Here is a 115343-nt window from a genome sequence, read left to right on the forward strand (position 1 = left end):
GTACTGATTTCTATCTTGACCGGACTTTCTGGGATATTCAAGTCCGTTGATGGATACCAAACCAGACGATGGAGATTCTGGTCAATCTTTTCTAGGTACACATGATCTGGTTCATGGACGGGGTCTTGGGGATGACGAACACCACTTAAAAATTCTTGGGCATACTGACTGACCGCTTGTACTAAATTTTCCAAGAAAACCCGACCACCTTGCAGGACTTTATTGGCCCCGATTAACCGACATTCTACGTTAGTCAAAATTGAGAGTAAAGGTCGGCTATCCCCGGGGTTAGCCGGGGCGAAATCATCGCCGAAACCATCGAGAATCAGGGTACAATTGGGCAAGCTATACTGTCTTCTCATTTCTACACGATCTCCCCATCAAATAAACTAATCCAAAACCGCTGCATTCCCGTCGTACCAGTACAAAATAATAACCGATCGAGGAGAGATAGAGCCAGTTCATTTAGGGCATTTTCATCAGCTAGATAAACCGATACTTTGGCCCGACGAGGGTTCATGCGACTGCGAAAATTGGAGCGAAATCTTTCTAGGTATTCTGATAAAAGAAAATTATTATCCACGGGTAAACCTTTTGATTCCATCTGTTGCCGCGCTAACAGTAATTGTCGGATGGATATAGCTAGGGGTTTGGCCCGATAACTGGCAATGATAACTAAAGCTTTTGCTTGGTCAAGGGTGAGACGGTCGAGGGTGTAGGAAATTCGCCAGGGATTAGTACAGCGTAAGCGCCAGAAAATAATCCTGTTTCTGACAATTTTATCAAGTCCTAGTTCTTTACAGAGGACTAAAAGGGCTTCCCCGGCACCGACTTCTAAGGATTCCAACGCTAATAGCATTAAATCGATATGCTGTTGGAGATGTAGGGTGCATTGCTGACTGGCAATCGGAAAATCGGGTAAAACGCTTAAAATAACTGGTTTTTCTGGGGTTGATGCTGTAGATTCGGACGTTAGGCTAGTAGAGGTCATGATATGGGATAACTAGAACACAAGGGCGATCGAGTCAGTATATTGTAAATTGTATTGTATAGATAGCTGTCCCCCATTTTACGAGACACGGAAACCGAATGGATCTGAAATCACTGATTCGCGATATTCCTGACTTTCCCAAACCGGGTATTGTCTTCCGCGATATTACTACCCTACTCAATCATCCCCAAGGATTACGTTACACGATCGATACCCTAACGGCAAAGTGTCGCGATTACGGTTTATCCCCCGATTACATTGTCGGTATGGAATCGCGGGGTTTTCTCTTTGGGGTTCCTTTAGCATACCAACTAGAAGCGGGATTTATTCCTGTCCGGAAACCGGGCAAATTACCCGCTGCTGTTCACAGTATCGAGTATGATTTGGAATACGGAAGCGATAGCCTCGAAATTCATCAGGACGCGGTGGCATCCCATCATAAAGTCTTAATTGTCGATGATTTAATTGCGACGGGAGGAACGGCAAAAGCAACGGCCGATTTATTAGAAAAAATTGGTTGTGAGGTGTTAGGATTTGCCTTTATCATCGAGTTAATCGACCTCGGTGGTCGGGGAAAATTACCCGATTTACCGATTATTACCCTCATCGATTATTAGGTTTTTTTCTATGGCGGCGACTGATGATGATTATAAGGCGGCAAACGCTCGATCGAGTGCTAATGGGTTACAATCTCTCCTAACTAGCGAAACTTTTTTATATATTGTCAAGCGTGTTCTCCAGGGTTTATTAACTCTGTTGTTGGCCTCGGCGTTGAGTTTCGCTATTATCCAATTAACCCCCGGCGGGTTTCTGGCTTTGCTTGACCTTAATCCCAAGATTAGTCAGGAAACTAAAGAACAATATATTGTCCTTTTTGGTTTAAAAGACCCGCCGATTGTCCAGTATTTTAAATGGTTGTGGCAAGTGGTAACTCAGTTTAATTTTGGTCTGAGTTTTACCTATTTTCGTCCCGTGTCTTCCCTATTATTAGAGAGAATTCCAGCGACGTTATTAATGTCTTTGACTTCCATCATTTTAACCTGGGCGATTGCGATTCCCTTGGGCATTGTCAGCGCTGTCAAACAAAACCAATTTATCGATAAATTTTTCCGAGTTATCAGTTATCTTGGTCAAGGTTTCCCCAGTTTTATCACTGCTCTTTTACTGCTAATTCTCGCCCAAAATGTCTCGCCGCTTTTACCGGTGGGTGATATGACCAGTATTAACTATTCGGAATATTCCCCTATCGGTAAAGTTTTAGATATCGCTTGGCACATGATTTTACCAACTATTGCCCTGACAGTTACCAGTTTTGCGGGATTACAAAGATTGATGCGGGGACAATTATTAGATGTTCTGCGACAGGATTATATTCAAACCGCCAGGGCGAAAGGTTTACCAGAAAATAAAGTTATCTATGTCCACGCTTTACGCAATGCTATTAATCCCCTGATAACTCTTTTGGGCTTTGAATTTTCTAGTTTGTTAAGTGGGGCATTTATTGCCGAATTTTTCTTTAACTGGCCTGGATTAGGTCGTTTAATTTTGCAAGCTGTGACGGCTAAAGATTTATATTTAGTTATGGGCAGTTTAATGATGGGTGCTACTATGTTGATTATCGGTAATCTTCTGGCTGATTTACTTCTCAAAGCTGTAGATCCTAGAATTAAATTGGAGGATTTAAAGTAGCGGAAATGGGGAAATTTTATCAGTTATCAGTAAACAGTTATCAGTGGGGAGACCACTGCGTGCGCGTTGCGGGGGGAGATGGGGAGATGGGGGAAATTTAAACTAAAACCCTAAAACACCAAAACCCTAAAACACCAAACCCTAAAACCCAATCCCCAATCCCTTTTTTCCTTTTCACTTTTCACTTAACCAACTATGTTAGCAACTACACATTATTTACTCAGGTCAAAACAAGACGGACAATATCTAGTGGCGCGTCTGAGAAAAGGTGAAAGCGAAACTCCGGCTAGTTATCTGCTTCTGTTTAAAGAATCCTACGATGCTTTAAGTTATATCAACACCCATGCTCAGGATTTAGCCAATAATTTTTCTGTGGAAACTCTCTCAGGAACACAATTAAAGGGACTAATGCAGCGATGGGGATTTGCAGGAATTGGTTTAGTTAGTGAACCTTTGGAACCCCAAGTGCAGTTTTTAGCCTACGAAAAAGGATTTAATCTCTAAACTATGAAAACGCTGTTAATCACTGGAGTTAGTGGGTTTTTAGGTTGGCATATTTACCAAAAAACTCGCTCATCCTGGGCCAGTTTTGGTACATACCTTAATCATAATGTCAATAGTAATGACCCAAATTTAATTAAAATTAATTTAACAGACTTAACCGCAGTTAAAGAACTTTTTCAACAGATTAAACCCGATGCGGTAATTCATGGGGCTGCCCAATCAAAACCGAATCTCTGTCAAGAATTTCCCCAAGCATCCGAGGCAATTAATCTGACAGCTTCTCTAGAAATTGCTCGTTTATGTAGTCAATATCAAATACCCCTAGTTTTTACCTCTACTGATTTAGTTTTTGATGGTAAAAATGCCCCCTATTCCGAACATGATCCCGTTTCTCCAGTCAGTGTCTATGGTGAGCAAAAAGTAGCGGCAGAAAAGGGTATTTTAGCAATATATCCTCGGGCAGCTATTTGTCGAATGCCTTTGATGTTTGGTTCCCCTTCTCCCAGCGCTAATAGTTTTCTGCAACCCTTTTTAAAAACCCTGCAAGAGGGAAAAAAATTATCTCTATTTACCGATGAATATCGGACGGCTGTTGGGGTTAATAGTGCGGTGAATGGTTTACTTTTGGCATTAGAAAAAGTGCAAGGGATTATTCATCTGGGGGGTAAAGAAAGAGTTTCTCGTTATCAATTTGGTTTACTAATGGCGGCAGTTTTTAACCTTCCCAGGGAACAAATAAAACCCTGTTTACAGTGCGATGTTCCTATGAGTGCGCCGCGTCCGCAGGATGTTTCTCTTGATAGTTCTCTCGCTTTTTCTTTGGGTTATCAACCATTAAGTAATAAAACCGAATTAGAGGCAATTAGAGATGAAATTATCTGAACAAAAGCGGACTATATTAATCATCTTACTCCTGTTTTTAACCGCTATTCTCATGACCAATTATTTCGAGGTAGGGATGACGGGAGTGTTAGCTTTTTTCGTTGCCTATCTTTCTAAAGGATTGCGAAAAGTTAAGTAGGGTATGTTGAAAAAGCCTGAAATACCGATAGGAAAAAGGTAAAATATCCTAAAAGTCCTGCACTTTTTTTATTCAGTACAGATGTATATGATCTCGGCGGCAACTCCATCAGAACCAGAATCATTTGAATTATCCTTTGCAATTTAATTGGCGTATTTACCTGCTTATTTTCCCGACTTCTCTCCTATTTTAGTCTTTTATTAAGTCATTTTTTAAGCATTTGGTTATAAACTTGTCGTGAAAGAATTGGAAAAAACTCTTTATCTTGATAAAACTTTTTTTCATCTCCAAAGACAACTAAAATATAATGAGCTTTGTTATCAGGACTGACGATAATAGCCGCATCATTTCGATTATTAAATGTCCAGCCCATCTTAGCATAAAATTGAGTGTTAACCGGGAGAGATTGACCTAAAAAGTCTTGGATAGGATTAAAAGGTTTTTCCTTCCACGCTTGAGGATGTAAATCTCGTTTAATTAATTGTTTAATCCCTTGGCTATAAGCTGGTTAAATTGCAGCGATTCTCATTTTAAGGTTTCATGACATTAAAACCCTTGCACCTAGAGGGGTTAATAATTCTTAACGAATCTCTAGATCGCTGAAACAACGCAAAATCGTTTCAAAATGAGAATTGCTGTAGAAAACTAGGAAGAAGCGAATTTTTTGGGGTGAAAATTTACTTTTGTCAAAAATTATTACATATTCGCAACAAAATAGACTTTTTTGAGCAAATTAATGTATCATACTTGCACAAGGCGATCAATTATTTTGACCGCCGAGATTTTTAATTATTATAAGATTGTTTCCCTAATTGCCAAATTAACAATTACATACCGAAAAACAATGACATCGAAATTTAAGTTTATTCCCCTGCAATTTAACTGGGTTGCTATCAATCCTAAACCGATTGGGGTTGTTTATTTTATTGGTGGTGCTTTCTTCGGCACTTTTCCCAATCTGTTCTATCGTTATTTGCTTAAACAAGTCTTTGAACGAGGCTACACTATTATTGCTATTCCCTATCGTTTTACTTTTCGTCATTGGAATGTTTCCCTAGAAATGGTCAAAGATTTGATTGGATTGAGAAAGACTATTTATGAAGAGGCTAAGTTTTTAGGCTATGAAGATAACCTTAATTTGTATTTAGAGGATCCCACTGCTGGTAATCCTAATTATTTTTGGATGGGCCATAGTTTGGGGTGTAAATATATCTCCCTTTTAGAGATTTTAAGTGATGTGGAAAACACAGAACTAGAACAGGTTTTGAGGGGTTGTGTAGGCAAAAATCAAGCCGAAGATATCCAAAAATCGCTAAATAATACCGATATTCATACCGTATCTTTGAAAAATCAACCCTCACTTTTACTGGCTCCTGTAATTGCCGGCATAGATAGCGCAATTCCCATAGCTGCCCTAGCTAAATTAGTGCAGAGTTTGGGTTTAGATGTACAGCCAAACGTGCAGGAAACCCGTTGTTTAATTAGCAAGAGTAAGCTATTTCGACTCTTGGAAATTATCGCCTTTACTAAGGATCTACAGGCTAAAGATACGGTAGCCTGGTTCATTAAACAACTAAGTCAACAACTCTTAAAACCAGTGTTTCCCTTAGCCAATCGCGGCCATCTAGCACCCCTTGGCTGGCGGAATGGCGACCAAGAATTAGCCGATAATGTGATTAAATCAATTCAGGAATTACGCGCTAAACTTATCTCCTGTTATCCCCAAAGTCAGGAAAAAGAGGAAGTCTTAATGAAAATGATTTCTGAACATTAATCAATTGAGGATGGGGAGAGGTTGCTAACGGTCAATATTGCCACCTGAATCGCTTTTTCGATGGCTTGTTGCTTGCTTTCTAAACTAATCCCTTCCTCTTTGCTTCTTTCGGCAATCACAGCACAAATACAAGCGGCAGTAAATCCATAAACCCCCGCCATTTTCAGTAAAGTCCCCGCTTCCATTTCATAATTGAGAATATTTAAACGTCGATATTCTTCCGTAATTCCCTCTAAATGGCGCTGAAGATAAGGGTTAGCAGAAGACATAATTCTTTCCTGTCCTTCATAAAAACTATCCACAGAAGCGGTAATACCTAAATGATAATTTACTCCCAAAAATTGAGCCGATTTGACTAGAGCAACTGTCAAAAAAGGATCCGCCACTGCGGGATATTCCGGAGGAGCAATATCATTAGCCGCACCTTGCCTACATAAAGCCGCTTGGGTGATAATAATATCACCAATTTTTATTCTATTTTGAATTGCGCCACAAGTACCGATACGAATAATAGTTTTAATTCCCACCTGTATTAATTCATTAATCACAATACTCAAAGATGGCGCACCCATACCACTGGTAGCCAGAAGAATTGGGGTAGAATTATCCAGGTAGCCAAGATAACTATTTAATCCGCGATAATCCGATAGTAAACGTGCATTTTGTAAATAGGTTTCAGCAATATAGCGCGAGCGTTCTGGTTCCCCCGATAATAGGGTGATAGTCGGTTTTACTGTGCCTAAATCCTCACTGCTAAAGTTGAGATGATAGGGTTTTTGGTGAGATAAGTTATTGGCCATTGAAGTGAACTAAATGCTGAAAAAAGGTAAGGAAAATCAATTCCTTACCTAAGAATTGTACACTTTTGACAACAAATTTACACTTTTGCTGACTCTTTAACTAACTTATCCCAACCCAATTCCTTGAGGTTATTGTTGCGACGCAGGGGACGAGTAGCTAATTCTAAAATATCTCGCGCATTGGTAAAACCATGAATTTGAGCAAAAGTAAATTCTACCGACCATTTAGTATTAATTCCCCGCGCTTCTAAGGGATTTGCATGGGCCATTCCCGTAATCACTAAATCGGGTTTTAAATCGTAAATACGCTGAATCTGATTGTAGTTATCAGGTTTTTCAATAATTTTCGGGATGGGAACACCCATATCATTACAGGTTTTTTCTAGTAATGCTAATTCGGCCGCTTGGTAGCGTTTATCCATGTAGGGAATACCGATTTCATCACAAGTCATCCCACAGCGAATTAGGAAACGTGCCAGAGAAATTTCTAGTAAATTATCCCCCATAAAGAAGACCGATTTACCGCGCACAAGTTGCAGATAATCCTCTAAACTTTCCCAAATTTTTGCCTCTCTTTCTTCTAATCCCTGGGGTTGTATTCCCAAAACCGAACAGATTTTTTCTATCCAAGCGCGGGTTCCATCAGGACCGATGGGAAAGGGTGCGCCAATTAATTTACACTTACGACGACGCATTAAAGTGGTGGCAGTTCGTGATAGAAAAGGATTGACACCAGCGACATAATAACCTTCTTCAATTACCGGTAATTCGGTAAAGCGTTTGGCCGGCAACCAACCATCTATTTTAACTCCTTGTCTTTTTAATTCTAGGGTTAAATTAGTCACAATTGGGTCGGGAACAGAACCAAATAAAACCAAAGGATGATGGTCTTTATATTCCGATTCTTCCTGTTTAATTTCTTCTTTTTTACGTCCAAAAGTTAAGAGTTTTTGGATAGCATTCCGTTCTTCTTTTTCATCTTCGTGCTTAACTTTTTCGGGACATTTATGCACCATGGAAGCGAGGACGGTATCTTCTCCTTGGGTAAAGGCATAATCTAAACCATTAGCGCGTGCTGTCACGATAGGAATACCGATTTCTGACTCTAGTTTCGGCGCTAATCCTTCTAAGTCCATTTTGATAATTTCGGTGGTACAAGTACCGATAAAAACGATAACGCTAGGGTTTCTATCTCGTTTAATTTGTAAGCAGAGGCGTTTTAATTCTTCGTAGTCTTTTAGTTGAGCGGAAATATCCCCTTCTTCTAATTCAGCCATGGCATAACGCGGTTCGGCGAAAATCATCACCCCCATAGCATTTTGTAGGAAGTAACCACAGGTTTTTGTGCCGATAACAAGGAAGAAACTATCCTCGATTTTTTGGTATAACCAAGCAACACAGCTAATCGGACAAAAGGTGTGATAGTTGCCGGTTTCACAATCAAATTGTAAAGCGCTCGGTTCTTGAGTGGCAGTCATGTTTTTTTGTTCTCCTTAATTGCGGAATTGGTTTAGGTATTCAGTATGTGGATTGGTTTCAGGCAGTAAAGGAATGGCTTCAGCTTCTTGGATTTTTGCTCTTTCTTCTTCTCGTTTTTCGAGTTCTATCTCAGGTCCAAAATTTAAACCTAAAGCATCGACAAGTTTATTACTATCGTTGCTGAGAACACAAAAAGGACTCATCCACATAAATAATTGTGTTTCTAAAGCAGTAGCTACTCCCAGAATTAGATCAGAAGAAGGACGTTTTCCCCCATCAGGAGTGTTTATCCAAGAACTAGTAGCAGTCGTAAAAATCTTAATCCAAGCTTGATTAATTTGGTAGTAATCCAACCATTTATCTTTAAGTGCTGCTTTTAATTCATCAAAGTTGCTCATTTTGTCCCCCTTGGCTGAATCATGATGTTTTCCCTATTAGAATTCCCAATGAGAGGAAAAAATGATCATTGTCAAGTCCTCGATAAAATTCGTGGGTAGGGTGGGTTAGGCGACGATAAGTTAGGCTATTAACTAATAAGCGCCGTAACCCACCCAGAAAAAGAGTTTATTGGTGGTTATTGGTGGGTTACGCTGTCCCTAACCCACCTGACAAAATAATCTAAACCATCATTAGATCTAATTCCGCCTCGGCGTTAACTTTGGGTTTATCAGCATTAAGATAGAAATCTGATAATAAAGTGAATAACTCCCGGTCGGCAGATTCTTTGGGAATAACTCCTTCTGGTTTGGCTAAAATCTGATCGGCAATATTGAGATAATAGTCACAAACGTAACTTAACATCGGATCTTTGTCGGCCATTTCAAAGAGAGTTTGACCTTTAACTCTGGAGACGCGAATATCTTCAATTAAGGGTAAAACTTCTAACACTGGCATGGGAACATGATCCACATATTTATTAATTAAATCGCGTTTTGAGGTGCGATTACCAATTAATCCGGCTAGTCGCAGGGGATGGGTGCGAGCTTTTTCCCGGACGGAAGCGGCGATGCGATTGGCGGCAAAAAGAGCATCAAAGCCGTTATCTGTGACAATTATGCAGTAATCGGCGTAATTTAAGGGTGCGGCAAATCCTCCACAGACCACATCCCCCAAAACATCGAACAAAATCACGTCAAATTCATCAAAAGCGTTCAATTCTTTTAATAATTTCACCGTTTCTCCGACGACGTAACCGCCACAACCGGCACCGGCTGGAGGCCCCCCCGCTTCCACGCATTTTACACCACCGTAACCTTCATAGATAACGTCTTCGGGCCAGATGTCTTCGTAGTGAAAATCTTTTTCTTGCAGGGTATCAATGATTGTGGGAATAAGAAAGCCTGTCAGGGTGAAAGTGCTATCATGCTTGGGGTCACAGCCTATTTGTAGGACTTTTTTGCCTCTTTTGGCTAAAGCAGCCGAAATATTACAGCTTGTTGTCGATTTACCGATGCCACCTTTTCCATAGACTGCGAGTGTTAAAGGCATGGAAGTTCTCCTAAATGTGCGCTTGAATGGTGAGTTTGTTTATCAGTGCTTTGATTGCCATTATTGACCATCTCCCCACCCTTTGGGAAGAGGCTCAATTTTTATCTGCTATAGCTAGAGTGAGATTAAAAGCGTAAAAATCAGAAAAATAATTCTTTAGAGCTTAGATAGTTTCTGAAGTTCGTAAAAATTTATAAAAACAGCTTTGTTTATACATTTACTTTAAATAAAAACAATAAACAAAAAACGCCAAAGCTCTACAAAAACTCGATAAACAGGGTTTTACCGTGGCAAATCGCGACAAAAAAGGTCAAGATAGAGCCAGTCTAGAGACCGATGTAAGATTTTCGTGAATAATCATTACAATTTTCCCAGTCAGCAGATTAAATAAATCAATCCTGATAAGGATACCGAAAGGCTGTAGTAGAATTAGAACAAAGTACCTGTAGGGTTTCCTATGCTAGTTAAGCAAAAAACGCTGACTACACTCTTATTAGAGAATAAAGCTCCTAAATATCGTCCTTTTCTGGCTTTTTTGCTCGCTGGGTTTCCCTTGCTCTTTTTAGCCTATGTGGTTTATTTCCAGCGCGCTTATCTCGACTGCATGAGGTTAGGCACAAAAAGAATAGATTGTCAATATGTCCAAGAATATAATTTTCCTGTTTCTAGTCGGGAAAATTTTTCTTTAACTCATATTAAAGCTACGGCTGTTTATCAAGAAGTTTTTATCAGTGTTGAGCAGAAAAAAACTGTTAATAACGCAGTTTTATTGGTCGGAAGAAATAACTATCTCTACATCGAGAATTTTCGGGATGTGCAGTCAGCTAGTGATTTTAAAACTCGATTTGAGACTTTTGTGAATAGATATCAAGCTCAGGAAATCATTGCCAAAAGCCCCTTAGATACCTTATCAACACTGCTAGAACAGCATCAGAATTATCCCTATTATCTCTGGGGTATGTTATGCTTATTGTCTGGTCTATTGTTACTTTATGATGCCAGCTATTGGGAGAGTTATTTCTTTAATCAAGGCAACGCTACCCTAACCCGTAGGCGACAACATTTAATTTTTAGAAGTGAAAGCGATTATCTTCTAGAGAGAATTGTTGAGGCAAAAGTAGAAGATTACAAAGGTTTTTTGTGGTCTAACTACCGACGGATTATTTTAACCCTATCCAACGGGGAAAAAATTATTCTCAATAGCCGTTTACTGGAATCTATCAGTAACGGAAAAAGGGAAGAAAAAATTCTAGCAATGATTGCCGAAAAGTTAAACTTCAGTCAAAAGGAACTGTTAATTTAAGTCAATGCGCTCAAATTCTAGTTATTTAAAGTCTCTTTTTTTCGGTTTTCTATTGGTGACTGTGTTAGTTTATATACTGCGGGGTATAGGAATACTATCTTTTTTACCCGGAGGATTAATTTTGTTATTAATTCTGTCCTCCGTGATAACGGGAATTCTCTACGGAATCGATAAGACCCGCCGTTTTTAGTCAAACTTTGTTGATGATAATTATTTACTTGTCTGTCATTTTGTCTAATTTTTCCTGAATCAATAAAGCAAGAGAAGAACGCAGAAAAAATAAACCAAATAACCCAGCTATACTGAAGGGAATAATAGCTAGTTTGCTATAGTTAGTGTCTAATAAAAATATGGCTGCGATAATGCTAAATCCCAATAAACAGACATTAATTAATACTTTAACTCCCAGATAAATTCTTTTCAGAATTCGTTCATTTTCCCGTGACTTAACTTGAAAAACTAGACTTCCTTGCTCAATCTTTTCCTCTAATTGACGGAGCATTCTCTCGTTTTTATTACCTTTTTGCCATTGTTGTTTAAGAAAAGTGCGCGCTTGATTAGCTAGGGTAAGCATTGTGTTGGTGGTTCCTCCTGATACTGCTAGACTTTTCACAAAAGGTTGACTAGCTGCTAATAAATTATACTGGGGATCTAAAGAGCGGGCAATTCCATCCAAAGTGGTGACAGATTTAATAATAAAAGTCATTTGGGGAGGTAAGCGAAAAGGTTGCTGTTTAAACATTAAATACACTTGATCGCTAATTTGTTCAAAGGCCTTCACATCCACCGGTTTATCGCGAAATTCATCCAAAATAAATTGCAGGATATTTCGCACAGGTTGCAGCTCTATAACCGGTTCAATTAACCCCATATACACCAAAGTTTTTAACACTGTTTCCGTATCCTTTCTCAAGACAGCAAAAAAGGTTTCAATCATTTGATCTTTAGCGACGGATTTTACCTCAAACATCGTGCCAAAATCGTAGAAAATTAACTCCCCTTCCTGACTAACTGCCATATTGCCAGGATGGGGGTCTGATTGAAAAAAACCATCCTGTAATAGTTGTTTAAGATAGGAACAGATACCCAGTTGAATAATTCCATCGACGTTAATTCCATTAGCTAATAAAGTATCTCGATCATCGACTTTAATCCCCGGCACATACTCCAAAGTTAACACCTTGCGGGTGGTATATTGCCAGTAAACTAAAGGAACTTTTACCTGAGGATAATTCCTAAAATTTTCCCGAAAACGATCGGCATTTTTGCCCTCATGGATATAATCGATTTCCTGAAAAAGTAGTTCAAAGAATTCTTGATAGATAGCTTCTAAATTATATTTTTTCACCGCAGGGAAAATATTTAACCAACGGGTGAAACGATGCAACACTTCAAAATCGAGATTAAATAGTCCTTCTAGATTCGGTCTTTGTACCTTAATAACGACTTCTTCCCCACTCAATAACCGCGCTCGATGCACTTGTCCTAAACTAGCACAAGCAAGGGGAGAAACCGTAAAACTCTCAAACAAATTATCTAGAGTTTGCCCTAATTCTGTTTCAATAACTCGAATAGCTTCTTGACTATTAAATTCGGGAACTCGATCCTGTAATTGGGTTAATTGTTCGATATATTCGAGCGGAATTAAATCTGCTCGCGTCGATAAAGACTGCCCAATTTTAATAAAAGTTGGTCCTAAATTAATTAGGCGATTGACTAACCATTGCGCTCTCCTTTGCCGTTTTTTGCCCCTATTAGCCGCCGTTAAACGATCCCAGAGCAAAAAAGTCAAAAACTGCGTTGTAAAGCTAAATATCTCCAATTGACGAACTATCGGCGATCGTAAGCTTTGCTGCCAATGTAAAGATTTCGAGGAATCAAAGGGAATAAACATCAGTTATCGATTCAACGAATCGCACTTTTATCATCTAAAACAAACATTTTACACCTGACGTGCTTAGACAAGATTAGGGGATACTTCAAGCTAGGCAGATAAACACCGCAACGGGGACATTTATCCATCGAGCGCTCAATTTCCTGAAAATGAGGGTTTAAGCATGGTATGTAGCATTAAGGACGGGAATTTCCCCTAAATAGGGTTTGCTGAATAAATCTAAAAACCTTGTTGGGTAAGATTTTTAGACTTTTTTTTCCTCAAAAAGCGCCAACCCTTGGAGTGATCGGGGGGAAAATTCAGGTACTTTTTACCCAAATTTTAGGTAATTGACCCTCTCAAAATCGGTAAAACCCTACATCCTACACCCTACACCCACGAAAAACTCTTTCAGCAGACCCTAAATAATCATGATTTTCTCACCACCTCCCCTCGATCGTTGTGCGTGAGAAAACGGATAATTAACTTAGTGATTAGACAAAAGGGGGTTAGGTATGGGGTTTTTTCCTTTGTCCCCGAAATACCTCCCCATCCTAACAGTCCATAATCCCTATATGTAAGGAGAATAATTAACGATGACCGAAAATAGAAACCCGATTCCTGTAGTTGTCAACGGTGCAGCCGGCAAAATGGGACGGGAAGTCATTAAAGCCGTTGCTCGTGCCGACGATATGATCTTAGTGGGGGCAGTGGATCGAAATCCAGCTTTTCGAGGTCAAGATGTGGGGGAAGTTGCTGGTTGTGAACCCCTAGAAGTGCCGATTCTTGACGATTTGCAGAGTGTTTTAGTCTTGGCAACCCAAGAAAAAGTGCAAGGGGTGATGGTGGATTTTACCCATCCCGACGGTGTTTATGACAATACCCGCAGCGCGATCGCCTACGGAGTGCGTCCCGTGGTAGGAACTACGGGATTATCAGCGGCACAACTGCAAGATTTAGCCGAATTTGCTGAAAAAGCCAGCACTGGCTGTTTAGTTATCCCTAATTTTTCCATTGGCATGGTTTTACTACAACAGGCTGCCATGCAAGCATCCCGCTACTTTGATCATGTAGAAATTATCGAACTGCATCACAATCAAAAAGCAGACGCACCCAGTGGCACTGCCATCAAAACCGCCGAATTACTGGCAGAATCAGGCAAAACCTTTAATCCTGCCCAAGTTTCCGAAAAAGAAACCCTCCCCAGTGCTAGAGGCGGTTTAACTGCTGAGAACATCCGTATTCATAGCGTGCGTTTACCCGGTTTAATTGCCCACCAAGAAGTCATTTTCGGTTCCCCCGGGGAAATCTATACCCTTCGTCATGATACCAGCGATCGCTCATGTTATATGCCGGGGGTTCTCCTCTCTATCCGCAAAGTTACTCAACTGCAATCCCTCGTTTACGGTTTAGAAAAAATCCTCTAAATCTAGATACACCACAGGAAGGAGAAAAAAAGGGCAAAGAGGAAAAATCTCGACAAATTGCCCTGAAAATCCGATCCGCTGCCTTTTCTATCCCCGAAATCGCCCGATTTACCGATTCATCTCCCGACGCAATCGAGGAACCACAATCGAGAGACGATTAAAAATATCCCTCGGAGTGACATTATGAGAGAATCCGTCATCTATCCAGATATTTTCGAGGAAGGCAGAGAGGAAATAGCATTAACCGCTAAATTAAACTCTATTCCCCATTTATCAGCCTTAGAATTAAGTCAGAAGTTTTGAATGATAGCTTCATCAAGCAAAAAAGCGACTAAAACATGATATTTCAGTTGCATTTAACTTACCATTATCATGATGCTGAACTCTTTTGCAGGAATTCTCAAGACAATCTTAAAAAGACTATCCTAATTCATAATTCCCACTTCCCCAACCTCCAACTTGCAATGTATCTCGAACACCTGCACCTTCACAGTTTTAGAAATTATGCCGAACAGTTGCTAAAATTCGAGTCCAAAAAAACAATATTATTGGGCAATAATGCTCAGGGAAAATCTAATTTACTAGAAGCGATCGAACTTTTGGCCACTCTCAAGAGTCATCGAGTCAGCAAGGATCGGGATCTAGTGCTAGAATCGGACTCAGAGGCGAGAATTTTTGCTAGGGTTAATCGTCTTTATGGCGCATCAGAATTAAGTTTAATTCTCCGTTCTTCCGGTCGTCGCACCGTGATCCGAGATCGTCAACCCCTACGCCGTCATCTCGATTTTTTGGGCGTGATTAATGCGGTACAATTTTCTAGTCTCGATCTGGATTTAGTGCGCGGGGGTCCGGAGGCTCGCCGAGATTGGTTAGATACTTTATTAATTCAATTAGAACCCCTATACGTTCATATTTTACAGCAATATAATCAGGTTTTACGACAAAGAAATGCTCTCTTAAAAGAGATTCGTAAACAGGAATTAGAGGGAAAAGTTTACGCAGATTTATCCCAACTAAAACTCTGGGATTTACAACTAGCAGAAACAGGTTCAAGAGTAACAAGAAGAAGGGCGCGAGTCCTGCAAAGATTAATTCCTTTAGCCCAAAAATGGCACGAAAGTATTAGCGGAAAAACCGAATTTTTAGAACTACAATATATCCCTAATGTGCCTTGGGTAGAAGATGATGTCAATGGGGTACAAAGGGCTTTTTTAGATAAGATTGAAACCCGTCGTTTGGCAGAGAAACAACTAGGGACATCGGTAGTCGGTCCCCACCGGGATGAAGTGGATTTTTTAATTAACCAAAACCCCGCTAAATCCTATGGTTCCCAAGGACAACAAAGAACCTTAGTTTTAGCCTTGAAATTAGCGGAATTAGAGTTACTAGAGGAGATTATCGGGGAACCTCCCCTACTACTCCTCGATGATGTTTTAGCCGAATTAGATATCGAACGACAAAATCAATTATTAGATGCGATCGAAGACCGTTTTCAAACCTTAATTACCACCACTCATCTCAGTTCTTTTGAGTCTCGCTGGTTGCAATCTTCCCAGATATTTTCTGTCAAAAAGGGACATATTTTTTATTAGTCTATAGTCTCTCTTTGTTTTGCTCTTTGTCTCTACACACCCATAATTCAATCCCCCCTTAATAAGGGGGGTATCTGACAGTTTTTAATACCTAACTACTTAATAAAAAAGGCTGTACGCCTGTTTCACTATTAGCTTAAGAATGAATTAAGCCTACTTAATTTCGCGCACTACTGGCTTACCGTCAATAATTTCACCGACGAGAATCAGATCAGCAACTCCGACAAATAAACCATTTTCTAAAACCCCCGGTATATTATTAATAGTTCTTTCCAAATCAGCCGGATCATCGATACTATCAAATTTAACATCGATAACTAAATTGCCTTGATCTGTGACCACGGGGCCGGCTTTTTTCACCCCCATGCGCAGGGAAGGTTTACCACCGAGGGCCTCTAATTTCCGCATTACCGGAGTCATGGCCATGGGTAACACTTCCACCGGCAAAAGAAAAGTCGATCCCAACTTATCCACCAGTTTATTGCCATCCACTACCACGACAAAAATATCGGCGAGACTATCGACAATTTTCTCCTGAGTATGGGCAGCACCGCCACCTTTAATCAGGTTTTTCTGGGGATCCACCTCATCGGCCCCATCGATAGCGATATCCATCTTCACGATGACATCGAGGGTAGTGAGGGGAATTCCGTACTTCCTCGCCAAAACTTGCGCTTGAAAAGAAGTAGGAACCCCGACAATATTGCTGATTTCCCCGCTTTGCAGTCTAGCGCCCAGATATTCGATCGCGTAGGCCGTCGTTGAACCAGTTCCCAATCCCACAACCGAATTGGATTGAACTAGATTAGCGGCGGCCTTACCGACCTCCTGTTTCATAAGAATGACCGGATCGATTGCTGTCATGATGCACACTCCTAAAAGCGATGTTTTGAACCTCTTAGTTATCGGCTATCCCTTGCCCTCTTGTCAATGGAATTAGGGATTAGTGGCCTGAGCTGCTAACATTTCCTTGAGTTTAGCCAATTCATTGGCCCAACGGGGATCTGGCTGTAAAGCGTCACCATCGCTGGTAACTTTCGGGGTACTGCTGCTACCCCGTTCAGCCTTGCGTTTTTTGCCGCCGCCGCCGCCACCACTACTGGATTTGCGCGGTGCTGCCGTCGTCGGTTTCGGAGTCGGTCTTTCGACTTTTTCCGGGGTTTCTACGCTGGCCTCCGTGCCTTCTGCTTCTTCTCCTTCTTCTTTACCTCCCTTGCTGCGGGGGAGAGCTTTCTCGATTTTGATCGGGTTTTCCATGAAGGATTGGCCGTTGTATTTTTCGATAAACTGGTCGGCTAGTTCATCGCTAGGGACGGTAACGAAGGCAAAACCGCGACATTTGCCGGTTTTGCGATCTTTGATGACTTTAGTGGTAATCGTATCCCCTTCATCGGCAAAAAGCGCCTGTAATTTTTCGCGCTCGACGGATTCTTTGGGCAAATTACCAACGTATAGACGAACGGACATGATGGATTCCTCCAAGTATAGGGTGATGTAAAAACTTGTGCGACATTCCGTGCCTGTATGCTGATTTTTTTAAGGCAAACAGAGCTAAGGAAGATATTTCCCAGCGATAAGCTTGTAGTTTCTGCACGATAGCGGCTGTGGCCGTCAATTTTGACTATCCTTAACGATTTCAACGAGAGGGACGGAATCTAGGGGTTACGTTTTTAGCTTTTAACAGGCCTAACCATTCAACTTACCCGATTTATGTCGCTCTTTTCGATTATTACAGAATGTTTACACAATTTGTCAAATATTTTCTCTCGCCCTGGGCTGCCTAAGTATAACTACTTAAGTATTTGTTCACAGTAAGCAAAATTTTCTGAAAACTCTTGCTAAATGTATCATTATATGCTTCTTTCCTTTCGGCGGCGGGGTATCCTAGCTAACGGGAGGGAAAAAGCAAAACCCTCTTTACAGATACATTGACACTTTGTCAAGTATTTGTTACATTAGTTAAAGAAAAGAGGTGATACCAATCACCCATCTCGCTTGTGATCAACCACTGTCTTCATTGAGGAGGAACACCATGTCTCAACCGATCGAACTTTCCTTAGAACAACAGTTCAACATTCGTTCTTTTCAGACTCAGGTAGAAAAAATGAGTCAGGAGCAAGCGCAGGACTTCCTGATCAAGCTCTACGAACAAATGATGGTCAGGGAAAATATGTACAAAGCTTTTCTCAAACACCAGTGGGGTCTAGATTCTAATCCCTGGGCCCCCCAGTAACTCATTTCACCCCTGCGGGCGACCTCTTTCTCCAGCTGGGTTTCTCCGGAAACGAGCTAGGGATGCGGGGCGCATTTCTTCACCTTTTTAGCTATTCTTAGGGAAGAATAACCGAATTGCTAGGGGTTAATTTATGTTCGAGCGCGCTTTGATCTGTACAGATCTTTTCGATGGTCTCCATCGTTTTGTCCATTGTGTGCCACACTTAGCCCTGAGCGGCTTAAAACAAGTTATCTTCCTCCACAGTATTCCGGTTTGGGAACAACCCACCCTAGCTGCCGTAGATCAAGCAAAAATTGACGCGGCCAACGACAAATTATCCCCAGCTTTAGCAAATATTCCCGACGGTATGACAGTTATTGTCGAAATCTCTAACCGTCGTCCCGTGGATGCCGTGCGGGAAATCCTCGCGCATCACTCTATTGACGTGATTTTGATGGGAAATCCCATGCGCGGTGCTGTCCAAGAAAAATTATTCGGTAGTACCAGTTTAGCGATCGCAGGTATTACCGATATTCCGCTGCTGATTTTCCGACCGCAATTATTATCAGTTTATACTCGCGATGAATTAGCCCTGCGCTGTCAGCATCTCTGGAAACATTTATTAATTCCCTACGATGGCAGTTCCGACGCGATTTATCTAATTGAACAGATAGAAAAATACGCTCAAACCCGCGCCCCTGGCTCTTTTGAGCAATGTCTTCTCCTCCGGGTAGTGGAAAACATCAGTCGCGATCCCAGTGTCACCGAATACCGTTTAAATGATGCCCGTCAACAATTAGAATCGGTGCAAGCGCGACTAGAAAAACTCGGTTTGCAAGTACAGAGCGAAGTGCGATCAGGAACACCTGTATTAGAAGTTTTGACGGCAGCAGAAGAAAACGATATCAGTGCCATCGCAGTGGCCACCTCCCATCGTTCTAATATGTTGGAATGGTTAGCAGTGCGTCGGATTAATGAAGATATTCTTCATCAACTGTGGTTTCCGCTCTTATTTTTCTCCCCCAAGGGATAAGCTAGAAAAAAGATTCTCTTGGGGATGAACCACAGAGACACAAAGAACACAGAGAGGAAGACAGATTTGATCGCTAAAATCTATCACACAAACGACAAGAGAGCCGAAGATTTTTGGGGGAAAATTAACTTAAGTAAGTAGTTATAATTAAATTAAAAATAGATTTTGCCTCTGATCCCCCCTGCCCCCCTTAATAAGGGGGGTGTCTGACAACTTTTAACAACTACCTACTTAACTGCTCGATTAATCCGACAACTTTAGCCTTAATTTCATCGCGAACTCGGCGAAAAGTTTCGATGGGTTGACCATCGGGATCATCAATTAACCAATCCTCGAAAATTTCCTGTAAAACCCATCCTTCCGGCAGATTGACACCGCAACCACATAGGGATATAACCGCATCGTAATCTTCGGGATTAAAATCCCTAATTGATTTGGAAGTTTGGTCGGTAATATCGATACCAATTTCCCCCATAACTTCGATTGCTCCGGGGTGAACTTTGGCCGCTTCTAATCCGGAACTTGTGACGGAAATTTTACCCGCGCCTAAAGTTTTAGCGAAACCTTCGGCGATTTGGGAACGACAGGAATTTTTTCTACAGGCAAACATGACTTTTTTCATGATTTTAACTCCTAGAAATTGATTTAATTAATAGCTTTATGGGCAATTGTGGCTATTTCTTCGGCGGCTTTTTCCTTTCTTTCACTATAGCGATCAGTCAGATAATCTACCTGATCTCGCAGGAGAATGGTAAACTTATAAAGTTCCTCCATCACATCAATAACTCGATCTCGATAGGGGGAATCTTTCATCGTGCCATCCTCGTGAAACTCTTGATAAGCTTTAGCCACCGAAGACTGATTGGGAATAGTAAACATTCGCATCCAACGACCAAGAATTCGCAGGGTATTAACTGCATTAAAAGATTGGGAACCTCCGCTTACTTGCATGACTGCTAAAGTGCGGCCTTGAGTGGGTCTAACCGCACCAATACTTAAGGGAATCCAATCAATTTGGTTTTTGATAATGCCGCTAATATTGCCGTGAAGTTCGGGAGAAGACCAGACTTGACCCTCAGACCATTGACTTAATTCTCGTAATTCTTGCACCTTGGCATGAGTATCGGAAACACTGCCATAAATCGGCAATTCACAGGGATCAAAAAAGCGCACTTCTGCCCCATATTCAGTGATAATTCTGGCCGCTTCTTCTGCTAATAAACGACTGTAGGAACGTGGCCGCAAAGAACCATATAGAAAAAGAATTCTCGGTTTGTGAGTCGATTGGATCATGGTGAATAATTATTTGTAAGAACTCAAGCAACGAGGATCGAGAAGGGTGGCTTTTTCTGGATCTCTGGGAAACCAAAAGGCGGTTTTTTTACAGAATTCTACCAACATTAACATCACAGGTACTTCAATCAATACCCCCACTACTGTCGCTAAAGCAGCCCCCGAATTCAATCCGAATAACATCACCGCAGTGGCGATCGCTACCTCGAAATGATTACTAGCACCAATTAAAGCAGCGGGAGCGGCATCTTCGTAAACTAAATTGAGTTTGAGAGCGGCCACATAACTAAGTAAAAAAATCAGATTAGTTTGAATAAAGAGGGGAATAGCAATCAGGAAAATATGCAGGGGATTACTAACAATTAAATCGCCTTTGAAAGCAAAGAGGAGGATTAAGGTTAACAATAAGGCAGTGATTGCCACAGGACTGAGATAGTGAAGAAAACGCGATTCAAACCAGGCGCGTCCTTTATGTTTAAAAATCCAGTGACGGCTATAGATACCAGCAATAAGCGGTAAACCAACGTAGATTAACACAGAAAAAACAATGGTCTGCCAGGGGACTACAAAATTATTAGCTGCCAGTAACCATTTACCTAGAGGAGCGTAGAGAAAAAGCATCGCTAGGGAATTGACTGCTACCATAATTAGGGTATGACCCTGGTTACTGTAGGAAAGATAGCCCCACATCAAAACCATGGCCGTACAGGGAGCAATTCCCAGTAAAATAGCTCCAGCAGTGTAGGAACTAGCTAAACTTACCGTCTGTCCTCGGATAATCTCCGTTTGACTCAACCAAGGCAGAAACAGCCAGCCGAGAAAAAATTGAGCCAGCGCCACCATGGTAAAGGGTTTGATCAGCCAATTAACCACTAAAGTTAAAATAACTGGTTTGGGAGTACGGGCAGCCCGGAGAGCTTGAGAAAAGTCGATCTTAACCATGATCGGATACATCATGAAGAAAAGACAGATGGCGATCGGAATAGAAACGTTATAGATACTCATGGCATCTAAAGTCCGCGCTACGTCCGGAAATAACCGACCGAGGGCAATTCCCGCCAAAATACAGAAAATAACCCAAAGGGTAAGGTATTTTTCAAAAACACTAAGGCTACCGCCAGCTTTGGCGGCTTTAGGATTGATTTGATTAGTCATCGCACAAAGGTGGAAAGGGAATGATGGGAGATTGGGTAATCCACCTTTATTATTTCAAAAAAAGTTGATATGTCAAGGGTAAAAGCCATTCATAAAGCTTTAATATTTCTAAAAATCTTGATTGGTTACTGATTTTCCTCGCAGAAACGAGCGGGGACGAGGGAACTAAAACGACGATATTCCGATAGATATTCTTCTAGGAGAAGAAATTGAGATAGATTTAGGCTGTAGTAGATCCAACGACCCTCTTGACGACTGCGGACTAAATTGGCTTCTTTTAGCGTTTTTAGGTGAAAAGATAATTTAGATTGGGCGATATCGAGATGGTCGCGCAATTCACAGACGCATAATTCCTGATGTCGCAACAGTTGCAGAATTTGCAGCCGTAGGGGATCCGAGAGTGCCTGAAAACCAGTATAAATCTGGGTTAACGAGTCGGGAGATGTGGCCAGAGAGTTGAACATTGAGAGGGTCCCTCGGTGGGAAGGAAATAAGAAAGCGGGAAAATTCAGAATTGCAACAAAACTTTATGTATTTTTGTATCGAATCAGGAAAACCAGCGAATCATCCCCTGTATGATAGACAATGGTTTTGACCAGAGACAATGGTTTTGACCAGATTAGCCTTTTAAATCATTGTAAACAGGTTAGGAGACATCATGGAATTATTTGCGGCTCTCAATTTAGAACCCATTTTTCAACTCACCTTCGTGGCGCTAATCATGTTAGCTGGCCCCTTTGTCATTTTCCTACTAGCTTTTCGTGGTGGCGACCTATAAAAATCGCCTCCCCCCCATTGTTATTCGTGCTTTTTTTGACTTCTCTCCTCTTTAGGGAGAGATTTTTTGTCTAAAACCCAGTCATCAGTTATCAGTTATCAGTTATCAGTCATCAGTTATCATACTGAATCTGGTTATTAAAAACTGATTATTTATTCCCCCTCGTGCATGAGTGCCTCTCCTTATATGTAGCCTATACTGTATGAATCAGTGTTATATTGGTAGCCAGGATGTGGGAAAAAGGCAAAGAAACGGTACAGACAATGAAGTTTATTCACTGGAAAAAGCAGCAGTTATTGATGATTTTTGTCCTAGCGCTGGCAATTTCAGTCGCGTGGGGGACAATTTTGCCTGTTTCTACTAAAAAGCTTCCTGCACCTAATCCCTGTAACCAACTTAGGGGAGATATTCAAAATCGGGCAAAACAAGATGCAGAAGCTGACCGGTTGAATTTTTTCAATACTGATAAGAAGAAAAAGACGATTGGTGATATTTTAAATTTGTATAAAGAGGCAAATTCTCAAGCTTCTTGTTTTCCACAGGCTCAATTATGGGATATCTATGAACAACAATATGATATTAATAAATATCCTGCCTGGATACCTGGGCTTGTTATTCTTGTTTTGGGTGGTATTGTGGGGACTGTTATTAGGGATACCTTGAAAAAATGGCTCAATCAGTCTTTAGAAGCGATTAATAAATGGATTTATAAAACCTTTGCTGGAACGCCATTATTTGAAAATATTGCTCTTAAAAAGTATCGACAGGCATTAATTGATAAATATCAAAAAGTTAATATAATTCTTCGTCCTCATCGTCCCCTAGAAATGCGGGAGATTTATGTTTCTTTAAAAGCTTTTAAAGCGAGCGATCGCTCTTTGATTGAAGCAGAAAATGCGGTGCAAAAATACCGCCGCTTAGTGGTTAAAGGTGCGCCTGGTTCGGGAAAGTCGATGTTATTAAAGTATCTAGCACTTTCCTATTCAGAAGGACGATTCAAAAATTTATCCGATCGTCCCGTGCCAATTTTACTAGAATTGAACCGCCTCAATGAGGCTAATTTGACAGTAGAAAAGTTAGAACAACAGTTAGTAGAAGTTTGCGATCGCCATAATTTTCCCAAAGCTAATCGTTTCATCTCTCAAGGTTTAAAAGACGGACGTTTGCTGCTGCTTTTAGATGGGTTAGATGAGGTTAGTAGTGGCATTCGCTCTTCTGTTGTTCGGTGTCTTAAAGACTTTTTAGAATTAGAAAAGTATAAAGAATGTCGGGTAATTATTACCTGTCGGACGGCTGTTTATCATGATGAGTTTGTCGATAACACCGAGGAAACTTTAGAGATTGACGAATTTAGTGACCAACAAATGCGCCGCTTTTTGCAAGCTTGGAAGTCGGAAATGCCGCCAGAGAAATCAGTAGAACAATTGATTCAAAACTTGCGAGCTAGACCGAAAATTATGGCACTGGCGCGGAATCCCCTACTGTTAACAATCATCGTCTATCTTTATACTGATACTCCCTTCGTTTTACCTCATTCGCGAGCCGAATTTTACACTAAAGCTACTGATGTTTTATTAGAATTGCGCGATCAAGAAAGAAATATCCCTAATCAATATAGTGGTGTCAACAAGCGGCGAGTTCTGCAACATTTAGCACTCTATGCTCAGGATAGCACTAATCGACAACAGCAAGATCGCCGCAGTCTTCTTGATTCTGAAGTATGGGAACAAGTTAAACAAGTCTTACCTTCATTAAATCTAGAGCCTAAAGAGGCTAATTCTATCGTTGATGAAATCGTCAAACGCAGTGGATTATTGCTTCGCATTGATGGCGGACAGCGTTATTATTTTCCTCATCTCACTCTACCAGAATATTTCGTAGCAGCAGCTTTAACAAACAGACAAGATGAATTAATTCAAAAATGGCAAAATGCTCCTAGCGACTGGCTAGAAATTGTCAAGTTATGGTGTGGATTGGCAAACAATAGTACGGATTTAATTACGGCGGTATATCAACAAGATACACTGACAGCATTTGAATGTTTAGCAGATGCTCAAGAAGTAAAACCAGAAGTTGCTCAGGAGATTATAGATTATTTTAAAACACAATTGAGAACCGATGAATCAATTTGTAGTGCTTTTGGCTCAGTCGCGGCTGATTTTCGTCCTAGAGGGAAAGCATTATTTGATTTTTTAGTTGCTAGTTTAGATGATTCAGCCAGCCAAAAAGCAGCGGCTCAAGCCTTATCTGCCACTAATTTGCCTCAAGCAGTAGAAAAATTAGTTATTTACTATGATCCCAATCAACCCCATTTTATAGAAGTGCGAGAAGCGTTAATCAGAATGGGAGGTTTAGCAGTCAATCAACTAGAATCTTTAGCTCGAAAAGGCTCTATAGAAGCAATGGATGATCTAGTTAAAATTGCCATACCAGAAGCGGCTGAGGCACTTGCAAGATTGCAGGAAGATCCGAACTTAAGCGGAAAAGTAAGTTTTCGACTTGCAGCACTGTTGAAGCAGTTAGAAGATAGTCAAGCTTAACGCAATCGCACTCTATCATAAAGGAAAACTAATGCTATTCAGATTCATTCGCCGACTAAAAAATCGAGCCGTCAAACAAAAGCGCCAGCCACAAGAGGTAATCGAAACGGACTTAAATTGGATTTGGCAACCTTTTGAAAATTCAAGCAATTTTCAGTTCTCTGCTACTGTCAAGAAAGTTGCTGCTGCAATTATTGAAAGCTCTGCTGATGATATTCCTAAAATCACTTTTGAAGTCGATCCTCGGTTAGTCATTCCTTTATGTGCGATTCAGTTACAAAATGAAATTAATCTGACTCAGTTGAGTTCTTTTAAAAATGAATTGGAATCGGTTTCACTTGAAAATTTAGACAATAAAATAGAGTTTGTTGATCGAGTTTTAAGTAAAATCACTCCAAACCAGCGTTGGTTATATTTATTTAATAGTCTGACACCTGAATTAAAATTTGCCTTACTGTTTCGCTTAATCAACTACCGCCTACCCACAAGAAACGACTGGCGCAATCTTTTTGAAAAAATAGAATACGAGTTTAAAAAAGGCCGAGAATATCTAATTGTTATAACTGTTGTCTTCTTGCTTTCTCTTGCATCTGTATTTGAAATATTCGCTATCATGTACAGTCAGCCAAAAAGTTGGGTTAATGGCTTGATGGCAATCACAATTGCTATTGTGCTGTATTTTTTAATAGTTTTATGGCAAGAATTTAAAGCCAAAGAAGAAAAATCAGAGCTATCAGAGCCAACTTTATTGATGCAATTGGGCTTACTGGGACCCTGGACGTTTTGCCGAGAATGGTATCGACTACTCAGAAAAAACCTAGTTTGGGAAGGGGTGACAGCTTTGTATGTGGCTAAGGCTGAAGCTGGGCTTGTGGCTGTGCCTGTGGCTGTGGCTGTGCCTGTGGCTGTGGCTGTGGCTGTGCCTGTGGTTGTGGCTGGGGCTGGGGCTGTGGCTGTGGCTTGGGCTGTGGCTTGGGCTGTGGCTTGGGCTGGGACTGTGGCTGCGGCTGTGGCTTGGGCTGGGGTTGTGGTTGGGGCTGTGGTTGCGGCTTGGGCTGCGGCTGTGGCTGTGGCTGCGGCTGGGACTGTGGCTGTGGTTGCGGCTTGGGCTGCGGCTGTGGCTGCGGCTGTGGCTGGAGCAGCGGCTATTGGCTTTGGTTTGGAAATTTGGTATCTGGCTAAAGAAGAAACAGATTTAGGATGGGTGCGATTCTTGTCGATATTAGCTTTTCCCTGGTTTTGTTGGTTTCCCATTGTATTTGGGTTTACCTCTTTTGCTCTGTATCATCGCCTATCTTGGGAATGGCAATCAATATCCCTATTTTGGCTAGTTATCTTCGGATTTTGTACTGTCCTTTGGGTGCGAGGTAAAGAATTAGAAGAAAAAGCCCGCAACCCCCTCAGAGGCCTTTTAGATGGGCAGTGATAGTCGCCCAAACAGTAATAAACTTGACGATGTTATAGAAATTCTTCTACTGTTGAGATACAGTGAACAGTAAACAATGAAATGATAACTAATTACTGATTACTGTTTACTGATCACTGTTTACTAGATCTCTTGCAAAAGTAATCAAGATATATCCTTTTGTCGGTAACAAAGTTCGTAATTGTAGATACCAGCAATCAAATTCAATCTCAGACCAAATCGCCGTCTGCGATTTCTGTATCTTGATGAAAGTATCCGAAATATTTTGAGACGACGATGAATATGTTCTATAACTATGCGCCGTTGTGATAACTGACGATTGGCTTTTTTTTGCTCTTTACTTAGTTTTTCTTTTTTCTTTTTTTATGAGGGATTTGACTGTTTTGATGGATTTTCTAAATCCATTGATAGCCTTTATCCCCTAATATTTCTATTTCCTTATTTAACCCTATTTTACTCTCTTTCCACAACCAAAAATCATGGACTCTTCCTTTCTCACAACGGACACAGATTACCTGCTCGCTTTTTTGGTCGCAACGCGCTCGCTGCGCGAGATCGGCAACGACTTGCGACTTTAATGTGTGGTATCCCTGCTTCCCGCTATAGCATGATTTCTGTTTTTTTTTGGGTCTTTCTATCTCCTGTTCTGACACATCCATCACTATTACTTCTATTTCACTATTAATTTCTAATAGGGATTTTTTTCGGTAGATTAAACAGACCTGATTTGATGAGAATATTCTCTACTTTCTTAACAATTCTATACGCCGTTGATTCGTTCACACCCCAACTATTTCCCAGATGAAAATAGGTGCGATATTCTCGCTAATATTTTAATGTTATTAGTAGTTGGTCTTCCGTACTCAATTTGCTCGGTCTACCTGTCTTTTTTTGCCAAACTTTTTCTGCCTTTAGGACTGTTACCATATCCTTAAATGTCTCTGGATAGATGCCACACAAGCGTTTGAACTCTGTTGGCTTTAAAGTTTTTACTTGTTCGTAATTCATCTTTCAATCTTAACTCTTGGACTATTTTATCTTATTTTGTCTCGACTTATGCAAGAGATCTAAAGTCTTAGGTTTTGATGGGTCAGAAGTCAGGAGTTAAGATTTTAGTGTACCTCATGAGATTGGGAAACGCTATATTAAGCAATATTACTAATTTTTTGGTATTCTTCCTCCGAGTATAAATCCGCCGGAGAAGCAAGGCGATCGAGAAAGAGGATTCCTTCCAGATGATCGTATTCGTGTTGAAAGATACGGGCCAGAAAATCGCTGAACACTTGATGGATTTCCCGACCATTGCGATCGCAATAGACCACCTCAATCCACTGATGACGGGGGACAAAACCGCGCCAATTGGGGACGCTGAGACAACCTTCCCAACCCTTGACCATTTCCTCGCTCACCTGCAAAATACGCGGATTAATCATGGCAGTGGGTGACATGATCGGAGCGTCGGGATAACGAGGATTGGGGTGAGAAGCAACGATAAACAGACGCAGAGACTGAGCAACTTGGGGCGCGGCGATTCCCACCCCGTGGGCAGCTTGTACGGTGGTAATTAGGGAATCGATCAAATTTTGACAGTCAGAATCGAGAAAATTATCAATCGCTGGTGCTTTTTGCTGTAGAATTAGATTTCCTAATTGGATGATTGTTAAAACTTGCGTCATCTGTCTAAAGATTAATTGTTTCCCTCTGAAAATCATTTTATCTTGACCGGCAAAATCTCGCTAAACTGATAGGTTTCCCCGCAGCAGCACTAGAGCAACTTTATTGATCAAAACTAACCGTGGATAGCAGCGCCCAACAACTTTGGCATAATCTCCTAGAGCGTCTAAAATTACTATTATCCCGTCCTGCTTTCGAGACTTGGTTTCAAACGGCGACGGTTAAAGAATGGCAAAACGATCGCTTAGTAATTCAGGCTGCCAATCCCTTTATTCTTAACCATCTTCAGAAAAATTATCTGTCAACAATTGCCGAAGTAGTGGAGGATATCGTCGGTTATCCCGTCGAGATTCAACTAACGGCACAACAGGGGGATTCGATCGCTATTTTCCAGCCCAACACTAGCTTAGAATCAGAATTATCCCCCACCAATCAACTTAACCCTAAATATAATTTTTCTCGTTTTGTTGTTGGTCCAACTAATCGCATGGCCCACGCAGCTGCTTTAGCGGTAGCGGAATTACCCGGACGCGAATTTAACCCACTTTTTCTCTGTGGTGGGGTGGGATTAGGTAAAACCCATTTAATGCAAGCGATCGGTCATTATCGTCTGGAATTATATCCTCAATCTAGGGTTTTTTATGTATCGACGGAACAATTTACGAATGATTTAATTACCGCTATCCGTCAAGATAGTATGGAAAATTTTCGTAATCATTATCGTCATGCCGATATATTATTAGTGGATGATCTGCAATTTATTGAAGGAAAAGAATACACTCAAGAAGAATTTTTTCATACCTTTAATACCCTGCACGAAGCGGGAAAACAGGTGGTTTTAGCCTCCGATCGCCTCCCTAAACAGATTCCCAGTTTACAGGATCGTTTAATTTCTCGCTTTTCTATGGGATTAGTGGCCGATATTCAAGCACCAGATATCGAAACTCGTATGGCAATTTTACAAAAAAAGGCCGAGTACGAAAATCTGCGTCTCCCACGAGAAGTTATCGAATATATTGCCGTTAATTATACTTCTAATATTCGCGAATTAGAGGGGGCATTAATCCGAGCTACTACTTATATTTCTATCTCTGGATTGCCGATGACAGTAGAAAATATCGCGCCGGTTTTAAATCCACCAATGGCCAAAATTGCCACTTCTCCTGAGATTATTATGGCGGTAGTAGCGGAAAAATTTCAACTCTCGATCGCTGATCTAAAGGGAAATTCCCGCCGGCGAGAAATTAGTTTTGCTCGACAGATTGGGATGTATTTGATGCGTCAACACACGGATTTAAGTTTACCGCGCATTGGCGAAGAATTTGGCGGCAAAGATCACACCACCGTTATTTATAGCTGTGATAAAATCAACCTTTCCCAACATCAAGATCGACAATTACAAGAAATCTTAGCCCAACTCATCGAGCGAATTAACTCCCTCAGTCGCAATCAGTAGTCGGGGGGAATTATGAATTATGAATTATGAATTGGGAATTATGAATTGGGAATTGGGAATCATGAATTATGAATTATGAATTATGAATTGGGAATTATGAATTGGGAATTATGAATTGGGAATTGGGAATTATGAATTATGAATTGGGAATTATGAATTATGAATTGGGAATTGGGAATTATGAATTGGGAATTGGGAATTATGAATTGGGAAGTGGGGAGCAGGGAGTGGGGAGTATTTTCAGCGAACAGTGAACAGTTATCAGTTCACTGATTACTGTTCACTGATTACTGATAACTGAGATTAACTACAGGAGAATAAATTGGCAATTGTAGCGAGGAGACGAGAGGTCATGGGTAAACTATCGATCACCATAGCTGTACATAATAACATCATGTAAAGAATGGAATATTTAAACAGCGATCGAGCCATGTCTCGATCAAAAGGATTCTGTTTTAATTGCCAAGCTTTTTTCAGGAAAACAAACCCTAAAATCAAAGCCGCTAGACCATAAACCACACCACAGGCAGCCAAGGGATAAATCAGGAGGAAAGTGAAAGGAACAACGATTAAAGTATAGAGCCAAATCTGTTCGCTAGTGGCTTCTTCCCCTTTAACTACGGGCATCATCGGGATATCTACTTCTGCATAATCATCCTTGATCATTAAAGCCAAAGCCCAAAAATGGGGAGGAGTCCAGAGGAAAATAATGGCGAATAAAATCCAGGGAATCCAACCGAGATCGCCCGTTACTGCCGCCCAACCGACGAGGGGAGGAATCGAGCCAGCCGCGCCACCGATAACAATATTTTGGACAGTATGACGCTTGAGCAGATGGGTATAAATCAGCATATAAAATGCGATACCGGTCATTGCTAAAAATCCGCTCAAAGTATTGACAAAAAAGACAAAAAGTGCTAAGGAAAGGGAAGCTAAAACGAGGGCAAAAATGAGGGCGTGGAGGGGTTGCACGCGGCCGGAGGGAATAGGGCGGGCGCGGGTGCGAAGCATGGTGTGATCGATGTCGCGATCATAGATGCAGTTTAAGGTTTGAGCGGCGGCGGCGGCGAGAGTGCCACCGAGGAGGGTAAGAAAGAGTAAGAGGGGGGAAACCTGACCTTTAGAGGCGATTTCCATAGAAGCGGCCGTAGTAATCAGCAGTAGAGGAATAATTCGCGGTTTAGTGAGTTGATAATAACTTTTAGCGACTTGTAAAAAATTATCGTGGTGGCGAAGGGCTTGAGTTCCAGTCATCGTGATTAAATCCTTAGAGATGGCTTATAGACGCGAAAGAACGATCGCGAAGGGCAAAAGTGGTAAAAGCGACGAGGGTTGCCACCAATAGCGCACCGATGCTGTGGTGGGTAATGGTTAAGGGTTCCACCTGGAGATGTAGTTTCAGGGTGGCAACGCCTAAAAACACCTGTAGGGCGACTAATCCCCCGGCGCTAAAAGCTAGTTTTTTAAAGAGAGGAGGGATAGCGGCAGCTCGCCAAGCGAAGAAAACTAGGGTTAACACCGAGATGGTGGCGGGAAAAACCCCGATAATGTGGCTATTCATCACCGTGCAGAGTTGGGAAACTGTTAAACACTGATGGGCTGCCCAACTGGAACCGACGAGACCGCCGAGGAGACATTGCAGATAAACTAGACCGGTGGCAACCATTCCCATCCCGGTTAGTTTCCCGACTGTACCTGTGCCACGGTAGGGAGTCAGACCGATAGCAATGACGATTAAGGTGGCAAAAAAGAGCAAAGCTGTGGCTAAATGGGCGGTTACGATGTCAAATCGCAGTAATTGGGTGACGGTTAATCCTCCCAGGACTCCTTGCAGGAGAATTAGAGCTAAAGCGGCGATCGCAGATGGCAACAGCCAAGTAGGAAGATGGCGACGATACCACCAAGACAGACCGACGAGAGCGATCGTACTAAACCCGATCAAAGAGGCATCGAGACGGTGAAACCACTCCAGAAATACCTGTAGATTCATCTGCTGACTGGGAATCCATTGACCGTAACAGAGAGGCCAATCGGGACAAGCTAAACCGGCGTTCATAACTCTGGTGGCAGCGCCCACCACCATGAGGGCGAAAGTAGCGATCGCAATTTTCCAGACTAAGCGGCGCATCCACACCTGAATATTGCCGGTTTCTCTTAGGGGTGTCGGGTTAAAAACAGATTCGGTCATCGGTTTGCCTGTTCTCAAGGAGTCTGTCATCAAAGATACTGGCTTGGTTTGCCAGTCAGTTATCACTGTGAATGAGTTTTTTTACGACTGGTAAAACCTTTTAGATATTCTTTAGATTTCTGGACATTTCCGTTACATTTGTTTACATAAACTCAGAATAAAACATAAAAATTAGTTATTTTAAATACTTTCCCTGAAAACGATCCCAAAGAAAAGATAAAATTCTCAGAAGATGCTGGTTAAATTTCCCATCTATAGGGGAATCATGTTTTAGCCTTGAATAAGTAGCCACTATTAAAAATATTGAAAAGACCGTGAAAATTCCCAGCAGTATCCTGACGCTTGTACTCGGGATCACCTTAACCTTAATTAGTCTCTGGTACGGCCAAAATCATGGTTTAATGCCTGTGGCCGCCTCCGAAGATGCTCAGGAGATAGATAATATCTTTAATCTGATGATGACCATCGCCACGGGACTATTTTTAATAGTTGAAGGCGTGATTGTCTATATAGTGATTCGCTTTCGCCGTAAACCCGGCGATCAAACCGACGGGCCGGCAGTGGAGGGCAATGTCCCCCTAGAAATCTTCTGGACAGCCATCCCGACGGTAATCGTTTTTATCCTTGCCGTCTATAGCTTCGAGATTTATAACAATATCGGCGGTCTCGATCCCTTGATTTCTAAAGGTGACAAAGGAGAAATCGCCCACCACGGTCATCACCACGGCACAATGATGGCCATGGGCGGCGATCGCAGAGTAGCCCTAGGTATCGGCAATTCCTACGATGGTGAAGGAGTTCCCCCCCTAGTGGTCAATGTTAAAGGTATTCAATACGCTTGGATCTTCACCTATCCCGAAACCGGCATTGTTTCCGGAGAACTGCACGCTCCCGTCAATCGTCCCGTGCAACTGAATATGGAAGCAGGGGATGTGATCCATGCTTTCTGGGTTCCCCAATTGCGTCTAAAACAGGACGTTATCCCCGGACAGGAAACGGTGTTATCGTTCACATCCAACCAAATTGGTCAATATCCGATCATTTGTGCAGAACTTTGCGGGGCCTATCACGGCGGTATGAAATCTAGCTTTGTGGTTCACTCCCAAGCCGATTACGACCAATGGGTGCAGGATAACACGATCGCCGAAGTTGACAGCGATCGAACCGTAGCTATGACCGCTAAAGATCGCTCTGATAGTCAATATTTGACCCCCTACACCGAAGAAATGGGCATAAACGGTGAAATCCTCGCCCAAGTTGCCCATCAGCAGCAAATGTAATTTTTCTTGTCATCTAAAATCTTGGCCTTATGACAGCATCAACGGAAATAACCACCCCAGCAACCGTTCCCGAGGTGATCCATCACCGCAAGTGGACGGATTACTTTACTTTCTGCACCGATCATAAAGTCATCGGGATTCAATATCTGGTGACTGCCTTTCTTTTCTTCTTTATTGGCGGTGCTTTTGCGGAAGTGCTGCGGACAGAATTAGCCACTCCCGACCCCGATTTTGTCTCCCCGGAACTATATAACCAATTCATGACCATGCACGGAACGATCATGATCTTTCTTTGGATCGTTCCGGTTGGGGCAGGTTTTGCCAATTATCTCATTCCCCTGATGATTGGGGCGGAAGATATGGCTTTTCCTCGTCTTAACGCTGTAGCTTTCTGGCTTAATCCCCCCGGCGGGCTGCTATTATTATCCAGTTTCTTTGTCGGCGCACCCCAGTCCGGTTGGACTTCCTACCCACCTCTAAGCTTAATTAGCGGCAAATGGGGGGAAGAATTGTGGATTTTGAGCCTTTTATTGATCGGGACTTCTTCGATTTTAGGCTCGATTAATTTCATCACCACGATCCTGAAAATGCGGATTCCTGAGATGGATTTGTACAGTATGCCGCTATTTTGTTGGGCAATGCTGGCCACCTCGACTCTGGTACTGCTTTCCACCCCCGTTCTCGCTTCTGCTCTCGTTCTCTTGTCCTTTGATTTAATCGCCGGCACGAGCTTTTTTAACCCTGCCGGCGGCGGCGATCCAGTGGTTTATCAGCATATGTTCTGGTTTTACTCCCATCCTGCTGTTTATATCATGATTTTGCCCTTTTTCGGCACGATATCGGAGATATTACCAGTTCATGCGCGTAAACCGATTTTTGGTTATCGAGCGATCGCCTATTCCAGTCTCACCATCTGTTTCTTGGGTTTAATCGTTTGGGCCCACCATATGTTCACCAGCGGCACCCCCGGTTGGTTACGGATGTTTTTCATGGCGGCAACTATGTTAATCGCCGTTCCCACGGGCATTAAAATCTTTAGTTGGTGTGCCACTCTTTGGGGGGGTAAACTTAGTCTCAATACGTCTTTATTATTTGGGATCGGTTTCCTGTCTTCCTTCCTCATCGGTGGTTTGACTGGGATTATGTTGGCTTCTGTTCCCTTCGATATCCACGTCCACGATACCTATTTTGTCGTCGGTCACTTCCATTATGTACTATTTGGTGGTACGGCAATGGCTCTGTTTTCTGCCGTTTACCATTGGTTCCCAAAAATGACCGGACGGATGTATAACGAAACTTTCGGTCGTATCCACTTTGTTCTCACTTTTATCGGTTTGAATTTAACTTTCATGCCGATGCACGAATTGGGATTATTGGGTATGAACCGTCGTATTGCTTTGTATGATGTGCAGTTTCAGGATTTAAATGTTCTTAGTACCGCAGGAGCTTATATTCTCGGTATATCGAGTATTCCCTTTGCTATTAATATGGTCTGGAGTGCCTTTAAAGGTCAACCTGCTGGCCGTAATCCTTGGCGCGCTTTAACCCTAGAATGGCAAACCTCCTCCCCCCCAATTATCGAGAATTTCGAGGAAATGCCGATTCTTTGGTCTGGCCCCTACGATTACGGTATTGATATGGAGGAATCGGAAGAAGAGGAATCAGTACAAGATCTCCTCGCTGAAGTGGGTGCGGAATCCCAATAATCAGTTATCAGTTATCAGTTATCAGTTATCAGTGATCAGATGTGAGTTTTCAGTTCACTGATTACTGTTTACTGGACGGCTACGCCGTGCCTTTGGCAACACTGAAAAAAAGCTTCCCACTTCCCACTGATCACTGAAAAAAAGCTTCCCGTCTCCCGTGTAAACTAAGGACATTCAATCATGCAAGGTTCAACGCTCGAAGATTCTCAAATCTCTGTCAATTATCATCAGGAAACGGTGGAACACGGACATCATGGCCACCCGGATCATCGCTTATTCGGTATAGTTTTGTTTCTAGTGGCGGAAAGTTCCATCTTTTTGGGTTTATTTGCCGCTTTCTTGTTCTACCGTACCATGTTACCCGTTTGGCCCCCCGCCGGCACGCCCGAATTAGAATTAACCCTACCGACAATTAACACAATTATTCTGGTGTCCAGTAGTTTTGTTATGCACATAGGACAAAAGGCGATTAAACAAAATAATAATGCCGGTTTACAATTGTGGTTCGGTATTACTGCCCTGATGGGAATTATCTTCCTTTGTGGTCAAGGATACGAATATTATCACGCTGAATTCGGTCTGACAACTAATGTTTTCACCAGCGCTTTTTATGCCTTAACTGGATTCCACGGTCTCCACGTTACTTTCGGTTTAGTGCTAATTCTATCTGTCCTCTGGCGTTCTCGTCAAAAAGATCACTATTCTAGTCAATCTCATTTTGGTGTGGAAGCGGCAGAATTATACTGGCATTTCGTCGATGTGGTCTGGATTATCCTGTTTTTACTGGTGTATATCTTACGCTAATTTTTGTTATTTAGTAGCAGAAAAGGGCGATCGCTTGATCGCCCTTTTTTGTATATTTCAATTTACAGCCGTTATCTTATACTAAATCCGTTGAGTAACGCACAGAAAACGGGTTTGTCCGAGAAACCCGTTTTCTGCTCATGCACTCATGCAAAAAGGGGAATAAATAATCAGTCTTTAATAACCAGATTTAGTATTATAGGTTATACTTCATTTTTAAGAGAAATGCCGTAACTGATAAGCGAGTAACTGATAACTGATAACTGATAACTGATAACTGATAATTAACGACGACCGAATAAACTCCAACCTTTGCCACCACTAACGGCCGGTTCAGCTTTTTCAGGGACGGGAGCAACTTCTGCGGGGGGTTCCTCACCGGAAAGATTAGAAAGATCGTAGTTTTCTACTAGGAAAAGAGAGGCTTTTTCAATAGTAGAATAATCCCAGAAAAGCGTAGAAGGTAACTCTTGACCGACCCAATCTTCCAGATCACCCACCATCGTTACTGCATCGATCGAATCTAAACCATAACGGGTTAAAGGTTCAGTCACATTAATTGTTTTAGCATCCAAAGATAACTGATCAGCTAACTGTTTAACTAACCAATTTTGTACCAAATTATTAAGATTGGAGTTGGAGTTCATGGGTTTTTTCCTCGGTAGTTTGTGAATGGGCTAATTGAAAAGGCACGATCGAAAAATGTTGATTTTTTTGATATAATTTCAGCAATTCTTGGGCAACATTTTCTACATACACCTCAGATAAAGTGTAAGGCAGCGGCCGCAGAGTTCGCAGTAATCGGTGTAAACTCAACAGCAACCATTCCCCCCGGGCAAAAAATTCACCCAGAATAGAACGATTATAAAGCCAAGTGTGTAAACAAGCAGCAGCGGCGTGTAAAGTACAGTATTTCTTGGCAATCTCGAACAATTCGGGTGATTGGTCGTGACCATACTCGAATTTCGATTGACTAATCTGTTCATCGTGAGCATTTAGTTCCTCTAAAACTAAATTACCCAAGATCAATAGATTTTCTAATATCTCTGGGTCGATTTCGTCAGAATTTTTCAATCCTTCCAGCATATCAAGGGCAATCTCTAAACCTTGCAGGGAATCATCGATTCCCCGGCCAAATAATTCTAAATTATTGGGTTCAAAGGGAGGAACTGACTTTTCTAGGCTAAAAATCGCCTCTAAACGGCTTTTTAACGCCGACATGGTGCGCGAGTTGCGTTTAGCCCGATATTTGGTTAAAGGACGCAATTGTAGGATTAAAGCATGAAGATTGACGATCGAACTGCCGTCAAACATACTGATAATCGAATTATCCCGCAATAGCTTCTGGAAGATGCCGAATTCGTGTTCTTCTCGCATATAAAAACGCGATCCCAAGACCACATAAACACTATTAACCATCTCCTCCAGACGGACAGTAACAAAATATTTTACCACCGAAGCCCAGACGCTAAACTGTTCGGGAATAATATGAAAACCTCTCGCAGCCGGAATCGTCTCGCAATCACAAATAAGGATGTCAAGGAAAGCATCCACGAGAGTGCGCCGGGGTTGGGGCAAATCCATCACATTTTTGTTATAAATTACCCGATTAACGGCAAAACCGAGGGTAGTTCTTAAAGCGGTATCGGCTGCCCCGTGGGAAAAAGCAGCGCACAACATTCGGGTAATCTGGAAACCTTTCAGGGCTAATTCTAAACCGTCTCCCTCCTCCCGTAAACGCATGGAATCGGGGACGAAACAATCTTTAAAACCAATGCCACTCATATCCGAGGCCCGCACACCATGGGTGTATATTTTCGGCAAATTATAGTATTTTTCGGGGTCTAATTGCCGTTTATCCACCATAAATAGGGTTAAACACTTCGGCCCGCCGTTAGCATCGGTTTTCGCCAAAATAAAGGAAATTCCAGAGATGGTCGCCCGGTTAATCGGCCATTTCTCCCCATTGAGAATATAACCTCCTTCCACCTTCGTCGCAGTCAGATCACCATTGATCAGATCGCTGCCGTGTTCCTTTTCCGAGTAACCCAGACAGAGCGCTCCATAGTCATCCATGATAAAACGGGCGAGCTTCTGTTTCTGTTCTGGGGTTCCCGCCATCCAGTTTAAAAACGACCAGAATAGGGTGGTAAAAGCGATGCCGATAGTTTGATCCCGTCGAGACAGTACCCGCACAAAAGCGACAAATTCTTCAAAAGAGGTGAATTCACCGCCGCAATCGGTGGGAATGTAGTAGTGTTGGAGTTTCCAGTCGTATAACCAGCGAATTTCCTCGTGGGGAAATTCTTCGCTCTCGTCAATTTCGATCACCCGCTTGTAGGATAGAGGGTTATCGGGATTGAGAGGATCACCTAAGTCTTTTTCCAGTGCTTGAGCAGTCCAGTATTGCTTAAGCTTTTTCATAGTGCCTCTAGGACAGATACAATGTGTTTTTCGTCAATGCCTTCGGTTAGAAGACCCGACCATGCACAAAAATTAATGACCATTCTAGACGTTTGGCTCGACGATAGCAACAATTTTTAATTTCCCCTTTACCTTAAATGTGCTAGAAACCAGTTGGGTAGGGTGCTAGACCGTCTTCTGTGCTAATTATGCCCCAATTGAGGTGATTAAACCGCTTTAGTTAAGGGGGTGGAGGAAACTTTTTATTAATAGAGTATTTTACTAATTTGTCAATGGGTAAGTCCCCTTATTTTTGATAATTCTTGCCCCAAGAGAAATATAACCGTACTTCCCTTCAATTTTTACTGGTGCTAGACCTTCAGCAAAACTGCCCGCATGATCAAATTGGGGAGAAATAATAAATTTGCCGTTTCTGTCGAGATAACCCCAATTAGTAGCAGGATACCAGCCGCCGGCATCTCTACCTCCACCACTGGTGGCTACAGTAGCTAAACCTTCAGAAAAACTCTGCGCCCCTGTGAAATCTATATCATCTTCTGGATCATCTTTGGGCGATTTAATGACTACATCCCCAGTTTTATTAATATAGCTATAATCGCAATAATTGACAGCCGAGCATTGCCCCCCATTCAGTTCTACAGAGGCTAATCCTGATGAGAAATTTCCCGAAACAAAAGTATCAAAATCAGGATGATTAATGACAAATTTGCCTTGTTGATTAATATATCCATTACCAGATTGAGATTGTGCAGCGGCTAAGTCTTCAGAAAAGTTATAAGCAATGGAGAATTTAAAAGGAAGAACTAGCTCTCCTTTTTGGTTAATATAACCGTACTTTTGTTGGTAAGAATAATCTGGGTCTTCAGTCTCTTTTCCTACCACAGCTAACCCTTGAGCAAATTCTGATGCTGAATCAAACTGAGGAGAAATTATTATTTTTCCTTGCTTGTTAATATAGCCCCATTTATTATTAATTTTAATCGGTGCTAATCCCGATGAAAAGTTACCAGCTTGCTCAAATTGTGGCTCAATTACAGTTTTTCCTGTTTTGTCTATGTAACCATAGCGCTCTACAATTCCATTCCCATCAGAATCTATACCAATCCAAGCCAAACCTGATGAAAAATACCCTGCTTGTTTAAATTGGAGAGGAATTACTATTTTACCTGTTAAGTCAATATAACCATAGTTATCTACATCTTGGAAATCATAAGTGTTATCTACAAATGATTTCCCAATTCCTACTTTAGCTAATCCTTCCGAAAAAGATTCAGCATCATCAAACTGTGGAGCAATGACAATTTTCCAATTTATTGGCTGCGGTGTTGGCACGTTCGTTGTCGCAGGTGAGAAAAAAGAATAAATAATAGTTAACAATAAGGCTGTCAACAACAATCGGAAGGAAGGCTTAACATTTTTTAACATGACATTTCACGATTCATAACTATAGTCATTTTAATTAAAATCGAGAATATCAATGCCATACTTCATAAGTACCTAAGCGCCGATAGTGATTAAAGCATACAGTGCGGTATTGGGTTTTATTGAGGGAGTGTCGAACCCTTCGAGGTGGGATAGTAGGACAGAGGAGGTGGCTCCACCGCAGGGAGCGGTATAATTAATATCTTAGATGCCTTCATGGCTAACTTGAAATGAGAGTATATGTTGAAAGGGACTACTTATTTGCATAACAATTCCCGAAGAGCCTGGATTATTTACACGGTGTTACTTTTATTTACCCCATTCCGACTCACAATAATCAAACCTTTTTTTGTTTTCTTCATACTCGTCAACCGTTTCATAACCCTGTTACCAATTCCTATCTTTTAGGAGTTGGTAACACATTCTCTCTCTCTCTCATGAATTTTGCTTGTCCTCGCTTGTTCTTTCGTGGACTCTACTGGTTCTTTCGCGGACTCTTTCTCGTACTCTAGCCGATCATGTACCTCTTGCGAACAGGAAGCGCTATATATAATAATTAGCAATTAAATAGAATCGATTAATATTGTCAACATACCAGTATAAAAAAGGTGGGACTTGCCCACCTTTATCACTAAACTATTGTTCTTTCTCCACTGCTGCCACCATCAATAAGGTTTTGAGGACGGAATCAGGATTAAGACTGATAGAATCGATGCCTAATTCCACTAAAAATTGAGCAAATTCGGGGTAATCACTGGGGGCTTGACCACAGATACCGATTTTGCGATTATGAGCTTTAGCGGTTTCAATGGCCATTTTCACCATGCGTTTAACTCCCTCATTCCGTTCATCAAAAAGATGGGCAACTAGGGCAGAATCCCGATCTAATCCTAGGGTTAATTGGGTCAAATCATTAGAACCGATCGAAAATCCGTCAAACACCTGAGCAAATTGGTCGGCAAGAATTACATTACTTGGTAACTCACACATCACATAAACTTGCAAACCATCAACCCCGCGTTCGAGACCATTTTTCGCCATTTCTTCGAGGACTCTCATCCCTTCTTCGGGGGTACGACAGAAAGGAATCATCGGAATCACATTAGTTAATCCCATTTCTTCCCGGACCATTTTCAGCGCCCGACATTCCAAAGCGAAAGCCTCGCGATAATTAGGATCAGTATAACGGGAAGCGCCGCGCCAACCGATCATCGGGTTTTCTTCCTTGGGTTCAAAGGGTTTGCCACCCAATAAATTAGCGTATTCATTGGATTTAAAATCGGACATCCGCACAATTACATCTTTGGGGTAGAATGCGGCTGCAATCATGGCAATTCCCCGGGCCAATTTATCGACGAAAAATTGGGGTTTATCCTCGTAGTGTTTGGTTAATTCGGCGATTTGGTCTTTTACGTCCCCTTCTTCCAGTTCCTGGAATTTCAACAAAGCGCTGGGGTGGGCCTGAATATGGTTAGCGATAATAAACTCTAGACGGGCTAAACCGACCCCTTGGGCAGGAATATCGGCAAAAGCGAAGGCTTTTTCAGGATTACCGATATTCATGAGGATTTTTGTCCGAGTTTGCGGCAAATTATCCAGGGGAGTTTCGAGAATTTCAAAGGGTAGCAATCCGAGGTAAACTTTCCCTTCATCCCCCTCCGCACAGCAAACGGTGACTTCCTGACCGGTTTTAATCGTTTCCGTGGCATTATTGCAACCCACGATCGCCGGAATACCCATTTCTCGCGCGATAATAGCGGCATGGCAAGTACGACCACCTTGATTAGTAACGATCGCGCTTGCTTGTTTCATAATCGGTTCCCAGTCGGGATCCGTGCGATTGGTGACGAGAACTTCTCCCGGTTTAAAGTTGTTGATTTTATCTACACTGAGGATGACTCTGGCTTTTCCTTGACCGATTGCCGCACCTACACTCCGTCCCACCGCTAAAACTTGACTTCTTTGCTTAATCTCGTAGGATTTAAGGATATTAGCGGCTTTTTGCGATTGTACGGTTTCTGGACGGGCCTGAACGATAAACAGTTCTCCCGTGATCCCATCTTTTGCCCATTCGATGTCCATGGGGGTGTAGGTTCCGCGCACTTGCGAGTAATGTTCCTCGATTTGGGTCGTCCAACGGGCTAAAGTGAGGATTTCTTGGTCATTAATGCAGAATTGATCCTGTTCTAGCTTGTTAACTCGGATATTCTTGGTTAGACGCGATCCTCCATCATCGTAGATCATTTTGATCGCTTTACTGCCGAGGCGTTTTTCGAGGATGGGTTTGTAACCGTTTTTAAGAGTCGGTTTAAAAACTAGATATTCGTCGGGGTTAACAGCACCCTGCACGACATTTTCCCCTAAACCGTAGGCTGCCGTGATTAAAGCGGCATTTTTGAACCCTGTTTCCGTATCGATGGAAAACATCACCCCGGAGGTGGCTAGATCTGAACGCACCATTTTTTGGACACCGACGGAAAGGGCGACGGAAAAGTGATCGAAACCGTTATGATGACGGTAGGAAATAGCGCGATCGGTGAATAAAGAGGCAAAACATTTATGACAAGCTTCTAAAACTCCCCTCACTCCTTGCACGTTGAGATAGGTTTCCTGTTGTCCGGCAAAACTCGCTTCTGGTAAGTCTTCGGCAGTGGCGCTCGATCGAACGGCCACATCGATGGAATGATAGAGATCATCGCCATAACGTTCACAGAGTCGGCGATAGGCAATAGCGATCGCATGACTTAAATCATCGGGGAACGGTGTATTGAGGATTAATGTGCGTGCTTGTTTACCTTTTTCCTGCAAGTTCTGCACATCGTTTTCGTCTAAATCTTGGAAAATTTGTCTTAATTGTGCGTCTAGTCCGGCTTTTTCGACAAAGTGACGGTAAGCGTAAGCGGTGGTGGCGAATCCTGTGGGGACATTAATCCCTTTTGGGGTTAATTGTTGGATCATTTCGCCTAAGGAGGAGTTTTTCCCACCGACTAACCCCACATCTTTGCTGTCCACTTCTTCAAACCACAGAATTAATGCTTGTTCTCTAGAGGTTCTCGCAACATCTTGTAGTAGCATCATAAGTATTTTTACCTCTGTACTCTATACTTTCAGTTTAGCGACATACCATCTTCAAAAATCCTTGAGTTTGATATTTATTTACAAAACTCTATAATGGCCAACTCAGCCACGATCACCCTATCTCTAAAGAGTTTAATTGTCTAGGTACTTAACACAAAAATTAATAATTTAGTTGAGAGAGTGACTCGATTATTTAGGGTCTGCTGAAAAAGTTTCTCATGGGGGCAGAGTATGGGGTATAGGGTGTAGGGTTTTACCCATTTGGCTCTTCTAGGTTCTGTGTGATAGTTTTAACTTACATAGGATCGTTTGATCTTTCTTTGTGTCCTTTGTGTCTTTGTGGTTCGTTCCACCCCCTCGCTAGGAGGAATATATCTTAGAATACATTTTACCCACCAAACTTGGGAGAGCCAGTTTTAGGCATTTGCAAGGTCTGATAATAGTTCTTCTTCTGTTAAGTCAATCATCCCTACGCCAAAATCGGTCAATCTCAATAAAAAATTAACCCTATCCACTCCTAATAAATTGGCAGCCATACCCGATGAAATACGTTTCATCTCAAAGAGTTTTACTACCATAGCCCAAGTTGCTTCTCTCTCGAATTCTTCTCGTGTTTTTTGAAGAAAGTCGGGTAAATTTTCAGGATAATTTATGGTGAGTTGTAAAGTCATATCTCCTGCTATATTTATCTCATTTTTTTAGGTTGGATTTCACCTATTTTAGATCAATCCAACCTAGACTTATTTATAGTTGTGTGATGGTGACATCAACAGTTTTAACCGTAGTTCCCAAACTGGATAAGGGAGGTTGAATTTCCTGTTCATTACCCACCACAAGAGTCACAATTTGATTCGGTTGTAGATATTGTCGGGCCACTCGTTGAATATCGGCAATTGTCACCCCTTTTACCGCTTGTTGATAACGGAAGATAAAATCTTGGGGATAACCATAGTATTCATAGGTCATCAATCGCGATAAATTTTGACCAGGTTTCTCAAACTTAAAAACAAAAGAATTGAGAATAGCATTTTTAGCGTCTTCTAATTCTTTGGCAGTAACGGGTTGATTGCGAAGTCGCTCGATTTCGCCTAAAATTGCCTTAATAAAAGGTACGGTAGCATCGGTGCGAGTTTGACCTCCGGCAATAAATAAACCGGGATAATCATAACGACTATTCCAGACACCATAGACAGAATAAGCTAATCCTTGACGGGAGCGCACTTCATTAAATAAACGGCCACCAAAACCGCTTAAAATCTCATTTAATACCGTTAAAGCGGGATAGTCGGGACTATCCAAACGACCCCCAAGATGACCTAATAAAACCGTACTCTGGGTTAATTGGGGTTGATTGACAACAAAGACACCTTGAAGATTTTTTTGGGTTGCCGAAGGGGTGACAATTTTAGTGGCAGTGGCGGGATTTTTCCAATCGCCAAAAGTCTTATTGATTAATGCTTTCATCGACTGAGAATCAAAATCACCGACAATTCCTAAAATTATTTGGTCGGGACGGACATAGGTACGATAAAAATCAATTAAATCCTGACGGTCAATATTAGCTAAAGTGCTATATTCTACAGTACGAGCGTAGGGGCTATTATCACCATAGACTAGCTTTTTAAACTCTCGACTAGCAATATCATCGGGATCATCATTACGTCGAGCAATTGCTCCTTTTTCCTGAACTTTGGCTAATTCCACTCTCTGATTTTCAAAAGCTGGGGAACGCAAAACCTCAGCAAAGAGATTAAAAACGGTTTCTAAATCTTCACTAAGAGCGCTAAAACTAGCAGTTCCAGCGTTAAGATCGATCGAGGTTTCTACTAGGGCTGCTCTTTGTTCTAATAACTGATTTAAGACAGCAGAAGGATGGTTTTCTGTGCCACCACTACGCAGCACGGTTCCAGTAATATCGGCTAATCCGACTTTTTCCCCGGATTCTAATCTTCCTCCCGTCCGAATCATCGCCGTACCACTTACTAAAGGTAAGCTGCGATCCTCCACTAAATAAACCACCATACCATTATCTAGTTGATAGCGCTCGTATTGGGGAACTGTAACTTCAGGAAGGGGAGGAAAAGTTAAATCGGTAAAATGTCGCGGGGTTTGGGCAATTGCCGGGGAACGAAAAGCTAGGACACCTATCAGGGTGAGCAGGATTAAACCTAGCCATTGTAAGCGTTTTTTCATGATTATATTTATTTTAGGTTTTCGGTTTTAGGTGTTAGGTGTTGGGGTGTTAGGGTGTTGGGGTGTTGGGGTTTTAGGGTGTTAGGGTGTTAGGGTGTTGGGGTGTTGGGGTTTTAGGGTGTTGGGGTGTTGGGGTTTTAGGGTGTTGGGGTTTTAGGGTGTTGGGGTTTTACCTAAAATTTCCCCATTTCCCCATTTCCCCACTTCCCCACTTCCCCACTTCCCCCACTTCCCCACTTCCCCACTTCCCCCACTTCCCCACTTCCCCCACTTCCCCATCTATCTATTTTGGTAAAATTCGGCCAATAGTGCGATTTTCGGGGGTAAAAGTCTCTTTAGCCACCCGTTGAATATCGGCAGCCGTGACAGCATTATAAGCATCTAATTGGGCGAATAAATTACGCCAATCGCCGGTTTTTACCTCGTATTCAATCAAGGATCGCGCCATGCCCATGTTAGAATCAAGACCTCTTAATAGGGCTGCCCGTAGTTGATTTTTAACCCGTTCTAATTCCTGTTCCGAAACCGGTTCATTTTTCAATCTTTCCAATTCCAAATTCAAACCCTGCGCTACTTGCTCCAGGCTGACATTAGGAGCGCTGAGAGCATAGAATAACAGCAAATTCGGGTATTTATCCCCCGGAAAGCCGTTAAATCCCTGGGCAGCGAGGGCAAGTTGTTTGTCCTCCACTAAAGCTTTATACAGTCGCGAAGTTCTTCCTTCACTCATTAAAGTGGCAATAACCTCGTAAACCGCATGATCGGGATGATTGAGGGCGGGACGATGGTATCCTTCTAAATACCAAGGCTGCGAGGCTAATTTTAGGGTAATTTCCTTTGTTTTGGTTTGGTTCGGTTCCACTACTTTCACCTGTGGGGGTTTCGGTTTAGCGGGAAAACGACCAAAATAAACCTTAGCTAACTGTTTGACCTGTTCTGGGTCCACATCTCCGGCGATAGCTATGGTTAAATTACTGGCAGGATAAAATTTATCGAAAAAGTTTTGGATATCTGAGGGTTCCAGATTGCGAATATCTCGATCGTAGCCGATAACGGGACGTTTGTAGGGATGGACAGTATAAGCTTGATCGAGAAAAGCTTCGATTAATAGACCCAAGGGGCTATTATCCGTCCGCATCCGTCTTTCTTCCAGAATTACGTCTTTTTCTTTGTAAAATTCCCGTTGGAACACCGGCTCTAAAAATCTTTCCGATTCCAAAGACATCCATAATTCCAATTTATTCGACGGGAAGCTGTAAAAATAGCTAGTTGCATCGCTGGAAGTGGTGGCATTTAAACCGACTCCTCCCTGAGTTTCGACGATTTGCCCGTATTCGTTGCGTTGGACGAATTTCTCGGACTCTGCCTTCGCTTGTTGAAATTCTTCCGTTAATTTAGCCACTTCTGCGCTTTTACCCGCTTTTTTGGCCGCTTGCAGTTCTTTGTCTATAGCTTCAAGGCGATCGAGGACTTTTTTCTCGCTAAGATAATCGGTAGTACCGATGGTTTTTGTGCCTTTAAAGGCTAAATGTTCCAAAAAGTGGGCAACTCCTGTTTTACCGTCCGGTTCATCGGCACCCCCCACATCCGCGTAGGTGACAAAGGAAATAACCGGAGCATCGCGATTTTCTAGGATAATGAATTTTAGTCCGTTGTCGAGGCGAAATTCGGTAATTTTTTGTTGAAATTGCTTAAGGTAGGGGGTAATCGATTGTACATCGGCTGGTTGCTCTTTCGCTTGGGCAAGAAGGGGTGAGAAACTCCCAAAACCCCAAAACACAACGAAAGCGACCCAAAAGCCAATTACAGCCCGATAATAGGGATTATTTTTAATGATCATAGATAGTTTTATCAGGTATCGTGGGAGCGAGAGATCGATCACTCTGTTCGATCTTAGCAGTCGATTGTTAGGACAGGGGGAGTGGGAATTGTGAATTATGAATTATAAATTATGAATTGGGAAGTGGGGTGTGAGAATTATGAATTATAAATTATGAGTTGGGAGTCGAGATAAGGGAGCGGCAAGAGGGGAAGTGGGGAAGTGGGGAAGTGGCAATGGGGGCTTTTCAGTTATCAGTAAACAGTAATCAGTTATCAGTTGTCATTTCATTGATTAGGGGTCGAGAAGGTCGTCACCGACCTCCCCTCCCATTCAGAACCGTGCATGAGACTTTCACCTCACACGGCTCCTAGTTTGATTGTTCCTTTGTTAAGGATACAGCTTGACTTCTTTTGGTTGTCCTTGTATTGTCTATATTAACCTCTGATGATGTTAATGTAGATGATTTAAGGTTTCCATCAGTTGCCGATTTATCATCGTGACAGTGGCGGTGTAGTAATTGAAGGTTTTAATATTCATCCTTTCCGCCTAAGCTTAGAGGGTGAATGTGGTCAACTTCAATTAAATCCGATGGGGTGAAATATTGTCCACATCGGTTACACTTGCCTTGTTGCTTCTTAAGTAGTTTGGCTACTCTCGTAGGTGTGTCAATTGCTTGTCCTCGTCTGGTCGCCCAGTAAGTCCAATTTCCGTCGTAAGGTGAAGCGTCGGCGCGTACTAGGGTATGTCTGACAATTGGTGTCCAATTATGTTTCCATAAATGGACACCATCTTTGGTTTGAAATAACCAAGATTCTTGTCTTTCTTTCCCATTGCTGAGTTTAACTGTACTCGGTCTAAAGTAGTTTCTCAGCTTTTTGTAGTTCGCTTTACCGCATCTTGATACTGTCCATGCCCTTAACATTAACCAGATTGTGTAGTCTAGTTTATTGAAGGTATCTTTAGATACTGCTCCTGAGTAGTAGTTAGCCCAACCTCTAATGACTGGATTTAGTTGGCTAATCAGGGCTGATTGAGGTGCTGTTTTGTGTTTTTTGATTACACCTTTAATCGCTTCTGTGTGGGCTTTAACTGCTTTTTGGCTAGGTTTAATGTGGGTTAGGAATGTTTTAGGTATTCCTTTCGTTATTTTACCTGCTTTGTATTTTCCTGCTGGGTATTGCCTGATATTGAAACCTAGAAAGTCAAAACCGGGTTCTTCCGTTTTCCCATTATATTCAATGGGTTTGATTGTATGACACACTCTAGTTTTTTCTGGTTTGAGTTCTAATCCAATAGGCTTTAGCCATTCAGAAATGGCAGTTTGGCACTGTTCGATGATTTCGAGTGATGGTGAAATCACTACGAAGTCATCGGCGTATCTTATTAAAACAGCTTGATTCCTATTTTTCTTTTTGGGGAATAGTGTTTCAATTAATCTTGCCATTCCATCCAGTGCGATGTTGGCTAGTAGTGGACTTATTACCCCTCCTTGTGGTGTCCCTGTTTTTGTTTCTTCAAATACGCCGTTATCCAATACTCCTGCTTTGAGCCATTGTTTAATATCTCTTTTCAAGGAACTTGAACAAGGAATTTTGGACAGTAAAAAGTCGTGATTAATTCGGTCAAAACACTTGGCAATATCGGCATCTAATACAAAGTAGGGTTCCTCGGTTTGTGTTATGCAATGGACGGGGGTTATAATAGATGTAACCCTTATATAGAAAGACATTTGGCAATTTTTGTCAATTGTTTTCGATCTAGAACGAACTAATCAATTAAGTCTCTTGCCAGATCAGGATTTAGTTGATTTATGCCCCCCTATCAAACCATACCAAGTAACGAAGAACCCAAAGTAGCTACTTTTATTAATGCTAAGGTATATCCTTGATATTGCGTCATGGGCAGACTTTCCGGGTCGAAAACCGTAGCTGGTTCCTTCCATTTTTGATTCCCATTCTGGTTCGAGTGCCGACTTAACCAACGCTTATCTGGCTCTGTCTTTGATAGTTGGTATTCCTAAGGGACGTTTTTCATCCCTACCTGGTTTAGGAATCCATACCCTTCTTAACGGTTTTGCTTTAAGTGTTCCCTTGACTTCTTCGGTTAGATTTAGCCTTTGTTCTGGGGATATTGCTATCATTCCATCGACACCTGCTGTTTTCTTTCCTTGATTGTCCTGGGTTACTTTGCGTACTGCTATTAGACGAGCATAGTATGATTTCACCAATAGACGTTGCAACCTTCTAACCTTTGCATCCTGTCCCGATTTAGCCGCTTGGTATATTCTCTTTTGGAGCTTGAAAACATATCTTTGGATTTTACCCCAATTGATAGCTTTCCATACATTCGTAGTCTTAGTGGTTTTCGGTTTCCCGAATCCTTTACCTTCTCAAGTGTTTCGTCATATAGACTCCTACTAGGCTCTATCCTTACAGTCAAACCGTAACCGTTCGGCGGTTCGGCTGAGCTCACCGTCGAAGCCTGAGCTCACGGCCGAAGCCTGTTAGCATATTCTGACTATTACTGTCAGGCGTTGGCTTTTGGTTACATCTCATACCCTTAAAGGCTTGCGCTTACACTTATTACTACTGGGTATTTCGACCGATACTCAGAGCCTGAAAGGGCTTATCACGTTCCGTTTATATGGGCATTCCATCTTTAGATTTGTCCTATCTATCGGGGTACTTTAAAGGTCTGTGTGGGTGTGGATTCAAAAACCCTTACTTTTCCCCTTGTTCTTTTGAACGTAGTGTGTCAACCTATTTCACTGCTTACTGATTACGATGGTTCAAGTCGGACATTTGGCTCACGCCTAATCATGGATGGTTGGCAGTGGTCTCGCTTCTGGTGTTAGGTAACACATCGGAGCCTTCCGTTCCCCGCTTCAGTCCCAGAGTTGTGACTTCTGAATCTGGGGGTGGCTATCGCCGTTACTCTCACCTTTGTAAATGATTGTTACAAAGTGTATTGACCTTGAGTCCCCTTGCCTAGTTTGGTATCAGCTAGATACTAAACGTCGGGACATATAAACAGTTATAAGGTTGGTCAGAGTTGAACTGTTGGATTCAGTCAGGGGACTGAAGACCTTACTAGGCGGTTATTTCAGGCATTTGGTTCCTTATTTCATGCCTAAACGTTTCGCACCCTACCTACTTAATATAGCTCAAAAAAGATAATTTATTCAACCAATCTCCGCATTATTTTTAATAACATCAAAGTCGTAAGACAGGGAAGCTTATCGATAATTTTTCACCGATAAACCTAGATTTTCTAGTATCCACCAACGACCACAGAAAACGAAAACTAAAACTTTCCACCTCACCGTTAAGATAACCGCCACAAATCGTAGCAAAAATTAACTTCCAGAGACAGCATATTTGCTTAGTATAGAAACAGAGAGACTATACCTGAGAACTGACCGCATAACCAGCCAAAACCAATATCAGCAGCGAAAGTGACCATTTTCTAGGCAAATATTGGCTTAATAATTGACGATTTTTACTTTTTACTTAATTTTATGTCTTTAACTCTCTCAGAACAACTCAAACGAGAACAATTATCCTACCCTCAAACTCTCCTCCATCATCTGCAAAAGTTACGGCATTTTGTGACAGTGGAAGGAGAGGAAAAATTGCAGCAGTGGAAAAACCTGATTGAAAAGGATAATTTTAAACCTAGCACCCGTAATTTAGCCTATTATCTCGCCCTGAGACAAGAAGATATCCGGCATTTACAATTAGCTTTAATGCCCTGGGGATTATCTTCCCTGGGCCGGATTGAATCGAAAGTTTTACCGACCCTTGATGCGGTAATTGCCACTTTAGGGGCGGTTTGTCATCAAGAATCCTCATTATTACCCAAACATCCCCCTTTAGAGGCATTTTTTCAAGGAGATCAACTTTTAGCCTCCCATAGCGCCGAAGTTTTCGGTCTGCCTTCCCCCCAGCGTCGAGTGCGAATTATGGTGACAATGCCGACGGAGGCGGCAACCGACCCCGATTTTATCGCTCAATTACTGCGTTGCGGGATGGACTGTATTCGCATTAATTGCGCCCATGATGGCCCGAAAGAGTGGCAGGAAATGATTGAAAATCTCCGCGAGGCGGTCAAAAATCCCGAAAATTTAGTCAATGGACATACCTGTAAAGTTTATATGGACTTAGCCGGCCCAAAAATCCGTTTAGAGCAGATTTTAGCCCCCCAGTCCCAAACCAGATTATATCAAGGGGATTTTCTTCTCTTAACCACCCAACCGCCCCATACTGCCCATCCTCAGTATTTTCAGGCTAATTGTTCCCAACCGGAAATTATTCCCCAAATTCCCGTCGGGGCGAAAGTTTGGATTGATGATGGTCATATTGGGGCTGAAGTTATTGCCATAATGCCGGAAGGTCTTTTACTAAAAATTACCCACGCTAGGGAGAAAGGGGAAAAACTTAAAGCAGATAAAGGTCTAAATTTCCCTGATACCGTCTTAAATATCGATCCTTTGACTGCAAAAGACCGGCAGGATTTAGATTTTATTGCCGAAAATGCCGATATTATCGGTTACTCTTTTGTACAGAAAGCCAGCGATATCGAGACACTACAGCTAGAGTTACAAAGTCGTTTGGGGGATGCTTGGCGACAAAAAGCAATTGTGGCTAAAATAGAAACACCTTTAGCCGTGAAAAATCTACCAGAATTAATCATTCATGCTGCCGGTAAACAACCTTTTGGGGTGATGATTGCCCGGGGTGATTTGGCTGTAGAAATTGGCTATCAAAGACTCGCAGAAATTCAAGAGGAAATTCTCTGGTTATGCGAAGCAGCCCATATTCCCGTAATTTGGGCTACCCAAGTTCTAGAAAATCTGGTTAAGAAAAGTATTCCGTCCCGGGCCGAGATTACCGATGCCGCTATGGCCGAAAGGGCCGAATGTGTCATGCTGAATAAGGGAGAATATATCCGGGAAGCGGTGACAATTCTCGATGATGTTTTACAAAGAATGCAGACCCACCAAGCTAAAAAAACGCCGCAATTACGCGCTCTCCATTCTTGGGTTTAGGCAGTTATCAGTTATCAGTTATCAGGAGTCAGTATTCAGGAGATTATTTTTATTTATTCTCCCCAGTTCATAATTCATAATTCATAATTCATAATTCATAATTCATAATTCCCCACACCTTTTCAACAGGATTGAGAATCAGAGGCAAATTAACGCATATTATTGACCGCACCACTAACCAAACCAGCGCTAACATAGCGACCATAACCATCAAGACGGTTTTGTTGAGCGATTCGAGAGGGATTATTGACGAGATCGGCAACTCCCACACCCATCATCACCACGGAGATAACTGCGATTAAGTAGTTACGGACAAAAGTTGGATTTTGGTGGCTGACTAACATGGTTGTTACCTCTCTTTCCTGTCGATAACCTTAGAATACGAGAGGGTTTGGGGTGATGTCAGTCCCATAATTGCGGGTGACAGAAGTGGAAAAAAGTGGAATCCACAGATAAGCTATGATTTTTTGTCGATTAGAATCGGTAAATAGGGAATCGGGAACAGGAAAAGGGCAATATTCGTCGTCAATCTGGTTAAATAATCAGTAAATTCCCTAAAAACTGACATATTCTCCAGAATATGACCCTAGAAACAGCGATTATGACCATAAAATTTTTCTGGCCTTTAGTTTTAGGATTATCTATTGTTATTATTGACAATGGGCAATATTTGAGAGCAGAAACGGCAACTTTGAGCGCCAGTCAACGCCAACAACTGCGATCGCTAGATGCTAAGATTATTTTACCTAACTATATCCCCCCCGGATTTCATCTGAGCGAGATTAAAATCCTCGCAGAAGAGGGGAAAGGATACGCAGTCCTCTTTGAAAATGCCGAGAATAGCTGTTTTTTGGTGGAAGGAATCGAAAACGCCGGGGGCGATGATGGTTTAGAATTAGAGGGAACCCTAGCGCTCAATTCTCCACTATTTGGGGAAGGATACTGGCTCAATTATGGTACACCCAAAGACTCGGAATTAAGGCAACAATTCCCCGAACCTGATTTGTATTCCGATTGGATGAAAATGGGAGAATATTTTTATCGTCTCAGTGGGGCATTAATTGCCCGGGAGGAGTATGATTATCCTAATTGCCGTCAAGATATTTTCCCATCGGAAGCGGTTAAAATAATCGAATCTTTTGGAGATAACAATTAAATTGAATTTATCTACAGTCATTTCTAATCTACAACAAAAAGGCAAGGATCGGTTAGCTTGGTCTGATTTTTGTTGGTTAGGATTAGTAATAATTTTGGGACTGGTTATTAGGTTAACACAATTAACGAGCAAACCTCCCTGGACGGATGAGTTTGCCACTATGGTTTTTAGTATTGGCAATAATTACCAGATAGTGCCGTTAAATCAAATAATTTCCCTCACCACTTTATTAGCACCTCTCCAGAGCAACCATCAGGCAACTATTGCCGATGTAATTAAATTAGTTATTCAGGAAGATAATCATCCACCTTTATATTTTATTTTCGCCTATCTCTGGAATAAATTATTCTTTGATCGGGGAGAATATGTATCTTTAGAAGGAATGCGATCGCTGGCAGTATTTTGGGGAGTTATTTCGATTCCTCTAATTTATTTTATCAGTAAATTAGTCTTTAAATCTGTCTCGATCGCTTTTTTGTCGGCAATGTTAATGGCGGTTTCTCCCTACGCGGTTTTTATCTCCCAAGAAGCGCGTCATTATACTTTAGCGGTTGTATTTGTCCTTATATCTTTAGGCTGTTTTCTGAGGGCAAGCAGCAAAATTATCCACCGTAAGAGAATAGCCAATACTTTGGTTTTTTTCTGGTTAATTGTCAACTGTTTAGGGTTATTAGTTCACTATTTTTTTAGTTTAACTATTCTAGCACAAGCGATAACTTTATTATTGATTTTATTCAAGCAAATCAAACAAAAAAACTTTTGGATAACTAATTGGTGGCGTTTAAGTTTAGTTTTTTTAGGTAACTTGAGCTTTATTATTATTTGGTTTATCACCTTTGTACCCAAAGATTATGGCAATCAGATGACCGGTTGGATTCAGAGAGACAATGGTAGTTTTTTAGCAGTAATTAGCCCCTTTTTTCAATTACTGGGAACATTAATCACTATGCTTTCCCTGCTCCCCGTTGAATCAGAATCTTTAATAATTATCTTGATTTCTGGGGCAATAATGATCGGTTTTTTTCTCTGGATCATCCCACAATTAAAAACAGCTTGGCTAGACTGCGATAAACCAGAATTAGGCATTATCTCGGCATTTTTTCTCAGTTCAATTGCCATTTTCTTTGTGATCACCTATCTGCTCTCGATCGATATTACCCGGGGAGCTAGATATAGTTTTGTTTACTTTCCATCGGTAATTTTAATTCTGGCAATTTTATTAGATAATTTTTGGCAAAGGCAGCAGAAAAAAATAGTAATTATTGTCCTTATTATGGCTTTAGTCAGTTCCCTAAGCGTTACTTTTAATTTAGGCTATCGTAAGTATTATCGCCCAGATAAATTAGTTACCACTATCGAAAATAATAGCCATTATCCGTTAGTAATTGCCACTAGCTATAGAAGTTTGGTGCAGGTGGGAGAAATGATGGGAATTGCTTGGGAATTTAACCAAAGATTTCCCGATAAAAACCCTAAATTTATCTTGGTTAACTCAGAACAAAAGCCAAATTTTAATCTGTCATCTTCTCACCCTTTTGAATTATGGTTAATTAATTTCCATTCCCCAATAGAGCGCTCGGACTGTCAACTCTCAGAGCTATCCTCAAATTATGTAACAGGTTATCAATATCAAAAGTTTCTCTGTGGGCGATCAATGGAGTATAATAATAAAGTTAAGTAGGGCTATTAACTATGATTATTTGGGTAAATGAACAGATCGACCCCTGCGGTTTAGTACAAGCTTGTATTGCCTGTCAAGACGAACAAGCGGCAAAAGATTGTCATCAAAGTTGGTTAACCAGTCTTACGGACGAACAAAAAGAAACGGGATGGATAGCAGTTTTAAGAACCGTAGAATCTTGGGATGATGTACCAGTAAATGCCCTGAAGTTAAGTTATTAACTATAACTATTCCCTGATATTTTTCCTAATTAATTTTGCTTAGGCACTTAATGGTTCTTCCGAACTTACACTGTAGAAAATTCCCCAAGCTCCCTCTCTGTCCAGCAATGCTCTAAAGTCGATAAATATCAATCTAACAAAAACTCAAAGCCTTGCTGTACAAGCTCTACAAGCATGAGTTGTTAATATTTTCGCATGACAGATTCGGTAGAGCCTACTTAATTATCTACTGATGAATAATTAAACTTTCTAAACTGGTTTGTAGATCTTGGGTTAATCGGGCGACGGCCGAGCGTCGATCGCTTTTATAATCGGCATAGCGCTCGGATACAGAAATAGGTTTACCAATAGTTATTATAGCTTTTTGTTGACCAATTTGGGGACGGAAAAAGGGATTACCTCCCTTAATTCTTGTCACTAAATCCCAGAGTAATAAAATTGTCTCAGCAAATCTTTCTACAGTGGGTTTTTCTTTGACATAATAACCAGTTACTGAGACGAAACTTTCCACAATTCTCATGTGCCACATTTTTAAATTAGCTTCATCAGCAAGGCGATCGGCTAATCCTAATTCAAGGGGAGAAATAGAATGAGTGGGTTTTAATTCTTCCCGATAAATGCGTTCCCATCCTGCTTGTTCTAAACGACGACAGCGATCAATCACATTACCATTAGGAGAAACATTAAAATATTTTTCTACGGTTTGTAGGGCCACATCTAATAAATTGGCTAAACGTTTGGCTAGGGTTTCATTTGGATCATCACCATTAGTAGGCACTACAGGTAAAGATTGATAGTAGAAATCCCGATAAAAATCCTCCATTAAGGATAATAATCTTTCTCCTAACCGAAAGAGACGATCATATAAAACCTTTTCTTCTAGGGATGAATTTGGGATTGATGCTAAACCGCTATCGGTTTCTAAATTAGTTAAAATCTCCTTAATTTTTTGCCATACTGGAGTCAGATAAAAATACTGAATACCAATGGGTAAAATAATGACTTCCTGCTGTTGTTTAGCTTTTTTGACATCATCTACACCCCAAAAAGCCAATTGAGAAATACCCGGTTCAATAGCACTGACAAGCTCATTGTGTCCGTTAGTTGCCCCTTCTGGAGCAGCGGCTAAAGGATAATCTCCTTCTAATAATAAACGACGAGCTGATCGCAATCCGATTAAATCAGCTTTTCCCCTTTGAATTGGTGTGCCACCTAATTTAGAATATAACCATCCTACCCTTTCTCCAGCCCATAAAGGAATCCCTCGATCGTACATAAAATGAGCGTGAATTGGATTGTTTAATTTTATTCCTAACTCTTGGGCTTTTTTGGGTACTAATTTCCACAAAAGATAGGCCATACAGTAGGGATCGTTAATACTGGGATGACGAAAAGCAAGCAGTAAACGGACTTTTTTCTCTTGACTTTTTTGATAAAATGTGATTAAAGTTTCTAGATTGGCAGCAGAAATTTCTCTTAAGTTGGTTTGAGTTTGTAACCAAAGAGGTAAAAAGATTTGACATCCCTTTAAAAGCAAGAGATTAAGGTCAGGGGGGATAAACTCCAGAGGGGGTTGCGCGCCCAAAGATAGATTAGACATATAAGTAGTCGTGCCAAATAAATTTCCTAGTTGAGACAGTTATCAGTTATCAGTTATCAGTTATCAGTTATCAGTTATCAGATTTGAGTTTTCAGTTCACTGTTTACTGTTTAAGGAAGAATCCAAGAAAACTCTGACCAATAATTACCCACTGGTTAAAAGGTAATCACAGCAGCAAACAGGTGTCGAGCTAGATTTCAAATACACTGAGATTGCAGGCTCCCTCAACCGTAAAAGGAGAAATTAACCGACTTTGAGCGAGAAGGAACAGGAGCAGTTTACCTCCTCACCTAAATAAATACAGCTATACTATAGCTGTATCCCCATTTCCTGCAAACGAGCTGCCAGCCTTTGAGAACGCTGTCTTTCCGCTTCCAAAGCTTGCTGAGTGGCATTTAACTGCTCCTGTGCTGCAGCCGCTTGCTCCTGTGCTGCAGCCGCTTGCTCCTGTGCTGCTTCTTCTGGCAAAGGGATTAAATTGCCTTCTGGGTCATAAAATCTCGCCCAAATTGCCGTTTCTCGGTCAATAGTACCCTCCCAAGTTCCCAACCAATAGCCTAAGGTTTCGCACCATAACCAGCCGCGCTCGTTTCGTTCTAAAGAATGGTAGCGTTGGTCTGCCCCTAAATGCCATCCTTGTAAAGAATTGGCATCAAAAGGATCGTAGATGAAATAATCCGGCGTGCGGAAGGTTCCCTCATAAATTGCCTTTTTTCGCACTTTATCAGTCTTAGCGGTACTAGGAGAGGTTAATTCCACGATAACGTCGGGATAACGTCCCTTTTCTTCCCAAATTACCCAACCCTGTCGCTCTCTGCTGCCATCGACATTAAGAACAGCAAAGAAATCTGGACCGCGAAAATCGCGATTTTTCGCCTGTTCGCGGCTGAAATAAATAAACATATTGCCACTGGTGTAGAAGTCGTCTCGTTCGCCGTAACCCTGCTGTAGGGAGCGAATCAAGACATTCATGGCAATGCGGTGTCGGTTGCTTTCCAAGGGTTCACCATCATCAAAAATTAAGTCTGTGGGGGGTGGGGAGGGTTCCCAGAAGTCCTCGAAATCTTCTTCTATCAGTGCCGGAGAGGTGGCAGTTTCGTCGCTTTTGGCAATCGTCATTTTTTCGGCCTCTCTAGGTGGGAGTATCCATGTTTTTGACTCTCGATCAACTCTATGATAACTTCATTGCCCACTTGATCATCTTTGCTCAAAAATATTATTGATGAATAAGCAAAAAATTTTTAACTCGCCCCAGTCTTAGGTGTTTGCGCCGAAGCTTGAGATAATCAAATAGCTATCATCTCAACAACTATCACCATGACGATCGATCCGCAACAACTAATCGAACTGGCTCTCAAATCGGGAGCAGTGGCAGCCGAAGTTTATCAATCTTCCTCCCTTTCCCATCCCGTTTTTTTTGAGGCTAATCGTCTCAAACAGCTAGAAAGTTCTGAATCTGTGGGAACTGCCTTAAGATTATGGCGCGAGGGTTGTCCGGGGTTAGCGGTGGGTTATGGTGATGTGAAACCGGAAATTTTAGTAGAAACGGCGTTAAATTTATCCTATCTCAATGCCCCCGAAGAAATCGAATTTTCGGCACCACGACAGGCAATTTATGACCCGATTGGCCAAGATGTGGCGGTAGAATCTTTAATCGAGATGGGTAATCAAATGATTGGCCAAATTCGCCAAGTTTATCCTGAGGTTATTTGCAGTGGTGAATGGGAGTGTGAACGGGAAATCACCCGTTTGGTTAATTCCCAGGGTTTATATTGTCAATACACTGATACAGCTTTGAGTTATTATCTGGGGATTGAATGGGTGCGGGGGGAGGATTTTCTCGCGGTTTATGATGGGGAATATACTCGCAGTACACCTCATCCCGATACGGTAATTAAACAGTTATTACAGCGACTACAATGGGCAGCCAATAATGTGGACAGTCCCACGGGAAAATTACCAATTTTATTGACTGCTAATGCAGTTACCCTTTTATGGGGTACGGTGGGTATGGCTTTAAATGGTAAACAGATATTAGAAAAGTCCTCCCCCTGGAGTGATAAAATCGGTCAATTGGTGATGTCAGAAAAGTTGACTTTATCCCAACAACCGGACAGAGAACCCTATAGTTGTCCCTTTGATGATGAGGGAACTCCTACCAAATTTTTATCTTTAATTGAGGGAGGTAGAGTTAAGGAATTCTATAGCGATCGTACCACAGCTAGATTATTAAAAACTACTCCGACGGGAAACGGTTTTCGCCCTAGTTTAGGGGTTTATCCTATGCCAGATTTAGTTAATCTAATTGTTGCACCGGGAGAGGGAACTTTAGAGGATTTAATCTCGCAAATAGATGAGGGCCTAGTTATCGACCAAATTTTAGGTCATGGGGCTGATATTTCGGGCGATTTTTCCGTCAATATCGATCTGGGTTATCGCATAGAAAAGGGCAAAATCACTGGACGAGTTAAAGATACAATGGTGACGGGAAATGTTTATACCGCTTTACAGAATTTAATCGCTTTAGGGTCCGATAATCAATGGAATGGCTCCTGTTATACTCCCTCGCTAATTGTTGATAGTTTATCGGTGGTGGGCTAAAAATGTTGTCAGTTATCAGTTATCAGTTATCAGTTATCAGTTTACTGACCACTGAAATTAACTCAGCCTACTTTTTGGGGTTAATTTTTTGGGGCTTTATTTGACCTGAAAAGAAGGAGTTCGCAGGCAGGCACGGATTCCCATTCTATAGGAAATTATCTGTCAAGTCGTGGGGTTTTGTCAAGCTTTTTTAGGAAAAAAATTTAACCGATGTGAGTCGCTATTTTTTAGCTTGGGATTAACCCTTTAGTTGCCGAGGCACCAAGGCGATTTAATTGCCGATTAATTTGCCATCCGAGGAGGGTTAAACCCAACCACTGACCGAAGATTGCCAAAGCGAAAGAGGGAAGTGTAGCATATTTAGTAGCGGCAATGGGAAGAAAAGTAAAAAACCATAACAGCGGAGATTGACTGGGATCAACTCCCAAGACAGCGAAACAGAGAAAGGGGAAAATAATCAAAATGCCGATGCTAGTGGCTGCCAGCAAAGCGCGTTTATTTGTGCTGCCTAACATCAATAATTGGGCGATAGCAGCATAGACTAAAATCATGTTCATTCCCAAGAGAAACCCAGCTGCAGTGGCCAGTTTATATTGATAGAGAGGGGCGATAAAAATAGCGGGAAGAATGAATAAAATGGCAATGGCGACGTTAATAGCCATGGCTAGAGTAGAAGGACTTTTTTCGCCAAAGATTAAAGCTTTTCCCAGACTAATGCCCGTTTTTCCTGGCAAATGACGATAGCGGGCCCAATCTTGAAGAGTTTGACGAGGAGGAGTGAGGGCAAAAAGGATTAACAAGCCGAAAATTGCCACAAAAACGCTAAGAATCGCGAAATTATCGAAAAGATAGCTCGGTTCCAGAGTTTGGAAGACAAAACCTAGGCTAATGGCACTAAAACAGCCCATAATCCAATAACTTTGGGGTTTACTAACAAGAGTAGCGAGGGGATTATGGAAGCGACGCTGGATAATTCTGGTTAAACCGCAGGTGCAGAGGGCAAAATTGAGCAAAATTAAGCTAATACCCATTATAACCGATTGCCAGAGAGATTGACCGTACCAACGCAGATCAAAGATTTGTGAGATTCCTAGATAGCGTACCGCATCGGGGGGGAGAAAAGTAGATTTAACTAGATAGGGAAGGACAAAACTAGGATTAAAGAGAATTAACCAATCAAAGGGGGTACGGGAACCGCCATAGCCCGATAAAGTAAAAATAGTGCTATAAAACACAAAGATTAAGACTGTAGCACTGCCTAACCAGGGTTGAAATCCCCCTAACCATGGCGTGGCTAAAGCGAAACTCAGGGCAGCATGATAGAAAAAGGCACAACTAGCGATCAGAACCCCGTAGAAGGCTAAAATTAACGATAAGGGAATACCTGCTAATAAACCCGCTCCCAAGTGAAAGGGTAAAGCGAGAAGACAGACGAGATAGAGGAGAATGGGAACCCCGAAAATTTTGCCGATAAAAATCGTTTTGGCGGGTTGGGGACTCAGACGGATAAAATTAAGTGTACCTCGGCGCTCTTCCCCGGAAAGATCGGCGATTAATAGATAAGTTCCCACCACTAAAAGAGCGAAAATGCCGGTAATACTCAGAAAAGTGAAGATATCTAACCACCATAACCGGGAGATAATCATCCATTCACCATTTAGGTCTTGGATACAGTATTTAAGCCCACTATAGGGGTAATAATCGTTGTTATGGGGGGGATTAGCGGTACAGTAACGACTAAATCCCTCCCCTACCGGCAAGAGATTTTGATAGTATAAATAAACTAATAATTGACCAACTAGGGAGATAATCGAGGCGATCGAGATATTTTTCGGGGTTAATCTTCCTTGCCATTCTCGCATAATTTGCGGGTTGGTTTCCGTAAGGCGATCGATTATTGTCGCTATCATATTTCTGTCCTCTCTACAGCCGTTATTAGGAGCTAATCCTAGATTAACCCGGTAACTTGTCGATCAGTTCGGGGTTGAAGAAATCCATCGAGATGCGGCTAAAATCTGGGTTCGGGAATCAAAAGAGGAAAAGTGCCAGACCCGGGAACTTCTGTTTTACACTAGAATTTGGCCGCCTGAATCTAGATCTATGCCCACTGTGACCCTCAATTTTCCCCTGACTGCCGTTGTCGGCCAAGAAGCGATTAAATTAGCCCTACTCTTAGCCGCCGTGGATCCCGCCCTGGGGGGTGTGGTGATTGCCGGTCGTCGGGGAACCGCCAAATCAGTCATGGCGCGGGCGATACATTCTCTATTGCCACCGATCGAAATTATCGCAGGTAATGTCTTTAATTGCGATCCCAACAATCCCGACGAATGGGACGATCGCACTAAAGAAGAATATAGCAGTGGAGAAGTCCCCACGGAAGTTATCCGGGCCCCTTTCGTGCAGATTCCCCTAGGAGTCACCGAGGATCGTTTATTGGGTTCCGTCGATGTGGAAGAATCGGTGAAACAGGGGGAACCAGTCTTTCAACCCGGTTTATTAGCCAGCGCCCATCGGGGAATTCTCTACGTCGATGAAATTAATCTACTCGATGACCAAATTGCTAACCAATTACTAACAGTTTTAAGCGAAGGACGTAACCAAATCGAACGGGAAGGCATCAGTTTTCAACATCCCTGTAAACCGCTTCTGATCGCTACTTATAACCCAGAAGAAGGGGACTTACGAACCCATTTATTAGATAGAATTGCCATTGCTCTTTCCGCCGATGGTGTTCTCAGTTTAGACCAACGAGTCACCGCCGTCAATCAGGCGATCGAGTATGCTGTTTCTCCCAGCGCTTTTATCGCCCAATATGCCCAAGAAATCGACGATCTAAAAACCGAAATTATCCTAGCGAGGGAATGGTTAAAAGAGGTAAAAATTAAACCAGAACAAATTAGTTATCTAGTGGAAGAAGCGGTGCGCGGTAGGGTAGAAGGTCATCGCGCCGAGATTTTTGCCGTGAGAGTAGCCAAGGCGGCCGCCGCTTTAGAAGGTCGGGATTTAGTCAGTGCCGATGACTTAAAAAGGGCCGTCGAATTAGTTATTGTACCTCGATCGCTGATTACGCCGCCACCCCCAGAACAGGAACAACAGCCACCACCACCACCGCCACCACCGGAACCGCCCCAAGACGAAAACCAGCAGGAACAGGAAGAAAAAGAGGAGGAGAAAGAGGAAGAAAAAGAGCCGGAACAGCCGGATAATCTGCCAGAAGAATTTGTTTTCGACCCGGAAGGGGTTTTACTGGATCCCAGTGTGCTGTATTTTGCCCAGATGGCCCAGCGTCAGGGGAAATCGGGAGCGCGTAACCTGATTTTCTCGGAAGATAGGGGACGTTACATTAAGCCGATGTTACCCCGGGGCAAGGTGAAAAGAGTCGCCGTCGATGCCACTCTCCGGGCGGCCGCACCCTATCAAAAAGCCCGTCGCTTAAGGAATCCCGAACGTCATGTGATTATAGAAGAAGGGGATCTGCGCTCAAAACGGCTGGCCCGCAAGGCCGGTTCTTTAATTGTCTTTGTGGTTGATGCCTCCGGTTCCATGGCCCTGAATCGGATGCAGTCGGCCAAAGGTGCGGTTATGCGTCTGTTAACGGAAGCTTACGAAAATCGCGACCAGATTGCCCTGATTCCTTTCCGGGGTGAGCGAGCAGATGTACTATTGCCACCGACCAAATCGATTACCCTAGCGAAAAAACGTCTGGAAACCCTGCCCTGTGGTGGCGGTTCCCCTTTGGCCCACGGTTTAACCCAAGCGGTTCATGTGGGAATGAATGCCCGTTTATCGGGGGATATCGGTCAAGTGGTGGTGGTGGCGATTACCGACGGGAGAAGTAATATTCCTTTGGCGAAATCTTTAGGCGAACCGATTCCAGAGGGGGAAAAACCCGATATTAAGGCAGAATTGCTCGATATTGCCGCTAAAATTCGCTCTTTAGGCATTAAACTGCTGGTCATCGATACGGAGAAAAAATTCGTCTCCACTGGTTTTGCCAAAGAATTAGCCCTAAAAGCCGGGGGTAAATATTATCATCTACCCCGGGCCACGGAACAAGCGATCGCATCTATGGCGCGAGGGGCAATTGCGGGACTGTAGCTAGTGGTTAGGGGGTGCAGATCATTTTTGTCAATCTACCATCCCCACCCTAGCTTTAAACCTTACTCTGTCAGGGTGACTATTCTTGGGCTAGAAACAAATCGCACCCCCAAATGCGAGATGCTTACACGCAGTTTTTCATACATTTGTATTAACTGAAAAGTTCCCGATAATTTCTCGGCGGTGGATATTTCTGTAATCTTGAGACACACACCTAAAAATTGGCTATTGACTCTAATTTTGCTGATTTTCTGTTTTTTTTGGTCTCGTGTGGCAGAATCTAGAAAAACTTAACAATAATCAGGAATCAGCGAGAGATATACTACAAACAAACATGAGCAAGTTTTAATTAAGATAACTATGAGCTTTCGATTTGGCAAAATTTTGATAGCAGGGGTATTAGCGACACTTTTGCTAGTAACTTCCTGTGCTAAAGCTCCCTCGCAATTTGACCAAGCGCAACAGGAAAGTACCGCTCGCGGGGCGGCGGCAGTGGTGAAAAAATCCACCTCTGGCGGCAGTTTTAATCGGTTTTTCCCGCCCTCTGGGGAAGGATACGAGCGCGTCTATACCCAGGAGAAAAAAGGCTTTGCTGAGGCAAAACTGAAGCAAGATGGCAAAGTTGTGGCCATGTTAGCCATATCTGACATTAGCAATAATCCCGCTGCGGCCAATAAATTCCAAAACAGTCAAACCACAATCAAAGGTTTTCCCTCCATCGAACAGGGGGCAACCGCCAGCACCGTTTTAGTCAATAATCGCTATCAAGTCAAGGTTTTATCGCGGGATGCGGATTTTGCTGCCAGCGATCGCCAAGCTTGGTTAGCTAAGTTCGATTTAGATGGTCTAGCAAAATTAAAGTAAGGAGACATCCGTGAGTAAGCCAATTTTTGAACTGGTGGACGAATTACCGACTAATAATCTCACCGTCAAAGTCCTCAAAACCCTTGATTATGTGGTGCCGGGACAGTGGGATAACCTAGTCGGGTTTAAAAATACGATTATCAAAGTCACTGGCGAAACCGACGAAAGTATGATCCAACAGATTGGCGATCGAGCCGTTTGGTTGTTTAATGATAAATCCCAGGGCTATCAACAGGCCCTCTGGCTCTACCAAACCATCGACAGCGCCGATAATGCCCTAGCCGCCGCCTCTCTTGCCAATGCCGTCGGTGGTAAAATTCCTCTGATGGGTGGTTTAATCGAAAAATTAACCCCTGCCCCCGAAAAAGCGCAAACCATCGATCTGACTTTGAAATTAGTGACCGAATTAATCGCTTTTTGTCAAATTAATGGCATTCCGGGGGATAGTATCGATGATTTCGTCGCTTCTCTGGGAGATTATAGCGGCGAATCCCTGATGCGGATGGCGGCGTTAGTTTGTTTGGATGGTTTAATTCCCCTGGGGGGCAGTTTTATCCGCAAAGTGGAATCCACCCTCAGTATTCTCCACCCAGAAGAATTAGAATCTAACTCCACTTTCGGCAGTATTAAAGAATTGATTCCGGGGGGAAATACTGCCAGAAAATTAGACTTTATCGGTCACAGTTTCGACTCGACTAAAGCTTGGATGAGTGGTTTTGTCAGCGATCGCGATTTGAGCCAGCAGGGATTATTGAGCAAAATTCAGGGATTTATCGACTTTTCTGCCGATAAATTGGTATATGTTGGGGCATTCCTCGATATGACCACCAATTACTATGAACACACCGGTATTCAAACCCTCGCTCGTCGCTTAATCGAAAGAGCCGTGGCGGAAATTTAACTGCAAGACTCTGAAACAACTGAAGAAAAAGCCCTAGAAAAACGGGAGGAGTTGACTGAAGCTGGTGATATAGTATCTCACCAGAAATGCTCCTCTTTTCCCCTCAGAATGTAGGTGTTTACTTCAGCTATCAAAAAGCAGTCAGTGAAATGTACGCACAACCCGGAGCGATCAAACAAACCCGATAAATTTTCCTGTCCCCAACCTGATATGATTAGAATTGGCGATCCTACGATTAAGACCAATGCAAAATTTTCCTATCTCTAAACCCCAATGATTTAGGGCTTTTTTACTTGGAAATTTGTCGTTAAGGACAGCAGCAACAGTTTATTTTTTATCTTTATCCCCGCCTATCTAACCGCTCATGTCTATTGAAGAAGCCTTGAAACTCCTAAAAGAATATGGATGTATTAAACTAAAAATTGCCCAATCTCCTGAAGAAGAAGAAGCTCTAAGACAGGCAATTTTATTAGTTAACCAAGGTTCGGAATCAATTAATTTAGGTATCTGTGCCGATAACGATGAAGAGGGATTTAAAGCCTTAAAAAGTTATCTAAAAGCCCTAGGATATACCCTACCTAATAGTCTCCCAGAAGACCAGCCAGAACTGGGAGCGGTGTATATTAAATATAATACCCAAAGACAAGCTTCCTATCTCGATTCCTATACGGGAACCTATCGCGGTGTTCTGATTTCTTGTCAATCAGAAAATGATCAATTAGTCGGTACTTATGGTCACTTTCCCCTCGATTTATTCTCTTAAGAGGCATAGTTTTGGGGCTATTGAAGCGATTAACCATCATCGGCACCCCCCTGATCAAGAGTGGATTAAGGGGGGATATAGCGGTTCTCGCATCTGTGCGGCACACTTAAACCTTTGCTGATTAAGCTGTTCAGGATCGGGAATGTACCTCTTGTGAATCAGAAACGCTATATATTGAATTCTTAACTTTTTACCTGAAAAAAATATGTATTTGTTAATTCCAGCAGCGGGAATGGGTAAACGGATGGGCAGCGATCGCAATAAGTTACTGCTCACCCTGCACGGAAAACCGCTCCTCGCTTGGACTTTGCTGGCTGCCATGCAATCTAGGGCAATTATCTGGATTGGGATTATGGCACAACCGGAAGACTTTGAGGAGATCCGAGCAATCATCACCGCCATAAATGCCCTTAAACCCGTGCAAATCATCCAAGGAGGCGAAACCAGACAAAAATCAGTTTACAATGGCTTACAAGCCCTACCAGAGGGGGCTGAGACGGTTTTAATTCACGATGGGGCGCGCTGTTTAGCTACCCCCGAATTATTCGATCGCTGTGCTGTCGCTTTAGCCACTTGTCAGGGTTTCATAGCGGCGATTCCGGTGAAAGATACGATTAAAATTGTCGATAGCAAGGGTTGGATTAAGGATACACCCGATCGCTCGCGGTTGTGGGCAGCCCAAACGCCCCAGGGTTTTCAGGTAAAATTATTAAAAGAATGCCATGAACAGGGCCGAAAATTAGCTTGGGAAGTCACTGACGATGCTGCCTTATTAGAAAAATGTGGTTTTCCCGTCAAAATTGTCGTCGGTGAAGAAACTAACTTAAAAATTACTACCCCCGGAGATCTGGCAATTGCCGAATATATTTTAAGTCAACGTTTGCCATAAAAGTTGACAGTGATTGTATTAGACTAGGTAGCGGTCAACTCTAGGCGGTCTCTGATGACTTTTCCCTTTATATCAGTAATCATTCCCATCTACAATGGCGAAGATGATCTTCCCGATTTGCTCAAATGTTTGCAAAATCAAAGCTATCCCCGAGAGCAAGTGGAGTATCTTCTCGTAAATAACAATAGCAGCGATCAAACTGGGTCTATTTTAGAACAGGCAGTGATCAAGAGCAAAGGGTCAGGATTTCCGTTAGTTGTTCTTTCAGAAAATCAGATTCAAAGTTCCTACGCCGCTCGTAATTTAGGCATAAAAACTGCCCGTTATGATCTGTTAGTTTTTACCGATGCCGATTGTCGTCCTTCCTATCAATGGTTAGAAGAAATAGTTAAACCCTTTAGGGATGCTGATATCGGCATCGTTGCGGGGGAAATATTCGCCTTAACTGGTAACTCAATCCTAGAGAAATATGCTGAACGTCGAGAGATTCTCTCGCAAAAATTTCTCTTAGAACACCCTTTTTATCCCTACGGTCAAACAGCTAATCTAGCAATTAGAAAAGCCGCTTTCGAGAAAGTTGGTCTATTTCGTCCCTATTTAAGCACGGGTGGCGATGCCGATATCTGCTGGCGAATTTTGCGAGAAACTCAATGGCAATTAGCCTATGCACCCACCGCCGTTATTTCCCATCGTCATCGTTCGACTATCAAGAGTTTTCGCAGTCAATTTCAACGTTACGGCCGCTCAAATCGCTATTTACATGAACTACATGGTTCTGATTTACAAAGGAATTTTACTAGTTCCGAATTAATTTATCGTCTCGGTCGTTGGTTATTAAAAGAACTACCGAAAAATACTCTCAAGTTAATGTTTGGTAAAGCTGATATAGTAGATTTATTGGCTACTCCCCTGGATTTGATTGGGTTTCAGTCCCGCAGCCAAGGACAAGCTACGGCTAAATTACCCGAAAAAGCTCAAGAAATCGAATGGCTTTAATTCAGTTATCAGATGTGAGTTTTCAACCCATATTCCGTACCCTAAGTGTCACATTGATTCCATAGCACAAACTGAAAAATCTCATTTATAGCGTTTCCTGTTCGCAAGAGGTACATTATCGATGTTGAAAAGCTTAATCAGCAAGGGTATGAGAACCGCTATAATGGAATTTGCCAGTTAAAAGCAAGGAAAAAATTACAGTTATTGATTGAGTAATATAATTAGAAACAATGCCCAATTTTAGCGTTGATTTTCCCTTTTAAAATGCCAGCCTAGTAGATCTACAAAAATAAGAAAAAACTAACCATTAGCTTTAAAACGCAAAGAAATTGTGATATTAAATTCGTTGGGTATAGGTTATACTAAATCCGTTGAGTACAGGCTAGTTATGAGAAGAGGCAAGAGGCAAAAGGCAAAAGGGAATAAATAATCAGTTTTTAATAACTGGATTTAGTATTACTTATAAGGATAGGCCGAAGCCTACCCCCACGAAAAACTTTTTCAGCAAACCCCAATTAGAGTTGACAAATACCTAAAAAAGGGTGGATTAACTTCAAGATAACCACCCGAAAACTACCATTAATTATCTGTAATCAACCGGTATTTCTCATCCCTGCGGCAATACCATTAATCGTCATTAAAGCACCCCTTAATAACTCCTCTTTAGAATAGCGGAAATGAATCACACCAGATTGGGCTTGACTATTGTATTGACGTAAACGCTTCAGGAGAGACACCTGTAGGAAACCGAGGGGAACGATCGAACCGTTGCGTAACTGCACCGAGCGCTGTAAATTCGGATCATTATCTAATAAGTTTTTCTCGCCAGTGATCTGAAGAACAATCTCGCTGGTGCGATTATATTCCTCTTTGATCCTTTCAAACAGACGTTCAAAACGTTCTCGATCTTCCTGCTTAGAAAGTTCACTGACGTAGTGATAAGCCATCTGTAGATCCACCTTCGATAGAGTCATTTCTGCCTTAGAAATCACCATCTGGAAGAAAGGCCACTTGTGATAAAAATGGCGCAACAATTCTAAATTTCGGTTAGGAGAATCATCGAGAAATATCTGTAACGCTGTCCCTAAACCATACCAAGCTGGTAAAAGAAAACGGGTTTGGGTCCAACTAAATACCCAGGGAATTGCCCGCAGGGTACTTAAATCCTGTTGACCACTTTTCCGGCGGGCCGGTCGGGAACTAATCTGTAAAAGACTAATTTCAGGAATGGGAGTTACAGACAGGAAGAAATCTAAAAAGTCCGGTTCTTCATAAATCAAACTGCGATAGGTTTGCCGCGAACGGGTGGCCAAGTCCTCCATGATGCGATTCCAGGGTTCAAGATCATCAAAACCACTGCCCAGTAAACTTGCCTGTATGACTGCTGTTACCGCCGTTTCGAGGTTATACAAGGCCAATTCTGGTAAAGAGTATTTCGAGGCTAAAACCTCGCCCTGTTCGGTGATTTTAATGCGACCGTTAATAGTTCCCCGGGGTTGGGCGAGGATAGCGGCGTAGGCCGGTCCACCACCGCGACCAACGGAACCGCCCCGGCCATGAAAAAGACGTAGATCCACGCCGTATTGTTTAGCGGTTTTCTGTAAAGCCTTCTGAGCTTTATGAATTTCCCAATTACTGCTTAAAAAGCCAGAATCTTTATTACTATCGGAGTAACCCACCATAATCTCCTGTAAATTAACCGGTTCGAGGATGGCAGGTTCCGGGGTCACGTCCTCCCCGTTTAAAGCCGCTAAATGGTCGTAACCGCCGGCTAGGGTTGCCCGATAGAGGGGCAATTCAAACAAAGTCTGCATGATGCCGGGGGCGTGTTTGAGGTCATCGACGGTTTCAAAGAGGGGAACGATGCGGAGGGAACTGCGGCTAGTGGCGGGGTCGTATAAACCGGCTTCTTGGGCTAATAACAGCACTTCTAGCACATCGCTGGCCTCGTTGGTCATGCTGATAATGTAGGTTTGGCAGATTTCCAGGCCAAATTCCCCTTGCAGACTTCTTAAAACTCGCAGGGTTTCAATGGTTTCGCAGGTTCTTTCCGAAAAGGGCATTTCCCGGGGAATTAAGGGCCGACGGGTTTTTAATTCCGCCACTAACCAGGCGATTTTTTCTGATTCGCTTAATTGGCCGTAGGGTTTGGGTAAAACTCCGAGATAGGCGGCGATTTCTTCGATACATTCGGCGTGACGGGTGGATTCTTGCCGAAAATCTAACTGAGTCAGGACAAAGCCAAAAATCTCCACTTGGGCAATCAGTCGATCGAGTTCTTGACAGGAAAGACCGGTTTGCAAGAGACTGCGCTTTAATAGCTGTAATTCGGCTAAAAACTCAGAACCGGAGCGATAGATGTTGGTTTCGTTGAGTTTAGTTAATAATTGTCGTTCTTCCGGGTCATTGAGGCGATCATTGCGATCGCGTGTATTTTCCAGACGTTTTTGAATAAAGGCCAATTTGAGGCGATAGGGTTCCTGACGGTAGCGGATTGCTAACTGGCTATAGATTTCGGGCATTTGCTGTTTATCTCTGTCCAGGGAGTCCAGCAATTCCGGCAAGACGTGACACCAGTGCAGGGAGGCACTTAAAATACTGGTCAGGTCGCGAATAGCATCGAGATATTTTTTAACAACGAGATTGCGCTGATAACAGCAGGTTTTCCAAGTGACTTCGGGGGTAACGGAGGGATTGCCATCCCGATCGCCCCCAACCCAAGAACCGAAGCGACAGAAGTTATTTTTCGGCGCTTGTAAACGGGGAAAGGAGGATTGTAGGCTTTGCTGCAGACGCAGGGTTAACTGGGGTAGGGAATCAAAGAGAACTTCATCGAAGTAGTGCAGGGCATAATCTACTTCATCGACGACAGTGGGTTTAAACTGGTGTAGTTCATCTGTTCGCCACCAAAAACGTATTTCTTCTTTTAACTGTTTGGTGACTGTTTGTGCTTCTCTGGAGTTAGTTAACCCCATACTGCGAAAGATTTCTTCTGCTTGGTCGAGTTTTTCGAGAATGCCCGAAATGCGGCGCTGTTTAATGCGAATGGTATGACGGACAATTTCCGTGGGGTGGGCCGTAAAAACTAGACGGATATCCAATTGATCGAGAAGACGCTGGATTTCTTGGGGAGGGACGTTAACTTGTTTAAGATAGGGAAATAACCAGTGAAATAGTCCCGATTTTGGGGTGGAGTTATCGGACCCGTTCAGGGTTTTTTCTAGCCAATCGGCCCCGACAATGGTGGCTAAAATGCTTTTTTGTGGTGGGTCTGTCTTGGGACTTTCGTTTTCTTCCCCGATCACCGTCCGTCGCAGTAGTTGCTGATCCCTTTGTTCGTAGTGTTGTTCAATGATATTGATTAACTGGAAATAGAGGGCAAAAGCGCGGGTAACTTTGATCGCTTCCCCTAGTTCCAAATCTTCGATCATTTTGGCGATCATTGCTTCTGGACTATCATCGGTCACTTGTCCTTCCTCAGAACAGAGATGGCGCAGTAATTCCAGTAAATCGACTAATTCTTGACCACATTCGGAGATCAAGACTTCTTTCCACAAATCTTCGATTAATTTCAGTCTTTGCTGCAGAAACAGGTTGGAAGTGCTGAAAATATCCTGTTCGGTTTCGGTTGAGGGGACAAGGACGCTCATAATTTCAGTAATCAGTAATCAGTAATCAGTAAACAGTAATCAGTAAACAGTAAACAGTCATCAGTCATCAGTAAACAGTCATCAGTAAAAAGAAAGCTCAGAACTTGCCCCTTAATAATATTCACTGAAAACTCAAATCTGATCATTGATAACTGATAACTGATCACTGATTACTGATATATCGGGATTAGTTCTTTACGGTTTGTCAAAAATGAGATTGTATGCCAAAGAATCACATTTTTTCCTATTTTTAACAAAAACTTCACTATTATTGCCTCTTTTCAGGGGGGCAAAAGGACTTTTTTCTTGGATTATTGGTCACTGTTGACTGGTAACTGCTCGGGAATATTGAGAAGGGGCAAGCGATCGCCGCGAAACAATTCTTCACTTTCCTGGCCCAATTCAATTAACCAATAATTGAGGGAACGCAAGACCAGATAGGAAAGAAGAAAGGGACTGATCGCTAGACTAAGCCAAAGCTCGATCGGTTGAGTTTTCATGGCAATTGTTAGGTTAAAGGACGGCGTTTGATGCGACGAATCGGAAAATTAGCAATCAGGGCTGTAGTTCGTTGGTCACTTTCTAAAAGTAACTCGGTTTCCTCGGTGTCGATATCAAGATAACGACTGACCACTTCTAAGATTTCTTGACGCATCATATCGAGAATTTCGGGACTAAGATCGGCGCGATCATGGGCCAGAATAAGTTTTAAGCGTTTTTTAGCTTGGTCGCCACTTTTGCCCGAACCGCGCCATGCTAGAAGTTTATCGATCAGGTCATTCATAGTAGGTTATGGGGTTGAGATGAGACAGTTTAAGGCCCAAACAAGCGACGACGCAGACGAGCAAGAAAACCTTCTTGACCGGCCATTAAATCTAGAAACGGCACATCGCGACCCTGTAAACGTTGGGCAATGTTTCTAAAGGCCATAGAGGGGAGAGAAGTCTTCTCCTCTAATACTAATGGTTCCCCTTTATTAGTGGAAATAATAATTCTTTGATCGTCGGGAATAATCCCCAACAGGGGAATTACCAATAAGTCGAGAATGTCCTCGACGCTGATCATCTGATTCAGTTGGATCATTTCTGGCCGCAGCCGGTTGACAATCAGACGAATACCTTTAATATCCTCGCTTTCTAGTAATCCTACCACGCGATCGGCATCTCTCACCGCCGACATTTCTGGGGTAGTAACTATGATCGCTTCCTGGGCGGCGGCGATCGCATTGCGGAAACCCATTTCAATTCCTGCCGGGCAATCAATCAATACATAGTCATAACTTTTTGACAATTGGGCGACTAAATCCTTCATTTGATCGGCAGTAATTGCCTCTTTGGTGCGGTTTTGTGCCGCCGGTAATAAAACCAGATTTTCCTGTCTTTTATCCTTAACTAAAGCTTTATCAAGACTACAATCTCCCGCCACCACATCGAGGGCAGTATAAACGATACGCTGTTCTAATCCTAACAATAAATCGAGATTTCTTAGTCCGAAATCGGCATCAACAAGGGCGACTCGACAGCCTAATTGAGATAAAGCTGAACCTAAGTTCGCCGTTACGGTCGTTTTACCGACTCCTCCCTTTCCCGATGTCACCACAATTACACGAGCCATAATTTATATCAGTTATCAGTTATCAGTTATCAGTTATCAGCTATCAGTTATCAGCTATCAGTTATCAGTTATCAGCTATCAGTTTTATAGAGGTTTTCGTTTCAACGCAGTTAATCGCTATTTTTACCAGTCACTGAATCACTGTTTACTGATCACTGTTTACTGGTCACTGTTTACTGTTTACTGATCACTGTTTACTGGTCACTGATCACCTTTTTTCGACCCACCCCACTTTATCTTTAAAGGTGTAGGTTCTGGAAAAATTATAAGCCCCAATGATGCGAATTCCTCCTTCGCTGATACAGGCGATTTCTGGTTCTATGCGATCGCTATCTAAAGCCGGGGCCCGTGCCACTAATTCCGCGATCCTCAGTTGAGTTAAATCGATTCGCAGGGCCATGATTAGCGCCGCTCGATCGCATCGGAATCCCGCATGGGCTACACCGCGTAAACTCCCCCAAACTAATATATCGCCATCAGCGACGATCGATCCACCAGGATTGACATCGCCCATGATTATAACTGTACCGGGGTGACGGATTTCTACACCCGATCGCAGGGTAGTTTTTAAGTATAAAGGTTCAGCGAGGAGGGATGGCAGCGGTTGCTCGTCCCCGAAAACCCCTGGATTTGATCGCATTTGTTCGACATTGTAACCCATAGTTGCCGCTGCCACTGCGGTTTGTCTTCTTTGGGTTTGGATGGTATGTAGGGGTAATTCGGCGCTGTCTAAAATTGTGGCGATCGCTTGTAGTTGCCGCGTATCCATCAGGCGATCGCTTGCCTGTAAGTGTACAGGTGTTCTAGCTGGGCAGTTTTGACCGCTATTACGGAGATAATATTTCAATCCTGTCAAGATATCTGTCCAATCCTGACTTGTCTCCCCGGCACCGGTTTTGGGTAAAATTAGCACCAATTTCTCGCCCTCACTTTTTAGGTGAATTTGGGCGTATCTTTCCATAACCGAGGCTGATGGCTCAATTTTTTCGGTTTCTAGGTCGATTTCTTGATTTATTTCGGTTTTAGTTTCATCCATAAAGATAATTTTTCACTTAAAAAAGACAAAGCGCAAAATAGCGATCAGCAAACCGACGGAAGCGGTAATCAGTGAACCGCCTAAAATGGTTATTAATGCCCAAATTTGATTTTTTTGACTGCCCTCGACTATTTTAAGGCGATTATCCATCCCTTCGACTCTTTCGGTTAATTTTGCCTGTCCTATCTCTAGGGATTTAACATCTTGCTTGATTTCCTTGATATCAGCTTTAATTTCGCCAATATCAGCTTTAATTTCGACGATACTATTCTCGATCGCCGTGAAACGAGTCTCGATCGCCGTGAAACGAGTTTCGATCGCCGTGAAACGAGTCTCGATCGCTTTTTGTCCGTTGATAATTAAGTCTTCTAGCCTTTGCAAGTCCGTATCGGCAACAGTTTTCATAAAAATTAACTGGCTATCAGTAAAGATGTTTCTTTAATTATGAACCTTGAGCAGCCGGCAGCAGTGGGAATTAGGAATTATAAATTAGGAATTACGGCTGATGCGAGATAGAGAGGTTTGTAAAATCAAAGGGAGGCATCACGATAAAGGTAATCACTCCAAAGCATGAGGCCTCCCATGAATAGGATAGATGTTCCCACCCTCTTGACTATTATTTATGTCCTGGTGGATGACTGGTATCAAGAACAGGGATATCGCTTGACTCCCATGCTGCCTGGACCTGAGCCTAGTTTCAGTGATAACGTTAGCATGAGATCGATGATCGCACTAAGATGATATGATAGTAGTGCATTTTCCTAATTATTGATGATTAAGACTTTTGCATCTAAGGAGACAGAGCAGGTATTCAAACGTAAATTTTCACGAAAATTACCTCAAGATATTCAACGAAATGCTCGGAGAAAGCTAGAAGTTTTAGACGCGGCCGAAACTTTACAGGATTTATACATTCCTCCATCTAATCGGTTGGAAAAACTCTCAGGAGATAGAAAAAATCAGCATAGTATCCGAATTAACGATCAGTGGCGGATCTGTTTTATTTGGAAAAATGGCAACGCCTACAATGTAGAAATAGTCGATTATCATTAATTGTTACTCAATAATCATGACTGAGAAAAAATTATTAGCCCCCATTCATCCTGGTGAGATTCTGTTAGAAGAATTTCTCAAACCGATGGAAATTAGCCAAGAACGTTTGGCAGAAGATCTTAATGTACCAATAGAGCAAATCAAGGAAATTATCGAGGAAAAGCGAGGAATTACTGCTGATATTGCCTTAAGGCTTTCCCGTTATTTTGGTATGTCTGAAAGGTTCTGGATGAATCTTCAAACAAGGTATGATATTGAAGTAGAAAAAGATAGGCTCAGAGAACGTTTAGAGAAGGAAGTAAAAGTCTATGCTGCTTCACAAGCATTGTAGCATAACCGAAGAAATAGGGGAAGAATAATAATTTTAACCCCCCGTAGGGTGGATTAGCGCAGCGTAATCCACCATTACATCAATTATTGAATAACCATAGATTAGGTGCGTTACACTTCGCGCTTCGCACTCTACAAGAGCGGCGATCGCACTATACAAACCAAGGAGTATAATATCATTTTTCAAAAGTAATGACAGACTTAGTTGATCATTTCAAAGCGCAATCCCTCTCGGAGAAAGGAATTGCACTTTCAGATGTTAGTCACGACTATTGAAAATTGGTATAAAGCAATTTTTGTTTTATGGCTAGGCCATCCTCGCAAACAAGGGGATAAAAATGATTGTTACAAAGTTTTCACAAAAATAGTTCAGCGAGGTGATTTTCCCAGTTCTCTTGACGCTTTAATCCTTGATAGCCAAGAAGATTAGCTAGTGATAAGGTGGTTGAAAAAGCGATCGTAACTGAGATTCTAGGTTTGTAACTTGAGATTCTAGGTTTGTAACTTGAGATTCTAGGTTTGTAACTTTTGTTTCCAGATTTGTTACTCTTTCTTTCAAATCTCCAATTTTTAGTGATTGAAAAAACACCATTGCACAAAGGAGGACAATTATGGCGAGGGCGACTAAAAAGTACAGATTGTTGCGTGCAGAGGTTTTGTTCGCACGTCCATAGGAAGACTTGATAACTTGGTAGTCAACTTTATCTTCAGGATCACTATAGTTTGGTGGTTTTTCAGACATATTTAATTCCGTTTCCCTAATAAATTAACGATTAAAGGTTTGAGATCATCTGTCTTTTTTGCACATACTGTAAAAACTGAAGAATCTTCTGAGAAGTCTTCTATCTTCAACTCAGAACAAGCTCTAGAAATATTTTTAATCATTATCTCAAATTTATGCTTGGCATATTCTTTACCATTGCGAAAATTATTTAATGTAATGTATCCATCGTTAATTAGATTGTCAATTAGATCTAGCTTATTAATTAAAAATATGACGCTTTTCAGGTTGCTGCTATATAAACTTGCAAAAAGCAGTTCTAAAGAGGCTTCATTAATGTAATCATGGTGTTCTTGGACTCTTGCTTCTATTTTTCCTATAATATCTCCCTGTTTCAACCATTCAAATAAAGCTTCATCGCTAAGCAGCTTACCCTTTTCGTCGGTTTTTCTAGGAACAAGATCTACAATGAGTAAAACTGCGTTAATTACTCGGCTACCTTCAGAGCCAAAGAAATCTGGCGAAGCCTGAATTATTACCTGACTAGGATTTTGTCCTTTATAGTCTGCTATCGCCACATCGGCAAAGTTCCTTAAACCTAACTGAACTTTGAATTCATAATAATCAAAAACTTCAGTCGATCTCCTATCTCTATTCGGATTAATAAGTGTGAAGGCAGTTTCTATAAAGGTGGACTTACCACTGCCAGGGCGACCAAAAATGCAAATTCGGTAAATTGATTTTTTAATAAATAAATTGCTGATAAAGGAATCTAATTCGTCTCGGATGGGCTTAAATAAATATCCTCCAACAGGCACAAGGACAAATACTACCAAGGCTATAACACCTTCAGAGGTTGCTCCCAATGTAGCAAATATCCAACATATAACGAGAACTGTAAAAAATAAGAACAGAATAATGACAACTATACCCTTGCTGCTCATCCCACTTCTCAACTCCCTCAACACCGAACTATACTTTGCACGGCTACAACTTGCATTTTTTACTCAAGGACAATAACACTTAACAAGTAAACGGAATGCACTGCCTCAACCGAGTGATGAAGCAGCCCAACTATTAATTATACCGCTTACTGCGGTTTAGCACCCTCCTCTGTCTTACTATCCCACCTCCATCGGTCTAACACCCCCTTAATCATACCTAATACCGCACCGTGCGGTTTAATCACCTCAATTTGGGCATAATTACCGCAGCGGGTGGTCTAGTATTCCCTTCAAGTGGATTTTACCGCATTTGCTGATGACAGAAGAAGCACAATCCCCTCGACTGTTAGAACGAGTTCGAGAAGTCATGCGACTCAAGCACTTTAGCTTGAAGACGGAAAAATTGCATTCGAGATTTTAACATATTGAACAACAAACGTCACCTATTGTCAAGTCTGAGAACGACAATTGTGCTACAAGAGCAGTGATCGCTTATATTTTAGGTTTAAATCTAATTTTAAAGTTGATTCCATTCATCAATATTTATCTGACGAGCAATAAGTAGTAGTGCAAAATTAATTTCCTAGTAAAGATAGGCAAAAGGCAAGAGGCAAAAGGCAAGAGGGGGTTAGATATGTGTAATTAATTTTGCTTAGGTACTTAATAGTTTCAACCTCCCGAATCATCATTCTCAATTGAGGTACAGAATACTCAGAATTAGAGGGAATAGTCAGACGATGCTGTTGGTAAACCATAAATTCATGTCTTGTACCTGATTGGAGCTTCTCAAAACCTAATTTACGCAGTTTTTTAATAAAATCTCTCCTTTTACACGGGATCAAGCGACTCACAAACGTACTCCTGATTAAGATCTATCCCGGCAATTACAGGTAAAGTATGACCTAATTTTAATCCTACTAAAATCCAATCTTCTAGGGTCGATCGCAACTCAGATTGACATTCTGATAAGCTATCTCCAAAAGCGATTACACCTTGACAGTCTGGTATTCTCCCAACATAGCTACCATCTTCTAACTGTTCAATTTCCGAAGTGGCGATCGCTGTTCCTATATAATCACTTAAAGAATAACGCACTAACATATCGATTTCGCTCCGTTCCGCTACCGTCTTAACTGTACAGAATAATTGGGTTAGCTGCAACCTTGGCAATGTAGCCGAGAGGGAGGGGAGGTTTTGTGAATGAATTTGGGCGGGTATTGGGCGGTTACATAGTCCATAACATCATAAATGGTGATGCGTGTTCCGGCGATCGTCAGTCCGCGCTCTGTACGAATGATTGCTGCTTGTGTATTTGTTGTCATAGTCATACCCTAAGCCTCCTAGAAACTAACTTCATGTTACTCCAAAACACTGTTGGGCAGTTTGGTGATGAGTTTCGGAACGGACAAAAAAAGCGATTAAAGCAGAAGTATCAACAATATTTTCTTGATTCACAATCAAATTAACATATTGCATAATCTGTATATTTTCTAACATCAGAATCGTGAAATCCTAAAACCATCTGTTTTTTAGGGATTCCCGCTTTTTCTAATTCGTAAGCAATGCCATCTTCTGTGCCATCTCTTTGAGTCCATATTTTATCATCAATAATTTCAACATGGATTAAGCATCCATGAATTCGTTTATTTTTCTGCCACCCTAAAGAAAGGATAATATAACGATTGTTTGTATCATCAAATATTGCTTCATTTTTGATGTCCCCATAAGCATAATCAATGTTGATATATTCGGAAAGGACATCTTTGATAATTTGACGGTATTTTTCGATTAATCTATCCATCGATCTATCTCCTGGGTGTTTTGATCAAAAATCAACAACCTGAGTTTGATAAATCTCATCGCCACGTCGAGCAAACTCTTCTTGATTGTAGCGGGGTTGTCGCACTGTCATAGATTTGACCTCTTTGTCATCGATCGCCTTTCCATTTTAACTTGAGCGATCGCGTCCACGGTTACAGCCTAAAGCGCGATCGCACTTTAAGGAATTCATGGATCATGGTGCGTTCCCCAAAATCTATCTGTGGAGTGGGAAAAGTTGCATTAAGGAACGCACCCTACGGCTGATCTTAATACCGCACTGTGCGGTCTAATCACCTCAATTAGGGAATAATAACCGCAGAGGGTGGTCTAGTATTCCCTAAGAGTGGATCTTACCGCATTTGCTGATGACAGAAGAAGCACAATCCCCTCGACTGTTAGAACAAGTCCGAGAAGTCATGCGTCTCAAGCACCTCAGCTTGAAGACGGAAAAATTGCATTCGAGATTTGGCTCTTCGGTTTGTGTTATGCAATGAATGGAGGTTATAAGAGATGGAACCCTTATATAGAAAGACATTTGGCGATTTTTGTCAATTGTTTTTGCTCTAGAGCGAACTAATCAATTAAGTCTCTTGCCAGATAAGGATTTAGTCAATTTATGCCCCCCTATCGAACCATACCCAGTAACGAAGAACCTGAAAACTCACATCTGCTCACTGCTCACTGATAACTGATAACTGATAACTGATAACTGATTGCCTCCTATTGACACAAACGTTGATAAACTGTGGCTAAAGCTTGGACATCACCGACGTTACCCGGGAAAAGAACCACGGGTAAATTAGGAAAGAGGGGATGATCGGCTTCTGTACGGACCATGGAGACACCGGGGAGAATCTGACCGAGTAAACGGGCCGAACGCAGGCTTAAACCCGTACTTAAGACATCATTGGAGGTAATTCCGCCTTTACTGATTAAAAAACTGATGTCACTGGGTAAACCCTTAACAATGTCCATTAACAGGGTGGAGACGGCAACCCCAAAATCAAGGCGTTTCTGCACAGAAGCAAAGGTTAACTCTTGCCGACTGGTATAGATCACGGGAGTTTGTTTATTTTTGTGAATAAGCTTGACTTTTTCCAGAGCTTGTGCTAGGAGTTGATCTCGTTGATCGGGACGATCGCGCAATGCCGTCACATCGATTTCGACTCCGACGGTGTTGGGTTGTTGAAGCAGTTCATCTAATTGTTGGCTAGTTTTTTTGACGTGGGAACCGACGATAATTGCCCCGGCTTCCCTGGTGGGCTTATACTTACCCATAGATTCGGGTGCGATCGGTTGAGTTCCTAAATTAGCCAAAGAAGTTAAAATACTGGCGGCACTACGAAATAAAAATTTTTTTCCCTCCCCTGCGGCGGTTAAAATATCTTCAGCAAAGCGATCGAGATCCGCTTGAGTTTCCCCATCTACCACCCCACATTGATTATTTTTGAGCTTTTGCAGTCGTTCTAAACTACCTTGACGGATATCTGTCAGTAAAAATCTCTCTACATCATCTGCTTTAATTTTACCTTTCGTTTTCTCCTCCACATAATCCGGCAGATAACTATAGTGGTAGGCAAAAACCGAATCCCGAGCAAATTCCGTCTCGTGGACGGGAGTGGGAACACCATCGATGATTAAATAGTGAATACTATCGCGAGTGATTCTACCCCCCTCAAAAAAGGCTGGAATCAGGAAATGTGCATCAAAACCGCCCAATTCTTCGGCAATAACATCAGTTTCGATCGGATAATGCCCGCGCAGGGTAGAATCGGAACGACTAACCACCAAAAAATCCTCGATTCCCTCTTTAGTTAAGGCAGTTTTCAGGTTATGACAGACTTCTCGCGTGACAGACTCGGCTTTTTCGGGGGTTAAAGCGCGAGTATTGGTCAAAACAAAGAAAATTGGCGCATTATCTGCCAATCCCAAGCGGAGAGTATCTTCATCCCACCCCATCAATAACAGACAACTATGGACTGTTTGGGAACCTGTCGGGTCATCATCTAAGACTATAATTTTAGGTCTATTATTGCTCATATATTTTTTATCAGGATGGGAGGGACGGGGCAATCAGGAGAATCTGGTTAATAGTTTATCGGGTTCTGGTTCCCCATTAAAGTCGTCCCCTCCCTAAGCAACCGCTATCAATCTTGATCACAATCTGTCCAATATAGGATAAGCTATACCATGATTCATACAGTGACGAAGTTGAGCGCGGGAGACTTCCCTTTGAATACGTTAATCCACCCCACTGCGGTTATCCATCCGTCGGCAAAACTTGATCCCAAGGTTAAAGTTGGTCCCTATGCTGTGATCGGGGCCAATGTGGAAATTGAAGCTGATACAATTATTGATGCCCATGTGGTCATTGAAGGTCCGACTAAAATTGGCAAGGGTAATCATATTTTTTCTGGGGCTGTTATTGGTAATGAACCACAGGATTTAAAGTATAAAGGTGGCGAAAGTAGCGTAGAAATTGGTGATAATAACCAAATTCGCGAGTTTGTCACGATTAATCGTGCCACGGATACGGGAGAAGTTACCCAAATTGGCAATAATAATTTATTAATGGCCTATGTTCACGTTGCCCATAATTGTATTTTGCAAGATAACATTATTATCGCTAATAGTGTCGCCTTGGCTGGTCATGTCCAGATCGAATCAAAAGCAGTTATCGGGGGGGTTTTAGGAGTACATCAATTTGTTCATATTGGCAAAATGGCCATGTTAGGAGGAATGAGTCGTATTGATCGCGATGTTCCCCCTTTTACTTTAGTGGAAGGCAATCCCTGTCGCGTGCGAACTCTTAATTTAGTCGGTTTACAAAGGGCCGGTTTTACCGATGAAGATTTAGCTTTACTGAAAAAAGCTTTTCGGATTATCTATCGTTCTAATATAAATCTTCAGGAGGCTTTAGAACAAGTTTCTCTCTTAACCGATAACCCCCATGTTCAACATCTCTGTCAATTTTTACAATCCTCTACCACAGGAGAAAAACGTCGCGGTTTAATTCCGGGAAAATAATTTCTTGATTGAGGAACAGTCTGTGAGGTGTGGGGTGTAGGGTGTAGGGTGTGGGGTGTAGGGTGTGGGGTGTAGGGTGTGGGGTTTAGGGTGTGGGGTGTAGGGTGTGGGGTGTGGGGAGAATAAATAAAAATAATCTCCTGTCTCCTGAATCCTGACTCCTGACTCCAGCAATCCTATTTCCTGAAGTCTTTTATTATCAAATAATTATCCAAATGCGTATATTTATTAGTACGGGTGAGGTATCAGGTGATTTACAGGCAGCCATGCTGATTGAATCCCTTTTTAAACTAGCTAAAATTCAGGAAATTGAGTTAGAAATTTTTGCCCTAGGTGGCGATCGCATGGAGATAGCCGGAGCAAAAATGTTGGGTAAAACCACTCGACTGGCTGCCATGGGATTAATTGAATCTATCCCCTTTATTTTGCCAACCTTACAACTACAAAAACGAGCAAAAGAGTTTTTTAGAGATCATCCCCCCGATATCATTATTTTAATTGATTATGTGGGGGCAAATGTGGCGATCGGTCAATCGGCTAAAAAAATTATTCCCCAGGTGCCAATAATTTATTATATTGCCCCACAGGTGTGGATTTGGTCAGAAGAAAATATCCCTTCAGCTAAACTCAGAGCCACAGCAGAAAAGTTATTTAATACGGAAAAATTAATCGCCGTCACTGATAAATTATTGGCAATTTTTCCTGCCGAAGCTCGTTTTTTTGAAACAAAAGGTTTACCAGTAACTTGGGTGGGACATCCTTTAGTTGATCGTATGGCTAATGCTCCCAATCGGCAAGAAATGCGGCAAAAATGGGCGATAAAACCCGAAGAAACGGTAATCGCTTTGTTACCCGCTTCCCGTCAACAGGAGTTTAAATATCTCGTGCCGACGGTGTGCGCTGCTGCCCAAAAATTACAGGAAAAAATCCCCGATATTAAGTTTTTAATTCCCGTTCCCCTAGCTTTATACGAACCAAAAATGCGAGAATTAGTGGCGGAATATGGATTAAATGCGGTGATTATGGAACGAGATCAGACTTTAGAAGCAATTGCTGCGGCCGATCTGGCTGTGGCTAAGTCTGGTACAGTTAATCTCGAAATTGCTTTATTAAATGTGCCGCAGGTGGTGGTTTACCGTTTAAGTGCAGTTACTGCTTGGATTGCCCGCAATATTATGAAGCTTTCTGTACCATTTGTCTCACCAGTAAATTTAGTTTTAATGCGAGAAATTGTTCCCGAATTATTACAAGAGGAAGCTAACCCAGAGAGAATTATGCAGGAATGTCTAGATTTATTATTAAATCAGCAACGTCGCCAAAAAATGTTAGATGAATACGCAGAAACTAAAGCCGGTTTAGGAACAGTAGGCAGTTGTGAGCGAGTGGCACAAGAGGTGTTTAATACTAAATCCAGTTATTAAAAACTGATTATGTATTACCCCTTTTGCCTTTTGCATGAGTAGAAAACGGGTTTCTCCGAGAAACCCGTTTTCTGTGCGTTACTCAACGGATTTAGTATAATTTTACAGTTCAAGTTCCAAAAAACCAGAAAAAAGCGGGGTAATTTGCCACTACCCCACCAAATATTATCAAGTAATTACGATTACTTATAAGCGTCCATCCCCTCACAGGAACAAACCAGATTTCTGTCCCCGTAGGCATTATCAACCCGTCCCACTACCGGCCAGAATTTATAATCTTTTAGCCAAGAAAGCGGATAAGCTGCCTGTTGACGGGAATAGGGACGACTCCAATCATCGGCAGTTAAAACTGCGGCTGTGTGGGGGGCATTTTTTAAGGGATTATCGTGGATATCCATGGTACCATTAGCGATCGCTTGTACCTCTTGATAGATAGTTAACAAAGCTTCACAAAAACGGTCTAATTCCCCCAAAGATTCGCTTTCCGTGGGTTCCACCATCATTGTACCCGCCACAGGCCAAGAAACCGTCGGCGCGTGGAAACCGAAATCCATCAAGCGTTTTGCCACATCTTCCACCTCGATGCCGGCCTGTTTTTTCAGGGGACGTAAATCAATAACGCACTCGTGGGCAACCGTTCCCGCGCTACCCTTAAATAAAACCGGATAGGCCGACTCCAGACGAAAAGCCAGATAATTAGCGTTTAAAATTGCCACTTCTGTCGCTTTTTTCAAGCCGGCTGCCCCCATCATAGCGATATACATCCAAGAAATCACCAAAATGCTGGCACTACCCCAAGGCGCGGCCGAAATTGCCCCAATTGAGTCCTGATGCTTACCGTTAGCGGTTTCTGGGGATAATTTCGCCAAAACTAGGGAAACATCGGGCAGAAAAGGCACTAAATGGGATTTTACTCCGATTGGTCCCATGCCAGGTCCGCCACCACCGTGGGGAATACAGAAAGTTTTATGGAGATTCAAGTGACAGACATCAGCGCCAAAATCCGCCGGACGACATAAACCCACCTGAGCATTCATATTGGCGCCATCCATATACACTTGACCACCGTATTGATGAATCAAGGCACAAATTTCGCTAATTCCCTGTTCAAAAACGCCGTGAGTGGAAGGATACGTCACCATCAAAGCCGCTAGATTATCCTGATGCTTCTGGGCCTTAGTTTTCAGGTCATCAATATCAATATTGCCCCGAGAATCGCAATTAACCGCCACTACTTTCATACCACACATAACGGCACTGGCAGGATTAGTCCCGTGAGCGGACTCAGGAATTAGGCAAATCTGACGATGACCTTGACCGCGACTTTCATGGTAGGCTCGGATCACCTGTAAACCGGCATACTCTCCCTGAGAACCGGCGTTCGGTTGTAGGGAAATGCCATCAAACCCGGTAATTTCCCCTAACCAAGTCTCTAACTGTTGAAAGAGCAGTTGATAGCCTTCTGCTTGGTCAATCGGAGCAAAAGGGTGTAATTTGCCGAATTCTGCCCAAGTTACCGGAATCATCTCCGCTACGGCATTCAGTTTCATCGTACAGGAACCGAGGGGAATCATGGAAGTATTTAAGGCTAGATCCTTTGTTTCCAGACGGTGCAGATATCTGAGTAATTCCGTTTCCGAGTGGTAACGATTGAACACCGGCTCGGTAAGATAGGCACTGGTACGGGTTAGATTAGCGGGTAATTCTAGACTAATTTTCTCGACTAATTCCGCCGTGGTAAAGGGTAATTCCTCGGTTGCGGCGAAAATTTGCCATAAATCCCATACATCCCTGAGAGTGGTGGTTTCATCGACACTAATCCCTAAATTATTCTCATCAAAATAACGCAGATTAATCTTATGAGTTTTTGCCTTCGCGAGGATGTCCTTAACTCCCGTGGATACCGTAACTTTGAGTGTGTCGAAGTGCGGTTCTTTACCCACCTGATAACCCAACTGTTTTAAGCCATTTGCCAATAAAGTGGTTAATTTCTGCACTCTTTGGGCGATTTTCTTGATTCCTTCTGGTCCGTGATAGACCGCGTACATGGAAGCAATCACCGCTAGTAACACCTGTGCGGTACAAATATTACTGGTGGCTTTATCCCGGCGGATATGTTGTTCCCTGGTTTGCAAAGCTAAACGCAGTGCGGGTTTACCCTGACTATCCTTCGATACCCCGACAATGCGCCCCGGAATACTGCGTTTATAGACATCTTTGGTGGCAAAATAGGCGGCATGGGGACCCCCATAACCCAAGGGAACCCCAAAGCGTTGACTGCTACCCACGGCAATATCAGCCCCCAATTCGCCGGGGGGAGTCAACAGGGCTAAACTGAGAATATCGGCGGCAACGGTGACTAAAGCCCCATTTTCCTGCGCTTTGGCGATAAATTCCCGATAGTCATAAATTACGCCATCGGTGGCGGGATATTGCAGTAAAGCCCCAAAAATTGGCGTTTGGAAGTCAAAGAGACGATGATCCTCGATAATAATGTCAATACCTAAAGGAATCGCTCTGGTTTTAACAACTTCAATCGTTTGGGGATGGCAACTACTAGAGATAAAGAAAGCATTGGCTTTAGTTTTACACAGTCCGTAACTCATGCTCATCGCTTCTGCGGCTGCTGTTCCTTCATCGAGGAGGGAAGCGTTAGCAATTTCCAGACCAGTTAAGCTAGTGATGAGAGTTTGGAAGTTTAAGAGAGCTTCTAAGCGTCCTTGGGCGATTTCCGCTTGATAGGGAGTATAGGCGGTGTACCAACCCGGATTTTCTAAGATGTTGCGGAGAATTACCGGCGGGGTGATACAGTCATGGTAGCCCATGCCAATAAAGGAGCGAAATACCTGATTTTTGGAGGCAATAGCTTTTAATTGGGCAAGAGCGGCGTATTCACTCAAGGCAGGTGGTAGATTAAGGCTTTTTTGTAAACGAATTCCTGATGGGACAGTTTGAGCGATTAATTCCTCAAGGGTAGCAACACCCAAAACCGCCAGCATTTTCTCGATTTCCGTCTCCGTCGGTCCAATATGACGGTTAACAAAGCTATCGGTACAGTCTAGCAGGTCTTGCAGGTCAGCAGGAGCGAATTCCTCGGTTTTCTCGGCCGTAATTGACCTATTTAGCATATTAATCTCGGTTTCAACAATTACAAAAGTGCTGCGTTTCATCGCTAGGGGTGATTTTAACGCAACTGGTAAAATTTTTGTAATATTTCAAGTCAGCAAGATCAAGCCTAAGCTAATTTACTATCGAAAGTATGCACAAAATTAACCTCACTACTGCTTCGTCACCAAAAACCAACCGGAATTCGTAGATCCGAGCGCCTTTAATCCTTCTAAATCAGTAGCTTCTTTGGTTTGACGATCGATAATTAGGTAAGGTTGCTTGTGACTTTGCCAATGATTGATTAATTCTTCGGCAGCAAGGGGAAAAACCCGACGACCACTATAAAAATTTAACGAGGGGCGCTCGTAGGCAAAAGCAATATAAACAGGGCGATCAGCTGGCACATATTTCTGTACTAAACTCGCCACCGGTTTGACGGGGAAATTCTCATTTAACTCCCAGATCCAGAGGGGAGAATTGACAAAAATCAACAAAGAAACAAACATTCCCCAGAGTAAAACCACGATGAATTGTTGCGAGCGCCGGGCTAACAAAATTGCCGTTGTCACCATGGTCAGGGAAAGTGACAATAAGGTTAAAAGAATCAAGGGATGGATAGGTTCGATCGGGGCAAAATGACTCGGAAAATAGGCCATTAAAGCTAATGCACCCGCCACAACGCCGATAATACCCAGAATAATTGACCAGATTGGATGATAGGGGCGATCGATGGGAAGATTACTCACCTGCGCTAAGGCATAACCGGCCGCTAAAGCCAAAGCTGGATAGATCGGCAGAATATACCAAGGCAACTTAGTTGCCATCACCGAAACCACCAACAGATAAACACCCGTCCAAACTAACAGTAACTTTGCCCAACTGTAGAGATGTTCCCGACGGGCTAAAAGTAAACCCCAAACCGAGAAAATTAACCACGGCCAACTATATTTAAGAATTTCCAGCAGATAATACCAAAACGGTCCGCGATGATTGTCCAGATGGTCACTAACTCGCTTTAACTGTTGAACAAAAAGGGAATCGAGAAACTCCCGCTCGTAGTGCCAAAATTGGGCGGCATACCAAGCAAAAGCGGGGGCTGCTCCCAATAACCAACCCGACCAAAAATAGGCAGAAGTTAATAAGCGAGGGGTATCCCAGAGCAGAAAAATAAAGCCGATACCGGCTAATAATAGCCCCATAATCCCCTTAGTCAGACAAAGGAGGGCAAATCCTAACCCCGCCCCCACAGACCAGCGTAAATCCCGTCGAGAGCGCAGTAAACCAACAAACATCAGGATTTCAAAACACAATACCGCTCCATCCAACATCGCTAAACGGCCATGACGCACCACCGGCAAAAGAGTTAAATAGATCAAGGCCGATAGTAAAGCTGGCAAACGAGCCGGAAAAATTTCTCGACCGAGAAGATAAAGAAGCGGCACCGATAAAGCTGTTAAAAAAGCGGGAATTAGTCTAGTATTAGCCTCATTAATGCCCCAAAAATGGTAGGTTAGACCAATTAAACTATGAATCAACGGCGGTTTATTCAGGTAGGGATCACCCCAAAAACTGGGAAATAACCAGTGCAATTGTTCTAGTGGGGTTTGGCTAATTTCCTTGGCCACCTGAGCGATTGTTGCCTCATCCCAATCCCGCAAGGGTAAATTACCTAATCCCATTAGATAGATAATTAAGGCCGCTATTAATAATGCCAGTAAACACAGAAATTCTTGAAATTTTCCTTTCTGACGTAATTTATAACTGGAATATCCCCAAGTAAATTTTTGACGGTTCATAAGCTAGGTCAGTTATCAGTAAACAGTAAACAGTAAACAGTGAACAGAAAACTCACATCTGATCAGCTGCCCACATATTTAACTTGCGGCCTTGAGATGAGACACTCTTGCAAGAGACAAAAGTAAAAGGATTGAGGGAGATTCAGCTAATCTTAAGGATAGGCGTAAAATGCGTCTTAGCTTAACTGATCACTGACTAGATCAGTCTAAGAAATGCTTGCTATGGACGATCGCTGCTATGATAACTACCGCCCCTTGAATTTGATAGATCAGACGGTAGGCATAGGCAGATTTTTCTAGGATGGTTTCATCGCTAAATTCGGCGCATTTTTTCCCTTCTAGGGGACAATTTTCTAAAGAATAGCTGATATCAAGAATTCGGCGCACGACGGCCGCCGCGTAGGACGGAGAATCTCGACTAATATAAGATGCGATCGCATCCACGTCTTCAATTGCTTTGGGCGACCAGACAAGGCGATAATTCACTCGATCAGCCATTTGTTTAAAAGACCCTCAACTTCTTCTTGGGGGATTGTATTCTCTAGAGAAGCAGCGCTCAAACTTTGACGCACTTTCTCCAGAACGTATAAATGATACTGAATATCTTCAATTGAACAATCATCCGGTAATTGATTCAAGAGGGATTCGATTTTTTGTCTAATGCTATTCATACAAGTTTGACCGAAGTTTTTAGGGAAAAGTATAAATTTAAATTATCTATCAACTATCATCTATAGCAGTTATCTTAATAGTGAGGTACGAAGTGTCTGGTTTTAGGACACAGGGAACGATTAACAGTAGCTGGTCTTCCAGAGATAATGTCAAATCTTTTCATACCTCATCTTTGTGATAAACGCTATGTCATAGATAGAAAACTAATAGTTACGCATCCTATCCTATGCCATAGTCCCCAGAAAAGCCAGAAAAATTTAAGAATAGATAGGGTAATTATCTAGCTTTTGTAACATTGGGGCGGGTGTTCTGTTTAGAATACTTAATACTTCTCCTATTTGCTCAATCCCCGCAACTTTTAGGGATTATTGACCAATAAGCATCTAGTGGCCACAAGACCCCCCCTAATCGCAGCAATTTTTTGTTACATTAGTTTACAGTTCCTTAACGCCCCAGTGGGTTATTAATTTTAATGTCTTCTTCGGTTCCTTCGTCGGATTTTATACCCTTAGTCGGTCAAGAAACAGAAATCTTTAACTGGGCAAAATCCCATTATCGTAACCATACCTTTGCCAAGGATGAAAAAGTCGCCACACGCCCCGGACTGTTATACTTTGTTGAATCTGGGGCGATTCGTATTGTTGGTAAGGCACAAGTTAACGTTATCGACCAAAAATCCCCCCGTCAACCACCTATCGCCGATAGTGAGGAAGTATTTCTCGGTTTTGTGGGTGCAGGTCAACCTTTTGAGATTGTTTCTCAATTTCCCTTTCAATTACAAGCCCAAGCTCATCTAGACGCGACCGAGTTAGTCTGGTTATACTGGGAAGATCTAGAACGCTGGCCGCAATTGCGATCGGCTATTATGGAAACTTTTCGCCATCAATACCAGCGTAAGTTATTTTGGTTGAGTATTCTCGGTCAAAAACGCTCCCTCGATCGATTAATGGGGTTCTTAGTTTTATTATTGGAAGAATACGGTCAACCCTGTGTAGAAGGCTATTATCTTCCCTATCCCCTAACTCACGCTCAAATTGCCAGCGCCATCGGCACTACCAGAGTAACAGTAACAAGATTAATCGGTAAATTGCGACAACAAAATTCGATCTTTTTTAAGCAAGATAATCTTATCGGATTGCCCAGTTTATTTTTGAGTCAAAATTAATTTTTCTGCGGTGTTGCTGACTCACGCTATGAATGCTAACTGTGCATCCTATCCAAAAGTTAAGTAGGTAGGCGTTAAGAATCATCAGATACCCCCCTTATTAAGGGGGGATTAAGGGGGGATCAGCACATCCTTTATCAAGGGGGGAAGGGGGGATCAAACCTAAAATCCATTTTTAATTTAACTATAAACAGCTACTTAGTTTGGCTCCAGGTTTTAAAAACCCCACACAAGAAGATTCCTATCACAAATCAGCAACGCCAGAAATCTATTATGACCGCACAAACCCCGCTATCGCTCTCCGTTCTCTACGAGGAAGATTTTGTTCTCTGGACAGAAAAAACCGCCGAACTTTTAAAGCGAAAAGAGTTTAACAGAGTGGACTGGGAAAATCTGATCGAGGAAGTAGAGTGCATGGGAAAAAGCGAGCGCCAAGCTGTCGAAAGTTTATTAACTCAACTATTAATTCATCTTTTAAAACTGAGTTATTGGACAACGGAAAGAGAACGAAATGCGCGTCATTGGCTAGGAGAGATAGCCACTTTTCGAGTGCAACTGAAAAAAAAGATGAAAACCCCAACGCTGAAAAATCATGCCATCAATTCCTTCGGGGAAGCCTATTCAGACGCAAGACAAACCCTAATTGATGGGAGAATTGTCGATAAGAATACAATTCCCCTAGAGTCTATATTCACTCTCGAACAAGTATTAGACGGAGATTGGTTCCCCATCGATATCGCACCTTTTCTTACGGAAAGTTGAGAGCCACTGATACTTAAATAGTTAGATGTTAAAAACTGTCAAAAACCCCCCTTATTAAGGGGGGATTAAGGGGGGATTAAGGGGGGATCAAGGGGTGATTTATCTTCAATTTAATTATAACCGGCGACTTAGTTCGAGGTTATCTCAAAATAATCTCGAGGATGAGCTTTTCCCTCATGTCTGATGTTTATCTAATTGCTGGCCCCAATGGTTCCGGGAAAACCACCGTCGCTAAAAAAATTTTACCCAACTTTTTAGGTGTTATCGACTACGTTAACGCCGATGAGATTGCCGCCGGACTCTCACCTTTTAATCCTGAGTCGGTTGCTATCCAAGCAGGACGGTTGATGTTAGAAAGGTTGGTAACACTGAAGTGCCAAGGAATAGATTTTGCCTTTGAAAGCACCCTGGCAGCCCGAAATTTTGCCCGTTTTTTGAGAGACTGTCGCAGTTCTGGCTATAGACTCAATCTTATTTATTTTTGGCTACAAAGTCCAGAATTAGCTTTAGAGAGAGTTCACAGAAGGGTAGCCAGTGGCGGTCATAATATTCCTGAAGATGTGGTTCGTCGTCGTTATGAGCGGGGACGTATTAACCTGATGCAGTTGTATTTACCTTTGTGCGATACTTGGGTTATCTATGATAATTCTGGGGATGAACCGCACTTAGTTGCTGCGTTAGGATTTAATCAACCTCCTATTATTTATAACCCAGACACCTTCCGAATCATTACCAGAAACCAAAATGACTGAACCCACCTTAACGGAACTGCATCAGAAAATCGATACAGGTGTTAGAGTCGCAATCGCAGAAGCAATTGAGAGACACCGCCTCTTAGGAGAATCTATCAGCATTTTCAAAGATGGCCAAATCGTCACCTTAACAGCCGCGCAAATTCCGCCAAAATCTGCCAAAAAAACGGAAGTGTAAAAAATTGGTTGACTGTCTCAAATTTCACTATTCATAGAAACAGTTTCACCTATCCGAGGGATTTATATAGGGCTTGCTGAATAAATGTGAAATATAGACAAGGTAAGGGTTTTAGGGTTCTGTTTTGCTCTCACGGGTGCAAGATTTTGAGAGAATCTTCGTTTAAAACCTTGCGTCTTCATCGGCCCGTGTCCTGTAGGGGCGAAGCATTCGGGCAACAACCTATCGGTGAAACCGTAGATTTTCTATCCGAATGCTTCGCCCGTACTTTTTCAGCAGACCCTATATAGATGTCGGTTTTAGCAAATTCCCGTTACGAAAATCGAAAGTACATAGTATAATGGTACTGTTATTTACTTTTCGAGGTGTAAATATGAGTTTAACAGACAATCAAAAAAACCTTTTGCGATGGATAGTTAAAGAAGTACGGGCTGGTAATCTTAAAGAGGACAGTATTTGGTACATTAGGACTCTTACAGATTATGGTTGGGTTGATTACAAGGGTTCTGATAGCTGGCCTCCTGTCACATTCGCAACGTTCGATATATTAGAAGAATATGGTTATATTAAATGGCAACAAAAAAGCCAGAATCAATACAAAGGCGCTCTAACAGGAAAAGCTTATAAAGCGGTTGATTCTAACTTTGACGAACCCAATCGCTCGGCTATTCGTCATCTAATTCCCTTGACTGAAGTTGAACATTTAGACTCCGAACTATGGGAGAGAGTCCGTTTTTCTGTGAGTGCGGGTGGAGATAATCCAAAAGCGTGGGATACTGCAATTCGCAATGCGACAGTGGTTTTAGAGGACCGCATGAGGAAACTGGGAAATATTGATAATATTAATCAAAAAGCCACGGGTAATGGTATTGTTAACCTAATTTTTAGAAGCAATAAATCTGTACAAAAAGATCAGCTTCCATCAGAAGAATTAGAGGCATACCGTGATTTATATTCGGGTACAATGAAGCTTTTTCGTAACCGTTACGCGCATCGATTCATCGATCCTAAACCAGAGGAGGGTGGAGCAATTATCGTATTCATCGATTTATTGTTGAAGATGCTAGATGATTTAAATTGGGAGACAGAAAACGAGAATACATAAATCTCTAATTCTTGTCTAGTTTAACGGTGGATTACACTGACGCTAATCCACCCTACTTTAGGATAATTGTCTTCTAGCTTCGTAGAGGATGACAGCAGTAGCGATCGCAACATTTAAAGATTCTACACCACCAAAGAGGGGAATTTTCACCGTTTCATCGGCTAAAGTCGCTAATTGGGGTGATAAACCGGCTCCTTCATTGCCTAATAATATTAAAGTCGGACGGGTAAAATCAATCTCCCAATGGCTTTTGGTGGCTGTGGGTAAAGTCGCGATCGCTTTTACCCCCTGTGCTTGATATTTTTTCACTAAAGCCGATAAATCCGATTCTACCACTAGGGGCGATCGAAACCATTCCCCGGCGGAACTGCGGATCACTTTCGGGTTATCGATTTCGACGCTATCGAGACTTAACCAGATACCCTGTACTTCCGTAGCCACAGCAGTGCGGATAATAGTGCCGAGATTACCCGGATCCTGCAATCTTTCCAAAACTAAGCCCAATTGTAGCGGATTTTGGGGGGTTGGATGAAGGTGATCACGGGAAATAGTGGCAATCACACCATCGGGATTAACCGTTGTTGCTAGGGAAGCGAGGACTTCCGGGGAAACTATCTCGACTCGTTTCGCCTGATTTTGAAACTTTTCTGCTAATTCTGCCTGTCTTTGCTGCCACTTTTCAGTATAACAAACCGTCTCCAGGGAACAATTCACCCCTAAAGCTGTCTCTAGTAAGTGGGTTCCCTCAATTAAGGACAAATTCTGCTCCTGTCGCTCTCTAGTGCGGTGTAGCTTGCGAATTTGCTTGATTAAAGGGTTTTGAACACTGCTAATCATAGCCAATCGGATTTTTTACCCCGCTAGGGCTGCCCTAAATAACTACGTTTTGAGGGAGATAATGCGGAACTCGGGACTTGAACCCGAAAGTCTTTGCAGACACTAGAACCTGAATCTAGCGCGTCTACCAATTCCGCCAGTTCCGCATTTTTCTTTCACAATCTCCCATTATACTATCGGACAATCCATAAGTCAAGATAGTTGAGATAATTAAGACAAAAATCGTTTTTCGAGGTAGAATCACCGATAATTCCTTCAAAAATCTGATAAAATGCAGTCTAATTTTACCGAAGCTTTCCTTAGCCAAGACTCCCAACTAAGATAAATGAATGATCCTATGACTATCGATATCGAGCATCCCTATTTAGAAATTCAAGGTCGTCACTCTCTCAAGGGTGAAGTTAAGATCAGTGGTGCCAAAAATGCCGCTCTAGCGATTATGGCGGGAACTTTACTCTGCTCCGACGAGTGCCAGATTAGTAATGTACCTGCTCTAGCCGATATCGAGCGGATGAGCCAAATTCTCTCGGCTTTGGGCGTGCAAGTCCGTCACACCGGAGATAGACTAGAGATTGATGGCAGAGACCTCCAACAAGCTCAAGCACCCTACGATCTCGTCTCCCAGTTGCGGGCCAGTTTTTTTGCCATTGGACCGATTTTAGCCCGTTTAGGAGAAGCAAAAGTTCCCCTCCCCGGCGGCTGCGCCATTGGGGCCAGACCAGTGGATCTGCACGTTAGAGGCCTACAGTCAATGGGTGCAGATGTATTAATCGATGGCGGCATGGTACACGCCCGCGTTAAGGGTAATGGTCGTCTGAAAGGGGCGAATATTTATCTGGATTATCCCAGTGTGGGAGCGACGGAAACCCTAATGATGGCGGCGACTTTAGCGGACGGGGAAACCATTCTCGGTAATGCAGCCCAGGAGCCAGAGGTGATTGATTTAGCCAATTTTTGTGTTTCTATGGGGGCAAAAATTCGCGGTGCTGGGACCAATACAATTGTTATTGAGGGAGTTTCCCGTCTGCACAGTACCGATTACAATATCATTCCCGATCGCATTGAAGCCGGAACTTTACTGATAGCTGGGGCGATTACCCACTCAGAAATTAGTCTTTATCCCGTGATTCCCAGCCATTTAGCTTCGGTAATTGCCAAACTGCACGAAATCGGTCCGGAAGTGGTGGAAGATGGTCCTAATCGTCTCCGGATTATCCCTAAAGACTTAAAAGCCACCGATATGGAAACCCTACCCTATCCCGGTTTTCCCACGGATATGCAGGCCCAATTTATGGCTCTATTAACTTTAGCCGAGGGCAGTAGCGTGGTTAATGAGACGGTTTTTGAAAATCGTCTGCGTCATGTGGCCGAATTAAAGCGTTTGGGAGCAGATATCAAGGTCAAAGGAAATGTGGCTTTAGTGCGCGGTGTGCCTTTCCTCTCTGGGGCGCCGGTGATGGCCACGGATCTACGCGCTTCGGCAGCTTTGGTGGTGGCAGGATTGGCAGCCCGGGGGACTACTATTGTGCAGGGACTCCATCACCTCGATCGAGGTTACGATAATTTAGAGGGTAAATTAAGAGCATTAGGGGCAAATTTACGCCGGGTTGATCCTTTAGCCTTAGAATTGGCTACCCTGTCCCCATCTTAATAGAAAAAGGGCGAAGCATTCGGGCAATAACCTATCGCTGAAACTGTAGATTTCCTATCCGAATGCCTTGCCCCTACAGATATTATCTGACTTTTTTACCGCCTATTCATCGGCTGTAAAATAACGCTCCAGAAAATCGAGAGCATGATTTCTTAAATCATAATATTCTTGAGTTTCTCGCATGGCGTGACGATCCCGGGGATGGGGAAAAGGCACTGTTAAAATCTCACCGATATTAGCATGGGGTCCATTGGTCATTAAAACAATGCGATCGGACATGAAAATTGCCTCATCTACATCATGGGTAATCATGATCACCTCTTGCCGGTGACTCTCCCAAATTTTCAGCACTTCCTGTTGTAATTTTCGCTTAGTTAAAGCATCTAAAGCCCCAAAGGGTTCATCCATCAATAGCATTTTCGGTCGAGTTACCAAAGCGCGAGCGATGCCCACCCGCTGCTTCATTCCGCCGGAGATTTCTTCGGGATATTTATCAGCAGCGGCCGTTAAATGCACCATCGCCAAATGTTCATTAACAAGGCTATTTTTTTCAACTTTACTAGCACTTTTAAGAACTTCATCCACCGCCAAACGAATATTTTCTCGCACTGTCAACCGGGGCAAAAGAGAATAATGCTGAAAAACCATCATGCGGTCAGACCCCGGTTGACGAATTAACTTTCCTTCTAAAGTCACCTGTCCCGAGGAGGATTGTTCTAAACCGGCGATAATTTTTAAAAGCGTCGATTTGCCGCAACCGGAATGACCGATCACCGAGATGTATTCTTGGGAACTAATAGTCAGATTGACCCCAGCAATTCTCATTTTGAAAAAAATCAGATAAAATTCTCTTATTTAAATAGAGAACTTGTGTAGAAGCATTATTTTTTGACAGATAATTATCATCCAACGCTGGAGATAGACAGGTTTTAAGAACTTTGTCCACGAAAAATCGATTTCAATTCATAAATCTGGATGAAATTCTAACAAAATTTTTAGTTTTTTTATAAACAACTTTATTTTTCTCCTTCAAGAGTTCTGACATTTTTAACTAGAATTTACTTTTTTGAATGGGACATATTCGGTTAGAATAAATGAGAAAAATTCCGACCAATTCTTAAACCAAATAAATTTTAATAGGGTACGAATATCATTAAAGAAAGAAGTCCGAGTTACTAATAGCTCACGAATCTTTTGATAGGTGTAATTAACTAAATCCAAAACGGTATGAAATAAAAAAGCTAAGCTGTTCAGCATCTAAATAGCGTATAATAGAAACAGTAACCTATTCAAATATCAATAGCTATGCCAGCCCCTAATCACTTGAATTCCGAACAAATTTTTAAATCAGTTGAAGAGTTAGAATCTCTTTTACATCAACTTTTAAATGAAGGGGATTTAATTATTAAGTGGGATCGCAAGTTGAAAAACAAGGGTAATTCTGTTAACGCAATTTAAATTACGAACAGCTTAGTCAGAATCCTATTTTGCTGCTAGAAAAAACATTGCTCATGGCCTATTTATTAAGAAAATTTTAGGTAGAATGCGTTAGGACTTTCTTGTTTTTAGAAAAAAAATCAAGCTCTCGTTAAGGAACAGACATTTAATGAGTAAAACTTATTACATAAAGGACAAGAGAGCCATTTATTCTCCTGATTTACGTTATTATTGGTCAAGTAAACCGTCTTTAATTTCCCTTCTGATCTCATCTAAGTATTGGGAAGCTTGCTGATAATTAGTATTATATTGATCGTTGATTTCTACCCCTTCTGCTAATTGAAAATTTGATGTGGTTTTTAAATCGTTGATTTCTACTCCTTCTGCTAATTGAAAATTTGATGTAGTTTTTAAATCGATAATTTTAGGGATAGACAGTTTGATAGGAATAGCTTTTGGATAGCTAAAATAGGTGACAAAATCTAAGTAGCCTAGTTTTTCATCAATTACTATCCATTGTTGATCGATTAACTGCATTTTTGGTTCTTTGACATCAAAAGCATATAGAAAAGCTGCGGCATAAAAACCAGCATGGTAAAAGAAGTTATCTGTACCATAAGAAATATTGAAAGAGATGGTCAGTTTAGAATCGCTTTGTCCAGTGCAAATACGATCAGAAAAAATGTCATCAATTGACCTTTTTAACACTTGCTCAAACTGATAGGTTTCTTGCTGATTAAGTGGGGGGGGGATTTCATAGTTATAAAAACAAGTCAAAGAAAATTTATTATTTTTGCCAGAAAACTCCAGTCCAGATTTTTGTAGAGTGAAAGTGATATTTTTATCGTCTTCTAAATGTCTTCTAAAATCTGATATTTGTTGGTAAAAGAATCGATAACTAAATTCACCATCTTTACCCTGATAATTAAGTTTTCGGAGACGAATAGCATTGATTAATTTAATCCAGTCAGACTTCAGCATAAACGGCAATCGCATTGATTAAATAATTAACTATAGCGTTTCTGATTCACAAGAGGTACATTCACGATTGTGAACAGCTTAATCAGCAAAGGTTTAAGTGTGCCGCACAGATGCGAGAACCGCTATATTATTATAGCAGTTATCTTAACGGTGAGATAGGAAGTTTTGGTTTTGGAAGGCCAGTGGTTGGTCGTCCACACCAAATTAGGTTATACTTCATCTTGATAAGCAACGCTGTCCTATACCCAAACCCCTAGAAAAAATTGTTATTGTTCCTCAGATTGACAATAACTCTAATTGTTTTCCCTCTAGGTCTTTAACCCTGATATTTTCTTGAGAATTTCTGGATAAATCTAAAGTTTTAATCACCTCTTTTGCCACCGCTTCTACCACGGGAATAGCCACAGAATTACCGAACTGTTTATAAGCTTGGACATCACTAACAACAATCTGAAAACTATCGGGAAATCCCTGTAATCTTGCCCATTCTCTGGGAGTCATTCTGCGGACGAATAATTTATTTACCTCTCCCTTAATGCGAGTAACGGGAGTAAAATTAGTCAGTCTTTGATCGATAACTAAATTTCTTTCTTTTCCCATACCTCCCACCACAATAGCATTAGCGATACCATTGGGAGAAATAATCTCATAACCGAACCCATTACCTTTATTTTCGTGTCTATCCTTGTGTTTAAACAAAGTTTCTAAATACTGATTAGAGAGATAATATTTAACGCTGACCTCCTTTTCTTCTAAGATATCTTTAAGACAAGTTTCTTGATGGGTTGGTTGAGGATAGGAAAAATGGTAAATATTTAAATCCTCTCGAAAACCGACAATAAAAATTCGGGGACGGTTTTGAGGAACCCCAAAATATCTGGCATTTAAAATCTGGGGACTAGGGACAAAATAATGCAAATCCTTTTCTAATATATCTAAAATAGTTTTTAAAGTTTTACCTCCATTGTGATGGACTAAACCCTGAACATTTTCTAAGATAAAAGCTTTCGGTTTCTTTTCGTGTAAGATCCGGGCAACTTCAAAAAATAAGGTGCCGCGTGCATCTTCAAAACCGTGTTTTCTACCAGCGATACTAAACGCTTGACAGGGAAAACCTCCGCAGAGTATATCATGATCTAGGACAGTTTTTGCCTCTAATTTTCTGATGTCTTGATTATCGGGTAAATGACCATAGTTAGCTAAGTAAACCTTTTGGGAGTAAGGATCAATTTCCGAAGAAAAAACGCACTGACAACCGAGATTCTCTAGGGCGATTCTAAATCCTCCTATACCAGCAAATAAATCAATAAAAGTCCACATATTTTCTCTATTCTAAGCTTTCGTTTTGATCCCTGAGACGATATTAAATTGGCTATCTTACATTTTAGTATAAATGCTCGAATCTTTCTGGCCACTTCCCCATCTCTCCCCTTCCCTATCTCCCCATCTCCCCTGTCCGCATAATTTTTTCCCCAATACTAAACAGATTGGTATGACAAGTGTAGTATAAGGAAGATACCCTTAACAAGTACAACCCAGAAACCATGACCTCTCTTGCTCTTTTATTTTTGAACTCTCGAAAATTAATTATGTTAAGCGATCGCAGGGAGCAAATAATAACTATTCTAACAGCTTTTCTGATCAAGACGACCGACGACCGACTCTTCAAAACGAAAACTTCCTACCTCACCATTAAGATAACTGCTGTAATTTCCTATCGAGCGTATGTTTATACGTCTGTTTTTTTGTACACTTGATTTGAGTAGTTTGAGCTATACCAAATCCATTTTTAATAGTATTATTAACTCCTAGGTTATGGATTGTTTCTCCCCGCTTCCCACTTCCTCACTTTCCTATATCTTTTAAACAGGATTTTAGTATTAGTAAGATAACCAGCATGAATCAACTCACACCGCGTCCTAGTGTCTTAATTGTCGATGATTTGCCCAATAATGTGCGTCTATTGTCGATTATGCTCACTGAGAAGGGATATCAGGTACGAAAAGCGATTAATGGACAGATGGCCCTGAATACAGTGCGATCGCTAATTCCCGATCTGATCCTCCTCGATATTAATATGCCAGATCTCAATGGTTATCAAGTTTGTGAACAGTTAAAAGCTGATGAAAAAACCAGAGAAATTCCCGTGATTTTTATCAGCGCTCTTGATGATGTCTTAGATAAAGTCAAAGCTTTTCAAGTGGGAGGTGTCGATTATATTTCTAAACCTTTTCAAGGGGAAGAAGTGATGGCACGCATCGAAAATCAATTAACTATTTGCCGTCAAAAAAAACAACTACAAAACGAAATTAAAGAACGTCAAAAAGCTGAGGAAACCTTAGAAATTTATCTTCATGCTGTCTCTCACGATCTCCGCAATCCTGTGATCGGGATGTCAATGATCTTAAATAATTTAATTAAAAATTCTCAGGGAGAAACTAAAGAAGTATCCCGGAAGATTTTACAACAGATGGCCGACAGTTGCGATCGACAATTAACTTTAATTGATTCTCTCGTCGAAACCCGACAGAATGATCTTTGGGGAGTTTCCCTAGAACTAAATCCTTTATCTCTCTACGAAATCGGTCAACAAATCAGTCAGGAATGGGAGTTAAGATTAAAGGAAAATCAAGCAACTTTAATTAATAATTTCCCCCCCGATTTACCCTTAGTGAATGCCGATGATCACCATCTCTGGCGAGTTTTTGAGAATTTATTAGCTAATGCTCTTAAACACAATCCCCAAGGAATAATTATCACTTTATCGGCTAGACTAGAAGGTAATTATCTCTGGTGCAGCATTGCCGATAATGGGGTAGGAATTAGCGAAACCCAGAGAAAAAAAATATTTGATCGCTATCAACGAGGCAATAATAACAATCAGATTAGTTTAGGACTCGGTTTATATCTATGTCGTCAAATTATCCATGCTCACGGGGGTGAAATTGGCATTATGAATAATGATGAAAAAGGTTCACAATTTTGGTTTACTTTACCCTACTAAGCTATTGACTAAGTAGGTAGATGTTAAAAACTTTCAGACACCCCTCTTATCAAGTGGGGATCCCCCCGCCTATCGGCACCCCCCTTATCAAGGGGGGCAGGGGGTATCTATCTTCAATTTAATTATAAACAGCTACTTATCTACATTACTCGTTAAGACTGTCTATGAGCAGGAAGAGCCAGTTTAAACATTTGTTTTTTCCTGTTACCAGGGAAAGAAACGGCTAAGATCTATTTAGATCAACTATCTTCACTTGCCATGGCCGCTAATGCCTACTATTCTGCCCATTCTAGACTTAACTTGCAACAACCTTGGCATACCTATCCGGTGGAAACCACCCTATCTATCCTCGGTAGTTCGGCTGTTAATGGCCTCAATAGGGAGCAAATCGCCCAAAGAATTAAATATTATGGCAAAAATGAACTACAAGAACGTCCAGGGCGCAGTAATTGGCAAATTCTCCTAGATCAGTTTACCAATATTATGCTCCTCCTCTTAATTGCCGTGGCCATAATTTCCGGAGGACTGGATTTACTGGAATTGCAGCGCGGTCATCTGGCTAAAATTGGTGTTCCCTTCAAAGATACGATCGCTATCTTAACAATTGTCATCCTCAATGGTATCCTCGGCTATCTGCAAGAAAGTCGCGCCGAAAAAGCTCTGGCCGCTTTAAAAAAACTTTCCTCTCCCCAGGTTAATGTTATCCGCGAGGGTCAACGCAGAGAAATAGACGCGGTTAATCTCGTCCCCGGGGATATCATGCTGATTGAAGCGGGAACCCAAATCAGCGCCGACGGCCAAATTATCGAAGCTTTTAACCTGCAAATTCGCGAATCGGCCTTGACAGGAGAGGCAAATAGTGTTAATAAATCCGCCTCCATTGACCCCTTAGACAGGGATACTCCCCTTGGCGATCGCTTAAATTTCGTCTTTACTGGAACAGAGGTACTGCAAGGCCGGGCCAAGGTCATCGTTACCAATACGGGGATGACAACGGAATTAGGCAAAATCGCTCAAATGTTAGCAACAGTCGGCAATGAACCCACTCCTCTCCAAAAAAGAATGACTCACTTGGGCAATGTCCTTGTTGCTGGTTCTCTCATTCTAGTTGCCCTGACTATTACCATCGGCCTGATCAATGCCGGTTGGTCGGCCCTAGAGGAATTAGTCGAAGTTTCCCTTAGTATGGCAGTAGCCGTCGTTCCGGAAGGATTACCCGCAGTTATCACCCTAACGCTCGCCCTAGGTACTCAACGCATGGTCAAACGTCAGGCCTTGATTCGTAAACTGCCAGCAGTAGAAACCCTCGGTTCCGTTAATGTGATCTGTTCCGACAAAACTGGGACGCTAACGGAAAATAAAATGATTGTACGGGAGATAGAGACGGTTAATCGCAGTTTTTTAGTTACTGGGGAAGGATATAGCCCAAAAGGACAATTTTTAGACACCGAGCAACGGGAGATCGATCCCAAAACCGATCTAGAATTACATCATCTCTTAATTGCCAGTGTCCTCTGCAACGATGCCAGTTTAAACCTCGATAACGGTCACGATAGCATTTTAGGCGATCCCACGGAAGGAGCCTTATTAGTTTTAGGGGCGAAAGCGGGCTTAAATTTATCCTTAACCAAGCAAGAGTTCCCTAGAATCGCTGAAATCCCCTTTTCTTCTCAAAGAAAGCGAATGTCGGTCATTTGTCAAGGAGTCAATACCGTACTATTTACCAAAGGTTCCCCGGAATTAATCCTTGAACAGTGTCTCTCCTACCAATCGGGATTAGAAAGTCTTCCTTTTGGGGATAGGGAAAAAGAACAAGTCTTAGTCGCTAACAATGCTATGGCTAACAGGGGTTTGCGAGTCTTAGGATTAGCCTATAAAACACTAATTTATCCACCAGAATCAACTGAAATCAGCGAAGATGAGCTAATTTGGTTAGGAATGGTCGGTATGATCGACGCAGCGCGACCGGAGGTACAAATCGCCGTGACTAGGTGTCGAGAAGCGGGAATTCGTCTGATTATGATCACCGGTGATCATCAATTAACTGCTCTAGCGGTGGCTAAAAGTCTTGGTATTGCCCAAGCGGGAGCTTTAGTGATCTCAGGGCGAGAATTAGATAAATTATCACCAATTCAGCTAGAAAACCTCATTGACAAAACTAACATCTATGCCCGTGTTTCTCCCGAACATAAATTAACTATTGTCCGCGCCTTGCAAAAAAAGGGTAAATTTGTTGCTATGACCGGAGATGGGGTGAATGATGCTCCGGCCTTGAAACAAGCAGATATCGGCATTGCCATGGGAATCGCTGGCACCGATGTCACCAAAGAGGCTAGTGATATGATTCTCCTCGATGATAATTTTGCCACCATCGTCGCTGCCACGGAAGAAGGGCGAGTGGTTTATAACAATATTCGCAGTTTTATTAAATATATTCTCGGCAGTAATATCGGGGAAGTGATTACTATCGCTGCTTCGCCTCTTTTGGGTTTAGCTACTCCTCTCACTCCCCTACAAATTCTCTGGATGAATTTAGTTACTGATGGTTTACCTGCTTTAGCTTTGGCAGTGGAACCCGCTTCTCCTAATATTATGCGTCGCCCTCCTTTTAGTCCCCAAGAAAGTATTTTTGCTCGCGGTTTGGGCAGTTATATTGTGAGAATTGGGATTATTTTTTCGATTATTAATATCACTCAAATGTTGATCGCTGTGCGCTTGGATCCGCTTTTTGGTAATACTGGTTCATGGAAAACTATGGTTTTTACTACTCTCTGTTTAGCTCAAATGGGTCATGCCATTTCCGTGCGATCGAGCGATCATCTTACCATAGAAATGAATCCTTTGACTAATCCCTATCTCTGGGTAGCAGTAACCCTGACGACAATTTTTCAACTGATGTTAATCTATGTTCCTGCTCTGCGGGATTTCTTCGGTACTCAATTTTTAACTAAAGAAGAATTATTAATCTGTTTGGGATTTAGCACCTTGTTATTCGTTTGGGTAGAGTTAGAAAAGTTATTTACCCGTTGGTATCATCGGCGATAATCAGGGAGCTTTTTTCATTGTTCAGTAAACAGTAAACTGATACTAAATCCCTTGAGTATAGGTGACTTACGAGTATAGGCAAAAGGGAAAATAAATAATCAGTTTTTAATAACCAGATTTAGTATTATTATCGATACCTTCAAGAGAAAATCAAGGTTTGTAGAGATGAAAAATATCATCAGTATTTAGAACTAGATATAGATAGTCAAGCGACCTGTATTATAAGCGGTGATTCTGATCTAATCGTTTCTAACTAATAAGATTGAGATGCTCTATTTACTCACTTAAACTGGCAGTTTCTAGCCATTTTTTACCCATTTCAATGGGAATACCGAGGGGAGGACAGAGAATTTTAATTAATTCGATTCCTCCCGTGACTAAAATGCTTCTTAGGCGGGAATTTTTCTGGATTTCTGCGTCAAATTGTGCGACAAAAGTTTGTTTTTCAACTTCGGTATTAGTGGGATAAGTTTGGGTGAGTTGGCTGATAAGTTGTTGGATTTCTTGGGCGGCTTCGGCTAAATTTTGGGGTGTGGCGTAATTATGAATAATGCCATCACCCTGTTCAATAATCTGCACGTTTTGCGGTTGAACAATGTTGTATTTAGAGCCTTGAGTATTTTCTGACATAGGTGTTTCTGAAGTTAAGTTATTTATTAACACTATAGCATCCATAATAGAGGATTGAACATCGAGATCATTTTCTGCTTCTAAGGCCTGACATAGGAGAGGAATTGCTGTTTCCGAGCCAATCTTACCCAAAGCCTCGGCTGCGGACATACGAACATACTCATCAGAGTCTTCTAAAGCCTTGAGTAACCCCGGAATGGCTGTTTCTGAACCAATCTTACCCAAAGCCTCGGCTGCGGACATACGAACATACTCATCAGAGTCTTCTAAAGCCTTGAGTAACCCCGGAATGGCTATTATTGATTCATTACCCATTTTTCCGAAAGATTCAGCGGCTTGTTTTCGCATTTGAGCATCGGAATGTTTTAGCCTTTTGGAAAAGGCTTCAATAACTAGCTGTAAATTGTCAGGCTTGAGTGCCATTTTGGGTTAAGTCATAACGAGAAACAATTTTACCGATTGCATCGGTGGCACTGAAACGAACGCTATCTTCTTCATCGGATAAGGCATTGATTAAAGCGGGAATAGCTTCTTCTAGTCCAATTTCACCTAAAGCCTCGGCTGCGTTCCTACGAACATCTTTATTAGAGTCTTCTAAAGCCTTGAGTAACTCCGCAATCGCTGTTTCCGAGCCAATTTTACCCAAAGCCTCGGCTGCGGACGTACGAACATACTCATCAGAGTCTTCTAAAGCCTTGAGTAACCCCGGAATGGTTATTTCTGAGCCAATCTTACCCAAAGCCTCGGCTGCGGACATACGAACATACTCATCAGAGTCTTCTAAAGCCTTGAGTAACCCCGGAATGGCTATTTCTGAGCCAATCTTAGCCAAAGCCTCGGCTGCTTTGATACGAACACTCCAATGAGAGTCTTCTAAAGCCTTGAGTAACCCCGCAATCGCTGTTTCTGAACCAATCTTACCCAAAGCCTCGGCTGCGTACCCACAAACCTCAAAATAAGAGTCTTCTAAAGCCTTGAGTAACCCCGCAATGGCTGTTTCCGAGCCAATATTACCCAAAGCCTCGGCTGCTTTCATACGAACACTCCAATGAGAGTCTTCTAAAGCCTTGAGTAACCCCGGAATGGCTGTTTCATGTCCAATATTACCCAAAGATTCAGCCGCTTTAGCGCGAATTTCGGGGTGGTTATCATCTAGTTTTTTAGAGAGGGAGCTAATGGCGATTTTGGTATATTCATTAATTTTAATCATATTGTTTTCTATTTGGTGATTAGTTGGTAAGAAAAATTAACTTTATTTATCCATTTTTCCCCTGAGAAATTTTTCTAATTTTTTCATGTCTTCTTGACTAGGAGTCAGAGTAAATCGAGTTACACCTGGTTCAGTTCGCATTCTATCCATATAAATTCTTAAGGCTTCATCATCTTCTCGATGGGAGAGGACATATTTTCTTAATTCGGGGCGAGACATTTGGCAAAAATCAGGTTGATGATTCATCTTCAAACTCCACATTTCCGTTAGTTAATATGATAAAGCTAAGAGTTTCACCTGCTAGTATATAAATCTCCTTGCGTTTTTCATCACAGCGAAATAGATGAATATCGGTATAGAAATTAGACAGGGTTTAACACATTCTAAGGCAAGTAAGCATCTGTTGGGGGGGTGGGTATCATTATTGATGGATTTTTCCTCCAATTTACCAGTTTATCCCTGTGAGAAGTATAGCATCCTACAGTCCTTGAGATTGAGTAGATGATGAGGACGAGGTTTTTGTAGTAGAGTTAGGAATATTTTGACTATCCTCTCCAAAACTGGCTATCTCTGAAAAAGTAATAGGTGTATATCTGACGATTCAGCAAGAACCTATTGGTTTAGCAGTTACCAACCGAGTTGTTTTTTAGCATCTTCCCAAGTAATTCTTTGTCCTGATTGATCCTGTTGAATTGCTTCAGATAGGATTTCGGCAAACTCTTTGTCTTCTAAACCAAGATTCAATTTGAGCGTAATTCAGGGCAACCATAATGGGTTGACCTTCTTTGGTAATAATAATAGGTTCGTCAGTCATTTGCTCAGACCATTCAACCAGCTTTTGTCCTGTTTCAGTAATGTTTAGATATTTAGTCATGTCAGCAATTAACAGTTATCAAAAAAATTGGGTTTAAAACCTCGCCTTTTAAAGCGAAAAGTTTTCGGTATTTCTGCAAATCTGAGACGCACCCGCTTAAGCACAACTACGAACTAGAATCCTGAATCTGTCCATCACCTTTTTCAATAATCTGGACGTTTTTGGCATGGATAGTATATTTAGATTCTGACTTGACTGGAGATTGATTAGATAATTTTTGACTATCCTCTGCAAGTTTAGTTTCTACTGCTTTAATCATATCTGCAAATTCCGATTGGCGGTGTAAGTCGATATTGAGAGTATTCATATCTTTAAGAATATTAGTTAGATTATCAATATTGCCCCTGATTTCATCATATAAGTTTAATGTCGCCATGATACTATTAGTGTTAACTAAATCAAGTTGTTTGTATTTTGCTTGTAGTTTTGCTTTTTCGTCTTCCCAATATTTCAGGTAGTCTATGCGCTCGAAGTCATTATAAATTCTGGCATCTGGTAAAATAATCGGGAATATTCTTTGATAAAAGTCACCATTTCTGGCAATTTCTACTAATTCAAACATACAGTTTTCTGATTTTAAGTATCTATCGCTGATGACGGCGACGACACATTTCCCCCGTCCAATTTGCCGCATAAAGTTTTTGATGGAGTCTTTATAGCTGGTGTGGGTTTTATCCCGAATAATCTCAATTCCTTTAGCGGCAAAAGCTTGGACGAGTTGATTAGCCATTTCGTTGCTGTCTTCTTGCCAGTTGTAGGAGATGTAAACTTGTTGATTCATGGGTTGGGAGAGGGGGTGATAGTATTTAAGTTTGTTTTGAATTGTGTCTAGTGCTTTTCTAGCTTGAAAGAGAGTATCGCCATTATTTAATGTGACAAAATCAGGATTTTTCAGGCATTTGATAAGTTCAGTCATCGCTGTTTCCGAGCCAATCTTAGCCAAAGCCTCGACTGCCTTCCTACGAACATACTCATCAGAGTGTTCTAAATCCTTGAGGAATCCTGGAATTGCTGTTTCTGAGCCAATGTTACCCAAAGCGAAGGCTGCGTTCCTACGAACAAACCAATCAGAGTCTTCTAAAGCCTTGAGTAACCCCGGAATGGCTTTTTCCGAGCCAATCTTACCCAAAGCCTCGGCTGCGTTCCTACTAGCATCATCACCGGGGTCTTTTAAGGCTTTAATTAGCCCATCAATTGCTGCTTCTGAACCAATTTTACCTAGAGCCTCTGCCGCATTACCACGAACATCATAATCAGAGTCTTCTAAGGCTTTAATTAACCCATCAATTGCCGCTTCTGAACCAATTTTACCTAGAGCCTCTGCCGCCCTCCAACGAACATTATCATCGGGGTCTTCTAAGGCTTTAATTAGCCCATCAATTGCCGCTTCTGAACCGATGTTACCTAGAGCCTCTGCCGCATTCCAACGAACATCACCATTGGGGTCTTCTAAGACTTTAATTAGCCCATCAATTGCTGCTTCTGAACCGATGTTACCTAGAGCCTCTGCCGCATTCCAACGAACATCATCATCGGGGTCTTCTAAGGCTTCAATTAAAGCATCAATAGTGGATGCCGAGTCGATTTCAACAAGAGCCTTTACTACGTTCCTACGAACATACTCATCAGAGTCTTCTAAAGCCTTGAGTAACCCCGCAATCGCTGTTTCCGAGCCAATCTTACCCAAAGCCTCGGCTGCGTTCCCACGAACATACTTATCAGAGTCTTTTAAAGCCTTGAGTAACCCCGCAATCGCTGTTTCCGAGCCAATCTTACCCAAAGCCTCGGCTGCGTTCCCACGAACATACTTATCAGAGTCTTTTAAAGCCTTGAGTAACCCCGCAATCGCTGTTTCCGAGCCAATCTTACCCAAAGCCTCGGCTGCGTTCCCACGAACATACTTATCAGAGTCTTTTAAAGCCTTGAGTAATCCCGGAATGACTGTTTCTGAGCCAATTTTACCCAAAGCCTCGGCTGCCTTCCTACGAACATCCTCATCAGAGTGTTCTAAAGCCTTGAGTAATCCCGGAATGACTGTTTCTGAACCAATCTTACCCAAAGCCTCGGCTGCCTTCCAACGAACAGAAAAATAAGAGTCTTTTAAAGCCTTGAGTAATCCCGCAATGGCTGTTTCTGTGCCAATCTCAGCCAAAGCCTCGACTGCGTTCCCACGAACATCCTCATCAGAGTCTTTTAAAGCCTTGAGTAACTCATTAACAACTTGATTAGACTTTGTTAATCCCAATAACTCCACCTTAAACCGTTTCGGCACATCCAACCCAAGCACTAACCCCACTGTCTGCTTTTGAAACTTAAAGTTGACTTCTCCTGCTAACCTCGCTCCTAATTTTAAATCAATCTCTAACCCTAATTTAACCACCCGTTTTGCTTGGGTTTCATTATCCAATAACCCCAACAGCAACGCCATAGGTTCCGTCCATTTGAGATAATTCAAATAGTCCCACTGTAACTGCTCATCCCTGAGATGGGGTAACTTTTTCTTTAATTCCTCAGCCGTGTAATATTCTTGAATCAGTTGGTGGCGAAAAGCAATTTTATCATTACCTTCTAGGTGAATTAGATGATATTTCAGTAAATCCTTTAACCACTGCTTACTGTAATATTCTGGGAATCCTTTATTTTTGATAAATTTGCTTAATTCTTCCTCTGCTTCTGTTCGGGAAATAGCCACCTGAATCTCGGTTTTTGACTCCCCTTGCGTCATTTTCCAAGCTAACACTTGCAGCAATTCTCGCCACCAATCTCGCGATTCTTGGTAAGTAGAAACATCTGCTTTTAATTTCTTGTCATAAATTCCTGTAAAAATCTGGAAAACTAAGCCCAAATTAGCAGGAATTTTGTTCTGATTATCATCAAAAACTGAACAAAGCATCCACAAAAGCAGGGGAGTTTCTCCCAATTCCTTGAGACGATTTCCCAACTGTTTAAGCATTTCTTCGCCTTTTTCAGGCAAATAGGCATTGACAAAATCCCGCATCTGTGGTTCAGTCAGGGGAAGCATTTCCAGCTTTTTTTCAATGTTTAAGTCGTCGATGCCTAAATCCCTTGTGGTGAAAATCATCGGGATTTCTGCATACTGCTGGCGAAAGTTTTTTAAATTCTGTCGTGCAGTATCTGAGGGTAATTCATTGATACCATCAAATAATAATAACGGTCTAAAATTCTGATTTTCTAACAGCCAACTTTCTAGGGTATTACTATCAATAATTAATTTATGGCGTTTCAGGAATTGTAAAATTAAATCAAGAATTGAGGTTTCATACAAGCGTAATTCGATGAGAATGGGAATTTGAATGATTTTAGCCTGATTTTGTTGATTTGGGTGCAAGCTTTGCGCCCCTACAGATTCTTCTAATAACAATCTGGCTAAAGCGGTCGATTTTCCTGAACCGGGACGACCTTTTAAAAGAACGTGAACGTGATTAGCGGCATACTTGCGTAAACCATCTAAAACTGTGAATATTTCGGTTTTTTCTGGTCTTTCTGGTCTTTCTTGCGGGTTTTCTGGTTCTTTTTCAATCGTCTGTACCCACAAATCCTTTAGCAAAGGTGCAGTTTTCGACGGGCGTGTTTTTCCCTCTACGTCCGTGAGGGTGTAAAATGTCTCCCACTGGGCGTACTTTTCCGAGATTGATTTGAGATAGGGAGTCCAGTCAATCATTGATGCTGTCTGTTAGTTCGAGAAGAAACCCTGATTAAACTTTCGGCTCTCTTGGATTTGGTGGGTAAAATGTATTCTAAGATACATTCTTGCCGGCGAGGAGTGGAAGGAACCACAGAGACACAGAGGACACAAAGATCGATCCTATGGTAAGTTAAGCTGGTCGCAACGCGCTCGCTACGCGAGATCACACAGAACCTAGAAGAGCCAACTTTCTAGTATTTTAATTGTAGGCTAAGAAAATTTGTTCATGACTTACAAGATAGAATCGGAGTAGAGGTTATCTTATTTTTGTTTTCCTAATTGTTGGGCCTTATAAAAAGTTTCTAAACTGTGACTATCCCCGACAAAACGCCAGTGCCAGGGTTCATAATTAATACCCTGGGGATTATTTTCAGGGAAAGATAACTCGAAACTATACTGGGCAGCGTTATTTTGCAACCAACGAAAAGCGGCAGTATTAGCAAAACTGCTACTTAAATTTGTGGCGGGAGCGCGACCATCGCCAATATCGATCGCATAACCGGTATGATGTTCGCTGTAACCCGGAGGTGCGCTCACTTCTGCTCGTTTGCGGGTTTCCTGATTGCGTTGTTTTTTAACTTCAAAAAAGAGCTTTTCTTGGGTTGCTTTCGATCGAAATGCGGAAATCGGCATTAAAATCACCCCCGACCTTCTCGCGTCACTCTGCATCTGGATAAAAGCTTTGGCTGCTGCTTTCCTTAAACGCATAGCACCATCCCCAGTAATAGGGGCTAATTCCGTCTCTGGGGCCTCTTGATAGGGTAAATGACCTAGAATGTTCTCAATCGGGCTAGGAGTGGCTTTAATCAGGGGGGAGGGGTTAATAACCGGTTTTTTTACGGTAGCAGGGGGACGATTCAAGACTGCTATGGCAATTAGGCCGGTTCCCACCAGAGCAAGTAAACCGCTTGCGATCGCTATGAGACCATTAGGATTAGTAGTTTTTCTGTACTGGCTGTCCCGCAAAGCTTCGGGAATATCATCGATCGGTTTCACGGTTCACTTACCCTCCTGCACGATAATTACATTATTCCCCGGCCACTCCATCTTGACGAGCAGCGTGTTGAACGGCGGCGGCCACAGCCGTAACTACACGACCATCAAAAACCGAGGGAATAATATTCTCTCGATCGAGATTAGCAGGAGTGATCAAAGAAGCGATCGCTTTGGCCGCTTCCAGATACATATTATCGGTGATTGCCCTAGCGCGACAGTCTAGGGCCCCGCGAAATAATCCGGGGAAAGCGAGAACATTGTTAATCTGATTGGGATAATCGCTGCGTCCGGTAGCTACCACGGCCACCAAATCATTGATTAATTCCGGTTGAATTTCGGGAATGGGATTAGCCATGGCAAACACGATCGCATTTTTAGCCATTCCCTTGACCATTTCGGGAGTCAACACCCCCGGTGCGCTCACTCCCAAGAAGACATCAGCGCCTTTAAGAGCATCCCCTAGCTTACCACTGGCGGCCACGGCCCAAGCTTGTTTTTCTGGGGTTAAATCGTCCCGGTTTTGGGAGAGGATGCCAAGGGAATCACAGAGGGTTATATCTGTAGCTCCTGCGGTTTTAAAGAGATTAGCGATGGCGATACCCGCTGCACCTGCACCATTAATGACGATTTTGGCTGTATCAAGCGATTTTTTGACCAATTTGAGGGCATTAATCAGGGCAGCCAGGGAAACGATCGCTGTACCATGTTGATCATCGTGGAAAACGGGAATATTTAATTCCGCTCGCAGACGTTTCTCGATTTCAAAACAGCGAGGAGCGCCGATATCCTCTAGGTTAATACCCCCAAAAACCGGAGCGATTCTTTTGACGGTTGCGATGATTTCTTCGGGGTCTTGGGTGGCTAAACAGATGGGAAAAGCATCAATTCCGGCGAATTCCTTGAATAACATCGCTTTCCCTTCCATTACTGGTAGGGCAGCCTCTGGCCCGAGATTTCCTAATCCTAATACCGCGCTACCATCGGTCACTACAGCGACGGTGTTACCCTTGATGGTCAATGAGTACACTTGTTCTGGCTGGTGGGCGATAGCGGTGCAGATGCGACCAACTCCGGGGGTGTAGGCCATGGCCAGGTCATCCTGGGAGGTGAGGGGAATACGACTCTCAATGGAGATTTTACCCCGACGATGGAGATCGAAGGTGCGATCGGAAACTTTGAGAAGTTTAACATCTGGTAGAGCTTTAACCGCAGCGATAATCTGTTCCGCTTGGTCGGTACTAGCGGCATCAACCATCACCTCGCGGGTGCTAATCTTTAAATTGCGTTCGATCAGAGAAATTTGCCCTAAATTCCCCCCCACATCGGCGATCGCATTGAGGACAGAAGCGAAGGTTCCCGCTTGATTGGGGATTTCTATCTTGAGACTTAAACTATAGCTAGGATTGGGCGTTAAATGAACCATGCTGAAGGCTTCCAATACTGATAAATATTGATTATCTTCTATCTGTGGGGGACTTTGGTATCTAATCGCGCAGTTTCTGTAGCTATTATGATCTCTGTGGTCATAATGCTGGTGGGAGCGAGTGAGTCAAACTAGATTCTTTTTAAAAGTTGTGGGGTGTGGGGTGTGGGGAGAAACAATCGATAACTTGGGAGTTAATCACACTATTAAAAGCAAATTTGGCTCTTCTAGGTTCTGTGTGATAAGTTTAACTTAGATAGGATCGAGCGATTTTTGTGTCCTTTTTGTCTTTGTGGTTCGTTCCACGCACTCGCCAGCAGCACTGTATCTTATACTAAATCTGGTTATTAAAAACTGATTATTTATTCCCCTTTGCCTTTTGCCTCTTGCATGAGTGCCTCTCCTCATAACTAGCCTGTACTCAACGGATTTAGTAAGTAGTCGTGCAAAATTAATTTCCTAGTAAAGATAGGCAAAAGGCAAGAGGCAAAAGGCAAGAGGGGGTTAGATATGTGTAATTAATTTTGCTTAGGTACTTATTAGAACACATTTTCCCCACCAAACTAAGAGAGCCAAAGGATTTAGTATGTATTGGCAATCTTTCCCGAAAAAAGAGGAGAAAAAAGCAAGTTCTGCTTTTCTCTCCTCTAGTCTAGCGAGTAATTTTTAATTACTGTGAACTGTTTTAGTAAGCGCCATTGTTCTTGGGAAAAACCACAACACCGATAGTTTTGAAGACTACCCAGATATCGGTTAACCAATTACGGGAATTAACGTAATACACATCCATTTGTACCCGCATGGGATAGGGGATGTCATTACGTCCAGAAACTTGCCATAAACCAGTTAAACCAGGACGAATAGTTAAAACTTTGTCGATGCGATTGCCATATTTCTGTAATTCTTCGGGAACTAAAGGCCGCGGACCGACGACGCTCATATCTCCCCGCAGGACGTTCCAGAATTGGGGAAACTCGTCCAAACTGGTTAAGCGGAGAAATTTGCCAATCCAAGTTATACGGGGATCGTCCTTAAGCTTGAAATTATCCTCGAATTCTGCCCGCAGTTGGGGAGAGTCTTCCATCAGTCTCTCTAACACCTTATCCGCATCCATCACCATAGTACGAAATTTGATACAGTTGAAATGCTGGAAGTTTTGACCGACGCGCTTCTGCACATAGAAGACCGGACCTGGGGAACTAATCGCGATCAATAAGGCTAAAATTAAATAAAGCGGCGAAAAGAAAATTAGAACCGATAGGGAGAAAACGATATCGAATAATCGTTTTGAGGTATCGCCGTCTAAAGCTATTAACCAAGATTTTTGATGCCGTCTACCAGAGACCGAGGGTTTGAACCCTCGCTTCATCAAAGCTTGTAGAGCCTTGACGGAGATAAGTTGGCTATTAGCAGTCATCTTACTCCTTCACATCACACACACCACACATTAACTATGATAAAGCCACAAGACTGAAAAAACAAGTCTTTGGTTAAATAACTGGCACTGGCCATTTTAGAGCCTTTGTACTGATAAGATTTCTGATTGGGGTTTGCTAAAAAAGTTTGTTGCTATGATTAGGAGTCGGTCCCGGTGTTAAAGTTGGCACCCCCAAGCATGAAAATATTCTGATTGACGAATTTGCCTTATTTCAGCTTCTATTCTCAAGTCAGGAGATTCTTTATTATAGCGTTTCCCAATCTCATGAGGTACACCAAAATCTTAACTCCTGACTTCTGACTGCTCAAAACCTAAGACTTTGTACCTCACAACTAGGGAAATTGCTATATTTATTCTTGCCACTTCCCAACTGGCTCTTCTGGGTTCTGTGTGATAAGTTTAACTTATGCTAAATCTGGTTATTAAAAACTGATTATTTATTCTCTCCTTTGCTTTTTGCCTGTTCTTATAAGTAGCCTATGTTCAACGGATTTAGTATTACATAGGATCGGTATCCTTTGTGTCTTTGTGGTTCGTTCCACCTCCTGGCTAGAAGAAATGTATCTTAAAATACATTTTGCCCACTAAATCCAAGAGAGCCTCCAATTCATAATTCAGGTTCTTCGGTTTGTCTTATGCAATGGACGGGGGTTATAAGGGATGGAACCCTTATATACAAAGGCATTTGGCGATTTTTGTCAATTGCTTTTGATCTAAAGCGAACTAATCAATTAAATTCCTTGCCAGATAAGGATTTAGTCGATTTATGCCCCCTATCGAACCATACCAAGTAACGAAGAGCCATAATTCATAATTCATAATTCATAATTCCCTCTCTCCTATATCTTTTAAACAGTATATCGAACCATACCAAGTAACGAAGAGCCATAATTCATAATTCATAATTCCCTCTCTCCTATATCTTTTAAACAGTATTTCGTATTAGAGATTTAATAAATAAAAGGGCATCAGTAAATGATGCCCTGTGGTTGAATATTTAAGTAGTTACAGCTTTAATCCTAAGAATGAATTATGCTCTTGTGTTTGTGCCTCTCCTGACTCTCGAAGTCTGAGTCTCGCAAACGACAACTTTACACTTCAGCATTAGGATAAATCGCCTACTTAGACGGTGCAGTACGTTTTTTCACACTACTTAGTTCTCGAATGCCTAACCAACCGATCAAACTATAGCCAATCGATAGCAACATACTTTGAATACCAATTCTTAACCACTGTTTCAAAGCTTCTAAGTTAGCTTGGCTTTCTGCCTGTTTTCGCCGATCTTGCAGCTGAGTTTGTAGCTGATTTTTTATCTCATCTAAGCGCTGTTTAAACTCCTTCGGTTTTTTGGACAAATCCCGTAAATTAGTTAATTGTTCCCTTTGTTGACGGAGACTCTGTAACTGTTCTGTGCTGATCGGTTGCCCTTGGAAACTGCCACTTTCAATCACTTGATTTCTCTGGGAGATCTGCTGTTCTAATAATTGGGGATTTTGGGATAGAGTATTTAACTGGGCTAAGAAAGCCTGAATTTGTCCCTCTCCTTGGTCAACACCCTGTTCGATTTGAGTCAAAGCGTTGTTTTTAATCTGGTTGGTATTATTGATATGAACGGGAATCATCAACAGAAAAACTAAGCCTAACAGTGTAGAAAAAATAAAGAGTGGCCAACGGAATTCAAAGCGTGACTTTCTGGGAATGATATCTTTAT

At 42.1% G+C, this 115343-nt stretch carries 104 protein-coding genes, 1 tRNA gene and 5 pseudogenes (2 of these 110 cut by a window edge); 47 read left to right on the forward strand and 63 right to left on the reverse strand.

Features of this window, described 5'->3' with window-relative positions; translation table 11 throughout:
* A protein-coding gene (locus ACE3JL_RS10230) for a DUF4335 domain-containing protein (RefSeq protein WP_002768934.1) crosses the window boundary here: on the reverse strand, positions 1-362 show its 5' portion. It extends 292 nt beyond the left edge of the window; only the first 362 of its 654 coding nucleotides appear in the window; it begins with the start codon at positions 360-362; its stop codon lies off the left edge, out of view.
* Positions 363-364: 2 nt separating this feature from the next.
* Positions 365-991, reverse strand: a complete 627-nt coding sequence (locus ACE3JL_RS10235) for a DUF3038 domain-containing protein (RefSeq protein WP_271987919.1) — start codon at positions 989-991, stop codon at positions 365-367.
* Between the two features lie 98 nt (positions 992-1089).
* On the opposite strand from ACE3JL_RS10235, the gene ACE3JL_RS10240 reads away from it, so the two are divergent.
* The 5 genes from ACE3JL_RS10240 (at position 1090) to ACE3JL_RS10260 (ending at position 4205) form a co-directional block, all read left to right on the forward strand.
* Complete coding sequence (locus ACE3JL_RS10240; protein WP_150977537.1) at positions 1090-1608, forward strand: adenine phosphoribosyltransferase; 519 nt, start codon at positions 1090-1092, stop codon at positions 1606-1608.
* A gap of 10 nt (positions 1609-1618) precedes the next feature.
* Positions 1619-2680, forward strand: coding sequence for an ABC transporter permease (locus ACE3JL_RS10245; RefSeq protein WP_271987923.1), 1062 nt, complete (start codon positions 1619-1621; stop codon positions 2678-2680).
* 195 nt (positions 2681-2875) lie between these two features.
* The gene (locus tag ACE3JL_RS10250; RefSeq protein WP_002737657.1) at positions 2876-3184 is read left to right on the forward strand and encodes a hypothetical protein; all 309 of its coding nucleotides are present in this window, start codon (positions 2876-2878) and stop codon (positions 3182-3184) included.
* Between the two features lie 3 nt (positions 3185-3187).
* Positions 3188-4066: an SDR family oxidoreductase gene (locus ACE3JL_RS10255; RefSeq protein WP_375329405.1), complete on the forward strand. Its 879-nt coding sequence runs from the start codon at positions 3188-3190 to the stop codon at positions 4064-4066.
* Positions 4053-4205 (forward strand): hypothetical protein, encoded by a 153-nt coding sequence (locus tag ACE3JL_RS10260; RefSeq protein WP_185240789.1) that lies wholly within the window; start codon positions 4053-4055, stop codon positions 4203-4205. The genes ACE3JL_RS10255 and ACE3JL_RS10260 overlap by 14 nt, the downstream gene beginning before the upstream one ends.
* 205 nt (positions 4206-4410) lie before the next feature.
* Here ACE3JL_RS10260 and ACE3JL_RS10265 read toward each other — a convergent pair whose 3' ends face one another.
* Positions 4411-4578 (reverse strand): hypothetical protein, encoded by a 168-nt coding sequence (locus ACE3JL_RS10265; protein ID WP_375329406.1) that lies wholly within the window; start codon positions 4576-4578, stop codon positions 4411-4413.
* Positions 4579-5049: 471 nt separating this feature from the next.
* Here ACE3JL_RS10265 and ACE3JL_RS10270 point away from each other — a divergent pair, with 471 nt between their 5' ends.
* Positions 5050-5979, forward strand: a complete 930-nt coding sequence (locus ACE3JL_RS10270; protein WP_271988793.1) for a DUF1350 family protein — start codon at positions 5050-5052, stop codon at positions 5977-5979.
* On the opposite strand, the gene ACE3JL_RS10275 is transcribed toward ACE3JL_RS10270, so the two are convergent.
* The 4 genes from ACE3JL_RS10275 to bchL form a co-directional block, all read right to left on the reverse strand.
* Positions 5976-6779: a nucleoside phosphorylase gene (locus tag ACE3JL_RS10275; protein WP_271988792.1), complete on the reverse strand. Its 804-nt coding sequence runs from the start codon at positions 6777-6779 to the stop codon at positions 5976-5978. The genes ACE3JL_RS10270 and ACE3JL_RS10275 overlap by 4 nt on opposite strands.
* A gap of 77 nt (positions 6780-6856) precedes the next feature.
* The gene (locus ACE3JL_RS10280; protein WP_271988791.1) at positions 6857-8257 is read right to left on the reverse strand and encodes a ferredoxin:protochlorophyllide reductase (ATP-dependent) subunit N; all 1401 of its coding nucleotides are present in this window, start codon (positions 8255-8257) and stop codon (positions 6857-6859) included.
* A 15-nt stretch (positions 8258-8272) separates the two neighbouring features.
* The gene (locus tag ACE3JL_RS10285) at positions 8273-8656 is read right to left on the reverse strand and encodes a DUF5331 domain-containing protein (protein WP_375329407.1); all 384 of its coding nucleotides are present in this window, start codon (positions 8654-8656) and stop codon (positions 8273-8275) included.
* 220 nt (positions 8657-8876) lie between these two features.
* Positions 8877-9746 (reverse strand): ferredoxin:protochlorophyllide reductase (ATP-dependent) iron-sulfur ATP-binding protein, encoded by an 870-nt coding sequence (gene bchL / locus ACE3JL_RS10290; RefSeq protein ID WP_002735653.1) that lies wholly within the window; start codon positions 9744-9746, stop codon positions 8877-8879.
* Between the two features lie 457 nt (positions 9747-10203).
* Between bchL and ACE3JL_RS10295 the strand changes: the two genes are divergently transcribed.
* The gene (locus tag ACE3JL_RS10295) at positions 10204-11049 is read left to right on the forward strand and encodes a hypothetical protein (RefSeq protein ID WP_375329408.1); all 846 of its coding nucleotides are present in this window, start codon (positions 10204-10206) and stop codon (positions 11047-11049) included.
* A 4-nt stretch (positions 11050-11053) separates the two neighbouring features.
* Positions 11054-11239: a hypothetical protein gene (locus tag ACE3JL_RS10300; RefSeq protein WP_271988786.1), complete on the forward strand. Its 186-nt coding sequence runs from the start codon at positions 11054-11056 to the stop codon at positions 11237-11239.
* Between the two features lie 24 nt (positions 11240-11263).
* Here ACE3JL_RS10300 and ACE3JL_RS10305 read toward each other — a convergent pair whose 3' ends face one another.
* Positions 11264-12943: an AarF/ABC1/UbiB kinase family protein gene (locus tag ACE3JL_RS10305; protein ID WP_271988785.1), complete on the reverse strand. Its 1680-nt coding sequence runs from the start codon at positions 12941-12943 to the stop codon at positions 11264-11266.
* Between the two features lie 575 nt (positions 12944-13518).
* On the opposite strand from ACE3JL_RS10305, the gene dapB reads away from it, so the two are divergent.
* Together dapB and recF are read left to right on the forward strand one after the other, a co-directional pair.
* Complete coding sequence (gene dapB, locus ACE3JL_RS10310) at positions 13519-14349, forward strand: 4-hydroxy-tetrahydrodipicolinate reductase (protein ID WP_271988783.1); 831 nt, start codon at positions 13519-13521, stop codon at positions 14347-14349.
* Between the two features lie 464 nt (positions 14350-14813).
* Entirely contained in the window at positions 14814-15941 is a 1128-nt protein-coding gene (gene recF / locus ACE3JL_RS10315) for a DNA replication/repair protein RecF (protein ID WP_271988782.1), read from the forward strand.
* 153 nt (positions 15942-16094) lie between these two features.
* On the opposite strand, the gene rpiA is transcribed toward recF, so the two are convergent.
* Both rpiA and ACE3JL_RS10325 read right to left on the reverse strand, forming a co-directional pair.
* Complete coding sequence (gene rpiA, locus ACE3JL_RS10320) at positions 16095-16805, reverse strand: ribose-5-phosphate isomerase RpiA (RefSeq protein ID WP_271988780.1); 711 nt, start codon at positions 16803-16805, stop codon at positions 16095-16097.
* Between the two features lie 72 nt (positions 16806-16877).
* Entirely contained in the window at positions 16878-17408 is a 531-nt protein-coding gene (locus ACE3JL_RS10325) for an RNA-binding protein (protein ID WP_271988779.1), read from the reverse strand.
* Positions 17409-17973: 565 nt separating this feature from the next.
* On the opposite strand from ACE3JL_RS10325, the gene ACE3JL_RS10330 reads away from it, so the two are divergent.
* Together ACE3JL_RS10330 and ACE3JL_RS10335 are read left to right on the forward strand one after the other, a co-directional pair.
* Complete coding sequence (locus ACE3JL_RS10330) at positions 17974-18174, forward strand: NblA/ycf18 family protein (RefSeq protein WP_002739006.1); 201 nt, start codon at positions 17974-17976, stop codon at positions 18172-18174.
* Between the two features lie 133 nt (positions 18175-18307).
* Entirely contained in the window at positions 18308-19189 is an 882-nt protein-coding gene (locus ACE3JL_RS10335; protein WP_375329409.1) for a universal stress protein, read from the forward strand.
* 223 nt (positions 19190-19412) lie between these two features.
* Here the strand turns inward: ACE3JL_RS10335 and arsC are convergent, their stop codons facing one another.
* From arsC to ACE3JL_RS10355, 4 genes are all read right to left on the reverse strand, one after another.
* Entirely contained in the window at positions 19413-19811 is a 399-nt protein-coding gene (gene arsC, locus ACE3JL_RS10340) for an arsenate reductase, glutathione/glutaredoxin type (RefSeq protein WP_271988776.1), read from the reverse strand.
* A 23-nt stretch (positions 19812-19834) separates the two neighbouring features.
* Positions 19835-20482: an arsenical resistance protein ArsH gene (arsH, locus tag ACE3JL_RS10345; RefSeq protein ID WP_375329410.1), complete on the reverse strand. Its 648-nt coding sequence runs from the start codon at positions 20480-20482 to the stop codon at positions 19835-19837.
* A gap of 9 nt (positions 20483-20491) precedes the next feature.
* Entirely contained in the window at positions 20492-21637 is a 1146-nt protein-coding gene (gene arsB / locus ACE3JL_RS10350) for an ACR3 family arsenite efflux transporter (RefSeq protein ID WP_002780507.1), read from the reverse strand.
* A 125-nt stretch (positions 21638-21762) separates the two neighbouring features.
* Positions 21763-22101 carry an ArsR/SmtB family transcription factor gene (locus ACE3JL_RS10355; protein ID WP_375329411.1) on the reverse strand — a complete coding sequence of 113 codons (339 nt, stop codon included), beginning with the start codon at positions 22099-22101 and terminating at the stop codon, positions 21763-21765.
* Between the two features lie 194 nt (positions 22102-22295).
* Between ACE3JL_RS10355 and psb30 the strand changes: the two genes are divergently transcribed.
* From psb30 to ACE3JL_RS10370, 3 genes are all read left to right on the forward strand, one after another.
* Positions 22296-22415, forward strand: coding sequence for a photosystem II reaction center protein Ycf12/Psb30 (psb30, locus tag ACE3JL_RS10360; protein ID WP_002736367.1), 120 nt, complete (start codon positions 22296-22298; stop codon positions 22413-22415).
* A gap of 230 nt (positions 22416-22645) precedes the next feature.
* Positions 22646-24955 (forward strand): NACHT domain-containing protein, encoded by a 2310-nt coding sequence (locus ACE3JL_RS10365; protein ID WP_375329412.1) that lies wholly within the window; start codon positions 22646-22648, stop codon positions 24953-24955.
* Between the two features lie 31 nt (positions 24956-24986).
* Positions 24987-26381, forward strand: coding sequence for a hypothetical protein (locus tag ACE3JL_RS10370; RefSeq protein WP_375329413.1), 1395 nt, complete (start codon positions 24987-24989; stop codon positions 26379-26381).
* Between the two features lie 144 nt (positions 26382-26525).
* Here the strand turns inward: ACE3JL_RS10370 and ACE3JL_RS10375 are convergent.
* Both ACE3JL_RS10375 and def read right to left on the reverse strand, forming a co-directional pair.
* A pseudogene (locus ACE3JL_RS10375) lies at positions 26526-27389 on the reverse strand (IS5 family transposase).
* Between the two features lie 137 nt (positions 27390-27526).
* A complete protein-coding gene (def, locus tag ACE3JL_RS10380) occupies positions 27527-28093 on the reverse strand; it encodes a peptide deformylase (RefSeq protein WP_271992024.1) in 567 nt (188 codons plus the stop codon).
* 83 nt (positions 28094-28176) lie between these two features.
* Between def and dnaA the strand changes: the two genes are divergently transcribed.
* Both dnaA and ACE3JL_RS10390 read left to right on the forward strand, forming a co-directional pair.
* Positions 28177-29511 carry a chromosomal replication initiator protein DnaA gene (gene dnaA, locus ACE3JL_RS10385; protein ID WP_271992022.1) on the forward strand — a complete coding sequence of 445 codons (1335 nt, stop codon included), beginning with the start codon at positions 28177-28179 and terminating at the stop codon, positions 29509-29511.
* A 110-nt stretch (positions 29512-29621) separates the two neighbouring features.
* A complete protein-coding gene (locus tag ACE3JL_RS10390) occupies positions 29622-29765 on the forward strand; it encodes a hypothetical protein (protein ID WP_375329414.1) in 144 nt (47 codons plus the stop codon).
* Positions 29766-29814: 49 nt separating this feature from the next.
* Here ACE3JL_RS10390 and ACE3JL_RS10395 read toward each other — a convergent pair whose 3' ends face one another.
* Positions 29815-30765 (reverse strand): heme o synthase, encoded by a 951-nt coding sequence (locus tag ACE3JL_RS10395; protein WP_271992018.1) that lies wholly within the window; start codon positions 30763-30765, stop codon positions 29815-29817.
* Between the two features lie 13 nt (positions 30766-30778).
* Positions 30779-31699: a heme A synthase gene (locus ACE3JL_RS10400; protein WP_375329415.1), complete on the reverse strand. Its 921-nt coding sequence runs from the start codon at positions 31697-31699 to the stop codon at positions 30779-30781.
* Positions 31700-32013: 314 nt separating this feature from the next.
* Here ACE3JL_RS10400 and ACE3JL_RS10405 point away from each other — a divergent pair, with 314 nt between their 5' ends.
* The 3 genes from ACE3JL_RS10405 (at position 32014) to ACE3JL_RS10415 (ending at position 35489) form a co-directional block, all read left to right on the forward strand.
* The gene (locus ACE3JL_RS10405; protein ID WP_375329416.1) at positions 32014-32979 is read left to right on the forward strand and encodes a cytochrome c oxidase subunit II; all 966 of its coding nucleotides are present in this window, start codon (positions 32014-32016) and stop codon (positions 32977-32979) included.
* 29 nt (positions 32980-33008) lie between these two features.
* Positions 33009-34685, forward strand: coding sequence for a cytochrome c oxidase subunit I (ctaD, locus tag ACE3JL_RS10410; RefSeq protein ID WP_271992013.1), 1677 nt, complete (start codon positions 33009-33011; stop codon positions 34683-34685).
* A 180-nt stretch (positions 34686-34865) separates the two neighbouring features.
* Positions 34866-35489 carry a heme-copper oxidase subunit III gene (locus ACE3JL_RS10415; protein ID WP_271949798.1) on the forward strand — a complete coding sequence of 208 codons (624 nt, stop codon included), beginning with the start codon at positions 34866-34868 and terminating at the stop codon, positions 35487-35489.
* Between the two features lie 284 nt (positions 35490-35773).
* Here ACE3JL_RS10415 and ACE3JL_RS10420 read toward each other — a convergent pair whose 3' ends face one another.
* The 10 genes and pseudogenes from ACE3JL_RS10420 to ACE3JL_RS10465 all read right to left on the reverse strand — a co-directional run.
* Positions 35774-36136 (reverse strand): acyl carrier protein, encoded by a 363-nt coding sequence (locus tag ACE3JL_RS10420; RefSeq protein WP_271992012.1) that lies wholly within the window; start codon positions 36134-36136, stop codon positions 35774-35776.
* A complete protein-coding gene (locus tag ACE3JL_RS10425; protein ID WP_375329417.1) occupies positions 36114-37913 on the reverse strand; it encodes an acyl-CoA dehydrogenase family protein in 1800 nt (599 codons plus the stop codon). The genes ACE3JL_RS10420 and ACE3JL_RS10425 overlap by 23 nt, the downstream gene beginning before the upstream one ends.
* A gap of 261 nt (positions 37914-38174) precedes the next feature.
* Positions 38175-39338 carry a WG repeat-containing protein gene (locus ACE3JL_RS10430; RefSeq protein WP_271992009.1) on the reverse strand — a complete coding sequence of 388 codons (1164 nt, stop codon included), beginning with the start codon at positions 39336-39338 and terminating at the stop codon, positions 38175-38177.
* Positions 39339-39971: 633 nt separating this feature from the next.
* Positions 39972-42413, reverse strand: a complete 2442-nt coding sequence (gene ppsA / locus ACE3JL_RS10435) for a phosphoenolpyruvate synthase (protein WP_375329418.1) — start codon at positions 42411-42413, stop codon at positions 39972-39974.
* Positions 42414-42829: 416 nt separating this feature from the next.
* Positions 42830-43084, reverse strand: a complete 255-nt coding sequence (locus ACE3JL_RS10440; RefSeq protein ID WP_375329419.1) for a UPF0175 family protein — start codon at positions 43082-43084, stop codon at positions 42830-42832.
* A 73-nt stretch (positions 43085-43157) separates the two neighbouring features.
* On the reverse strand, positions 43158-44606 hold the full coding sequence (locus tag ACE3JL_RS10445; RefSeq protein ID WP_375329420.1) for a M16 family metallopeptidase: 1449 nt from the start codon (positions 44604-44606) through the stop codon (positions 43158-43160).
* Positions 44607-44759: 153 nt separating this feature from the next.
* Positions 44760-44885 carry a hypothetical protein gene (locus ACE3JL_RS10450; protein WP_375329421.1) on the reverse strand — a complete coding sequence of 42 codons (126 nt, stop codon included), beginning with the start codon at positions 44883-44885 and terminating at the stop codon, positions 44760-44762.
* Positions 44886-44889: 4 nt separating this feature from the next.
* Positions 44890-46446, reverse strand: coding sequence for a pitrilysin family protein (locus ACE3JL_RS10455; protein WP_271952969.1), 1557 nt, complete (start codon positions 46444-46446; stop codon positions 44890-44892).
* 349 nt (positions 46447-46795) lie between these two features.
* Positions 46796-48088: pseudogene (locus tag ACE3JL_RS10460) on the reverse strand (group II intron reverse transcriptase); the annotation flags it as partial.
* 195 nt (positions 48089-48283) lie between these two features.
* Positions 48284-48760 (reverse strand): annotated as a pseudogene (locus ACE3JL_RS10465) (reverse transcriptase N-terminal domain-containing protein); the annotation flags it as partial.
* A gap of 1185 nt (positions 48761-49945) precedes the next feature.
* Between ACE3JL_RS10465 and ACE3JL_RS10470 the strand changes: the two are divergent.
* Positions 49946-51475 (forward strand): pyruvate kinase, encoded by a 1530-nt coding sequence (locus ACE3JL_RS10470; RefSeq protein WP_375329422.1) that lies wholly within the window; start codon positions 49946-49948, stop codon positions 51473-51475.
* 149 nt (positions 51476-51624) lie between these two features.
* Here the strand turns inward: ACE3JL_RS10470 and ACE3JL_RS10475 are convergent, their stop codons facing one another.
* Positions 51625-51819 (reverse strand): hypothetical protein, encoded by a 195-nt coding sequence (locus ACE3JL_RS10475; protein WP_002738625.1) that lies wholly within the window; start codon positions 51817-51819, stop codon positions 51625-51627.
* A gap of 236 nt (positions 51820-52055) precedes the next feature.
* Between ACE3JL_RS10475 and ACE3JL_RS10480 the strand changes: the two genes are divergently transcribed.
* From ACE3JL_RS10480 to ACE3JL_RS10490, 3 genes are read left to right on the forward strand one after another with little or no spacing between them, the layout of a single operon-like run.
* On the forward strand, positions 52056-52631 hold the full coding sequence (locus ACE3JL_RS10480) for a hypothetical protein (protein ID WP_271992228.1): 576 nt from the start codon (positions 52056-52058) through the stop codon (positions 52629-52631).
* Between the two features lies 1 nt (position 52632).
* Entirely contained in the window at positions 52633-54312 is a 1680-nt protein-coding gene (locus ACE3JL_RS10485; protein ID WP_271992227.1) for a glycosyltransferase family 39 protein, read from the forward strand.
* 11 nt (positions 54313-54323) lie between these two features.
* Positions 54324-54533 (forward strand): glycogen debranching protein, encoded by a 210-nt coding sequence (locus ACE3JL_RS10490; protein ID WP_271992226.1) that lies wholly within the window; start codon positions 54324-54326, stop codon positions 54531-54533.
* Between the two features lie 226 nt (positions 54534-54759).
* On the opposite strand, the gene ACE3JL_RS10495 is transcribed toward ACE3JL_RS10490, so the two are convergent.
* Positions 54760-56133 (reverse strand): 1-acyl-sn-glycerol-3-phosphate acyltransferase, encoded by a 1374-nt coding sequence (locus ACE3JL_RS10495; protein WP_271992225.1) that lies wholly within the window; start codon positions 56131-56133, stop codon positions 54760-54762.
* A 309-nt stretch (positions 56134-56442) separates the two neighbouring features.
* A complete protein-coding gene (locus tag ACE3JL_RS10500; protein ID WP_271992224.1) occupies positions 56443-57252 on the reverse strand; it encodes a Uma2 family endonuclease in 810 nt (269 codons plus the stop codon).
* A gap of 198 nt (positions 57253-57450) precedes the next feature.
* Here ACE3JL_RS10500 and ACE3JL_RS10505 point away from each other — a divergent pair, with 198 nt between their 5' ends.
* Positions 57451-58734 (forward strand): TldD/PmbA family protein, encoded by a 1284-nt coding sequence (locus ACE3JL_RS10505; protein ID WP_271992222.1) that lies wholly within the window; start codon positions 57451-57453, stop codon positions 58732-58734.
* Positions 58735-58961: 227 nt separating this feature from the next.
* On the opposite strand, the gene ACE3JL_RS10510 is transcribed toward ACE3JL_RS10505, so the two are convergent.
* Positions 58962-60644, reverse strand: coding sequence for a hypothetical protein (locus ACE3JL_RS10510; RefSeq protein WP_375329423.1), 1683 nt, complete (start codon positions 60642-60644; stop codon positions 58962-58964).
* Between the two features lie 190 nt (positions 60645-60834).
* On the opposite strand from ACE3JL_RS10510, the gene bchD reads away from it, so the two are divergent.
* The 6 genes from bchD (at position 60835) to ACE3JL_RS10540 (ending at position 67245) form a co-directional block, all read left to right on the forward strand.
* A complete protein-coding gene (gene bchD, locus ACE3JL_RS10515) occupies positions 60835-62832 on the forward strand; it encodes a magnesium chelatase ATPase subunit D (RefSeq protein ID WP_375329424.1) in 1998 nt (665 codons plus the stop codon).
* Positions 62833-63192: 360 nt separating this feature from the next.
* Entirely contained in the window at positions 63193-63696 is a 504-nt protein-coding gene (locus ACE3JL_RS10520) for a hypothetical protein (protein WP_271992218.1), read from the forward strand.
* Between the two features lie 10 nt (positions 63697-63706).
* Positions 63707-64597 carry a hypothetical protein gene (locus ACE3JL_RS10525; protein ID WP_375329425.1) on the forward strand — a complete coding sequence of 297 codons (891 nt, stop codon included), beginning with the start codon at positions 63707-63709 and terminating at the stop codon, positions 64595-64597.
* Positions 64598-64961: 364 nt separating this feature from the next.
* Positions 64962-65360 carry a DUF1824 family protein gene (locus ACE3JL_RS10530; protein WP_271992216.1) on the forward strand — a complete coding sequence of 133 codons (399 nt, stop codon included), beginning with the start codon at positions 64962-64964 and terminating at the stop codon, positions 65358-65360.
* 205 nt (positions 65361-65565) lie between these two features.
* Positions 65566-66249, forward strand: a complete 684-nt coding sequence (gene ispD / locus ACE3JL_RS10535; protein ID WP_375329426.1) for a 2-C-methyl-D-erythritol 4-phosphate cytidylyltransferase — start codon at positions 65566-65568, stop codon at positions 66247-66249.
* Positions 66250-66303: 54 nt separating this feature from the next.
* On the forward strand, positions 66304-67245 hold the full coding sequence (locus tag ACE3JL_RS10540) for a glycosyltransferase family 2 protein (RefSeq protein ID WP_271992214.1): 942 nt from the start codon (positions 66304-66306) through the stop codon (positions 67243-67245).
* A 593-nt stretch (positions 67246-67838) separates the two neighbouring features.
* On the opposite strand, the gene ppc is transcribed toward ACE3JL_RS10540, so the two are convergent.
* The 6 genes from ppc to ACE3JL_RS10570 all read right to left on the reverse strand — a co-directional run bounded on the left by ppc (position 67839) and on the right by ACE3JL_RS10570 (position 73950).
* Positions 67839-70895, reverse strand: a complete 3057-nt coding sequence (gene ppc, locus ACE3JL_RS10545) for a phosphoenolpyruvate carboxylase (protein WP_375329427.1) — start codon at positions 70893-70895, stop codon at positions 67839-67841.
* A gap of 311 nt (positions 70896-71206) precedes the next feature.
* The gene (locus tag ACE3JL_RS10550; RefSeq protein ID WP_271992212.1) at positions 71207-71395 is read right to left on the reverse strand and encodes a hypothetical protein; all 189 of its coding nucleotides are present in this window, start codon (positions 71393-71395) and stop codon (positions 71207-71209) included.
* 8 nt (positions 71396-71403) lie between these two features.
* Complete coding sequence (gene minE, locus ACE3JL_RS10555) at positions 71404-71679, reverse strand: cell division topological specificity factor MinE (RefSeq protein ID WP_271992211.1); 276 nt, start codon at positions 71677-71679, stop codon at positions 71404-71406.
* A 29-nt stretch (positions 71680-71708) separates the two neighbouring features.
* The gene (gene minD, locus ACE3JL_RS10560) at positions 71709-72509 is read right to left on the reverse strand and encodes a septum site-determining protein MinD (protein ID WP_271992210.1); all 801 of its coding nucleotides are present in this window, start codon (positions 72507-72509) and stop codon (positions 71709-71711) included.
* 208 nt (positions 72510-72717) lie between these two features.
* The gene (minC, locus tag ACE3JL_RS10565; protein ID WP_375329428.1) at positions 72718-73545 is read right to left on the reverse strand and encodes a septum site-determining protein MinC; all 828 of its coding nucleotides are present in this window, start codon (positions 73543-73545) and stop codon (positions 72718-72720) included.
* A 12-nt stretch (positions 73546-73557) separates the two neighbouring features.
* Entirely contained in the window at positions 73558-73950 is a 393-nt protein-coding gene (locus ACE3JL_RS10570) for a hypothetical protein (RefSeq protein WP_375329429.1), read from the reverse strand.
* 177 nt (positions 73951-74127) lie between these two features.
* On the opposite strand from ACE3JL_RS10570, the gene ACE3JL_RS10575 reads away from it, so the two are divergent.
* The 4 genes from ACE3JL_RS10575 to ACE3JL_RS10590 all read left to right on the forward strand — a co-directional run bounded on the left by ACE3JL_RS10575 (position 74128) and on the right by ACE3JL_RS10590 (position 75358).
* Positions 74128-74286 carry a hypothetical protein gene (locus ACE3JL_RS10575; protein ID WP_375329430.1) on the forward strand — a complete coding sequence of 53 codons (159 nt, stop codon included), beginning with the start codon at positions 74128-74130 and terminating at the stop codon, positions 74284-74286.
* Between the two features lie 30 nt (positions 74287-74316).
* Entirely contained in the window at positions 74317-74598 is a 282-nt protein-coding gene (locus ACE3JL_RS10580; protein ID WP_002744781.1) for a type II toxin-antitoxin system RelE/ParE family toxin, read from the forward strand.
* 16 nt (positions 74599-74614) lie between these two features.
* On the forward strand, positions 74615-74929 hold the full coding sequence (locus tag ACE3JL_RS10585; RefSeq protein WP_002733868.1) for a HigA family addiction module antitoxin: 315 nt from the start codon (positions 74615-74617) through the stop codon (positions 74927-74929).
* Positions 74930-75184: 255 nt separating this feature from the next.
* On the forward strand, positions 75185-75358 hold the full coding sequence (locus ACE3JL_RS10590; RefSeq protein ID WP_375329431.1) for a type II toxin-antitoxin system YhaV family toxin: 174 nt from the start codon (positions 75185-75187) through the stop codon (positions 75356-75358).
* On the opposite strand, the gene ACE3JL_RS10595 is transcribed toward ACE3JL_RS10590, so the two are convergent.
* The 6 genes and pseudogenes from ACE3JL_RS10595 to ACE3JL_RS10620 form a co-directional block, all read right to left on the reverse strand.
* On the reverse strand, positions 75359-75670 hold the full coding sequence (locus tag ACE3JL_RS10595) for a hypothetical protein (protein WP_002793385.1): 312 nt from the start codon (positions 75668-75670) through the stop codon (positions 75359-75361). It lies immediately after the preceding gene.
* Between the two features lie 2 nt (positions 75671-75672).
* Positions 75673-76593 carry a hypothetical protein gene (locus ACE3JL_RS10600; RefSeq protein WP_002793386.1) on the reverse strand — a complete coding sequence of 307 codons (921 nt, stop codon included), beginning with the start codon at positions 76591-76593 and terminating at the stop codon, positions 75673-75675.
* An 828-nt stretch (positions 76594-77421) separates the two neighbouring features.
* Positions 77422-77754: a type II toxin-antitoxin system HicB family antitoxin gene (locus tag ACE3JL_RS10605; protein ID WP_375329432.1), complete on the reverse strand. Its 333-nt coding sequence runs from the start codon at positions 77752-77754 to the stop codon at positions 77422-77424.
* Between the two features lie 38 nt (positions 77755-77792).
* Positions 77793-77921 (reverse strand): annotated as a pseudogene (locus ACE3JL_RS10610) (DUF433 domain-containing protein); the annotation flags it as partial.
* A gap of 134 nt (positions 77922-78055) precedes the next feature.
* Entirely contained in the window at positions 78056-78394 is a 339-nt protein-coding gene (locus ACE3JL_RS10615; RefSeq protein ID WP_375329433.1) for a XisI protein, read from the reverse strand.
* Positions 78395-79134: 740 nt separating this feature from the next.
* On the reverse strand, positions 79135-80454 hold the full coding sequence (locus ACE3JL_RS10620; RefSeq protein WP_375329434.1) for a four-carbon acid sugar kinase family protein: 1320 nt from the start codon (positions 80452-80454) through the stop codon (positions 79135-79137).
* Positions 80455-80604: 150 nt separating this feature from the next.
* Here ACE3JL_RS10620 and lpxA point away from each other — a divergent pair, with 150 nt between their 5' ends.
* Positions 80605-81441: an acyl-ACP--UDP-N-acetylglucosamine O-acyltransferase gene (gene lpxA, locus ACE3JL_RS10625; protein WP_046660459.1), complete on the forward strand. Its 837-nt coding sequence runs from the start codon at positions 80605-80607 to the stop codon at positions 81439-81441.
* 215 nt (positions 81442-81656) lie between these two features.
* Positions 81657-82862: a lipid-A-disaccharide synthase gene (lpxB, locus tag ACE3JL_RS10630; protein WP_375329435.1), complete on the forward strand. Its 1206-nt coding sequence runs from the start codon at positions 81657-81659 to the stop codon at positions 82860-82862.
* 182 nt (positions 82863-83044) lie between these two features.
* On the opposite strand, the gene gcvP is transcribed toward lpxB, so the two are convergent.
* The 4 genes from gcvP to ACE3JL_RS10650 all read right to left on the reverse strand — a co-directional run bounded on the left by gcvP (position 83045) and on the right by ACE3JL_RS10650 (position 88437).
* Positions 83045-86032 carry an aminomethyl-transferring glycine dehydrogenase gene (gcvP, locus tag ACE3JL_RS10635; protein ID WP_375329436.1) on the reverse strand — a complete coding sequence of 996 codons (2988 nt, stop codon included), beginning with the start codon at positions 86030-86032 and terminating at the stop codon, positions 83045-83047.
* Positions 86033-86140: 108 nt separating this feature from the next.
* A complete protein-coding gene (locus tag ACE3JL_RS10640) occupies positions 86141-87766 on the reverse strand; it encodes an ArnT family glycosyltransferase (RefSeq protein WP_375329437.1) in 1626 nt (541 codons plus the stop codon).
* 201 nt (positions 87767-87967) lie between these two features.
* A complete protein-coding gene (locus tag ACE3JL_RS10645) occupies positions 87968-88264 on the reverse strand; it encodes a type II toxin-antitoxin system RelE/ParE family toxin (protein ID WP_271993082.1) in 297 nt (98 codons plus the stop codon).
* Positions 88249-88437, reverse strand: coding sequence for a hypothetical protein (locus ACE3JL_RS10650; protein ID WP_150978087.1), 189 nt, complete (start codon positions 88435-88437; stop codon positions 88249-88251). The genes ACE3JL_RS10645 and ACE3JL_RS10650 overlap by 16 nt, the downstream gene beginning before the upstream one ends.
* A 473-nt stretch (positions 88438-88910) precedes the next feature.
* Here ACE3JL_RS10650 and ACE3JL_RS10655 point away from each other — a divergent pair, with 473 nt between their 5' ends.
* The 5 genes from ACE3JL_RS10655 to ACE3JL_RS10675 all read left to right on the forward strand — a co-directional run bounded on the left by ACE3JL_RS10655 (position 88911) and on the right by ACE3JL_RS10675 (position 92400).
* Positions 88911-89603, forward strand: a complete 693-nt coding sequence (locus ACE3JL_RS10655; RefSeq protein ID WP_271993080.1) for a Crp/Fnr family transcriptional regulator — start codon at positions 88911-88913, stop codon at positions 89601-89603.
* A gap of 273 nt (positions 89604-89876) precedes the next feature.
* Positions 89877-90365, forward strand: coding sequence for a DUF29 domain-containing protein (locus ACE3JL_RS10660; RefSeq protein ID WP_271993079.1), 489 nt, complete (start codon positions 89877-89879; stop codon positions 90363-90365).
* 176 nt (positions 90366-90541) lie between these two features.
* Positions 90542-91117: a zeta toxin family protein gene (locus tag ACE3JL_RS10665; protein WP_375329438.1), complete on the forward strand. Its 576-nt coding sequence runs from the start codon at positions 90542-90544 to the stop codon at positions 91115-91117.
* Positions 91110-91295 carry a hypothetical protein gene (locus ACE3JL_RS10670; protein WP_271993077.1) on the forward strand — a complete coding sequence of 62 codons (186 nt, stop codon included), beginning with the start codon at positions 91110-91112 and terminating at the stop codon, positions 91293-91295. Before ACE3JL_RS10665 ends, ACE3JL_RS10670 begins: the two co-directional genes overlap by 8 nt.
* 373 nt (positions 91296-91668) lie before the next feature.
* Entirely contained in the window at positions 91669-92400 is a 732-nt protein-coding gene (locus tag ACE3JL_RS10675; protein WP_375329439.1) for a TIGR02391 family protein, read from the forward strand.
* 57 nt (positions 92401-92457) lie between these two features.
* Here the strand turns inward: ACE3JL_RS10675 and ACE3JL_RS10680 are convergent, their stop codons facing one another.
* Positions 92458-93237 (reverse strand): TrmH family RNA methyltransferase, encoded by a 780-nt coding sequence (locus tag ACE3JL_RS10680; RefSeq protein ID WP_375329440.1) that lies wholly within the window; start codon positions 93235-93237, stop codon positions 92458-92460.
* Between the two features lie 62 nt (positions 93238-93299).
* Positions 93300-93383, reverse strand: a tRNA-Leu gene (locus ACE3JL_RS10685).
* A gap of 191 nt (positions 93384-93574) precedes the next feature.
* Between ACE3JL_RS10685 and murA the strand changes: the two genes are divergently transcribed.
* Positions 93575-94888, forward strand: coding sequence for a UDP-N-acetylglucosamine 1-carboxyvinyltransferase (gene murA / locus ACE3JL_RS10690; protein ID WP_375329441.1), 1314 nt, complete (start codon positions 93575-93577; stop codon positions 94886-94888).
* 102 nt (positions 94889-94990) lie between these two features.
* On the opposite strand, the gene ACE3JL_RS10695 is transcribed toward murA, so the two are convergent.
* Positions 94991-95713 (reverse strand): nitrate ABC transporter ATP-binding protein, encoded by a 723-nt coding sequence (locus ACE3JL_RS10695; RefSeq protein ID WP_271993071.1) that lies wholly within the window; start codon positions 95711-95713, stop codon positions 94991-94993.
* Between the two features lie 222 nt (positions 95714-95935).
* On the reverse strand, positions 95936-96145 hold the full coding sequence (locus ACE3JL_RS10700; protein ID WP_375329666.1) for a hypothetical protein: 210 nt from the start codon (positions 96143-96145) through the stop codon (positions 95936-95938).
* An 84-nt stretch (positions 96146-96229) separates the two neighbouring features.
* Here ACE3JL_RS10700 and ACE3JL_RS10705 point away from each other — a divergent pair.
* Positions 96230-96346, forward strand: a pseudogene (locus ACE3JL_RS10705) (IS630 family transposase); the annotation flags it as partial.
* Between the two features lie 207 nt (positions 96347-96553).
* Here ACE3JL_RS10705 and ACE3JL_RS10710 read toward each other — a convergent pair.
* Both ACE3JL_RS10710 and ACE3JL_RS10715 read right to left on the reverse strand, forming a co-directional pair.
* Positions 96554-97306, reverse strand: a complete 753-nt coding sequence (locus ACE3JL_RS10710; RefSeq protein ID WP_375329442.1) for a hypothetical protein — start codon at positions 97304-97306, stop codon at positions 96554-96556.
* A 276-nt stretch (positions 97307-97582) separates the two neighbouring features.
* Positions 97583-98626, reverse strand: a complete 1044-nt coding sequence (locus ACE3JL_RS10715; protein WP_375329443.1) for a DNA cytosine methyltransferase — start codon at positions 98624-98626, stop codon at positions 97583-97585.
* Positions 98627-99203: 577 nt separating this feature from the next.
* Here ACE3JL_RS10715 and ACE3JL_RS10720 point away from each other — a divergent pair.
* The 3 genes from ACE3JL_RS10720 (at position 99204) to ACE3JL_RS10730 (ending at position 103612) form a co-directional block, all read left to right on the forward strand.
* A complete protein-coding gene (locus ACE3JL_RS10720) occupies positions 99204-100310 on the forward strand; it encodes a hybrid sensor histidine kinase/response regulator (protein WP_271988305.1) in 1107 nt (368 codons plus the stop codon).
* A 258-nt stretch (positions 100311-100568) separates the two neighbouring features.
* Entirely contained in the window at positions 100569-103355 is a 2787-nt protein-coding gene (locus ACE3JL_RS10725) for a cation-translocating P-type ATPase (protein WP_375329444.1), read from the forward strand.
* 149 nt (positions 103356-103504) lie between these two features.
* Positions 103505-103612: a hypothetical protein gene (locus ACE3JL_RS10730; protein ID WP_271926155.1), complete on the forward strand. Its 108-nt coding sequence runs from the start codon at positions 103505-103507 to the stop codon at positions 103610-103612.
* Between the two features lie 19 nt (positions 103613-103631).
* On the opposite strand, the gene ACE3JL_RS10735 is transcribed toward ACE3JL_RS10730, so the two are convergent.
* From ACE3JL_RS10735 to ACE3JL_RS10775, 9 genes are all read right to left on the reverse strand, one after another.
* Positions 103632-104408: a HEAT repeat domain-containing protein gene (locus tag ACE3JL_RS10735; RefSeq protein ID WP_375329445.1), complete on the reverse strand. Its 777-nt coding sequence runs from the start codon at positions 104406-104408 to the stop codon at positions 103632-103634.
* Positions 104392-105195, reverse strand: coding sequence for a HEAT repeat domain-containing protein (locus ACE3JL_RS10740; RefSeq protein WP_375329446.1), 804 nt, complete (start codon positions 105193-105195; stop codon positions 104392-104394). Before ACE3JL_RS10740 ends, ACE3JL_RS10735 begins: the two co-directional genes overlap by 17 nt.
* Before the next feature lie 42 nt (positions 105196-105237).
* Complete coding sequence (locus ACE3JL_RS10745) at positions 105238-105441, reverse strand: hypothetical protein (protein ID WP_375329447.1); 204 nt, start codon at positions 105439-105441, stop codon at positions 105238-105240.
* Complete coding sequence (locus ACE3JL_RS10750; protein WP_371413466.1) at positions 105425-105565, reverse strand: DUF6888 family protein; 141 nt, start codon at positions 105563-105565, stop codon at positions 105425-105427. The genes ACE3JL_RS10745 and ACE3JL_RS10750 overlap by 17 nt, the downstream gene beginning before the upstream one ends.
* 610 nt (positions 105566-106175) lie before the next feature.
* Entirely contained in the window at positions 106176-109751 is a 3576-nt protein-coding gene (locus ACE3JL_RS10755; protein ID WP_375329448.1) for a HEAT repeat domain-containing protein, read from the reverse strand.
* Positions 109752-110036: 285 nt separating this feature from the next.
* The gene (locus ACE3JL_RS10760) at positions 110037-110771 is read right to left on the reverse strand and encodes a D-alanyl-D-alanine carboxypeptidase family protein (protein WP_375329449.1); all 735 of its coding nucleotides are present in this window, start codon (positions 110769-110771) and stop codon (positions 110037-110039) included.
* A gap of 31 nt (positions 110772-110802) precedes the next feature.
* Complete coding sequence (locus ACE3JL_RS10765) at positions 110803-112194, reverse strand: NAD-dependent malic enzyme (RefSeq protein ID WP_375329450.1); 1392 nt, start codon at positions 112192-112194, stop codon at positions 110803-110805.
* A 685-nt stretch (positions 112195-112879) separates the two neighbouring features.
* Positions 112880-113611 (reverse strand): sugar transferase, encoded by a 732-nt coding sequence (locus ACE3JL_RS10770; protein ID WP_045361591.1) that lies wholly within the window; start codon positions 113609-113611, stop codon positions 112880-112882.
* Positions 113612-114750: 1139 nt separating this feature from the next.
* Positions 114751-115343 carry the 3' portion of an HpsJ family protein gene (locus tag ACE3JL_RS10775; protein WP_375329451.1) on the reverse strand. Its footprint extends 208 nt past the window's final position, so only the last 593 of its 801 coding nucleotides appear in the window; the start codon falls outside the window, past its right edge; its stop codon occupies positions 114751-114753.

Origin of the sequence: Microcystis sp. BLCC-F210, from assembly GCF_042134685.1 — a bacterium.
GTDB lineage: Bacteria > Cyanobacteriota > Cyanobacteriia > Cyanobacteriales > Microcystaceae > Microcystis > Microcystis aeruginosa_D.

Bases quoted from the DNA above. Each gene is read 5' to 3' on its own strand.
- ACE3JL_RS10235 (WP_271987919.1), bottom strand. From the start codon at position 991: ATGACCTCTACTAGCCTAACGTCCGAATCTACAGCATCAACCCCAGAA.
- ACE3JL_RS10240 (WP_150977537.1), top strand. From the start codon at position 1,090: ATGGATCTGAAATCACTGATTCGCGATATTCCTGACTTTCCCAAACCG.
- ACE3JL_RS10245 (WP_271987923.1), top strand. From the start codon at position 1,619: ATGGCGGCGACTGATGATGATTATAAGGCGGCAAACGCTCGATCGAGT.
- ACE3JL_RS10250 (WP_002737657.1), top strand. From the start codon at position 2,876: ATGTTAGCAACTACACATTATTTACTCAGGTCAAAACAAGACGGACAA.
- ACE3JL_RS10255 (WP_375329405.1), top strand. From the start codon at position 3,188: ATGAAAACGCTGTTAATCACTGGAGTTAGTGGGTTTTTAGGTTGGCAT.
- ACE3JL_RS10260 (WP_185240789.1), top strand. From the start codon at position 4,053: ATGAAATTATCTGAACAAAAGCGGACTATATTAATCATCTTACTCCTG.
- ACE3JL_RS10265 (WP_375329406.1), bottom strand. From the start codon at position 4,578: ATGGGCTGGACATTTAATAATCGAAATGATGCGGCTATTATCGTCAGT.
- ACE3JL_RS10270 (WP_271988793.1), top strand. From the start codon at position 5,050: ATGACATCGAAATTTAAGTTTATTCCCCTGCAATTTAACTGGGTTGCT.
- ACE3JL_RS10275 (WP_271988792.1), bottom strand. From the start codon at position 6,779: ATGGCCAATAACTTATCTCACCAAAAACCCTATCATCTCAACTTTAGC.
- ACE3JL_RS10280 (WP_271988791.1), bottom strand. From the start codon at position 8,257: ATGACTGCCACTCAAGAACCGAGCGCTTTACAATTTGATTGTGAAACC.
- ACE3JL_RS10285 (WP_375329407.1), bottom strand. From the start codon at position 8,656: ATGAGCAACTTTGATGAATTAAAAGCAGCACTTAAAGATAAATGGTTG.
- bchL (WP_002735653.1), bottom strand. From the start codon at position 9,746: ATGCCTTTAACACTCGCAGTCTATGGAAAAGGTGGCATCGGTAAATCG.
- ACE3JL_RS10295 (WP_375329408.1), top strand. From the start codon at position 10,204: ATGCTAGTTAAGCAAAAAACGCTGACTACACTCTTATTAGAGAATAAA.
- ACE3JL_RS10300 (WP_271988786.1), top strand. From the start codon at position 11,054: ATGCGCTCAAATTCTAGTTATTTAAAGTCTCTTTTTTTCGGTTTTCTA.
- ACE3JL_RS10305 (WP_271988785.1), bottom strand. From the start codon at position 12,943: ATGTTTATTCCCTTTGATTCCTCGAAATCTTTACATTGGCAGCAAAGC.
- dapB (WP_271988783.1), top strand. From the start codon at position 13,519: ATGACCGAAAATAGAAACCCGATTCCTGTAGTTGTCAACGGTGCAGCC.
- recF (WP_271988782.1), top strand. From the start codon at position 14,814: ATGTATCTCGAACACCTGCACCTTCACAGTTTTAGAAATTATGCCGAA.
- rpiA (WP_271988780.1), bottom strand. From the start codon at position 16,805: ATGACAGCAATCGATCCGGTCATTCTTATGAAACAGGAGGTCGGTAAG.
- ACE3JL_RS10325 (WP_271988779.1), bottom strand. From the start codon at position 17,408: ATGTCCGTTCGTCTATACGTTGGTAATTTGCCCAAAGAATCCGTCGAG.
- ACE3JL_RS10330 (WP_002739006.1), top strand. From the start codon at position 17,974: ATGTCTCAACCGATCGAACTTTCCTTAGAACAACAGTTCAACATTCGT.
- ACE3JL_RS10335 (WP_375329409.1), top strand. From the start codon at position 18,308: ATGTTCGAGCGCGCTTTGATCTGTACAGATCTTTTCGATGGTCTCCAT.
- arsC (WP_271988776.1), bottom strand. From the start codon at position 19,811: ATGAAAAAAGTCATGTTTGCCTGTAGAAAAAATTCCTGTCGTTCCCAA.
- arsH (WP_375329410.1), bottom strand. From the start codon at position 20,482: ATGATCCAATCGACTCACAAACCGAGAATTCTTTTTCTATATGGTTCT.
- arsB (WP_002780507.1), bottom strand. From the start codon at position 21,637: ATGACTAATCAAATCAATCCTAAAGCCGCCAAAGCTGGCGGTAGCCTT.
- ACE3JL_RS10355 (WP_375329411.1), bottom strand. From the start codon at position 22,101: ATGTTCAACTCTCTGGCCACATCTCCCGACTCGTTAACCCAGATTTAT.
- psb30 (WP_002736367.1), top strand. From the start codon at position 22,296: ATGGAATTATTTGCGGCTCTCAATTTAGAACCCATTTTTCAACTCACC.
- ACE3JL_RS10365 (WP_375329412.1), top strand. From the start codon at position 22,646: ATGTGGGAAAAAGGCAAAGAAACGGTACAGACAATGAAGTTTATTCAC.
- ACE3JL_RS10370 (WP_375329413.1), top strand. From the start codon at position 24,987: ATGCTATTCAGATTCATTCGCCGACTAAAAAATCGAGCCGTCAAACAA.
- def (WP_271992024.1), bottom strand. From the start codon at position 28,093: ATGATTTTCAGAGGGAAACAATTAATCTTTAGACAGATGACGCAAGTT.
- ACE3JL_RS10390 (WP_375329414.1), top strand. From the start codon at position 29,622: ATGAATTGGGAATTGGGAATTATGAATTATGAATTGGGAATTATGAAT.
- ACE3JL_RS10395 (WP_271992018.1), bottom strand. From the start codon at position 30,765: ATGACTGGAACTCAAGCCCTTCGCCACCACGATAATTTTTTACAAGTC.
- ACE3JL_RS10400 (WP_375329415.1), bottom strand. From the start codon at position 31,699: ATGACCGAATCTGTTTTTAACCCGACACCCCTAAGAGAAACCGGCAAT.
- ctaD (WP_271992013.1), top strand. From the start codon at position 33,009: ATGACAGCATCAACGGAAATAACCACCCCAGCAACCGTTCCCGAGGTG.
- ACE3JL_RS10415 (WP_271949798.1), top strand. From the start codon at position 34,866: ATGCAAGGTTCAACGCTCGAAGATTCTCAAATCTCTGTCAATTATCAT.
- ACE3JL_RS10420 (WP_271992012.1), bottom strand. From the start codon at position 36,136: ATGAACTCCAACTCCAATCTTAATAATTTGGTACAAAATTGGTTAGTT.
- ACE3JL_RS10425 (WP_375329417.1), bottom strand. From the start codon at position 37,913: ATGAAAAAGCTTAAGCAATACTGGACTGCTCAAGCACTGGAAAAAGAC.
- ACE3JL_RS10430 (WP_271992009.1), bottom strand. From the start codon at position 39,338: ATGTTAAAAAATGTTAAGCCTTCCTTCCGATTGTTGTTGACAGCCTTA.
- ppsA (WP_375329418.1), bottom strand. From the start codon at position 42,413: ATGATGCTACTACAAGATGTTGCGAGAACCTCTAGAGAACAAGCATTA.
- ACE3JL_RS10440 (WP_375329419.1), bottom strand. From the start codon at position 43,084: ATGACTTTACAACTCACCATAAATTATCCTGAAAATTTACCCGACTTT.
- ACE3JL_RS10445 (WP_375329420.1), bottom strand. From the start codon at position 44,606: ATGAAAAAACGCTTACAATGGCTAGGTTTAATCCTGCTCACCCTGATA.
- ACE3JL_RS10450 (WP_375329421.1), bottom strand. From the start codon at position 44,885: ATGGGGAAGTGGGGGAAGTGGGGAAGTGGGGGAAGTGGGGAAGTGGGG.
- ACE3JL_RS10455 (WP_271952969.1), bottom strand. From the start codon at position 46,446: ATGATCATTAAAAATAATCCCTATTATCGGGCTGTAATTGGCTTTTGG.
- ACE3JL_RS10470 (WP_375329422.1), top strand. From the start codon at position 49,946: ATGTCTTTAACTCTCTCAGAACAACTCAAACGAGAACAATTATCCTAC.
- ACE3JL_RS10475 (WP_002738625.1), bottom strand. From the start codon at position 51,819: ATGTTAGTCAGCCACCAAAATCCAACTTTTGTCCGTAACTACTTAATC.
- ACE3JL_RS10480 (WP_271992228.1), top strand. From the start codon at position 52,056: ATGACCCTAGAAACAGCGATTATGACCATAAAATTTTTCTGGCCTTTA.
- ACE3JL_RS10490 (WP_271992226.1), top strand. From the start codon at position 54,324: ATGATTATTTGGGTAAATGAACAGATCGACCCCTGCGGTTTAGTACAA.
- ACE3JL_RS10495 (WP_271992225.1), bottom strand. From the start codon at position 56,133: ATGTCTAATCTATCTTTGGGCGCGCAACCCCCTCTGGAGTTTATCCCC.
- ACE3JL_RS10500 (WP_271992224.1), bottom strand. From the start codon at position 57,252: ATGACGATTGCCAAAAGCGACGAAACTGCCACCTCTCCGGCACTGATA.
- ACE3JL_RS10505 (WP_271992222.1), top strand. From the start codon at position 57,451: ATGACGATCGATCCGCAACAACTAATCGAACTGGCTCTCAAATCGGGA.
- ACE3JL_RS10510 (WP_375329423.1), bottom strand. From the start codon at position 60,644: ATGATAGCGACAATAATCGATCGCCTTACGGAAACCAACCCGCAAATT.
- bchD (WP_375329424.1), top strand. From the start codon at position 60,835: ATGCCCACTGTGACCCTCAATTTTCCCCTGACTGCCGTTGTCGGCCAA.
- ACE3JL_RS10520 (WP_271992218.1), top strand. From the start codon at position 63,193: ATGAGCTTTCGATTTGGCAAAATTTTGATAGCAGGGGTATTAGCGACA.
- ACE3JL_RS10530 (WP_271992216.1), top strand. From the start codon at position 64,962: ATGTCTATTGAAGAAGCCTTGAAACTCCTAAAAGAATATGGATGTATT.
- ispD (WP_375329426.1), top strand. From the start codon at position 65,566: ATGTATTTGTTAATTCCAGCAGCGGGAATGGGTAAACGGATGGGCAGC.
- ACE3JL_RS10540 (WP_271992214.1), top strand. From the start codon at position 66,304: ATGACTTTTCCCTTTATATCAGTAATCATTCCCATCTACAATGGCGAA.
- ppc (WP_375329427.1), bottom strand. From the start codon at position 70,895: ATGAGCGTCCTTGTCCCCTCAACCGAAACCGAACAGGATATTTTCAGC.
- ACE3JL_RS10550 (WP_271992212.1), bottom strand. From the start codon at position 71,395: ATGAAAACTCAACCGATCGAGCTTTGGCTTAGTCTAGCGATCAGTCCC.
- minE (WP_271992211.1), bottom strand. From the start codon at position 71,679: ATGAATGACCTGATCGATAAACTTCTAGCATGGCGCGGTTCGGGCAAA.
- minD (WP_271992210.1), bottom strand. From the start codon at position 72,509: ATGGCTCGTGTAATTGTGGTGACATCGGGAAAGGGAGGAGTCGGTAAA.
- minC (WP_375329428.1), bottom strand. From the start codon at position 73,545: ATGGATGAAACTAAAACCGAAATAAATCAAGAAATCGACCTAGAAACC.
- ACE3JL_RS10570 (WP_375329429.1), bottom strand. From the start codon at position 73,950: ATGAAAACTGTTGCCGATACGGACTTGCAAAGGCTAGAAGACTTAATT.
- ACE3JL_RS10575 (WP_375329430.1), top strand. From the start codon at position 74,128: ATGAATAGGATAGATGTTCCCACCCTCTTGACTATTATTTATGTCCTG.
- ACE3JL_RS10580 (WP_002744781.1), top strand. From the start codon at position 74,317: ATGATTAAGACTTTTGCATCTAAGGAGACAGAGCAGGTATTCAAACGT.
- ACE3JL_RS10585 (WP_002733868.1), top strand. From the start codon at position 74,615: ATGACTGAGAAAAAATTATTAGCCCCCATTCATCCTGGTGAGATTCTG.
- ACE3JL_RS10590 (WP_375329431.1), top strand. From the start codon at position 75,185: ATGTTAGTCACGACTATTGAAAATTGGTATAAAGCAATTTTTGTTTTA.
- ACE3JL_RS10595 (WP_002793385.1), bottom strand. From the start codon at position 75,670: ATGTCTGAAAAACCACCAAACTATAGTGATCCTGAAGATAAAGTTGAC.
- ACE3JL_RS10600 (WP_002793386.1), bottom strand. From the start codon at position 76,593: ATGAGCAGCAAGGGTATAGTTGTCATTATTCTGTTCTTATTTTTTACA.
- ACE3JL_RS10615 (WP_375329433.1), bottom strand. From the start codon at position 78,394: ATGGATAGATTAATCGAAAAATACCGTCAAATTATCAAAGATGTCCTT.
- ACE3JL_RS10620 (WP_375329434.1), bottom strand. From the start codon at position 80,454: ATGAGCAATAATAGACCTAAAATTATAGTCTTAGATGATGACCCGACA.
- lpxA (WP_046660459.1), top strand. From the start codon at position 80,605: ATGATTCATACAGTGACGAAGTTGAGCGCGGGAGACTTCCCTTTGAAT.
- lpxB (WP_375329435.1), top strand. From the start codon at position 81,657: ATGCGTATATTTATTAGTACGGGTGAGGTATCAGGTGATTTACAGGCA.
- gcvP (WP_375329436.1), bottom strand. From the start codon at position 86,032: ATGAAACGCAGCACTTTTGTAATTGTTGAAACCGAGATTAATATGCTA.
- ACE3JL_RS10640 (WP_375329437.1), bottom strand. From the start codon at position 87,766: ATGAACCGTCAAAAATTTACTTGGGGATATTCCAGTTATAAATTACGT.
- ACE3JL_RS10645 (WP_271993082.1), bottom strand. From the start codon at position 88,264: ATGGCTGATCGAGTGAATTATCGCCTTGTCTGGTCGCCCAAAGCAATT.
- ACE3JL_RS10650 (WP_150978087.1), bottom strand. From the start codon at position 88,437: ATGAATAGCATTAGACAAAAAATCGAATCCCTCTTGAATCAATTACCG.
- ACE3JL_RS10655 (WP_271993080.1), top strand. From the start codon at position 88,911: ATGTCTTCTTCGGTTCCTTCGTCGGATTTTATACCCTTAGTCGGTCAA.
- ACE3JL_RS10660 (WP_271993079.1), top strand. From the start codon at position 89,877: ATGACCGCACAAACCCCGCTATCGCTCTCCGTTCTCTACGAGGAAGAT.
- ACE3JL_RS10665 (WP_375329438.1), top strand. From the start codon at position 90,542: ATGTCTGATGTTTATCTAATTGCTGGCCCCAATGGTTCCGGGAAAACC.
- ACE3JL_RS10670 (WP_271993077.1), top strand. From the start codon at position 91,110: ATGACTGAACCCACCTTAACGGAACTGCATCAGAAAATCGATACAGGT.
- ACE3JL_RS10675 (WP_375329439.1), top strand. From the start codon at position 91,669: ATGAGTTTAACAGACAATCAAAAAAACCTTTTGCGATGGATAGTTAAA.
- ACE3JL_RS10680 (WP_375329440.1), bottom strand. From the start codon at position 93,237: ATGATTAGCAGTGTTCAAAACCCTTTAATCAAGCAAATTCGCAAGCTA.
- murA (WP_375329441.1), top strand. From the start codon at position 93,575: ATGACTATCGATATCGAGCATCCCTATTTAGAAATTCAAGGTCGTCAC.
- ACE3JL_RS10695 (WP_271993071.1), bottom strand. From the start codon at position 95,713: ATGAGAATTGCTGGGGTCAATCTGACTATTAGTTCCCAAGAATACATC.
- ACE3JL_RS10700 (WP_375329666.1), bottom strand. From the start codon at position 96,145: ATGCTGAACAGCTTAGCTTTTTTATTTCATACCGTTTTGGATTTAGTT.
- ACE3JL_RS10710 (WP_375329442.1), bottom strand. From the start codon at position 97,306: ATGCTGAAGTCTGACTGGATTAAATTAATCAATGCTATTCGTCTCCGA.
- ACE3JL_RS10715 (WP_375329443.1), bottom strand. From the start codon at position 98,626: ATGTGGACTTTTATTGATTTATTTGCTGGTATAGGAGGATTTAGAATC.
- ACE3JL_RS10720 (WP_271988305.1), top strand. From the start codon at position 99,204: ATGAATCAACTCACACCGCGTCCTAGTGTCTTAATTGTCGATGATTTG.
- ACE3JL_RS10725 (WP_375329444.1), top strand. From the start codon at position 100,569: ATGGCCGCTAATGCCTACTATTCTGCCCATTCTAGACTTAACTTGCAA.
- ACE3JL_RS10735 (WP_375329445.1), bottom strand. From the start codon at position 104,408: ATGGCACTCAAGCCTGACAATTTACAGCTAGTTATTGAAGCCTTTTCC.
- ACE3JL_RS10740 (WP_375329446.1), bottom strand. From the start codon at position 105,195: ATGATTAAAATTAATGAATATACCAAAATCGCCATTAGCTCCCTCTCT.
- ACE3JL_RS10745 (WP_375329447.1), bottom strand. From the start codon at position 105,441: ATGAATCATCAACCTGATTTTTGCCAAATGTCTCGCCCCGAATTAAGA.
- ACE3JL_RS10755 (WP_375329448.1), bottom strand. From the start codon at position 109,751: ATGATTGACTGGACTCCCTATCTCAAATCAATCTCGGAAAAGTACGCC.
- ACE3JL_RS10765 (WP_375329450.1), bottom strand. From the start codon at position 112,194: ATGGTTCATTTAACGCCCAATCCTAGCTATAGTTTAAGTCTCAAGATA.
- ACE3JL_RS10770 (WP_045361591.1), bottom strand. From the start codon at position 113,611: ATGACTGCTAATAGCCAACTTATCTCCGTCAAGGCTCTACAAGCTTTG.